The organism is Streptomyces sp. NPDC030799 (assembly GCF_055572255.1).
Genome location: NZ_JBVIDS010000004.1, coordinates 396167 through 510179 on the forward strand (window position 1 = coordinate 396167; position 114013 = coordinate 510179).

Sequence of the window (114013 nt, forward strand, 5' to 3'; positions counted from 1 at the left end):
CGCACGTCCTGCTGCTCCCGTTCGTCCCGGACGACGTCCGTCGCGCCTTCACGGCCCGCCTGCTGGACCCGCTGAAGGACTACGACCGCCGCCACCGGGCCGAGCTCATCCCCACCCTGGAGGCGTTCCTGGACTGCGACGGCTCCTGGACCCGCTGTGCCACCCGGCTGCACCTGCACGTCAACACGCTGCGCTACCGGGTCGGCAGGATCGAGCAGTTGACGGGACGGGACCTGTCGCGGCTGGAGGACAAGCTGGACTTCTTCCTTGCCCTGCGGATGAGCTGAGGTCAGCGGGGGCGCACACCGGCCAAACCCGTCACGCCCTCGCCCAACGACTTTGTGAAATCTTTCACCCACCCTCTTGGCCCGGCCCGTCGATTGGTGCTGGAATGCCGCCACCACTCAACAGCTCGATGGCGTGCTCGGGGAGGGCAACGTGGCGCATACCGCCATGTCTGGTAACGGAACGACCCCAGGTGACGATCCGCTCCAGACCGCGGTGTGGCGGCTGCGCTCGCGGGCCTGCTGGGCGGACGCGGCGGCCCTGCTGCCGCCCGACACCCCCGCCACGGCCCTGCAGCGGGCCGTACTGCTGGTCGAACGGTGCCTGTACACCGAGCGGGGCTGGGAGGAGGCGGAGGACGCCCTGCGGACGGCGGAGGCGCTCGCGCACACCGACGAGGAGCGGGGGGCCGCCGCGTGCGAACGGGGCCAACTCGCCTACACGGCAACGCTGCACGGGGTGCGGGACCGCGCGGACGAGGCGCGGGCCGCGCTGGGGCGGGCGGCGGCGCTGATCCCTCCGGGGGCGCCGGACCGCGCCCTGCTGGACTTCCGCCGGGGCCTGATCGCCGAGAACCTGACCCGCTCCGCACAGGCGGCTCGCGCCGCCTACCGCCGGGCGCACGCGGGCGCTGCCGCGCACGCGGACCCGCTGCTACTGTCCTTCACCTGGCGCCACCTTGCCGGACTCGCGCTGCGGGAGGGCGAGTTGGCCGAGGCGCGGCACGGGTTCGCCGAATCGCTCCGGATCCGCGAGGAGTTGGGCTACCTGGTGGGTACGGCCCCGGCGCTGGCCTCGCTGGCCGACGCGGAGTCCGAGCCGGAGGCGTCCCGCCTCCGCGAGGAGGCCCGGCGCCTGTTCCGGTTGCTCGGGGGTGTACCGACATGGCTGGCACGGCAGTTGTCCCCGCCGGCACCGGGAGTGGCCACGGCATAGGGGCGGACGGTTACGGCACAGGGGCGCGGGGCCGTGTTCGACATGCGGCGCCGCCGCGCGGGCGCGAGCGACCACGACGGACCCGCACCCGGGAGACGGGCCTCAACCCCTACGGTGCTCGCCGTACCGGCTCAGCACGCGCCCGCGAAGTGTTCCTCCACCAGCCCCCGGACGACATCCAGATCACGGGAGACCAGCGCTTCCAGCAGAGCCATGTGCTCCGCCGCGTCCGCCACCAGGTCCGCCCGCCCGTGCCGTACGGGGCCCCCGACCAGCGGCCACTGCGACCGCCGGTGCAGATCCGACGCGATACGGACCAGCTGCTCGTTGCCCGACAGGGCGAGCAGCGCCTGGTGGAAGGCCCGGTCGGACTCGGCGTACGTCGCCGGACAGCCGGAGGCCGCCGCCCGTACGGTCTCCTCCGCGAGCGGACGCAGCTCGGCCCACCGCTCGGCCGGCACGGTCCGGGCGAGCCGCAGCATCACCGGTACCTCGATGAGCGCCCGCACCTCCGCCAGCTCGGCCAGCTCCCGCGCCCCCCGCTCCACGACCCGGAAGCCCCGGTTGGGCACGACCTCGACGGCACCCTCCATGGCGAGCTGCTGCATGGCCTCGCGCACGGGCGTGGCCGAGACACCGAACCGTTCACCGAGCACCGGCGCCGAGTGGACCTCGCCCGGCTTGAGCTCCCCGGTGACCAGAGCGGTCCGCAGTGCGTCCAGGATCTGACCGCGCACCGAGGAGCGCTGCACCGCAGGCCGCGGTCCGGGAATCGGCCGCTCACTGTGGGTGTGCTCGCCGCGTGCGGCGGGCAGGGCGGTGTCCCGCTCGCGACAGCCGTCCGGGCCGTCCGCCGCGCGCGCCTGCGCGGGCACCCGGGCGGCGCCGGACGCCGGGCGCTGCGGTGTCCCCGCGCCGGCCACGCCCTGTGCGCTGTGCTTCACGGGTCCTCCTGGCGGGGTTGTCGGCACTTGGGTCATTGACGGCGGGTTGTCGTTTGTCCGTCAAGCACCTTAGGCGCCCGAGGCGGGAGTTCCAATTCTCCAGAAGTCAGCAAGGCAAGCCTTACCTAAATGTGAACCGGGATGGATGATTCACCCCTTCCTCATCCGTCACGGAAACTGTCCGCGGAACCACGCGTCCGGGTACTCTTATTCGAACTCAACGCCCGTCTGTCACGCGGTAGTTCGAGCAGAACGCCGTCCTGGGCATCCCTCTCGCACCTCCTTGGCGGCCTCTTGCCCCGAAACCCCCTGAGGGCCCTCGGGAGTGGGCCACTATGGCGGGCGTTACGCCCTATCCCAATGCAAGGGACCCCTGATGAGACTGACCGACATATCGCTGAACTGGCTGCTTCCTGGCGCCGTACTGCTCCTGGGGATGCTGGCGGCGGTGGCGGTGCTCGCGCGCGGCAAGCGCTCCTCCGGGGAGAACGCGAGCGCGGACGACTCGTGGGAGCGCAGCGAGGAGCGCCGCAGACGCAAGGAGGCCATCTACGGCACGGCCTCGTATGTGCTCCTGTTCTGCTGTGCGGCGGTCGCCGCCGCCCTGTCCTTCCACGGCCTGGTCGGCTTCGGCGAACAGAACCTGGGGCTGACCGACGGCTGGCAGTACCTGGTGCCGTTCGGCCTGGACGGCGCGGCGATGTTCTGCTCCGTCCTCGCGGTGCGCGAGGCCAGCCACGGTGACGCGGCCCTCGGCTCCCGGATCCTCGTGTGGCTGTTCGCCGCCGCCGCGGCCTGGTTCAACTGGGTGCACGCGCCCCGGGGCGCCGGGCACGCGGGCGCCCCGCAGTTCTTCTCCGGTATGTCGCTGTCGGCGGCCGTCCTGTTCGACCGCGCGCTGAAGCAGACCCGACGGGCCGCGCTGCGCGAGCAGGGCCTCGTGCCGCGTCCGCTGCCGCAGATCCGTATCGTCCGCTGGCTGCGGGCCCCCCGCGAGACCTACCGGGCCTGGTCGCTGATGCTCCTGGAGGGCGTGCGCAGCCTGGACGAAGCCGTGGAGGAGGTCCGCGAGGACAAGCGGCAGAAGGAGGAGACGCGGCAGCGTCGGCGCGATCAGCAGCGCATCGAGCGGGCCCAGCTGAGGGCCATCAGCCGGGGCCACCGCGGCTTCGTCGGCCGTGGCGCCCGGCAGGTCGAGGTGCAGGCGGTGGAGCGTGGCCCCGCCCAGGCGACCGCGGAGCCTGCCATATCCACCGCGGAACAACTGCCCGTACGCCCCCGTCCCTCCCTGCAGCCGGTCCGCAGCGGGTCCGCTGAGCAGGTGACCGTCGACCTCACCGCCGAGGACGACACCATGGCCCTGCCGCGCCTGGACTCCCTGGAGCGCAAGCTGAAGGACCTGGAGCAGCAGTTCGGCTAGGGGCTGTCGTTTGGACCCCGCGACGCCGGGATGATCCGAACGACACCCCCCAGCTCAGTCACTCCGACGCGCCGGGGGCTCACCACACGGGTCACGCCCCCGGCGCGTCCCGGCAGTGGCGGCGCCGGGAAGCCGACGCAACCGCAGCGCCCGAGAGACGGGGCCCTGTCGATGTGCGGACCCGCTGCGATGAGGTCCCCGGGTTCGAGCGCGGCCGGGAAGGTGCGGGAGCGGGCTGCCGCCATGGACCGCACCCGGTGAGCCGGCCTTCCCGTGGAGCGTCACGCCGCCTCGGCGCCCAGTTCGAACCACACCGACTTGCCCACCCCGTGCCGGCGTACGCCCCAGGCATCCGCGAGGGACTGCACCAGCAGCAGGCCGCGCCCGTGGGTGTCGTCGTCCGTGTCCGGGCCTCTCAGCTCCGGTCTGCGGGCCAGGAAGTCCCGTACCTCCACGCGCAGTCCGCCCGGCTCGACCACGGCCGTGAGGACCGCGTCGTCGTCGGTGTGGACGAGCGCGTTGGTGACCAGTTCACTGGTGAGCAGTTCGGCGATCTCCGAGCGGCCCGGTTTTCCCCAGTGCCGCAGCAGCTCACGCAACTCCCGGCGGGCCTCGGGCACCGCCCTGAGATCCGCCCGCCCCAGCCTGCGCCGGAGCCGGTGCGCGTGTTCCGTGGTGGTGTCGGTCTCTTCCCCCGTCGTCGCCGAGGAGCCCCCGACGACCGCGGGACCGCCCCCTCGTGCCTGACTCTTCATGACCCCCGCCCGCACGCCGCTGGACCCTGCCCCTCCTGGTCGAACACGTTCACGGGGGATGCTTGCCCAGCACGAACCCGGGCAGTCCTGGCAGATGCCCGATGACCGGAGGTTCGGCCACGGCCGTACGGGGTCCGGACCGCCCGCCGGGCCGCGCCGCACCCGCCTCGCCGGCCTCCCGTACGGCGCTGGGCGCCACGGACGCCCCGGGACAGCAAGGCAGATGCGTCCGGCACCGGCCGGCGGCACACCGTCACACGCCGTGAAAGTGGCCGAAATCCGCTCCTCTTCGGGCGGGTTCAGGGCCGCGGTACGTTGCGCAGGCCGCCGGCGGGCCACTGGCCATGCACCCATGGATGCACGGGGCAAGCGGTCATGCCTCCCACACGGCCGCCGCCGTACGGTCGTCGGCGTAGCCCTTCACCCGCACCTGGGCGTCGGCGAGGAACGCGGCGAGCCCTGGCGGGGTACGGCCGGACCAGCGGCGGGCCAGATAGGCGCAGAGGGCGGCCTCGCCGCGCAGCGGGTCGGCGAGGCCCGCGGTGCACATCACCAGCGCATCACCCGGGCGGGCTACCGAGGCACGGAACCGGAACGGCTCGCGCGGCGGCTCCGGCGCCGGCTCGTACGGGCTCTGCGGGGTCGGGATGCCGAGATCCATGGTGAGCCGGTCGCCCTCGGGCGTCTCGGCAAACGTTTTCGCGGACCTTTCCGATGGGGAGCCGAAGCCTGCGGCGGGCGCACCGCTGTTGTCGTCGGGCGTGACGCCCGGCTCGATGTCCTGCCACTCCCCGTCCCGCAGCCGGAACAGCCCGCCGTCGCCGACGCCGAAGAACACACGCGTACGGCAGTCGGGGTCGGCGGGCAGCAGCAGACAGCGCAGGCCGGCCGTGTACTCCTCCGGATCGACGCCCTGTTCCACCGCGCTCGCCCGGAGCTTGCCGAGACTGCGGTCGGTCAGCCGGTGCAGGCCCGCCTTCAGGTCGCCACGCCGGGCGGCCCGGATGTCCGCCACGAGCCGGTGATGGCTGCGGCCCACGGCGCGCCCGATCCACCGGCACGCCTCGGCCGCCGCGAGATGCGCGACCGGCGTGCCCCGCACCCCGGTCGCCATCGCGACCAGCAGCAGCGCGTGCTCCCCCGTCCCGAACCGGGCGGTCAGCAGCGAGTCCCGCCGCGGCTCGCCCCGGTACCGCGCCGAGTCCCCCCGCAACGACACGGCCCGCAGCGCACACGCCCCGTACCGGGCCCCGTCCAGCACAGTGTCCGCCACCAGCTCCCCCAGCCCCTCGGGATCGGCGACCGGCAGCGCGGTCGGCTCGGGGTCGTAGGTGGGCGGCCCGGAGCCGACGTAGTCGAGGGAAGAGGGGGGCGGCGGCGGGGCGATGGGTGAGGAGGCGGGCAGGGTGAGCCTGGACGGGTCGGAGGTGGTGTCGGCAGGGGGCGCGTGCGGAGACGAGAGGAGCACCGGGCAGTCCTGCGGTTCGGGGGGCGAGGCGGGCGCCGGGAGGTCCTGTGGCTCAGGGGGCGGGGCGGGCGCCGGGAGACTCTGCGGCCCAGTGGGCGGGGCGGTCTCGGGCGCGTCCTGCGCGGACCAGTCGGCCGGCGGGGCGGCGGGCGAGGCGGGAGCCCGGTTGTGCCCGGTGCGTCCGGCAGGCGGCGAGGAGGGCGCGGACGGAGCTTCCGGCTCAGGGGGCGGGGCGGTCTCGGGCGCGTCCTCCGCGGGCCGACCGGTGAGCGGGTCGGCGAGTGGGACAGGGGCCTGATCCTGCGCGGTGTGTTCGCAGGGCGCCGGGAGATCCTGCGGCCCGGACGGCGCGGGCGGAGCCTGTGGGGGCCGGGCGTTGGGTGAGGTGGCGGATGCCGTCAGGGTCTGCGCCGGGGGTTCCGTGGGGGGGTGGCCGTGGGTCGGCCGGGGCGGTTCCTGGTGGGCCGGGGGCGGTTCCCAGGGAGTGCGTTGGGGCGGCAGTGTGGTCCGGCCGGGAGGCGTGCTCCCCGAAGTGTCCCCCCGGTCCGGCGCGTCGGCGCCGGTGACCGCGTCGGCGGCGGTGCCGCCCGTGCCCGGTCCCGGCTCGCGTGGCGCTGCCGTGCCCGGCCGGCCCGTCAGCGTGCGCTTCGCGGAGGCGAACCGGTCGTCCAGGGAATCGGCCGCGGCCGTGGGTCCGGTGTCCTCGGTGGAGTCGTCGTACAGCTGTCCCCACCAGTCGTCCTCAGGACGGGCGGGCCTTCCCCCCTGCTGGCTCATGCCGCTCATTGTCCACCGCACGGGCCGTATGAAAACGGGTCATCGGGAAAATCCGGCGCACCGGCCGCGTCGTACGGCGCGTCGAGTGAGGGGGTGAACAGCCGTACGGCAAGCGGCAGATGACGGCGGGCGACCACCGGGGCGCCCGGGCCGGCGGGGGCTCGCCGCCCGGGATGGCGCTCGGTGCGAGGCGATGGCCTCGCCGCGCGGACGATGCGCTCGGGCTCGGATCCCGCGTCCTTGCGGACCGCGCCGAAAGACCCCCGAGCCACTGCTCACCGGAGTCCGGCGCCCGGAACACGGAGCCGGAAACCGGTATCACCGCGGTACGCCGGCGAGCGCCCGGTGGACCGTGTCGGCGATCGCTGCCATCCCGGTGTCGTTGAAGTGGAGATGGTCGCCGGGGTCGTAGGCGGGCAGCAGGCGGGTCGGGTCGGCGGGGTCGCGCAGGGCGGCGTCGGCGTCGGCGACCGCGTCGAAGGCGCCGCCGGTGCGGATGAACGCGTTCACCTGCTGCCGTACCGCCTCGCGGGCGTCGGTGTACGCGGAAAACCCCCGGTACGGCGTGAGGGTGACGCCGATGACCCGGACGCCCCGGGCGTGGGCGCGGGCCACGAGCGTGCGGTAGGCGTCGGCGTACGCGGTGACGTCGTCGGCCGTCGGTGTGCCCTTGATGTCGTTGATGCCCTCCAGGACGACCAGGACCCGTACCCCGGACCGGTCCAGGGCGTCGGCGTCCAGGCGGGCGAGGGCGCTCGGGCCGGCGCCGTCGTGCAGCAGACGGTTACCGGCGATACCGGCGTTGAGGACGCCGAGCCGGCCCGCGCGCACCTGTTCGGCGAGCCGGTCGGGCCAGCGGTGGTTGGTGTCGGGGGTGGAACCGTTTCCGTCCGTGAGGGAGTCGCCGAACGCGACGATGCTGCCCGCGCCGCCGAGGACGTCGACACCGGTGGCGTAGTACCAGCGGCTGATGGCGGTCGTGTAGGCGGTGCCGTTCTCGTCGGTGGCCCGCCCCGCCCCGGCCGGGGCCACGTAGCTGGTCTGCAGCGCCGTCTGGTGGTAGGTCGCGGGGCCGCTGTCGCCGGGGGTGTACACGGTGACGAGAAGGTCGGCCGCGGCCGGGACGGACAGCGGCACCGGATCGGTGACGATGTCCTGGCCGGGCGGGACGGCGACGGTCGCGGCACCCTGGAAGGTGGCGGTGCGCAGGGTGCCCGGTACGGCGTTCGGACCGGCCGCGCGCAACGCGACGGTGACCGCGCCGAGTTGCAGGGGCGCGGTACCGAAACGGTTGCTGAGCCGGATGCGCACGGCCGTGCCGCCGACGCTCAGATGGACGACGTTGCGGACGGCTGCGCCGGGCAGTGCGGCAGCGGTGCCCGACGGCGCGGTCTCCCAGCTGCCGGTCCAGGGCGGCGGCGCCGGCTCCGCGACGGCCGGCGCCGCCGTGCCGGGCAGTACCGCCAACAACAGCACCGCTAGGGCCCGTCGGACCTCGGCCATCTCCGCACCCGTCCTTCCCCGTGACTCGTCGGAGCAGACCGTGCCACACGGCCGGGCCGTGTCACCGCACCTTCGACGGCGGTCCACCCGCTCGGCGCAACGGGCTTCGGCCGGCTGTCCCAGGGGGCGGAGCCGATGCGCGGGGGCACGGGCGTGCGTGCTGGGCGATCGTCATCCCCGGATGCAGCGAGGCGGACCACACGAATCCGGCGTCGCAGCATCTGCGCGCACGGTCACCGCCGACTCACACGCCACCGCCGGCCCGGAGGTCAGCTAGCGCACCGCCGGCTGGTCGCGTTCGGCGGAGTTCATGAAGTCCAGCATCAGGTGGTTGGCCTGTTCCGCGTGGTCGATCTGCGGTCCGTGGCCGGTGCGGGAGATGATCTCGGCCCTGGCGCCGGGGACCAGGCGGGGAACGCGTTCGGCCTGCCGGTCCGGGTGCACCAAGAGACTGCGCCTGCCCAGCATCAGGTACAACGGCGTGCGGATGGTGGCCAGTTCGGCATCGGTCAGGGGCTGCGGCACGGGCCGGCGGATGCGGTAGGCGCGCACTCCGGCCCTGACCATGGCGCGCAGCTCCGGCACGACCAGGACCGGCTGCTCCAGCCAGGACGCGAGACGGGGCCGGAACCGCTTGGGGGCGAAGGTCGCGAACAGGCTGACGAAGATCCACACGAAGAAACGCAGCCCCACCTTCTCCAGGCCGCCGGGGTCGAGCAGCGTGACCGAGGCCAGGCGTCCCGGTCCGCGGTGGGCCTGGTTCAGCGCGAGCCACCCGCCGTACGAGGAGCCGACCAGGTGCACCCGGTCCAGCCCCAGCCCGGCGAGTGTCTCGTCCAGCCACCGCGCGGCGTCCTCGGGCTCGTGGACGGGTGCGCGCTGCACGCTGCGGCCGGGGTCGCCGGGGGTGTCGATCGCGTAGACGGGCCGTTCGGCGCTGAGGGCGGGGGTGTTGGGGTACCACATGGCGGAGCAGGAGCCGGCGCCGTGGACGAGGACGACGGGGGTGCGCTCACGGGCGGCCGGGTCCTCGGGGTCGTAACGGTAGACGTGCGTGGTCCCGTACGACGTCTCCACGTCCTCCTCCCAGGACGCGGGCGCACCCAGCGCGTAGACGGCGTCGCAGGCCGCGAAGTAGCGCTCGCGCCAGGCGTCGCTGACGTAGCGGCCGATGTCGGGCTGGGGACGGGCACTTGCGGGCTCGGGCACGGCCACCTCCGGGCAGACGGTCTTGAACGGTCTGGAACGGTCTTCGACGTCCTTCGACGTTTTTTGTGATACGAACGTACCACGTTGATGGTACGGCTGTATCATCAACCGGGAGAGGCGGAGATCACGGAGCGCAGAGCGGAGAGGGACGATGCCCAAGCGTGTGGATCACGCGGAACGGCGGACCGAGATCGCGGAGGCCCTGATCCGGGCCGCCGGGCGGCTCGGCCTGCATGCCGTGGGGATGCGCGACGTGGCGGCCGAGGCCGGTGTGTCACTTCGGCTGGTGCAGTACTACTTCGAGTCCAAGGAGAAGCTGCTGCTCTTCGGACTGCGCCACCTGGCAGGGAAGTTCGGGGAGCGGGTGACCGCCCGGGTCCGCGCGGCCGGCGACGATCCGGGGCCACGCACGGTCATCGAGGCGCTCCTGTCGGCGGCTCTGCCGGTCGACGAGGAGAGCCGCGTCTTCCACCACCTCTACACCTCGTACGCCGTCCTCTCCGTGACCGACGAGGCCCTCGCCGCCCAGCCGTTCATCAAGGAGCCGGACGCCGCCGAGGCCACCGTGACCGGGCTGCTGCAGCAGGCGGCGGACGCCGGGCTGCTGCGGCCCGGGGTGGACCCCCGCACCGAGGCGGCCGGGCTGCTGGCCATGTCCGCGGGGCTCGGCACCGGCGTCCTGGTCGGCCAGCGGGACGCGGACTCCGCCACCGCCGTCCTCACCTACCACCTGGACCGGATCTTCCGCGCCACGGAGGGGAGTTAGGGCGTACCGGCGGCGAGCGCCCCCTCCAGGGTCAGCAGCCACACCTTGCGTTCGACGCCGCCCGCGTACCCGGTCATCGCCCCGTTCGCACCGATGACCCGGTGGCAGGGGCGAACGATCAGCAGGGGGTTGGCGCCGATCGCTCCGCCGACGGCGCGAACCGCCGCACGCGGTGCGCCGATCCGCGCGGCGATCTCGCCGTAGGTGACCGTGGCGCCGTACGGCACCTCGTCCAGCGCGGCCCACACCCGCTGCCGGAACTCGCTGCCGTGGGCGCTCAACGGCAGCCCGAACTCCGTGAGTTCACCGGCGAAGTAGGCGGCGAGCTGGTCCGCGGCGGCGCGGAACGGACCGGTGTCGTGCCGCCAGCCGTCCCGCACCGTCCGCCCGCCCTTCTGCCCGGGCACGGACAGCGAGGTGAGCGCCCCGTCCGCGTCCGCGGTGAGCAGCAACGGGCCCACGGGAGCGTCCAGTCGGTCCCAGTACACGGTCGTCATCGGCGCCACTCCCCTGCCACGCGCAGATGCTGCACGGCGTACGAGCGCCACGGCCGCCAGTCGTCGGGCACCCGCGCGCCGGGCGGGGCGACGTCCGGATCGCCGAGGGCGCGCACGCGGAGGGCGGCGACGGTCGCCGGATCCATGCCGGGCAGGGCGAGCAGGGCCTGCTGCGCATCGTCCCGGTCGGCTCCCGGATCCAGCCGTACGGTGCCGTCGGCGACGGCGGCGGCCAGCGCGCCGAGCGGGCCGCCGGGTTCGGCCCCGGCGAGGGCGGCGGGCTCGGGGAAGAGATGGGTGAGGCTGCCGCAGGGCGCGTCGAGCACCTTGCCGTACCGGCGCACCAGCTCCTCGGCGCCCTCCCGCCCGGCCAGGGCGCGGACCGCCGGCTCCAGCGGGTCCACGGTGCCGGGCGAACGCAGTCCGGGCCGGGCGGCGACCAGCGGGCCCAGCCGCGGGTCGGCGCCGAGCCGCTCGTCGACGGCGTACGGGTCGGCGTCGAGGTCGAACAGGCGCCGCAGCCGCTGTACGGCGGTGGTGAGGTCCCTGGGGTCGGTGAGATGCAGCCGCGCGTCGAGCCAGCCGCCCGGACGGGTGCCGGTCCCGGCCCTCGGCGCCCCGGTGCGCTCCTCGACGGCGACGATCGCGGTGCCGTACGGCAGCCGCAGCGTGCGCCGGTAGGTCCGGTCGCCCGGCGCGCCGGAAACCTCCTCGACACCGGTTACCGCCTCGTCGGCGAGCTGGTCGAAGACGGCGCCCGCCTGGTACGGCCCGCGGTGGGCGAGCCGCAGCGGTATCCCGGCGCCCGGCGTGGGCCTGCGCACGCCCCGGCCCCGCGCACCGCCCCGGCCGCGGTGGGCGGCGGCCCGCAGCTCGGTCGGTGTCGAGGCGTACACCTCCCGGACGGTGTCGTTGAACTGCCGCACGCTGGCGAACCCGGACGCGAACGCGATCTCGGTGACCGGCAGGCCGGTGGTCTGCAGCAGCACCCGCGCCGTGTGCGCCCGCTGCGCCCGCGCGAGCGCGACGGGCCCGGCGCCGAGCTCTGCGGTGAGCTGCCGCTGGACCTGCCGGGCGCTGTACCCGAGCCGCGCGGCGAGCCCGGCGACGCCCTCGCGGTCCACGACACCGTCGGCGATCAGCCGCACGGCCCGTCCCACGACGTCCGCCCGGACATCCCACTCCGCCGACCCCGGCACCGCGTCCGGCCGGCACCGCCGGCAGGCCCGGAACCCCGAGCCCTGCGCGGCGGCGGCCGTCGGGAAGAACCGCACGTTGCGGCGCTTCGGCGTCACCGCCGGACAGCTGGGCCGGCAGTAGATCCCGGTGGTCTCGACGGCGAAGAAGAAGACTCCGTCAAACCGCCCGTCCCGGCTCCGCACCGCCTCGTACCTGGTGTCTTCGTCCATCACGTGTCCCAGTGTGGGTCGGGGAGGAAGACGGGGCCAGCGGGATTCGGACGTCGCGATGGGGGCTTCGGGAGCGCGCCGCCGGACCATGCACCGTCGCCGGCCCCTACGGCGCGCTCCGCACCGTCAGAGCGGGTTGAGGCGGGCCTTGAGCAGGCAGAACTCATTGCCCTCGGGGTCGGCGAGAACATGCCACTGCTCCTCGCCGGTCTGGCCGATGTCGGCCGGGCGCGCCCCGAGCTTCAGGAGGCGTTCGAGCTCGGCGTCCTGATCGCGGTCGGTGGCGTTGACGTCGATGTGCAGCCGGGACTTGCCCGGCTCCGGCTCGTCCCTGCGGCTGAGGAAGATCGTCGGCTGCGCGCCGCCGAAGCCTTCGCGCGGCCCGATCTCGATACTGCCGTCGTCTTCGCGACCGAGCACGACGAAGTCCAGGACCTCGCACCAGAACCGCGCCAGCACCTCGGGGTCGTGGCAACCGAGCACGAGTTCACTGATACGACATGCCATGGACGAACCTGCTCTCAGCGTCGGGATTCCCGGGCGTCCGTGCGCGAAGCCGTCGAGCTCTTCGCCGCCGGAACACGCACCGTACCGGGCGGGGCGAGCGGGTGCGAAGGGTTTTCGGGGTCCCCGCCTCGCCCGCCCGGGCCGCCGGCCGGGAACCTAACGGAGACGGCCTCGCTTGATCTCCATCGCGGCCCTGCCTGCGGCCCCCTTCCGCTTCCAGTCCCGCCGAAGCTCCGCCCGCACCCGCGCATCCGTCTTCGCCACGATCCACTGGTTCTCCCGCACCAGCTTCCGGTAGCTCTCCAGCCGCCGCACCGCGAGCTCCCCGCGCTCCACCGCGGAGCGCACCGCGCAGTCCGGCTCGCTGTCGTGCGCGCAGTCGTGGAAACGGCACCGCTCGGCCAGTTCCTCGATCTCGGCGAACACCTGGCCGACGCCGCTCTCGGCGTCGTACAGGCCAACGCCCCGCAGTCCGGGCGTGTCGATGAGGACCCCGCCGGAGGGCAGGACGAGCAGGTTGCGGGTAGTCGTGGTGTGCCGGCCCTTGCCGTCGACGTCCCGTGCCGCCCGCACGTCCATGACGTCCGCGCCGACGAGCACGTTGGCCAGCGTCGACTTGCCCGCGCCGGACTGGCCGAGCAGCACGGACGTACCGGAACCGGCCAGCGCGACGAGGACATCGAGCCCTTCGCCGTGCAGGGCGCTGACGGTGAGCACCGGCACACCGGGCGCGCTCGTCTCGACGTCCTGCACCAGGTGGGCCAGGGTGACCGGGTCGGGCACCAGATCGGCCTTGGTGAGCACCACGACGGGCTGGGCACCGGACTCCCAGGCGAGGGCGAGGAAGCGTTCGATGCGGCCGAGGTCGAGGTCGACGGCGAGCGACACGGCGACGACGGCGTGGTCGACGTTGGCGGCGAGGATCTGCCCGTCGGACCGCTTGGAGGAGGTGGAGCGCACGAAGGCGGTGCGGCGTGGCAGATACGCCCGCACGTACCGCGGGTCGCCGTCCGGGTCGACGGCGACCCAGTCGCCCGTGCACACGACCTTCATCGGGTCGCGGGGCACGACGAACTCGGTGTCGGCGCGGACGACCCCGCCGGCGGTGACGATGTCGCACTGGCCGCGGTCGACCCGTACGACACGGCCGGGCAGGAGGCCCTGCTCGGCATGGGGAGCGAACTCGGCTTCCCAGCCCTCGTCCCAGCCGTACGGGGCGAGAGGATGCGAGGAAGGCGAGGACGAGCCCGCGAGAGAGGAGAAAGACAAGGGAGGACCCTTCACAAGGGTGGCCTCGGCGCCGCGCTCACGGGCGCGGGAGAAGAGTGAGGTCAGCCGGAGGCCACGGAGGTGGAGTGGATGAACTTCTGGTTGCGGGCAGCGCCCGTCACAGAGACAGCCATCGGTCACACCTCCCGTTCCTCACTCGGTCGACAGCAGCGGCCGACAGCCGCTGCCCGAAGCGATCCCCACCCTAGATGCGCGCACACTCGGACGCCACCGAATTTCCGGCAGGGTCACCGGCCGTGCTGGTCGCGGTCCTCAACGAGCGGCTGTGACCGGCACGTTCCGATCAGACCTAGTACACCGGCAGCGCCAGCAGCGTCGCGTGATTGAGGACGAAGACGCGGTTGCCGTCGGCGGCGAGGGAGCGGGGCAGGCCACCGGCGAGGGCGTACGTCTGGGGGTCACCCTCTCCGGAGCGCGGCAGGCCGCTCACCCCGGTCTCCTCGCTCTCCACGATCCAGACGCTGTTGCCCTGGACGGCCGGCGGCTGCCACGGCGGGGCCACGCCGGCGACGATCACCGGGTCGGCGGCCTGGCTGCCGTCGGCGCGCAGCGGGCGCAGTGCTGCGCAGTCCAGCGCGTAGACCACGCCGCCGGCCACCACGGGCGGGCCCCACCCGTCGACGCCGTTCCTGGGCGGCCGCAGCGGGTTCCGGGACCACAACTGGCGGCCCGTGCCGACCTCCACCGCCGCCAGGGTGCGGCCGCCGAGATAGACGGTTCCGCCGTCGATGGCGGGCCGTAGCGGTCCGGCGGCCTGCCCCTTGCGGATCCAGGCGCGGGTGCCGTCCTCGGCGCGGACCGCGGCCACGTCGCCCGTCTGTGTGCAGAACACCAGGTGGCCGGCGCCGAGGGCCGCGGCGGGGCGGCCGCCCGAGAGCGGCACCGGCGGCCGCTTCGTCCACCGCACCTTTCCGTCGGTCCCCACGCAGCGCAGTCGGCCGTCGGTGGTCTGCAGGTAGACGGCATGGGCGTCCGCGGCCAGCAGGACACCCACCTGCGCGTCCACCGTCCAGCGGGGTGATCCGGTGGCGGCGACCCAGGTGCGCAGGGTTCCCTCGCCGTCGGCGGTGGCCACCAGGCGGTCCCCGATCGAGAGGTAGCCGGCGCTCGTCTTCGCGGCGTCGATCCGCCACCGTTCCCGGCCGTCGGTGACCTGGCGCGCCGCGACGCCGCCGCCGGCGGCCGCGAACACCACCACGTCGCGCACCGGCAGCGGTGGCGGCGACCCGGCGTCGGCCACGTCCTGCAAGGGGCCCCACAGCGGCTTCGGGGAGCCGTCGGCGGAGCCGAGCGGCGCGGCCTGCACCTTTGCCGGCGGCGGGATGTCGAAGGGGTCGGACGGGGCGTCAGCACGGCTGAGCCACCAGGCGGTGCCGCCGCCCGCCGCGGCCAGCAGTACGCCGCCGCCGGCGGCGCTCAGCAGCCGGCGCCGGGTGAAACGGGGAGCACCGCCGGCCGTACCGTCCTGCGGGGTGGGCGAGGAGCCGGCCGTACGGGCCGTCAGGCGGCGGGCCGCCTCTTCCCGTTGCCGGATCTCCGCCCCCAACGGCCCGGACTTCCACAGCCGTCCGGGCCGAGGCGGTGCCGCCGCGGCCTCGGCGACCTGGGCGGGCAGCGGGCGTGCCGCCGGGTCCTTGGCGAAGCAGGGCGCGACCAGGTACCGCAGGCCTTCAGGAACGGCCCCCAGGTCGGGATTGCCGTGCACGACCTCGTACAGGACGGCCGTGATCTCCGCACCGGTGTACGCCGGCCGGCCGCCCGCGGCGAAGGCGAGGACGGCGCCGAGGGAGAAGACGTCGGCCGCGGGTCCGACGCGCTGTCCCAGCACCTGTTCCGGCGCGCCGTAGCCGGGGGTGACCGGGATCTGTCCGGTGCGGGTGAGGGTCAGGCCGTGTTCGGGGCGGGCGATGCCGAAGTCGATCAGGCGGGGGCCGCGCGAGGTGAGGACGACGTTGGGGGGTTTCACGTCCCGGTGGACGAGTCCTGTGGCGTGCACGTCCTGGAGTGTGCGGGCCAGTGACCGGGCCAGCTCCCGCACGGCCGTGTCGTCGAGCGGCCCGAAGCACGCGACGGCGTCGTCCAGCGTCGGTCCTGCCAGGAACTCAGTGGCGATCCACGGCCTGCCGCCCTCCAGTTCGGCGGCGAGTACACGCGCCACGCCCTCGCTGGTGACGGCCTGCGCGGTGCGCGCCTCCCGGAGGAACCGCTCGGTCAGGTGTCCGTCGTGGGCGAGTTCCGGCAGCAGGACCTTGACCGCGGCGGGGCGTCCGGAGAAGTCCGCTCCGAAGTACACCTTGCCCATGCCGCCTTCGCCGAGGACGCCGTGGAGGCGGTAGGGGCCCAGGCGCAGCGGGTCTCCCTGGCCGAGGGGTTTCACGGGTGGTCGTCTCCTGGATCGTGACGGGCGGGTGCTCAGGCGAGTGGGAGGGCGATGGTCCGCTTCTGCTGGCGGACGTAGAGACGGCCGCCCTTGGGGTCGGCGGTCAGGACGACGGGCTCGGCCTCGTACGTCCAGACGGCCTGGCGGGCCCGCAGGTCGACGGCGCGTACGCCCTTGTCGTCGGCGCAGTAGGCGTACCGCTTGCCGATCGCCGGGGCCACGTCCCGCAGGCTCTTCCGGCCGGCCAGTCCCTTCTCCTGCCAGTTCATGGTGCCGGAGAGCGCGTCGACGGCGATCAGTCCCCGGTCGCCGTCGGTGCAGTAGACGACGCCGTCCTGGACGACGGGCGCGCCGTACCGTCGCTCCCCGCTCCCGCTGTCGCCGCCGGCCTGCCCCATGCCCACGATCCACTCCAGCTCGCCGTCGGACAGCCTGCGGGCGGTGAGGGCGTCCGCGCCCAGGTAGAGGTTCCGGTCGTCGGTGACCAGACGGGACGGCGGGGTGCCCGCGTACGTCTCGGAGAACTCCCACAGTCGACGGCCGCTGCCCTTGTCGTGCACGGAGAGGCCGAGGAACTTCGAGTCCGTCGCCGGGCTCCCGCACAGCACCACCCGGGACCCCACCACGGTGCCGCACAGCGCGGGTGGGGCTCCCTGGGCCTGCGGCCCGTCCACCGGGCTGCGCCAGCGTTCCCTGCCGGTGCCCAGGTCGGCCGCGACCAGGTACCAGCGCCCGCCGGAAGCGGCCTTGGCCACCAGGTAGGCGACGCCGCCGTCCACGCACAGCAGCTGGTTGTACTGCTCCTTGCCGGCGAACGCGGAGAGCTCCACCAGGGGCTTGCCCAGTTGGCCGTCGGTCTGCGCCACCTCGCACACCGCCAGCGCCGCCGCGTCCTGGTAACGCCGCAGGGCGTAGACGCGGGTTCCGTCGGTGGCCGACCGCCAGATGTCCTCGATGCTCGCCTGCCAGGTCCCCTTGCCCGACTCGGCGTTGACGCCGCACAGCACGATCCCCGCGCGCATCGCCAGGTTCCGGCCGACCGCCATCACCTCGCCGCCGGAGTCCGGGCACCACAGCGCGGTACTCCAGAGCGCCGCCGGAGGCTTGGGCCGGTCGACGGCGTCCTTCTTCTTGCCACTGTCGTCCCCGAAGCTCCCGAGCAGGGCCCAGCCTCCGCCGCCGAGAATGCCGCCGCCCAGGAGAGCGCCCCCGGCCACGGCCAGCAGCCGGCGTCGCGAGACGCCCGGTGCAGGGGCCGGCTCGGCCCCCGGCGCCTCGGCGGGCACCGGTGGCGGCAGGCGGTGCGGCGGCTCGCGCCACACCTCGTCGCTGCGCCGGGCGATCTCCCGCAGCACCGCGTCGGGCAGCAGGTCCGCGAAGCCGCGGTGGTCGCCCGGGACGCCGTCGGCAGCAAGCGCGGTTCGCAGCTCGGTGGTGGACGGGCGCTGGGAGGGATCCTTGGCCAGACAGCGGGCGAGCAGCGGGCGCAGCGGTTGGGGGACCCTGCCTAGGTCCGGCTCGCCGAACCGGACGCGGTACAGCAGGTCGGTGGGGGCCCCGCCGCCGAACGGGCCGATGCCGGTGGCGGCGAAGACCAGCACCCCTGCCAGGGCGAACACATCCCCCGCCGCCGTGTGTTCGAGGCCTGCCGCCTGTTCCGGCGACATGAACGCCGGCGTTCCCATGGCGCTGCCGACGTTCGTCAGGTGCTCGTCGCCGAAGGCCCGGGCGATGCCGAAGTCGATGATCCGCGGTCCTTGCGCCGTCACCAGGACGTTGGAGGGCTTCAGGTCGCGGTGCACCACCTCCGACCGGTGGAGCTGCTCCAGCCCGGCGGCGAGGGCCGCGCCGAGGGCGCGCACGGCCGGCTCCGGCAGTGGTCCGCTCCCCTCCACGGCTGCGTCCAGCGGCGGACCGAGGACGTACTCCGTCGCCAGCCAGGGGGTCGGTGCCTGGGGGTCGGCATCGACGACCGCCGCGCCGTGCTCTGAGCCGATGACGCGTGCCGCGTCCGTCTCCAGCCGGAAACGCGTCCGGAGCGTGGTGTCCGCGGCGAGGCGGGTGTGCAGGGTCTTCACCGCGACCGTGCGGCCGCCCGTCGAACGGGCCAGGTAGACGGTGCCCATGCCGCCTCCGCCGAGGCGGGCGAGGATCCGGAACGGGCCGACGGTGTGCGGGTCGTCGTGCAGAAGAGGGGAGATCATGCCTTCAGTGCCCTTGGGTGGGAAGTGCGGCGGCGAGGACCGCCGCCGACTGACGGGACAATGCCTCGACGACGCGGCCGGGCAGGGACACCGGCTCGGTGCCGCCGGCCAGCCCGCCGTACGCCGCGCCCGGCAGCAACTCCGCCAGTACCCTCGCCGGTTCGGGTCGGCTCTGCGGGTCGCGTGAGCGGCAGGCCATCACGATGTCCCGCAGGCCGACGGGGATCTCCTGCCGCTCGGGCACGGTGTACCCGGTCGCCGCGTAGGCCAGCACGGCGCCCAGGGCGTAGACGTCCCCGGTCCGGTCCACGGGACCGCCCGCCGCCACCTCGGGGGCCAGGCAGCCGGTCTCCAGGGTGGCTGCCTGCGCGGCGGGGCTTTCCGCCGGTGAATTCGCGCGGGTCGCGCCGAAGCAGCTCAGGAGCGGTCCGCAGGCGGTCAGCAGCACGCCCGCCGGGCACACCCCGCCGTGCACGATGCCCAGGACATGGGCCGAGGCCAGGGCCTCGGCCAGGGTGCCGCCGAGCGTGCGGACCAACGGCTCCGGCAGCGGGCCGCCGTACGCGGCCAGGACGGCCGGCAGCGGCAGTGCCGGCCGGTAGGGGGACGCGTACCAGGGGAACGCCGGCGTCCCCCCGAGCCGGCCGACCGGCCAGAACCCGGGCTGGGTCAGCCGGGCCGCCTGCTGCGCCTCGGCCGCCCACCGCGCCGGGTCACCGCCGGGCGGCGGCAGGCACGCCAGGACCGTGTGGCCGCCGTCTGCGCTGCGGGCCAGATAGCGGCGTTCGGGCACGCCCCGGCTGCCGTCGCCGTCGAGACGCGCCAACGTCACAAAGTCGCCGATCCGCCCCGGATCGTCCTGTCGCAGCTTCTCCACTCGGCCTCTTCTCCCCCGTCCCTTGCCGTCAGGACCCGTTCTCCGCCCGCCAGGCTCGTTTGCGGGCGTGAGCTTATATTCGGCCCGGACAGGGAGGGAAAGCGGGGCCCTGTCCGGGGGGAGGACGGATGCCGCCCGGCATCCGCACCGCGGACGCCCAGCGGTGAGGGGCGGACACCCAGGGGAGCGCACCGCCTCCGTTGTGCCGGGGTTTCCCGCCAGGCACGAGACGTTGCGGCACGAGACGTTGCGACATGATCCGCTCCGCTTGCTCAGCCGCCCGCGCAGGCCGCCCCGTTGAGCGTGAAACCGTAGGGGGGCCGATTTCTGTCGTGCCAGGTGCCGAGGAACCCGAAGGACAGCGTGCCGTGCGCGGCGACGGTCCTGTTGTAGTCGGCGGCGGTGGCGGTGACACGGGAGCCGCTCTGGCGGGCGGTGGCGTCCCACATCTGGCCGACCTGCTGGCCGTCACGGAAGGCCCAGGACACGCTCCAGCCGTCGAGGGACCGGCCGGTGGTGACGGTGACGGTGGCCTGGAAACCGTCGGGCCACTGGTCGACCAGGTTGTAGGCGACCCGGCAGGTCGTCGCTGGTGCGGTGGTCCGGGGGCTGGGGGCGGGCCGGTGCGTGGCGGAGGAGGCGCCCTGCGGTTCGGGGTCGGGCTGCGTGCGGTGGGAACCGGCGGTCGTACGCGGCGCGGAGGGGGTGGTGGCGGGTGCCGGCGTCGCCGTGGCCGACGGGGTGGTGCTGCGGGAGACGCCGGGGTCGGCGACCGGCTGCTGGTCGTCGCGGGCGGCCGCGGTGTCGTCGCGGGCTACGGCGGTGTCGTCGCCGGAGCCGCCGAACGGCATCATCGACACGCCGAGCGCCAGCGCCGACAGCAGCACGGCCGCGGCGAGCAGGCTGCCGCGCAGGATGCGGCTGCGCCCGGTGCCCTCCTCCGGATCGCCGCCCGTGGGGTCGGCGCCGGGGTGGCCCGCGCCGAGGCGGACCTCGGCGGCACGGCGGCGGCGTTCCAGGTAGGCGAGGCCGCCCCAGCCGATGACCCCGCCGGCCAGCGCGGCGGGCAGTCCGCCGCCGTGCAGCCGCAGACAGGCGGCGGCCTCGGCGCACCGCATGCAGGTCGCGAGGTGCCGGGAGAGATCGTCGGGGGTGTCGGCGGACGGCGAGCGGGTGACCGCGTCGAGCAGGCGGGCGTAGGAGCGGCACGGCGCGTCCATCGGGGTGTCCAGGTGGGCGCGGTGGCAGCGGTCCCGGAACAGGGTGCGGACCTGGTCGAGTTCGTCGGCGACGGTGGTCTGGTCGAGGCCGAGCCGGCGCGCGACGGCGGGCAGGGGCAGCGCCTCCACCTCGGCCAGCCACAGCAGCGAGGCGTCGGCCTCCTGCATGTCCCTGAGGCCGCGCAGCGCGACCGGGCGTTCCAGCGGCGGGCCCGAGAAGCGGGTGGCCTTGTCGGAGTTGAGCCACAGCCGCAGGTCGGGGTCGAGCTTGTGCCCCTGGCCGCCCGCCTCCCAGGCGGCCGCCGTGTCGCGTACGGCGGTGAGCAGGGCCGGGATCGTGGGCAGCCGCGCGGTACGGCGGCCCGCGCCGCGCACATGGGTGCGCGCGGCGGCGCGGACCTCGCGCATGCCGAGCGTGAACGCCTCCGTTGCCAGCTGATGGGCCGTCAGAGAACCGGAGGTGCACAGGTCCGCGTAACTGAGCACCGCGTCCCAGCCCTCCGAGAACAGCGCGGACTCGGTGGCGTCCTGGGGGGTCGGCAGGTCGGGCATGGGACTCCTGCATCCACGAGCGAGGTCAACTCACCACAGGCAAAAGGGAGTTGCAGGAAACCTCGCGGCAGGCACAGAGCCTTTCACGTCCTCGACACAACTGACAAGCGGCCTGTTCACATGCGGTTACCGATGGTGGCGGGGCGGACGCGCGACGCGACGAGCCCGCAACTCCGGCCTCTTGTACGGATGCGGGCGCCGCCGTGCTCACTGCCGGGCTGCCGGGCTGATCACACCCCGGTCCGCTCCTCCATGGGTTCGGCGGCGGGTTCGTCCGCCGGCAGGCTGTCCATGAACGAGCTGACGGAGAAGACCGCGCGGCCGGGTCCGGGCGGGCCGTAGCCGGGCGGGGAGGAGAGCCCGAAGTCCTCCATCGTCTGGCGGTATGCCTGCAGCAGCCGGATGTGGTACTCCAGCGGCGCGCCCTGCGGGTTGGCCTTGCCGAGCGGGGTGGTGGGCTCCGGGCACCAGGTGGTGAAGCGGGGCGTGATGCCGTGCGACATGAAGAAGCGCAGGCCCTCGGTCGTGGAGGCGATCGCCTCGTCGACGGTGGTGAAGCCGAACGGCTCGGCCATCTCCACGCCCGCCACGAAGTTGGGGATCACGTTGCGTGCACCGAAGACCTCGGCGGAGTCCAGGATGCGCCGGTGCCACTCGTCGCGGCCGACGTACCGCTCCTTGCCGGGGCAGTACAGCTCGAACAGCCGGCGGTCCCACACCTCGAAGTTGGGGTGGTAGATCTGCACGCCGTAGTCCTTGAACCGCTGGACGTCCGCCTTGGGCAGCGCCTGGGCGACGACCTTGCCGATCCAGCGGCCCGGGAAGCGTTCCTCGATGGCCTTGGCGTAGTGGCCGTAGAAGTCGGCCTCGTCCCGCCCGGCAACCGTTTTCGTGATGGCTCCGCCGGTCAGCGTGTAGGCGGTGGAGGCCTTCTGGGTGTCGTACCGGTCGATGATCTCCAGGGCCTCCAGCACCTCCTCGACGTCCTTCACGCCGGTGTACGGCCGCCCGGCCGCCTTGTGCTGGCGCCAGTTGTGGTTGATGTCGCAGTACTGGCACTCCTCCTTGGCGCCGAAGTACTGGCAGACCCGGAAAACCGTGAGATAGATCAGGTAACCCCACTGGATGGTCGGGGCCACCTCCATCACGGACTTCCCGTTGGAGAGGGTGTGCCGGTAGTACTCCGGCATGGGCGGCACGCCGACGTCGGCGATGCGCTTTCCGTCGAGGTAGAGCCCGAGCAGCCCCTCGTCGTCGGCGGCCACCCGGTACGGCGAGGCCGGGTTCACCCGTACGGAGACCACCGTACGCCTCAGGCCGTACGGACCACCGGTGAGGATGATCTCCTCCGGCGGGCGCCGGAGCGCCGCCTCGCCGAGCTCGGGCAGGGTGCCGTGGTCGAAGGAGAAGATGAAGTACGACTTCGGCTTGACCTCGCCGCTCTCGTTGTCGCTGAGGGCGGACGGATCGAAGGCGACGCCCCCGCGGAGCAGGTCCTCCTTGAAGACGGCTTCCCGTGGCACGTGCGGGAACCGCTCCATCAGATCCTCGACCAGCGCGGTACGACTGCCCATCCGTCTGTCTCCTCCCGGTTCAGGCGTACGTCTGACACCGTATGCCCCCGCCTGCGGCTCAGCCGTGCCGGGTCCCCGCACGGCGGGCGATGTGCTGCGGCACGGCGGTCCCGGGCGGCAGCACCGGGTCGGGCTGCGGGGTGCCCCAGACCGCGGTCAGCGGCAGGACCCCGGCCCACAGGCCGAGGGCCGCGTCGGGTCCGTCGCCGTCGTCCGGGGCGCCGGTGCGGATCTTGACGGAGGCCTCCTGGAGCGAGAGGGCGAGGAGGGTGGTGGCGGCCAGCTCCTTGCGGCTGGGGCTGCGGGCGTACGACCACTGGCCCGGCGCCGAGTGCTCGGTGAGCCGGCGCAGGCCGTCGAGCTTCTCCTCGGGGTCGGTGACCCTGCGCGCCGTGCCGTGGATCATCGCGCTGCGGTAGTTGACGCCGTGCTCGAAGACGGACCGGGCGAGCACGAGCCCGTCCACGTGCGTGACGGTCACGCACACGGGCGTGTCCGCGGCGAGGCTGCGGCCGGCCACGGACCCGTGCAGATACAGCCACCGCTCGTCCCGCCCGTACACGGTGGGCACGACGACCGGCCGCCCGTCGATCAGCACGCCGAGATGACAGACGAACCCGGCGTCGAGGATGGCGTCGAGCTCCGCGCGCTCCAGACTGCCCTGCTCGCGCAGGCGCCGGTGTCGGGTGCGGTCGGTGACGGGCAGCCGGGCGGGAAGGGGTTGCTGAGTCATGGAGGGGAAGGTACCGATTTCGCATGTGAACAGCCAGCTTGTTTCTGCATACATCCGTCCAGACTCCCCATGACGACGAAATCCGTAGACCACTTCCCTGACCCCCTTCCCGGGCGTGACGGATGAGAGGGTCGGCCCACACGGACTCTCCGGGAGGAACGCCACCGTGACAGGGACGGCCGAGAGCGCCGGGACGGTCACCAACCGGGCGCACGCCGCCTCCGCCGGACTTCCTACAGCCCCTTTCCAAAGCCCTTGTCGAAAGGAACTCGCAGCCCATAGCCTGCGCTCGTGCCGGTGCCGCTGCGGCCCGGCCCGCACTGGACGGAGGGGCACCCCGCGTGAAGCGCACATCACGTGACATCCGCACCGCGAACCGCTACGAGGTGTTGCGCCAGATCATCGCCGAGTCTCCCACCTCCCGGCAGGAGCTGGCCGCCGCCACCGGCCTGAGCCTGGCCACGGTGGCCACCCTGGTCGGCGAGTTGCTGGACCTGCGCATGATCACCGAGGTCGGCTTCGAGGACTCGGCCGGCGGCCGGCCCCGGGGCCTGGTGGCCGTCAACGCGTCGGGGGGCGCGTTGATCGGCGTCGACATCGCGGAGACGTACGTCCATGTCGAGCTGTTCGACCTGGCACTGAACGTACTGGCCCGCGCCGACGAGGACATGCGGCCCGGCGAGAGCCGCCCGGAGCAGGTGGTCGGCCAGGTGGCCGCCGCCGTCGGCTCGGTGGTGGCGCAGGCCGGGGTCGAGGCGGCCCGGGTCCTCGGGGTCGGGGTGAGCGTGCCGGGCCAGGTGGACCGGGACACCGGCGTCGCCGAGTACGCGCCCAACTGGGACTGGCACGACGTGCCGTTGCTCGACCTGCTCGCCGAACACATCGCGTATCCGCTGCACCTGGACAATCCGCTGCGCGCGTGCACGGTGGCCGAGCTGTGGTTCGGTGCCGCGCGGGGCCGCGGCGACGCCGTCGTGGTCAACCTGGGCACGGGAGTCGGTGCCGGTCTGGCGCTCGGCGGCGGGCTGCACCGGGGCGTGAGCAACAGCGCCGGCGAGTGGGGCCACACCACACTCGTGCTGGACGGACGGCTGTGCCACTGCGGCAACCACGGCTGCGTGGAAACGTACGTCGGCGCGCCCGGCATCATGCAGAACCTGCGTGAACTCAGCCCGGGGTCCGCCCTGTTGCACCCGGAGGACCAGACGGCCACCATCGACGCGCTGGCCCACGCGGTCGCCGCGCAGGACCCGGTGGCGCTCAAGGTCGTCCGGGACACCGCCCGCTACCTGGGCGCGGGCATCTCCGACCTGATCAATCTGCTCAACCCCGAAGTGGTCGTGCTCAGCAGCTGGGTCGCCGCCCGGCTGGGCGAGCCGCTGCTCGGCGAGGTCCGCCAGGCCGTCGCCCGGCATGCGCTGCGCCGGCCGCTGGCCGCCACCGAGATCGTCCTCTCCCCGATCCCCACCGACCCGGTTTCCCTCGGCGCGGCCACGTTCGCCCTGGAAGGGGCGCTGCAGTCCGCCGGACAGAGGACCGGCACCACCAAAACCGCCACCAAGCGCACCGCCTACGCAAGGAGCCGTACCGCACCGCATTCATGACGACGGAAGGGATGCACCTGTCTCACCCCGCAAGAGATCCCTGCTGCTGACAGCCTCCGCGACGGAACCGTTTCCGCAACTCTCGCCGCCCGCTCGATCAGCCCGGCGATGGCTGCTGAACCCGAACGGCCGGATCGTGAACGAGGCGTCGGGCATGCGCCTCGATGCCGGCGGTAACGCCGTCCGCCCACCGGCCGAGGGCCGCCGGCCACTGCCCTGACCTCGCGGCCACAGACTTCATCCAACCCCTTGCCGAATCATTAGCCGAAGGGACGTCAGCATGTCGGCACTGAGCCACAGCAACTGGGAGCGCCGTTCGGCCGGATGGACAGCTACCGGGGTCTGATCATCCCGGGCCTCTTCAGCGGTTTCACCTGCTTCCTGTTCCGGCAGTACTTCCTGGGGTTCCCCAAGGAGCTGGAGGAGGCGGCACGCGTGGACGGGCTCGGCCACTGGGGCGCGTACTGGCGGATCGTCGTACCGAACTCGCTCAACTTCTTCGCGGCGATGGCCACCTGGTCATCGGCCAGGACCCAGCGCCTGGACGGTCCAGGTCGCGCTGTCGTCGTATGACCAACCAGACCGTCAACCACCACCTGATCTTCATGACCACCGCCGTTTCCATCCTGCCGCTGCTGTTCAAGGGCCGAGCGAGGAGACCGATGTCCTTCCGCAACCACACCGTCACCGATTACGTCGAGGACGTCTCGCCGGGCTCCGGGGCGCTGCCACCTCGTACCTGGTATGCCTCCTCGGACGCCAAGGCTCTGTCATTGAACGGCAGTTGGCGGTTCCGGCTGTCGCCGACGGCCGACGCCGAGGACGACTCCTTCGCCGAGGAGGGGTACGACGCCGGTGCCTGGGCGGAGATCCGGGTCCCCGGCCACTGGGTCCTCCAGGGCCACGGATCCCCGATCTACACCAACCACCTCTACCCTTTCCCCGTCGACCCGCCGCGCGTGCCGACCGAGAACCCGACCGGCGACCATCTGCGGGTCTTCGACCTGCCGGAGGACTGGCCGGACCTCGCCGAGGGCGGAGCGGTGCTGCGCTTCGACGGCGTGGAGTCCTGTGGCCGGGTATGGCTGAACGGCACGGACCTCGGCGCATTCAAGGGATCGCGGCTGCCGCACGAGTTCGCGGTCGGCCATCTGCTGAAGACAGTGGACAATGTACTGGCGGTCCGGGTCCACCAGTGGTCGGCCGGCTCCTATCTGGAGGACCAGGACCAGTGGTGGCTGCCGGGCATCTTCCGTGACGTCACCCTGCTGCACCGACCGGCGGGTGCGGCCCTCGACTTCTTCGTGCATGCCTCCTACGACCATCGCGCCGGCACCGGCACCCTGCGCGTCGACTCCGACGTGGACGGCCGGGTAACCGTTTCCGAACTCGGCATCGACATCGCGACCGGCGACAGCGTGACCGTGCCGGTCGAGCCGTGGTCGGCGGAGACGCCGCGGCGGTACGCGGGTGAGCTGGCCACCGAAGGCGAGCGGATCCCGCTGCGCATCGGTTTCCGCACGGTGGAGCTGTCGGACGGTCTGATCAAGGTCAACGGCAGGCCGGTGCTCTTCAAGGGCGTCAACCGGCACGAGTGGCACCCGGAGCAGGGACGCGCGCTGGACCGGGCGACCATGCGCGAGGACGTGCTGCTGATGAAACGGCACAACATCAACGCCGTCCGCACCTCCCACTACCCGCCGCACCCGGCCTTCCTGGACCTGTGCGACGAGTACGGCCTGTGGGTGATCGACGAGTGCGACCTCGAAACGCACGGCTTCACCGAGCAGGCCTGGCGGGACAACCCCGTCGACGACGACCGCTGGACCCCGGCCCTGCTGGACCGTGCCGCCCGCATGGTCGAACGGGACAAGAACCATCCCTCGGTCGTCGTCTGGTCCCTCGGCAACGAGGCCGGCACCGGCCGCGGCCTGACCGCGATGGCCCAGTGGATCAAGGGCCGCGACCCCTCCCGGCTCGTGCACTACGAGGGCGACCTCACCTGCCGGGACACGGATGTCTACGCACGGATGTACGCCGACCACGCCGAGGTCGAGCGCATCGGACGCCGCCTGGACGGAGGTCCGCACAGGCGGCGTGAACTCCCCTTCATCCTCTGCGAGTACGCCCACGCCATGGGCAACGGCCCCGGCGGACTCGCCGACTACCAGCGGCTGTTCGAGTCGTACGACCGCCTCCAGGGCGCGTTCGTCTGGGAGTGGATCGACCACGGCATCGCGCATCCCGAGCTGGGCTACGCCTACGGCGGCGACTTCGGCGAGGAACTGCACGACGGCAACTTCGTCTGCGACGGCCTGCTCTTCCCGGACCGGGAGCCCTCTCCCGGGCTGATCGAGTACAAGAAGGTGATCGAGCCGGTCGCCATCGAAGGGGATGCCGCCGACGGCACCGTCCGCATCACCAACAAGTACGACTTCGCGGACCTGTCGGCGCTGGCGTTCACCTGGGCGTACCAGGTCAACGGCGAGACGGTCGAGTCCGGCACCCTGTCGGTGCCCGCGCTGGCACCCGGCGAGTCGGCCGAGGTGAAGCTGCCCGAGCCGCCGGTCGCCACCGCGGCCGGCGAGGCCCACTGGACGGTACGGGCCCTGCTCGCCGACGACACCCCCTGGGCACCGAAGGACCACGTCGTCGCCTGGGGCCAGTTCGCCGTGTCCGCACGTCGGCTGCCGTCGGTCCCGGCGACCGGGCGCCCGGTGCCCGGTGACGGCCGGATCACCCTGGGTCCGGCCGTCTTCGACGCCCGCACCGGTGCCCTGCGGGCGGTCGGCGGGGTGGAGGTGACCGGTCTGCGGCTGGACGTGTGGCGGGCCACCACCGACAACGACGACGGCGCCGCCTGGCAGACCGACATCCGCCACGGCCTGCTGTGGCGCAAGCTCGGCCTGCACCGCATGCGGCACCGGCTGGACACGGTGGAGCCGGGCGACGAGGCGCTGACGGTCCGTACCCGAGTGGCGGCGGCGGCCTGTGAGACGGGCCTGTCGACCGTATACCGCTGGACGTCGGACGGAGATCGTCTACAGCTGACGGTCTCCGTGACGCCGGAGGGCGACTGGACGGTACCGCTTCCCCGGCTCGGCGTCCGCTTCGGATTGTCCGCAGCCGACCGTGTGCAGTGGTACGGCGGCGGCCCGGGTGAGGCGTATCCAGACAGCAGGATGGCGTCCGCAGTCGGCCGTTGGCAGTCGACTGTAGACGATCTGCAGACGCCGTACGTCCGCCCGCAGGAGAACGGCGCCCGCGCCGACGTCCGCTGGGCGGAGCTCGGCGGCCTGCGCATCGAGGGCGTCCCGGAGTTCTTCTTCACCGCCCGCCGCTGGACCACCGAGCAACTGGACGCGGCCGCGCACCGCACGGACCTCACCCCCCAAGACACGGTGTGGGTGAACCTCGACCACGGCCAGCACGGCCTCGGCTCCCAGTCCTGCGGCCCGGGCCCGCTCCCCCGGTATCACCTGCAGGCCGAGCCCGCCGAGTTCTCCTTCGTGTTCTCCACCACCCTCGCCCCGGAGACCAGCTGACCATCACCGCTCCTGAGGCCCACCTGGACGATGCCGACGGGCCCTGTGGTGGGACTGGCCGGCCGGGACGGCGGGTCTGCGGACCGCGCTGCTCGCGCTGGTGGCGGCGGGCTTGGGGCCGCGCTGCCCGCAGGCCGCACGGGAGCTCCGGCCGCCCGAGCCGCGGCGCACCCCGGTTCCGCCGATCAGGCCCTGCGGATCGGGGTGGTGAGGGCCGTGACGGCGAGCAGGACGCAGGTGGCGCCTGCGGTCAGGGCGGCCGGTGTGGTGCCCCAGTGTTCGGCGGCCCAGGTGAGCAGGGCCGCCCCGGCGGGGGCGGCGGAGTACTGGAGGGTCCAGTAGGCGGAGGTGACGCGGCCGAGCAGGTGCTCGGGGGTGACCTCCTGGCGCAGGGACATCGAGCAGGTGCCCGCGATGCCGACGCCGGCCAGGAAGGCGGCCGCGAGGACGGCGACCGCGGGCACGGTGCGCACCCAGCCGAGGCCGGCGCAGGCCAGCCCGCACAGCGCGGTCGCGCCGGTCCAGGCGGTGCCGAAGCCGAGCAGCCGGCGGATGCGGGCGACGAGCAGGGACCCGGCGATGGTGCCGAGCGCACCGGCGCCGAGGACGGTGCCGACCGTGCCGTCGTCGTGGCCGAGGTCGTGCTTGAGGTGGTAGATGACCAGGTCGTTCAGTCCGAGGGTGAGGAAGCTGAAGCCGAACAGCAGGACCGTGAGCGAGCGCAGCAGGGGGTGCCGGTACAGGAAGGCGACTCCGGTGCGCAGGTCCTGCCGCACGGTGCTGCGGCCGGGGGCGGGCGTGTCGTCACCGGCCCGGGCGCGCAGGCGTACCCAGCGCAGACACGCGGCGGAGGCGGCGAAGCTGGCCGCGTCGACGGCGATGGCGGCGGCCGGTCCGGTCCAGGCGGCGACGAGTCCCGCGCACGGCGGTCCGAGCACCCCGGCCGCCGCGGCGGTGGCGTTCAGCAGGCCGTTGGCCTCGGTGAGGCGCCCGGTGCCGACGAGGCCGCGGACGACGGTGACGTAGCCGACGGAGAAGAACATGCCGACGGCCTCGCAGACCGGCAGCACCGTGTAGAGCAGCCAGGTGTGCGGGCCGAAGGTCCAGACGAGCGGGATGAGGCCGTACAGCGCCATGCGCACGAGGTCGCAGGCGATGAGGAGCCGGCGCCGGTCGACGCGGTCCACCACGGTGCCGGCGAACACGGCCGCGAGGACGGCGGCGGCTCCGCCGGCGGCGGTGAGCAGCCCCATCCGGGCCACCGATCCGGTGGCCTCCAGGACCAGCAGCGGCAGGGCGATCAACGCGAAGGAGTCACCGAGGACGGAGAGCGTCTGCGCACCCCAGAAGACGGTGAAATCCCTTTGCCGCCAGAGAGGTTGCGTGTTCTCGTGCGCCTCGCCGGCCCTGCGTCCGTTCCCCTTGCGTGTCTCGCGCCCCACAGGCTCCCCTCCCGCCGTTCGTTCAGCCTACGGAGTCGAGTACTCCCCATGAGCCGCATGCGACCCATGGGACGACCCCTCGCGACACCCCCTGGAACCTAGGTATCCTAGGATTATCCCTAGCTACCCAAGGAGGAGGTGTCGGATGGCTCGAGCCGGTCTCACCGTCGACCGTGTCGTCGCGGCCGCCGCCGAACTCGCCGACGAGGCGGGCTTCGCGAACGTCACCCTGTCCGCGCTGGCCCGCCGCTTCGGCGTGAAGGACGCGAGCCTGTACTCGCATGTCCGGGGTCTGGACGACCTGCGTACCCGGCTCGCGCTGTACGCCGGCGGCGAACTGATCGACCGCATCGCGCCGGCCGTGGCGGGCCGCGCGGGCAAGGAGGCGCTGGCCGCCTTCGCCGGCGCCTACCGGGCCTACGCCCTGGAGCACCCCGGCCGGTACGCGGCCACGCAGATCCGTATCGACCAGTCCCTGATCGCCGGCTCCCCCGCGATGCGCCGCACCGCAGAGATCACCTACGGCATGCTGCGCGCCTACGGCCTGGACGAGCCCGACCTGACCGACGCCGTACGCCTGCTGCGGAGCACCTTCCACGGCTACTGCGCCCTGGAGTCGGCCGGCGGCTTCGGCGCCGACCGGGACGTACAGGCCTCCTGGGACAAGGCGGTGCAGGCCCTGCACCTGGCACTGGAGCACTGGCCGCGCGAGACTCCAACGGGAGAAAACGGTTCATGACCGGGGAACTTCACTACGACGTGACGGGCAGCGGTCCCGTGCTGCTCGTCCTGCCGGGCGGTGCCGGGCATCCGATGGGGCTCGGGCCGCTTACCGAGCGGCTGGCGGCACGCTTCACCGTGGTCACCTACGACCCGCTCGGCCTCGCCCATGGGCGGCTGGGCCGGCCGGTGGCCGAGCAGCGGGTGACGGACTGGAGCGAGGGTGCGCACCGGGTGCTGGAGGCGGTGCTTCCGGCCGGCGGGTCCGCGTACGTGTTCGGGATGAGCTCCGGTGGTATCGCCGCCCTGGACCTGCTCGCCCGGCACCCGGAACGGCTCGCGCACGTGGTCGCGCACGAACCGCCCGTCGTGGGGGTCCTCGCGGACGCGGCCCGGCAGCGGGCGATGTTCGTGGAGGTGGCCGACACGTTTCGGGCCGCCGGTCTGCGGGCGGCCGGGGCCAGGCTGGCCGCCGTGCTCGACGGCGGACCCGTGCCCGCCCCGGAGGACGCCGATGCCCAACCACCCGCGCCCGGCGAGGAGTTGGCCGACCCCATGGGTGTCTTCCTCACCCGGGTCCTGCACCCGTTCACCGCGTACCTGCCGGACGTGCCCGCCCTGCGGTCCGTTGCCGCACGTCTCACCCTGGCCGCGGGCAGCGGCTCCCGTGGCCGGCTGCTGCACCGTACGGCCACGACGGCGGCCGAGTCGGCCGGTGCCCGTTTCACCGAGTTCCCCGGCGGCCACGTCGGCGTGCTGGAGTACCCGGAGGAGTCCGCACGGCGTCTCGTGGACACCCTGTGGGCCGGCCGCTCCCCGTACCCGGCCGCGCTGTAATGCGCCGCTCGTCGGGGGCAACCCTTGCGGGAACGGCAGCCACCGTGAGGCATGGCACGCCGGGCGTCACCGACCACTGCGTGCCTCGGGGTCGGTCGTCCGAAGGCGTGAGACCCGCCCGTCGGAAGCGGTGAAGACGAAGGCGCTCCGAGCGCCGGAGGCCCAGCAGGGTGAGAAGCTCGTCGCGGAGGTCGTAGAAGTCCTTGGACGCCTCCGGTCCGAGGGACCGCCGTGCCGCGGGAGTATTGGGGGTTTCCTCAAACCCCCGGCCTGACTGGTTCATGTAGGAATCTACGAAGACCCGGTCTCGACCTGCGGAAGCTTTCATGTCTTCCGCTCCTGGCCGGCTTCCCCCGGTTGGCTGTGTACTCCTCACACAAGTTGCAACGGGGACAAGGCGAGTTGTGACGAAGCAAGGGATGAGTGCCGTGGGGCGTTCCGGCCCCGCTCGACCATCCTGACATCTTGCCGAACTAGGGGGAAAGCCTTGACTGAAACGTTGTCCGGTCGACATGTCGAGATTGCCTGGCCTGATCTGGGCATCACCGTTACCGCTGAACTCGACGATCGCAACACCGTGCTGGCCGATGCGCTGTGGGAGGCGTTGCCCTACCAGAGCCTGCAAGGGCACGCACTGGTGGCGGGACAGCATCTGTACCACGTGGCACCGATCCATTCGCTGCTGCATCTGTCCGCGACGTACCGGCTTGCCGACCGGCGCGAGGCACCCGACGGAACGGTCTTCTGTTCCGCTCTGCAGCACCTGGGGATCAAGTACGGCACATTGACCGAACCGATGCCGGCGTCGCCGGTGGGCCAGGTCCGGCCGCAGGACATGCCGGCTCTGCGAGAGGTCGGGCGCGCGGTGTGGGATGCGGTGTATTCGACGAAGAAGCCGCTCCTGGTGGAAGTGCGCAGGGCAGGCATGGCAGGCGGCCACCGCATCCCCCGTCTGACGGCCGCCGACCCCGACGCGGACCTCCTGCTCCGCGACGTACACGCCGAGACCGAGCGGATCTGGCTGTCCGAGCCGGCCGAGCTCGGTGATCTGCACCGGGGGTGGATACCGTCCGGGGCCGGCACCTTCGAGACGGTTCTGCCCACCCTCCTGTTCGTCAACGGTGAGACGCGTCCACTGGGGTATGCGAGCTACGGCGGTCTGGTCCGGGCCGTGGTCGGTGGCATGCCGATGGACTCCCTGCGCCAGATGACACGCCTGTTGGTCGGTGTCCCGGCCGAGTTCCTGGGCTACTGCGGCCTGGAGAAGCTGTGGGCCTTCACGCAGCGTTTCCTGTCCTGCCTCGACCGCCTCGAACGCGACGACTTCCTGGCCGTGGTGAGCCAGATGGCCCTCTACGTCAACTGCCTGGGCGGCTGGAACCTGCATCTGTTCCCGTGGGACGCCGGAGACCACCTGCGCCAGCTGCCCCTCGCCGAAGCGGGTCAGCGGTCATGAGCCCTCTGCCCGAGCGTACGGACGTCGTCGTCATCGGCGGAGGGGTTGTCGGGACCTCCGTAGCGTGCCATCTCGCCGAGACCGGCATCCGCACCGTCCTGCTGGAGCGCGGCACGCTCGGATCGGGAGCGTCCGGGGCCACGGCGGGCGTGCTGCGGACCTACTTTCCCGGCGATCCCCAGACCGGCGGCCTTGCCGTCCGCAGCTTGGCGGCCTATCAGTCCTTCACCGAGCGGACCGGAACTCCCCTCGGCCTGCAGCGGGTCGGCTTCCTGGTGGTGTTCACCGAAGAGCACCAGGTGGAGGAGTTCCGACGCACCCGGGCCGCCCAGCATGCCGCGGGAGTGGACGTCGAACTGGTGACCGCATCCGAAGCGGTGCGGCTCAACCCGCTGCTCGGCGAGCGCGGCGTCCTCGCGGCAGCCTGGGCGCCCGAGGCCTACGCCTGCGACCCCGCCGCCATCGTGCGCGGCTACGCCGCAGCCGCCCAGGAGGCGGGCGCCGACCTGCGTACGGAAACACCCGTCACCGGCATCGGCCCCGACGGCCAGGTCCACACCCCCAGGGGCAGCATCCTCGCGGAAACCGTCGTCTGCGCGGCCGGCCCCTGGTCACGGACGGTCGCCTCCATGGCCGGTGTCGACCTCCCCGTGACCACGTACCCCATCGAACTGCTCCTCACCGACGCACCCGCCGCCCCGCTCAGCACCCTGCCGATGACCCTGCACGCCTCCTCCGGCCTGCGGATCCGGGCATGGAAGGACCGCATCCTCGTCGGTATGGGCCGCCCCGGCCCGGAGGAATCCCGGCAGGCGTGGCTCCAGCGGCTGTCCCGTCAGCTCGGCACCACCTACCCGGTCCTCGACGGCATCCGCCTGTACCGCGGGTGGAGCGGAGCCTTCGACGGCAGCCCGAACGGGAGCGGCTTCATCGGCCGGGCTCCCTCCCGCCCCTTCCTCTACGCGGCGGGATTCTCCGGCCAGGGACTGTGCCAGGCACCCGCAGCCGGGGAGATCGTCCGTGACCTCGTGGCCGGCAAGTAGCCCCGGACGAAGAAGGGAATTGTCATGATTGTCTTGGGATGCAACGGCTTCACTCACGTTTCGGGAATCTTCGCCGAACACTTCGGCGCGGTCGGCACCGAAAGGCACTACCTCCTCGGGCACGACGCGGGTGCGTCACTCCTGGTGGACGGCGAGCTGGTCGCCGCCGTGGAGGAAGAGCGGCTGAACCGCGAGAAGAAGACCTCCGACTTTCCGGTCAACGCGGTGCAGTGGTGCCTTGAATCGGCGGGACTGGAGTTCTCCGACGTCGACCTCATCGCCGTCCCCTGGGACTTCTCCGCGGAGGTCCTGGACGGAATGCTGTCCGACATCACATCCGCGCCCATGGCGCCCTCGGCGAAGCTGGATCTCGTCAGGGACATCGGCGAGCTGTTCACCGGGGCCGTCGGCCATGACGCGATCCTCGCCGACTTCGCCGCGCGCACCGGCTTCACGCCCGATCCGGACAAGGTGGTGTTCGTACCGCACCACCTCGCCCACGCGATGACCGGCTATTACCTGGCGGGCATGAAGGACGCCGCGTTCCTCGTCAGTGACGGCCGCGCCGAACGATTCTCGTCGCTGACCGGAGAAATCCGCGACGGCCGGATCCGCGTCTTCGACGAGTCGACCATCGGCGCGGAATACTCGATGGGGCTCCTGTTCGCCGCGATCACGCGCTACCTGGGCTTCGTGCCCAACAATGACGAGTACAAGATCATGGGCCTGGCCGGATTCGGCAAGCCCCCCGCACCGAACCCGTTCCTGGAGCACATCGTCGAACTGCAGGAGGACGGGCGCTACACCTTCTGCAGGCCCCTGGAGACGGACAACCCGCGCGGTTTCGACCCCCTCTTCGAGCAGCACTTCGGCCCTGTGCAGGACACCCTTGAGTACAAGGCCCGGGTGGCTGCCGCGGCTCAGGAGATGCTCACCGTCGTCACGAACCACCAGCTCCGCGCGCTGGAAGGAAAGACGGATCTGAACCGCCTGCTGTTCGAAGGCGGCGTGGCGCTGAACTGCCTGAACAACACCCCGCTGTTCGAGGCGTCGCGGTTCGACGACATGGACGTGAGTTTCGGCGCCAGCGACACCGGCATCACCATCGGCGCCGCGGTCCACGCCTGGCTCCATCACTCTGACCACGCCGGCAGAAACAAGTCCGCGCCGCCGGTCACTCCGTACCTCGGACCGGAATACGACGACTCGACGATCGAGCAGGCCCTGCGGGAATCCGCCGGTCGAGTGGTGTGGAAGAGGCTGGACGATGACGAGGTCGTCGCCCAGGTGGCGGAACTTCTCACCGAGAAGGTCGTCATCGGCTGGTACGAGGGCCGGATCGAGCACGGCCCTCGGGCATTGGGGCATCGCAGTATTCTCGCGAACCCCAAGTTCCCGGACATCAAGGACATCATCAATACCCGGGTGAAACACCGTGAACCGTTCCGCCCGTTCGCACCCCTCGTCCTTGAGTCGGACGCGCCGAAGGTCTTCGACATGGGGCGCAAAGCGCGTTCGCCGTACATGACGTTCGTCTTCCCGGTGCGGCCTGAATTCCGCGACGTGATTCCCGGTGCGACCCACGTCGACGGCACCTCCAGGGTGCAGACGATCACCGGCCGGGACACGCCGCGGCTGGCGGCCCTGCTGGGCCGGTTCACCGAACTCACCGACGTGCCCTGCCTGATCAACACCTCGTTCAACGTCGCCGGCGAGCCGATCGTCTGCACCCCCGCCGACGCCCTGAACTGCTTCCTCGGAACGGAGATCGACCACCTCGTGCTCGGCAACTATCTCGTCACCAAGCCGGAGACCGCCCGATGACCACCCGGACGTCGCCGGCCCGCACCCCCCGGGATCTCAGCAGCGCGGCGTCCACGCGGTGCTTACCCGCCAGGACGTCTCCGGCGAGAGCGTCCAACGCCCTCGCCACCCTGTCCACCCCCTCCACCCTCTCCCCGAAGGACTCACCATGACCATCCACACCCAGGAAACGACCGTCCAGGAGTTCGAGCGCGCCTGGATGCACAAGGCGATCACGTTGGCCACCGACAGCGTGGCGAACGGCGGCGGTCCGTTCGGCGCGCTGGTCGCCAAGGACGGCGAGGTCGTCGCGACCGGGCACAACCAGGTCACCTCGACCCTCGACCCGGTCGCACACGCCGAGGTGAGCGCGATGCGCGCCGCCTGCAAGAAGCTGAACACCTTCTCGCTCGAGGGGTGTGTCCTGATCACGTCCTGTGAGCCGTGCCCGATGTGTCTGGCCGCCTCACTGTGGGCGCGCGTCGACCGGCTCGTCTACTCCGCCGACCGGCACGACGCCGCGGTGGCCGGCTTCGACGACCGCACCTTCTACGACCTGTTCGAGAAGAGGCCCCAGTCGATGTGGCCGATGTCGGTGGAGCACCTGGACCTGCCGAACCGCACGGCGCCGTTCGACGCGTGGCTGGCCAAAGCCGACCGCATCGCCTACTGACATCACTGACGAGGAGTTCCCGTGACGATCACGCGTAAGCACACGATGCACCACTCGACGATCGTCGACGCCGATCCGGACACCGTCTGGGCGGAGGTCCGCGACCCCATGAAGCTGGTGAAGATCGTGTCCGGACCTGCGGTGAAGGACGTGAGCTGGGCCGAGGACGGCGCGCTGGAACGGGTTCCGGCACGGTACGACTTCACGCTGGTGTTCAACGAAGGCCTGGTCCAGCAGGAGGTCGCCGGACGCAACGAGGTGGAGCGGTCCTCCACCTACCGAGCCGTCGCGCCGACCTCGGGCGTCTCCAGCTATCTCGCCACCCTTCGGGTCCGTCCGATCACCAACGATCCGGACCGCAGCTACTTCGAGTGGTCGCGAGAGCTGACGATCGCCGACGGCGCCGACCCCGAAGTCATCGAGGGCATCATCGCCATGATGGAGCGACAGACGAACTCGGTGCGCGATCACTTCGCACCGTCGGCGAACTAGGGGGTGTCGTGTGGCCGCCCCGGTCGCCCCCGGCAGGCCGGCCGGCCGGGGCACGGCGACGACACTCGTGCTGCTGCGGCACGGTGAGACGCCACTGACGCCACAGAAACGGTTGTCCGGCAGTGGCGGCCCGGATCCGTCGCTGTCGGAGACCGGGCGGCGGCAGGCCGAGGCGACCGCCGCACTGCTGGCCGCCCGCGGCGTCGTACAGGCGATCGTCTCCTCACCGCTGCGGCGCTGCCGGGAGACGGCTGAGGCGGTAGCCGGGCAGCTGGGCCTTCCCGTACACGTCGAGAAGGACCTGCGGGAGGCGGACTTCGGCGCCTGGGAAGGGCTGACCTTCGCGGAGGTGCGCGAGCACTACCCGGATGACCTGACGGCGTGGCTGAAGTCCCCGGCGGCGGCACCCTCGGGCGGCGGAGAATCGCTCGACGCGGTGGCACGGCGGGTGGCGGCGGCACGGGACGCGCTGCTGACCCGGCATGCCGGGGGAACGGTGCTGGTCGTCTCGCACGTCGTGCCGCTCAGGACGCTGGTGCGGCTGGCGCTGGGTGCGCCGCCGCAGTCGCTGTTCCGGATGGAACTGGCGGCGGCGTCCCTGTCGGCGGTGGCGTACTTCGCGGACGGGGAGGCGTCGGTGCAGCTGCTCAATGACACGGGGCACCTTCGGCAGGCGGGGGCACCGTAAGCTCCGGTCCCGAGCGGCCCTCACCCCCTGGTGCATCGCGGAACAAATCCTTAGCGTCATGACATGATCAGCAACACCTCCCCCAGCCTCGCCGACGCGCTCGCCGCCGGGACGGTCGTGCTCGACGGCGGCATGTCCAACCAGCTGGAGTCCGCCGGGTACGACCTGAGCGACGAGCTGTGGTCGGCGCGGCTGCTCGCCGAGCGGCCGGAAGCGGTTGCGGAAGCCCATCTCGCGTACTTCCGCGCGGGCGCCGACGTGGCCATCACCGCCGGGTACCAGGCCACCTTCGAAGGCTTCGCGCGACGCGGTATCGGTCATGACGACGCAGCGCGCCTGCTCATGCTGAGCGTGGACCTCGCCCGGGACGCCGCCCGGCAGGCCGGGGACGAGGGCGTCGAACGGCCTCTGTGGGTGGCGGCCTCGGTCGGGCCGTACGGCGCGATGCTCGCGGACGGATCCGAGTACCGGGGCCGCTACGGGCTGAGCGTGGCAGAGCTGGAGCGGTTCCACCGGCCGCGCATGGAGGTGCTGGCCGCCGCCGCGCCGGACGTCCTCGCGCTGGAGACCGTGCCGGACGCCGACGAGGGTGCCGCGCTGATGCGGGCGGTACGCGGACTCGGAGTGCCGGCCTGGCTGTCGTACACCGTCGACGGCCGGCGAACGCGTGCCGGACAGCCCCTGGAGGAAGCGTTCGGCCTCGCCGCCGACGTGGAAGAGGTGATCGCGGTCGGAGTGAACTGCTGCGCGCCCGACGACGTGGAACCCGCGGTGGAGATCGCGGCGCGGGTCACCGGCAGGCCGGTCGTCGTCTATCCGAACAGCGGGGAGACCTGGGATGCCGAGGCACGCGCCTGGACGGGGCGTACGCGGTTCGGCGCCGGGCAGGTCGGGACGTGGCGGGACGCGGGCGCACGGCTCATCGGGGGATGCTGCCGGGTGGGGCCGGAGGCGATCACTTCGATCGCGCGGGCGCTGGGCAGGGCCTGAGCCGCTCGTCCGGCGCCGAGGCACCTGCCCGTGTCCCTACGGCGCAGCTCGTACGGCACCTGGCCCGCAGGCCCCCGGGGCGTCGGCCGTCGGCTGTCAGCGGCGTCGGCTCCCGGCCGACCGTCGCAACCGCCGTACCGCCGCCGCCAGTTCCGCTCCGGGGGCCCTGATGTCGCCGGCAGGGTCGGGGGACGGGGTCGTGAGGGAGGTCTGCCAGAGCGTGAATGCTGCATCCCGTGGACCGTATGCGATATGCGGTTCACCGTCGCCGAAGATCCGCACCGGATGGGATGCGTCCCAGGCCTGCCAGCCGGGATTCCCGGTCGTCGCGAAGCGCACCCAGGCCCCGTGCATCGCGTCGCACAGTTCCTGCGGGGCGCCCTCGCCGGCCAGCTTCTTCGATTCGGGTATGTCACCGCTGTCGAAGACGAATCCCAGCTCCAGGGCATGGCACGCACCGAGGCCGGGAAGCCGGGACGGCCAGGCGAACTCGTACAGGTAGGAGGTGCCCGGGCGGGCGTCGGCGAGACGGTGCAGCGGAACGCGCAGCAGGTGGTCGGTGACCATCTGGCCGACGATCTCGGCGGTGCCGGCGTCGGGGTGCAGGGTGCGGTAGCCGCGCGGTACCTCGTGGCCGGCGTGGCAGCGGGCCATGGCCCCCGCGAGGGCCACGGGGCCGAGCCGGTCGACGCGCTCCAGCAGCCCGCCGGGCACCAGCCAGAGCCGGTACTCGTCGCGGGTCCAGCCCAGGAGCAGCTCGACGCCGGGGGCGGCGTCACCGTCGATCAGGGCCTTGAGCGGGTCGCGGGGCACGAGGTCGCCGTCCACGACGATGCCGAACTGCGGTCCGCCCAGGACGGGGCTGCTGAGCCGGCCGGCCTCGGCCTGGGCGCGCAGCAGCAGGTCGCGGTCGACGGCGGCGAAGGCCGCCGCGGTGGCGGGGATCTTCAGCCGGGTGGCCATGCGGCGCACCATGCGCCGTACCTTGTCGCGCTCGGAGACCTCGGGCGGGCCGCTCTGCAGCACCGCCCGGCGGATCAGGCCGCGGGTGTGGGGTGCGGCGAGCAGGACACCGGCGCTGATGGCGCCGGCCGACTGGCCGCACAGGGTGATCCGGTCCGGGTCGCCGCCGAAGGCCGCGATGGCGTCGTGCACCCAGCACAGGGCGGCCAGCTGGTCGCGCAGACCGGGGTTCGGGGGTGCGTCCGGGAACAGTCCGTAGCCCTCGACGCCGAGCCGGTAGTTGACCGAGACGCAGACCACGCCGTCCCGGGCGAAGGTGGCCCCGTTGTACACGGGCACGGCCGAGGATCCCCTCGTGAGGGCGCCGCCGTGCAGCCAGACGAGGACCGGGAGCCGGGCTCCGTGACCGGGGTCCGGGGTCCATACGTTGATGTTGAGGCAGTCGTCGCCGGGGATTTCCGGGTCGGAGAGATACTGCGCGAACGCCTCGGAGTACGGCGGTTTCGGCGCGGTCGGCCCGAAGGCCCCGGCGTCGCGCACGCCGTACCAGGGCTCGGGCGGCTCGGGCGGGCGGAACCGGCGGGGCCCGAAGGGCGGGGCGGCGTACGGGATGCCCCGGAACACCGCGATGCCGTGCTCGTACCGGCCGCGTACGGCCCCGTACGGCGTCCGGACCACAGGGTCCGCCCGGTCTGTTCCGGCCGCGGGGTTCGCCTGGTCTGCCGTCATCGCCCACCAGCCCTTCGCCGCGCACTCGTGCACGCGCACTTGTGCACTGTGCAACAACAGAGCACCACAAGAGCGTCCCGTATTCCGGCGCACGGGCGCGCGGGAGGGCCGTTCGGGTTACGGAGGGGCGGTGCGTGCGGGGTCGGTCACTTGGCGGGAAGCTGTTGGCCCGCCGGCGCAGGGCGTTCCGGTAGGCGGCGGCACACCGGCTCCGCGCCCCCGCCCTGCACTGTCCGAACCGCCTGCACCACCGGGACCGCCCCGGCCAAATCGGGCCCCGCCCCCACCGATTGACCGGCCATTCCCGGCAGACATACGGTAGAACGCGCTTTCTGAAGCGTTACTACTGCCGTTTCGTCAGGAGAGTCATGCCCAGCCCCCCGCCGCCACGGGCCGTGTTCGCGATGGATCCGGTGCACCTCCCGCTGCTCTTCCCCCCGCCGCTCATGGCCCGGCTGAGGCGGACGGCCGACGTCGACCCGGCGCTCGTCGTACGGGACTTCGCCGATCCGGCGGTGGCCGGCGCCCTGGCCGGGGCCGAGGTCCTGCTCACCGGCTGGGGCTGCCCGCACCTGGACGCCGGTGTCCTCGCCGCCGCACCGAGGCTGCGTGCCGTCCTGCACGCCGCGGGCTCGGTCCGTTCGCTGGTCGGCGAGGCCGTGTGGAAACAGGGCGTCACCGTGTCCAGCGCGGTCACGGGCAACGCGCTGCCGGTGGCGGAGTACACGCTGGCGATGGTCCTGCTCCTGGGCAAGGACGCCTTCGAGCACCGTGAGCGCTACCGTCGCACCCACGCCCGGCCGACCCTCGCCGAAACCGCTTCCACCGGCAACCTCGGGCGCCGCGTCGGGGTCATCGGAGCCTCGCGTGTGGGCCGTCGACTCATGGAGCTGCTGCGGCCGTTCGACCTCACGGTCCTGCTGCACGACCCCTGTGTGAGCTCCGCCGAGGCCGCCGCCCTGGGGGCGGAACCGCTGCCGCTGGAGGAGTTGCTGCGGCACAGCGACATCGTCAGCCTGCACGCTCCCGACATCCCCGAGACCCGCCACATGCTGGACCGGGCCCGGCTCGCGCTCATCCCGGACGGGGGCGCGTTGATCAACACGGCGCGCGGTGCACTGGTCGACCAGGACGCGCTGACAAAGGAGCTGGTCTCGGGGCGCCTGCGCGCGGTCCTCGACGTCACCGAGCCCGAGCCGCTGCCCGCCGGCTCCCCGCTGTACGAGCTGCCCAACGTCTTCCTGACCCCGCACATCGCGGGTTCGCTCGGCAATGAGCTGGAGCGGCTGGGTCTGATCGTCGTGGAGGAGCTGGAGCGGCTGGCCGAGGGCGTGCCGCCGCGGCACGAGGTGCGGCACGCGGACCTGGCCCGGGTCGCCTGATGCGCGCGGCCGGGACCGTTGTCCACAGGTGTACCGCGCGCGAGCACGGCCGCGCCGCCCGGGGAGCGGCCCACCGCGTGATGCCGGCAGGGCCGACGCCCGGGCGCCGCCCTACGGGGTGCCCGGCCGTCGTCGTCAACGACCGGGCGTCGGCGATCGGTTGCCGCCGGGCGACCGGTCGTCTCCCGGTCGCTCAGTCCCAGACCTCCCTGCGCTGGTGGCCGGATCCGGCGAGCGCCTCGATCGCGTCCACGGCGCTGCCGTCGTGGTCGCTGCCTGCGGTGCCCTTGCCGGTCTGGACGTTGGCCGTGCGGTCGACCTCCAGCCAGGAGTCGGCGTGGGAGTTGTCGATCACGGTGATCAGGCTGCCGGAGGCGGCTGCCGGTGCCGCACCGGCCGCGAGCACCGCGACGGCGACCGCCGCCGCCATCCCGAGCCGGGGTACGACGCCGGTCACACGCCCACGCCCTCGGGGGTGAGCCGCTCGCGGGCGATGTTGCGTTCGAGCAGGCTGGTGGCGGCCTTCACCCCGATCCCGCTCGTCGGATCCACCTCCGGCAGCCGGCCGTCGGCCGCCTTCAGTTCGGTGAGCGCGCAGTCCATCGCCTCGTGCGCGGCGAACAGGCACGGGGTGCTGTAGATCGCGACATCGACGCCGAGGTCGGACAGTTCACCGAGGGAGAGGCGGGGGGACTTGCCGCCTGCGATCTGGTTGAACAGCAGCGGCTTGCTTCCGACGACCTCACGGATGCGCTTGATCCACTCGACGCTGCGCACGCCGTCCACCAGGACCACATCGGCGTCGGTCGCGGCCAGCCGCTCGGCGCGGTGCAGGATGTCGTGCTCGTCGGTGGCGTCCGTACGGGCGACGACGACCAGGTCTCTCCGGGTCTCGAGTACCTTGTGCAGCTTCTCCAGGTACTCCTCCAGCGGCAGCACCTGTTTGCCGTCGGCGTGGCCGCAGCGGCGGGGCCGTTTCTGATCCTCCAGGATCACCCCGGAGGCGCCGATGCGCTCCAGCCCCTCGACGACGTGGCAGGCGACCTCGGGGTCGACGTACCCGTCGTCGATGTCGACCAGCAGGTGATGGTGCGGGAACGCGCCCCGCAGCCGCTGGACGAAGGCCACCATGTCGGGCCAGGCGATGAAACCGATGTCCGGCAGCCCGTAGTACGAGGCCGCGAACCCGAAGCCCGAGACGAACATCCCGTCGTAGTGCTTGGCGGCGATCGACGCCGAGTACATGTCGTACACGCCGATCAGCGGTGTGGTCCCGGGTCCGGCGATCCGCTCGCGCAGCTTCTTACCGTAAGTCAAGGTCCGGCTCCTCCTGTGGGTGGGTGACGCGGGGCCGGATGGACCACCGCGCCTCGAAGCCCTTTGCCAAGACAAGAGCATCTCTAGATACTCACATGACCATCCACGTAAGCGAGCTTTACTCACTCCAATGGCGGAACCGGTTCACCGCAGAAACGTCACGCAGGGAGCCGTCCCGACCAGTCGCTGCTCGCTCCAGCCCCCTTGAAGCGCTCCAACCCCCTTGAGGCACAGGTGCGGTGATCGTAGCGTCGCCCGGCATGAACGCCGTTCCTCCGTTCCTGGACCATCTCGTGCTCGCCACACCCGACGTGGCGACGACGGTCGCCGACTTCGCGCGGCTGACCGGGGTGACGCCCGTGCCCGGCGGTGTGCATCCCGGCCTCGGCACGCGCAACCATCTGGTCGGACTGGGCGGGCGGAGCTATCTGGAGATCCTCGGCCCCGACCCCGGACAGCCCGAGCCCGCCGGGCCGCGGCCGTTCGGGGTCGACCTGCCGGCCGGGCCGCGCACGCTGACCTGGGCGATCAGCCCGCCCGACCTGGACACGGCGATCACGGCGGCCCGCGCGCGGGGCCACGACCCCGGTCCGGTGCGCACGATGAGCCGCCGTACGCCGGACGGCACCGTGCTGCGGTGGCGGCTGACCGACGGCGGCCGTGCGCATCCCTCCGGTCTGGTCCCGTTCCTGATCGACTGGGGCGACACCCGCCACCCGGCTGCCACGGGCCTGCCGGTCACCCCGCTGCTGGAGGTGTCCGCCACGGCGCCGGACCCTGAGGAGGTGCGCGGCGCGCTGGCCGCCCTCGGCACCGGGCTGGCGCTCACCGCGGGACCGGCCGCTCTGACCTTCACCGTGGACACCCCCGAGGGACCGGTCACCTTGGGCTGAGCGGTCACCTCCGGCTGAAGCCGGTCAGGCGCGCAGGCGGGTCGGAGGTCCGGGCGCCGGTCGCTAGAACAGACCGGGGGACCACGGCAGTTCGCAGACCCGGTCGTGGATGCGGCGCAGCCAGGGCCGGCGCACCTCGGGCAGCCGGGCGAGCGTGTGCAGGAGCAGGCTCCGGTCGAAGCCGAACGGGCGCCACGGGCGGAGCGGCAGCGGGTCGTCGCGCTGGACGTCCCGGGGCAGACCGCCGGTGACCGGCAGCCGCGACCGGTCGTGCGGGAAGGCCAGGCCCGACCAGACGCCGACCGGCAGCGGCACGGCCGGGGTGCCGCCGTCCGGCTGCCACACCTCACCGGTCTGGGGGTGCACCGGCACCAGGGCGATGCCGGGAGCGGACAGGACCGGGAGACCCGGGCCGGCCAGGGACAGCGTCCGCTGCGGCACGCCGGACGGCAGCAGGCGGGCCAGCGCGCGGCCGAACACGTCCGTGACGAGCCCGCCGGGCAGCGCCACCGGCTCACCCTCCGACGCCGCCAGCAGATGGGCCAGGGCGACGCTCGCGCCCGCCTCCCAGAGCGGGCTCCACATGCCGCCCGGTTCGACCGGAGGTGTGCTCCGCTCCCCGTGCTCCGTGAGCTCCCGGACGACGGTGTCCCAGTCGGCGGCGGGGCGAGCGGGGCCGGCGAGGCGGTGTACGGCGGCCGGGTGGAGTCTGACCGTCTGCCAGTAGCAGCAGTCGTCGATACGGGTCGCCACGGGCCGGCCGCAGTCGGCGCAGGCCAGATTGGGGCCGCCGCTGCCGTCCAGACCCAGGCAGCCGTCGCCGCACCGTTCGGGAACGAGCACCGTGCCCCGGACGTCGCCCGGCGCGAGGACCACCGAGCCCGGCGGACCGAAGGACAGGGCGGGCACCGGCGCGAACACGCCGCGGTCCGCCGCCTCCTGGGCGCCGAGGTCCTCCCACCGCCGCCAGGGCGCACCCCAGGGCTGCGGGTCGACGGCGTACGTCCCCGACTCCATCAGGGCGGGGAGCATCTCATGCCCGACGCTCTGCCGGGCCCCCACCGGCAGCGCGACCCGCGCCAGGGGAACCGTCAGCTCCGCACCGCACCCCGCACAGACGAACACGTCCCCCAACAGCCACTCCCCCACCTCGGCACCGATCAGCGGGATCATCCCGGCCGGAACGGCCGCCGGGCAACGTCTTTTCCCGGGCCTCCGGTGTCCGATTCCTTCAAGACCGGCCGGTCCGCCCCTGCCTACGGTGGCCGCATGACTGCACAATTCGCCCTGATCGGCGTGGTGACCTCCGACATGGGAGCCTCGCTCGCCTTCTACCGTCGCCTCGGACTCGCCTTCCCCGAGGGAGCCGAGGAGCAGCCGCACGTCCATGCCGAACTGCCCGGGGGACTGAACTTCGCCCTGGACACCGAGGAGACCGTCCGTTCCTTCCACCCCGGCTGGCGGCCGCCCGAGGGCGGTGGGCGCATGGGGCTCGCCTTCCGGTGCGGCTCGCCCGCCGAGGTCGACGCCCTGTACGAGGACCTGGTGGCCGCCGGATACCACGGGGAGCTGAAGCCGTGGGACGCGTTCTGGGGACAGCGGTACGCCACCGTGCACGACCCCGACGGCAACGGCGTCGACCTGTTCGCTCCGCTACCCGCCGCCGAGTAGCTCCCCGAGCGGCATACCCGTCAAGTCCCGCACCTCGCGGGCGAGGTGAGGCTGGTCGGCATACCCCGCGCGGACGGCCGTCTCGGCGTACGGCGTCCCGGAGCGGGCCAGCGCCAGCGCCCGCTGCAGGCGCAGGATGCGGGCCAGCGTCTTGGGGCCGTAGCCGAACGCGGCCAGGCTGCGGCGGTGCAACGTGCGGGTGCCGAGGCCGAGTTCCGCGGCTGTGGCGGACACCGGGCGGCCCTCGTCCAGGCGCTTCACCAGCCGGTGCAGCAGCGGGTCGGGGGCCGTGGTCCGCTCGGCCTGTTCCAGGGCGATGTCCTCCAGTGCAGTCGCCGGGTCGGGCGCCGCCTCGACGCGGTCGCGCAGCCACCGGACCCGGGTGGCGGGCCAGAGGTCGGCCAACTCGACCCGCTCATCGCGCAGTTGGTGCGCGGGCACGCCGAGCAGGGCGGGCGCGGTACCGGGGAAGAAACGGACGCCTGCCCAGCGGCGGGGCCGGCCCTCGGGGACGTGGGGGCGGGTGTCGGGGCCCGCGACCAGCAGCCGGCCCTCGCTCCACAGCAGGTCCATGCAGCCGTCGGGCAGCACGGGTTTGCCACCCGGCCCCTCCGGGGTGCTCGTCCACACGACCGCGCCGGTCAGCCGGGACGCCCGCTCCGCGTACACGGGGCCAGCCTACGTCGCCGGCGACGCTCGCCGCCGGGCGTGCGACCCGATCGCCGGCTCAACTCGGGCGCCGGACCGGGGGTGGTGGGGACGCCGGGGTGTGTATCGCGCCGTTCGCCGCAGCGTGCCGTCCCTCGGTCGAATCTCCGGCGCCGCCCCCGGTGTCGCAGGCTCCGAACAGCGGAAGACCGTGCCGGGTGCGGAAACGGCGGGCGTAGGCGGCGGTGACCGCGGCGGCCAGGGCGAGCAGCAGGAACGAGACGACGCGGCCGAGCAGCGGCACCACGTCGGTCGGCAGCGTGGCGGCGGCGAGTGTGCCGATGCCCCCGTCGAGCAGCTGCTCGACGCCCCAGACCACGGTCAGGACACGCAGGCCCCGGCGGAACTCGGCGGAGTCCTGCCACATCCTCGCCCGTATCCGGACCGCCGTGCCTCGATGCAGGCGCTGTCCCAGCTGGAAGGCCAGCGGCCTGCCGGTGAACCCGGTGCCGAGCACCCAGCCGCCGACGACGAGCGACAGCGCCGCGTCCTTGAAGAGCAGGATCCGGGTGCTGCCGCCGATCAGAGTGGTCAGCGCGGCGGCGGCCAGCAGCACGGTGACGAACAGGTCCATGCCGTCGATGCGGCGCTGCCGGACCGCGCCGGTCACCAGGCGCAGGGCGGGTGGCGCGCCGCTGAGCAGCAGGGCCGGGCCCTGTCCGGCACCGAGGGCGCGGGCCGCGTAGTAGACGAGGAGCGGCAGGGCGAGGTCGGCGGCGATCGCCGGCAGCGCGCTGCGGGCCGGCCCGCCCCTACCTGCCTTGGTGCTCGCCCGCGTACCCGCCTTCGTGCTCACCCGCGTGCTCGCCCCCGCACCGGGTTCCGTGCGTGACCGTCGCTCCCGGCTCGTCATGTCCGCAACGTCCACCATGTCGTCCGCCTCCTCGTCCCGCGCCATGTCCGCTGCCGGACAGCACCGGCCTGCGGAAAACGCTAGGTGAGGGGCCATGCAGGGTGGATCGGAGCAGGGGTGGAGAGACGGGTGGAAGATGGGTGGAACACCCCATCACCCACCGGGTGGAGAGACTGCCTCGTCGCGCCCCCTCAGCGCCGACCTCTCAGGGCCGGCCCCCGCCGCGGCCGGCCCGGTGTTCCTGCGGGCTCACGCCGTACACGCGCTTGAAGGCGGTGGAGAGGGCGAACGCTCCGCCGTAGCCGACCTGGCGGGCGATGGCGTCGAGGGTGAGGTCGCTGTCGCGCAGCCGGTCGGCGGCGAGGGCGAGCCGCCAGCCGGTCAGGTAGGACATGGGGGGTTCGCCCACGAGGCCGGTGAAACGGCGGGCGAGGGCCGCGCGGGAGACGCCGGCCTTCGTGGCGAGCGCGGCCACCGTCCACGGGTGCGCCGGGTCGTCCTGCAGCAGGCGCAGCGCGCGGCCGACGACCGGGTCGGCCAGCGCCCGGTACCAGGCGGGGGCCGCCGCCTCCGGGCGGGAGAACCAGGCCCGCAGGGCGCTGATGAGCAACAGGTCCAGGAGCCGGTCCAGGACCACCTCCTGGCCGGGTTCGTCGCGGACGATCTCCTCGGCGAGCAGGGACGTGAGCGGGCAGTCCCACACCTCGGCGGGGAGGGTCAGCAGGGGCGGCAGGGCGGCGAGCAGGCGCCCGCTGATCTCGCCGCGCATCAAGTAGGTGCCGATCAGCATCACCGTGCCCGCGTCGGGGCGGTCGCCCCAGGTGCGCACCCCGAGGTCCATGGAACCGCTCAGGGAGGTGCCGTCGGGGTAGCGGCACTCGCCGCCGGGCAGGATCAGCGCCTGCGGTGCGGTGTCCGGCCGGTCGCCACAGGTGTACGGGTCCGGGCCGCGGGCGATCGCCAGGTCTCCGGGGCCGAGCCGCACCGGCTCCCCGTCCGTGTCGGGGGTGATGCAGGCGGTGCCGCGTGCCATGACCATCACGGTCAGCGGCGCCTCGTCCTGCACGCGCACGGCCCAGGGCGGGTCGAAACAGGCCCGGATCATGAAGGCGCCGTGCGCGCGTGGACCGTCCAGCAGGCCCGCGAGTGCGTCCATGGGGGCAGCGTAGACGCACGCACATGGGGGCGAGCGGTTCGACGATGTCCCCGGGCCCGGCACGGCAGTTGACTGGCAGACATGACGCAGAAAACGCAGAACACGCAGAACACGGAGAACAAGCGGACTACGCGGATCACGAAGAGCTCCGCGCAGAGCGCACGTGAGGCGCGGACGCCGAAGAACGCGGGAGCCGCGCCGCGCACGCCGGAGGCGGAGGTGTCGACGGTGGTCGTGACCGGTGCCTCCGGCCGTACCGGCAGCCGGGTCGCGGCGGCGGCACGCGCTGCGGGCCTGACGGTCCGCGCCGCGTCCCGCACGTGGGGTTTCGATGTGCAGGACCCGTCGACCTGGGAGCCGGTGCTGCGCGGCGCCGACGCGGCCTACCTCGTCCATCCGTTCGACGTGGGCGCGCCGGATGCCCCGGCGACGGTCGGCCGGCTCGCGCGTGCGGCGGTGGGACTCGGGGTACGGCGGCTGGTGCTGCTGTCGGCCCGCGGCGAGGAGCAGGCCCTGCCGACGGAGGAGGCGCTCGCGGAGCCGGGGGCTCGGTGGACGGTCGTACGGGCCGCGTGGTTCGCGCAGAACTTCAGCGAGGGGCCACTGCTCGCGGAGCTGCGGGAGGGCGGGGAGCTGGTGTTCCCGGGCGGGGCGGTGCGGGAGCCGTTCGTCGATGTGCGGGATGTCGCCGATGTGGTGGTGGCGGCGCTGACCGGCGGCGACCGGTATGTGCGGCGGACGCTTGAGGTGTCCGGGCCGCGGTTGCTGACCTTCGGCGAGGCGGTCGCCGAGATCGCCGCGGCGGCCGGGCGGGAGCTGGCGTACCGGGCGGTGTCCCCGTGGGATTACGGTGAGCGGCTGGCCGGGTTCGGGGTGCCGCCGATGGAGGTGGAGTACCTGGTCGGGCTGTTCGCGTCCCTGCTCGACGGGCGGAACGGGCATGTCTGCGACGGCGTACGGCAGGTGCTGGGCCGGGCGCCGCGGGACTTCGCCGACTTCGCCCGGGAGGCGGCGGCGGCCGGAACCTGGACGCCCTGACACCGGCGCGGGCCGATGTCCGGAACCTGGACGGTCTGACACCAGCACAGCACGAAGCCCAGAACCCCGACGCCCCGGCACCAGCACGGAGCCGTTCACCGGTCCCGTACAGCGCCCGTGGGACCCGCAGCGGGGCTCCCGGCACGTCCCGTCACTTCTGCGGCTCCGCCGTCCCCCCCGTCCCCCCCGTCCCCCCGTCGCCGGGCTCGTGCGGATGCCGGCCGCTCGCCCTGTGGGCGTGGTGGGCGTGCTTGGCGTGGGCGCGCAGGCGGGAGGTGACGTCCTCCGGGGGCAGGAAGCGGGACCAGCGCTCGGGGAACTCGGAGGGCATGTCGGGGTCGTCGGGGTCGCTGTCGCGGGCCGACGCGGCCCAGGCGGCGTACTCGGCGGCCTGGGCCTCGCGGATCCGCTCGTTGGCCGCGCGGGCGGCGGCCGTGGCGGCGGCGGGCCAGACCCGGTCGATCGCGGCGTTCACGGCCGCGCCGACGAGGACGGCGAAGGCCGCCACACCGATCCACAGGAGTACGGCGACGGAGGCGGCCAGGGAGCCGTAGATGGTGGCGCCCTCGATGGTGTGCACGAGGTAGATCCGCAGCAGGAAGCTGCCGAGGACCCACATGGCCAGGGCGACCAGGGCGCCGGGGACGTCCTCGATCCACGGGGAGCGGACCGGCACGGAGACGTGGTACAGGGTCGTCAGGAAGGCGATGGACAGGACGATGACGACCGGCCAGTACAGGACCTGCACCACCGTCTCCGACCAGGGCACCACCCGCACCACCGCGTCGGGGCCGGCCACCATCAGCGGCAGTGCCACCGAGCCGATCAGCAGCGCCACGATGAACAGCAGGAACGACATCATCCGGGTCTTGACGATGCCCCGGACGCCGTCGAGGCCGTACATGACGGTGATGGTGTCGATGAAGACGTTCACGGCGCGGGAGCCGGACCACAGGGCGAAGACGAAGCCGATGGAGATGACGTCGGGCCGGCCGCCCTTCATCACGTCGTGCAGGATCGGCTGGGTGATCTCCTTCACGCCCTTGTCGGACAGGACCGTCCGCGAGGCGTCGAGGATGTTGGTCTCCAGGCTGCGGATGGTGTGGGCGCCGGTCCAGGTGTCGACGTAGGCGAGCAGCCCGATGAGGCAGAGCAGCAGCGGCGGCACGGACAGCAGCGTGAAGAACGCCGCCTCGGCCGCCAGGCCCAGGATGCGGTACTCCATGCAGGAGTTGACGGTGTCCTTGAGCAACAGCCAGGCGGTCCTGCGCTTGGAGACGTTCCGGTAGAGGGCTCTGGCCCGGTGGAGGCGACCGGCGGGCCGCTCGGGGGGTTCACTTGCCTGCTGCACGACCCAAAGGTATCCGCAGCACGGGACCGCCCTCATCTTCCGGGCCGGGTGACCGCATCCGGCGCGCCCGGCGGCGCCGCTGTGCCACTCTGGAGGCCATCACCGCCGCCGTCCCGGGTAGGTTCCCCATCATGGCAGGCCTCTCCACCCACACCGTGACGAACCAGCCGCCCCCGCTGATCGGCTACGACGTCTTCACCGCCGACCGGGCCCTCGTGGCGGCCGTCGAGCGGCACACCGGTCCGGACGTGCTGGACGAGGTGCGCGCGGAGCTGTCCGCGCTGGGCCGCGCGGCGGGCTCGGCGCAGGTGCAGGAGTGGGGGACGCAGGCGAACGAGCACCCGCCCCGGCTGCGCACCCACGACCGGTACGGCCACCGGATCGACGAGGTCGACTTCCACCCGGCCTGGCACCGGCTGCTCGGCAAGGGCGTCTCGGCGGGCCTGACCGGAGCCTGGATCCGGCCGTCGGGGCACGTCCGCCGGGCCGCCGGGTTCCTGGTGTGGACGCAGGCCGAGGCGGGCAACTGCTGCCCGCTGTCGATGACGCACGCGGCCGTGCCCGCGCTGCGTACCGATCCGGCGCTCGCCGCCGTGTGGGAGCCGCGGCTGACGTCCACGGTCTACGACCGGGAGCTGCGGCCCGCCGAGCAGAAGGCCGGCGTGCTTTTCGGTATGGGCATGACCGAGAAGCAGGGCGGCAGCGACGTCCGCGCGAACACCACCGGGGCCCGGCCGCTCTCCGAGGCCGGCGCGTACACGCTGACCGGGCACAAGTGGTTCTGCTCGGCGCCGATGTCGGACGCGTTCCTGGTGCTCGCCCAGGCCCCCGAGGGCCTCACCTGTTTCCTGGTGCCGCGCGTGCTGCCCGACGGCAGCCGCAACGTCTTCCTCGTCCAGCGGCTGAAGGACAAGCTGGGCAACCGTTCGAACGCCTCCGCCGAGGTGGAGTTCGCCGGCACCTGGGCCCGCCGGGTGGGTGACGAGGGCCGCGGGGTGCGGACGATCATCGAGATGGTCGCGGCGACGAGGCTGGACTGCGCGCTGGGCTCGGCGGGCCTGATGCGGCAGGCGGTGGCGCAGGCGATCCACCACTGCACCCACCGGGAGGCCTTCGGCGGCCGGCTGCTCGACAAGCCGCTGATGCGCAATGTCCTCGCCGACCTCGCGCTGGAGTCCGAGGCCGCGACCACGCTCGCACTCCGGCTCGCGGCCGCGTACGACGACGGCGGCGAGCAGGAGCGTGCCTTCCTGCGGCTGGCGGTACCGGCCGCCAAGTACTGGATCACCAAGCGCTGTGCGCCCGTCGCGGTGGAGGCCGCGGAGTGCCTGGGCGGAAACGGTTACGTCGAGGAATCGGGTCTGCCCCGGCTGGTACGGGAATCGCCGCTGAACTCCGTCTGGGAGGGCGCCGGAAACGTCCAGGCGCTGGACGTGCTCCGGGCGCTGCAGCGGGAGCCGGGCGCGCTGGACGCCTGCCTGACCGAGATCGGCCGGGCACACGGCGCCGATCACCGCCTCGACCGCGCGGTGAAGGACCTGTTCACCGAACTCGCCGACCTGAGCGACATCGAGGGCCGCGCCCGCCGCCTGGTGGAACGCCTCGCCCTGGCCCTCCAGGGCTCCCTGCTGGTCCGCTTCGCCCCACCGGAGGTAGCAGACGCTTTCTGCGCCTCACGGTTGGGCGGCGACCACGGCGCATCGTTCGGCACTCTGCCAACGAGCCTGGATCTGGAAACCGTTGTGGAACGGGCACGCCCGATTTCTTGAGACGGGCTGCGCTGTCCTCCCCCAAGGGGCGCCCACCAGGCACCCCGTGCCGCGAGAGCCGGCCAGGCCCCCGGCAGGGGTGGTGCTGCGCCGACACGGCACCACCCCCACCACCTGGGCCCGTTGAGCCCGTGGACGCGACAAGTCTCGGCCACCCTCCGACCGTCCACCAGGGTTGCAAGGGGTTGCAACTTGTCGGGGCACGTGCGCGGAGTGTGTGCCTCCGGCCTGTCCGGAACGGCAGTATGAGAGGCACAGCCGGACCGGAAACCGCTGTCCGGACGGCTTGACAACTCTGTTCGACGCCCTTTCCGGGAGGACCCCCGTGGCGAACCCGCCGATGAACGTGGCGCGCCTGGCCGCCGTGGACGCGACACAGGCGGCGCGGCTGCTGAGCGAGGTGCGCGACGCCACGCTTGCCGGCCGACGTGCGAGGGTCGCGCCCCGGCCGGTGATCGAGCAGTCCTGGGGACGGATGCTGCGCAGCGGTGTCGATCCCGACCGCGACTTCAGATCCGGTCTGCTGCCCTTGGAGGAAGTGCGGCGGCGGCGCGAGGAGTCACCGCTCAGGCATGTCCTGCCGGTGCTGCGTGAGGGTCTGCTTTCGGTCGCCGATGTGGCCCAGCACATCATGGTCGTCGCGGACGCCGACGGGCGGGTGCTGTGGCGGGAGGGAGCCCCGCCGGTGCTGCGCAAGGCGGACGGCCTCGGCTTCGAACTCGGCGCGGACTGGCGGGAAGACGTCGTCGGCACCAACGGGGTGGGCACTCCGGCGGTCGTCAGGCGGCCCGTACAGGTTTTCGCCGCCGAGCACTTCGTCCGCTCGCACACCTCGTGGACCTGCACGGGCGCGCCGATCACCGACCCCAGGGACGGGCGGCTGATCGGTGTCGTGGACGTCAGCGGTCCGCTGGAGACGATGCATCCGGCGACTCTCGCCTGGGTGGACTCGGTGGCCAAGCTGGCCGAGGCGCGGCTGCGGGAGCTGCATGTGAACGCGCTGGAGCGGCTGCGGTCGGTGGCGGCTCCGGTGCTGGCCCGGCTGGACGGGCGGGCGCTGGTGGTGGACCGGGACGGCTGGACGGCGGCCGTGTCGGGGATGCCGTACGTGCGGCGCGTCGCGCTGCCCAAGTCGCTGGTGCCGGGCCGCCGGTGGCTGCCGTCACTGGGTTCGTGCGCGGTGGAGCCGCTGGCCGGGGGCTGGTTGCTGCGGGCGGCCGAGGAACCGCTCGGCACGGCCACGCGAATCGTGCTGGACCTGGCCGGGCCGGGCCGCAGTACGCTGACGGTCTCCGGGTCCGCGGGGTCGTGGTCGCGTGAACTCAGTCCGCGGCACGCCGAGTTGCTGTATCTGCTCGCCGCCCACCGGTCCGGCCGCGGTGCGGCGGCGCTGGCCGGCGATCTGTTCGGGGATCCCTCACGCACTGTGACGGTACGGGCTGAGATGTCCCGGATCCGGCGGTATTTCGGGGAGCTTCTCCAGCACCGGCCGTATCGTTTTCGCGAGGACGCGGAGATCGAGGTGCTGCTCCCCGACGACCCATGTGACCTGCTGCCTTCCTCCACGGCACCGGCGATCACGCGGAGGCGGACGGCCGCGCGGGGCGGCGGGCCCGCGGCTCGATGAGCGTGTCTTCCACCGATGTGCGGGGTCTTCGCCCTGCGCGGGCTGTTACTGCCGTAGCATCCCCTAGGGGCCTCCCCGGTCGGCCACGGCGCCAACGTACGGATGATCAGGTGCAGTTGGACCGCCGGCGGCCGACGCGCACCGGCGGCGAAGGAGCCCTGGAAGAGGGGACGAGATGAAGCATCGCGGCAGACATCGCCGGCACAGACGGGGCGCTGCGCTGCGCGCGGTCCTGACCGGGACCGCGCTGGCGCTCACCGCGGCCGCCACTCTGATCAGCGTCTCCCAGGCGGACGTCACCGACAGCCCCGGAGCGCTCAGGCCGCTCTCCTCCCCCACTCAGACCGGCGGGCTGCGGCTCCAGGAGCGGCTGGTGCCCGCCCGCGCACTGAACCGGCTCTCCGCCGCGATGGGCGCTCCGGTGGGGGTGGACGCCGTCCTGGCGAGCGCCGACCACAGGATGCGTGAGTCCGCCGACTGCTCCTCCGCCGACCGCGCGTCCCTGCCCGTCGCCCCGGCCGCCACGCGCTCCTACTGCTGGGACCCTGCCGACTCTGCCGGCACGGCCTGGCGGCCGGCGTCGGTGACCACCTCCGGGGACGCGGACGACGACGGTGTCTGGGGCGCCCACCGGGTCGTCCTCGCCGGCTGGACCCACAGCGCGGCCACCGACCGAACCGACGAGCGGGGTCTGGCCAGGGTCGCGTTCGTGAACGCCGACGACCCCGCCCGGCTCGCCTACCGCTGGGTGCTGCTGGTGGTGCCGGTCGACGGCGGCCGTGACTACCGGGGGCTCGACTCCGCGATCTCCGGGATGGTCTGGTATCAGGACAAGCTGCTGGTCACCGCCAGGACCGGCAGCGCCGAGGCACTGTACGTCTACGACCTCGGCCGGATCCAGCGCACCAGCGTGGACGGGCCCGCGATCGGCCGGGTGCCCGGCGGCTGGTCCGCCGACGGCTACCGGTATGTGATGCCCGCGGTCGGCTCGTACCACTTCGTCGCGGGCCGCTGCGCCCGCTCCGGGCCGCCCTGTCCCGGAGCGCTCGCCCTCGACCGGGGCACGGTGCCCGACAGCCTGGTCGCCGCGGAGTGGACCGCGCCGGACGGGGACCGGAACGCGCGGCTGTGGCGGTACGCGTTCAGCACGGATCCCGCGCGCGGCGGCCTGCTCGCCGCGGATGCCGCGGGGCGGGTGCAGGCGGTGGAGGCGTACCGGACGCGGGCGGCCGGGATCCGGGGCGTGCTGTCGTACCGGCAGCCCGGGGCGGAACAGCCGTCCTGGTATGTGGGACATCTGCCCGGCTCAGGGGACGGGCACGGCGGCCTGTGGCGGCAGGACTCCAGGGGAGCGAAGGCCGCGCACTGCGGCGCGGACGCCTCACACCGCTGCTGGGCGCAGTCGGCCGGGTCGCTGTCCTACTGGCAGGAGACCGGCGAGGTGTGGTCCCTGTCGGACCGCATGCTCTTCGCCATACCTCTGCCAGACCTTGACCGCGCCCTGAGCTGACCGGACCGTCGCCGACCGGGTCCGGCCACCGGACCGCCCCGGCCACCGCTTTGCCGGTTCAGCCGCCCCGGCCTCCGCTGAGCCGGGACGGCCGCCGCGGCCGGCCCGGGCCCGGGCCGGCCGATCGACAGACCGGCTGTCGGGATGATTCCCTGGCCCGCATGAGCAGTGTTCCTGTCACCACGTGGTCCCTGGCGCAGACCTCGCCGGACGATCTGCTGGCCGCCGCCGCGCCCGAGGGCGACGTCCGGGTCGTCCGTGCCGAGGTGCCCTCCCCCGAGTTCAGCCGCTTCCTGTACACGTCGGTCGGTGGCGACCTGCGCTGGACCGACCGGCTGGGGTGGACGTACGCCCGGTGGCAGGAGCATCTGGACCGGCCCGGCGTGGAGACCTGGGTGGCCTACGACCGGGAAACCCCGGCCGGCTTCGTGGAACTGGACCCGCAGGACGAAGGTGTCGTCGAGATCGTCTACTTCGGTCTGCTGCCTGCCTTCCGGGGCCGGCGCATCGGCGGGCATCTGCTGTCGTACGGAACGGCCCGCGCCTGGGACCTGGCCGAGCGGTGGCCGCAGCGGACGCCGACGAAGCGGGTGTGGCTGCACACGTGCAGTCTCGACGGCGAGTTCGCCATGGACAACTACCTGCGGCGCGGCTTCAAGCTGTTCGACACCAAGGTCGAGCTGGAGCCCGACGTGGCGGCGCCGGGGCCGTGGCCCGGGGCGCACCCCGCCTGATAGCCCGTCCGACCTGGCGGGACAAGCCCTCCCGCAGCGTATGTGAGCGACGACACCCTTGTTCCACATTCCGGGACAAGGGTGTCCGCATCTTGGATAAAGCTGGACTGTGTCCAGATCGCCGTGACACGCTTCCGTCATGTCTGGAACTGGAATTGCCTTGGTGAGTCGGCGGCACGTCGACCTCGGCCGCATGTCCAGCGCCATCTGTCCGGCGAGCTGAGCCCCCAGCACCGCCGCGAACCCCCGTACCTGATTCTCCTTGCGCAAGGACGCGCACGCCTGCCCGCGTGCGCGCATCTGTGCAGGTCAGAGCTGATTCCCACCGGTCCCGAAGGACGTAGAACCATGGCCGCCACTCCACCGAACCCCGCCGCCTCCGCGCCCCGCCGCAAGGTGAGCCGTCACCGTGGTGAGGGTCAGTGGGCCGTGGGGCACTTCACCCCGCTCAACGGCAACGAGCAGGTCAAGAAGGACGATGACGGTCTCAATGTGCGGACACGCATTGAGACGATCTACTCCAAGCGCGGCTTCGACTCGATCGACCCCAGCGACCTGCGCGGCCGGATGCGCTGGTGGGGGCTGTACACCCAGCGCAAGCCCGGGATCGACGGCGGCAAGACCGCGGTCCTGGAGCCGGAGGAGCTGGACGACCGCTACTTCATGCTGCGGGTCCGCATCGACGGCGGTGCGCTCACCACACAGCAGCTGCGGGTCATCGGCGAGATCTCCCAGGAGTTCGCGCGCGGCACCGCGGACATCACCGACCGGCAGAACGTCCAGTACCACTGGATCCGGATCGAGGACGTGCCCGAGATCTGGGACCGGCTGGAAGGCGTCGGCCTGTCGACCGTCACCGCCTGCGGTGACACCCCGCGTGTGATGATCGGCTCTCCGGTGGCGGGCATCGCCGAGGACGAGATCATCGACGGCACACCGGCGCTGGAGGAGATGAAGCGCCGCGTCCTGAACAACAAGGCGTACTCGAACCTCCCGCGCAAGTTCAAGACGGCCATCTCGGGTTCGCCGCTGCTGGACGTGGTGCACGAGATCAACGACGTGGCGTTCGTCGGCGTACGGCACCCCGAGCACGGGCCGGGCTTCGACGTGTGGGTGGGCGGCGGCCTGTCCACCAACCCCAAGCTGGGCGTGCGGCTCGGCGCCTGGGTGCCGATCGACGAGGTCCCGGACGTCTACGAGGGCGTCGTCTCGATCTTCCGTGACTACGGCTACCGCCGGCTGCGCAACCGCGCCCGGCTGAAGTTCCTCGTCGCCGACTGGGGCGCGGAGAAGTTCCGGCAGGTGCTGGAGGACGAGTACCTGGGCGGACGCAAGCTGATCGACGGGCCCGCCCCCGAGCAGCCGGTCCAGCAGTGGCGCGACCACATCGGTGTGCACCGGCAGAAGGACGGCCGGTTCTACGTCGGTTTCGCGCCGCGCGTCGGCCGCGTCGACGGCGCCACGCTGACGAAGATCGCCGATCTCGCGGAGGCGCACGGCTCGGGCCGGGTGCGGACCACCGTCGAGCAGAAGATGATCGTCCTCGACGTCGAGCAGGACAAGGTCGACTCGCTGGTCGAGGGGCTGGAGGCGCTGGACCTCACCGCCCGGCCGTCCTCCTTCCGGCGCGGCACCATGGCCTGCACCGGCATCGAGTTCTGCAAGCTCGCGATCGTCGAGACCAAGCAGCGCGGCGCCACGCTGATCGACGAACTGGAGCGCCGCCTGCCGGACTTCGACGAGCCGATCACCATCAACCTCAACGGCTGCCCCAACGCCTGCGCCCGTATCCAGGTCGCGGACATCGGTCTCAAGGGCCAGCTGGTCCTCGACGACCGGGGCGAGCAGGTCGAGGGCTACCAGGTGCACCTCGGCGGCGCGCTCGGCCTGGAGCCGGGCTTCGGCCGCAAGGTGCGCGGTCTGAAGGTCACCGCGGACGAACTGCCCGACTACATCGAGCGGGTGCTCAAGCGGTTCCAGGCGGAGCGCGAGGACGGCGAGCGGTTCGCCGCCTGGGCTTCTCGCGCTTCAGAGGAGGCACTGTCGTGAGCGAGCGGGCCGCACCTTTCTACTGCCCCTACTGCGGCGACGAGGACCTCCGGCCGAGCGAGGCTCTGGAAGGCGGCCACGGCGCCTGGGAATGCGCGGCATGCAACCGCGCCTTCCAGCTGAAGTTCCTCGGGCTGCTCGCCCGGGGCCTTCAGCGAGCCGACAACGGAGGGGACGAGCGGATATGACGACGGCTGAGGAACAGCAGCGTACGGCCGGGGAGTTGAAGGCGCTCGCCGAGCAGGCGGGCCGTGACCTGGAGGACGCCTCCGCGCTGGAGATCCTGCAGTGGGCGGTCGACACCTTCGGCGCGAAGTTCTGCGTCACCTCGTCCATGGAGGACGCCGTGGTCGCCCATCTCGCCTCGCGCGTGCTCAAGGGCGTGGACGTCGTCTTCCTCGACACCGGCTACCACTTCCCGGAGACCATCGGGACCCGCGACGCCGTCGAGGCCGTGATGGACGTCAACGTCATCACCCTCACGCCGAAGCAGACGGTCGCCGAACAGGACGCGGAGTACGGCCCGAAGCTGCACGACCGCGACCCGGACCTGTGCTGCAGGTTGCGCAAGGTACAGCCCCTGGAAGAGGGGCTGAAGGGCTACCAGGCGTGGGCGACGGGCCTGCGCCGCGACGAGTCCCCGACCCGGGCGAACACCCCGGTCGTCGGCTGGGACGAGAAGCGGCAGAAGGTCAAGGTCTCCCCGATCGCCCGCTGGACCCAGGACGACGTGGATGCCTACGTCGCCGAACACGGCGTCCTCACCAACCCGTTGCTCATGGACGGCTACGCCTCGATCGGCTGCGCCCCGTGCACACGCAGGGTCCTGGAGGGCGAGGACGCGCGCGCCGGCCGCTGGGCCGGGCGGGCCAAGACCGAGTGCGGGCTGCACGGATGACGACCGATCAGATTCAGGAGAACGACGTGACCACCGGAGCCACCGTCTGGCTCACGGGTCTGCCGAGCGCCGGCAAGACCACCATCGCGTACGAGCTGGCGGGCCGGCTGCGCGCCGAGGGCCACCGCGTCGAGGTGCTCGACGGCGACGAGATCCGCGAGTTCATCTCGGCGGGCCTCGGCTTTTCGCGCGAGGACCGGCACACCAACGTGCAGCGCATCGGCTTCGTCGCCGAACTGCTGGCCCGCAACGGGGTCAAGGCGCTGGTACCGGTGATCGCGCCGTACGCGGACAGCCGGGACGCGGTGCGGAAGCGGCACGCGGAGAACGGGACGTCGTACCTGGAGATCCATGTCGCGACCCCCGTCGAGGTCTGCAGCGTGCGCGATGTGAAGGGGCTGTACGCCAAGCAGGCCGCGGGCGACCTCAAGGGGCTCACCGGGGTCGACGACCCGTACGAGGAGCCCGAGACGCCGGATCTGCGGATCGAGTCGCAGCACCAGACCGTGCAGGAGTCCGCGGCGTCGGTGTACGCCCTGCTGAGTGAGAGGGGACTGGCATGACGACCGTCGCCAAGGCCGCGACGGGCGGCGAGGGCACGGAGAGCCCGTACGCCCTGTCGCACCTGGACGCGCTGGAGTCCGAGGCGGTGCACATCTTCCGCGAGGTGGCGGGCGAGTTCGAGAACCCGGTGATCCTGTTCTCCGGCGGCAAGGACTCGATCGTCATGCTGCACCTGGCGCTGAAGGCCTTCGCCCCGGCTGCCGTGCCGTTCTCGCTGCTTCATGTGGACACGGGACACAACTTCCCGGAGGTCCTTGAGTACCGGGACCGTGTGGTCGCCGCACATGGGCTGCGCCTCCATGTGGCGTCCGTCCAGGACTACATCGACCGGGGTGTGCTCAAGGAACGTCCCGACGGCACCCGTAACCCGCTGCAGACCCTTCCCCTGACGGAGAAGATCCAGAGCGAGCGGTTCGACGCGGTCTTCGGCGGCGGCCGCCGGGACGAGGAGAAGGCCCGCGCCAAGGAGCGGGTGTTCTCGCTGCGCGACGAGTTCTCCCAGTGGGACCCGCGCCGCCAGCGCCCCGAGCTGTGGAACCTGTACAACGGCCGGCACGCCCCCGGCGAGCACGTCCGGGTCTTCCCGCTGTCCAACTGGACCGAGCTGGACGTGTGGCAGTACATCGACCGTGAGGGCATCGAGCTGCCGCAGATCTACTTCGCGCACGAGCGCGAGGTGTTCCAGCGGGGCGGCATGTGGCTGACGGCCGGCGAGTGGGGCGGGCCCAAGGACGGCGAGCGTGTCGAGAAGCGGCTCGTGCGCTACCGCACGGTCGGTGACATGTCCTGCACGGGCGCCGTCGACTCCGACGCCACCACGCTGGACGCCGTGATCGCCGAGATCGCCGCCTCCCGGCTCACCGAGCGCGGTGCGACCCGCGCCGACGACAAGCTGTCCGAGGCCGCGATGGAAGACCGCAAGCGCGAGGGGTACTTCTAAGCATGAGCACGACCACGACCGAGGCACTCTCGGCCACCACCCTGCTGCGGTTCGCCACCGCCGGCTCCGTCGACGACGGCAAGTCCACGCTCGTCGGGCGGCTGCTGCACGACTCCAAGTCGGTTCTCGCCGACCAGCTGGAGGCCGTGGAACGGGCCTCCGCGAGCCGCGGCCAGGATGCCCCGGACCTCGCGCTGCTCACCGACGGCCTGCGCGCCGAGCGGGAGCAGGGCATCACCATCGACGTGGCGTACCGCTACTTCGCCACGCCCCGGCGCCGGTTCATCCTGGCCGACACGCCCGGCCATGTGCAGTACACCCGCAACATGGTCACCGGTGCCTCGACGGCCGAGCTGACCGTGATCCTCGTCGACGCCCGCAACGGCGTGGTGGAGCAGACCCGCCGGCACGCGGCGATCGCGGCCCTGCTGCGGGTCCCGCACGTCGTGCTCGCGGTCAACAAGATGGACCTCGTCGGGTACGAGGAGCACGTCTTCGCCGCGATCGCCGAGGAGTTCACGGCGTACGCGATCGAGCTGGGCGTCCCCGAGGTCACCGCGATCCCGATCTCGGCGCTGGCCGGTGACAACGTGGTGGAGCCGTCCGCGAACATGGACTGGTACGGCGGCCCGACCGTCCTGGAACACCTGGAAACCGTTCCCGTCAGCCATGATCTGGCGCACTGCCACGCCCGGCTGCCCGTGCAGTACGTGATCCGGCCGCAGACCGCCGAGCACCCGGACTACCGGGGCTACGCGGGCCAGATCGCGGCCGGCACCTTCCGGGTCGGCGACGAGGTCACGGTCCTGCCGTCGGGGCGGACCACGCGGATCTCGGGCATCGACCTGCTGGGCGAGCCGGTGGACGTGGCATGGACGACGCAGTCGGTGACGCTGCTGCTGCAGGACGACATCGACGTCTCGCGCGGTGACCTGATCGTGCCGACGAAGGACGCGCCGGCGACCACACAGGACGTGGAGGCGACCGTCTGCCATGTGGCCGACGAGCCGCTGACCGTCGGCCACCGGGTGCTGCTCAAGCACGGCACCCGCACGGTCAAGGCGATCGTCAAGGACATCCCGTCCCGGCTGACGCTGGACGACCTGTCCCTGCACCCGCACCCGGGCCGGCTCGTGGCCAACGACATCGGCCGCGTGAAGATCCGTACCGCCGAGCCGCTGCCGGTCGACTCCTACGCCGACTCGCGCCGCACCGGTTCCTTCATCCTGATCGACCCGAGCGACGGCACCACGCTGACCGCGGGCATGGTCGGCGAGTCGTTCGCCTCCCCCGAGCCGGTCAAGGACGAGTCCGAAGACGACGGCTGGGACTTCTGAGCATGAAGACGAACGACGTCTACTCGACGTTCGCGAAGGAGGGCGGCCGCATCGGCAGCGGCGCCCTCGGCAGCGGGCAGGGCGGAGTGGCGCGATGTGTGCGGTGACGTACGCGCACCGCTTGCGCGCCCCGTCCCCCCACCCGGTGTCGTCCCGGAAACGACGAAGACCCCCTGCCGAACTCCCGGCCACGACCTGAGAGACCGTGACCGCCGGGCCAACGAGAGGAAACCCTCCCGTGCCTGCCAACCGCTCCAAGCTGTTCCGCCGCGGCATCGCCGCGCTCGCCGCACTCCCCCTGCTCACTCTTGCAGCCTGCGGCTACGGGTCCGAGTCCAAGAACGACGACACCGCCAAGATCGCCGCCGGGGCCAAGAAGATCGACGGACTCGGCTCCGTCAAGATCGGTTACTTCGGCAACCTGACGCACGCCACCGCCCTGATCGGCAACCAGAAGGGCTTCTTCCAGAAGGAACTGGGCGCCACCGAGGCCAAGTACCAGCTCTTCAACGCCGGCCCGTCCGAGATCGAGGCCCTGAACTCGGGCTCCCTCGACATCGGCTGGATCGGCCCCTCCCCGGCGATCAACGGCTACACCAAGTCCGACGGCAAGAGCCTGCGCATCATCGGCGGTTCGGCGTCCGGTGGGGTCAAGCTGGTCGTCGACCCGAAGAAGATCAAGTCCCTGAAGGACGTCAAGGGCAAGAAGATCGCCACCCCGCAGCTCGGCAACACGCAGGACGTGGCGTTCCTCAACTGGGTGGCCTCGCAGGGCTGGAAGGTCGACGCGCAGAGCGGCAAGGGTGACGTGTCGGTCGTCCGCACGGACAACAAGGTGACCCCGGACGCCTTCAAGTCCGGCTCCATCGACGGCGCCTGGGTGCCGGAGCCGACCGCGTCCAAGCTGGTCGCCGAGGGCGGCAAGGTGCTGCTGGACGAGTCGTCGCTGTGGCCGGACAAGAAGTTCGTGATCACGAACATCGTCGTGCGGCAGGCGTTCCTCAAGGAGCACCCGAAGGCGGTCGAGGCCGTGCTGAAGGCCTCCGTCGAGGCCAACAAGTGGATCAACGCCAACCCGGACCAGGCGAAGGCGGCGGCCAACAAGCAGCTGGAGGCGGACTCCGGCAAGGCGCTGCCGGCGAAGGTCCTGGACCCGGCGTGGAAGTCCATCCAGTTCACGAACGACCCGCTGGCGGCCACCCTCGACAGCGAGGCGCAGCACGCCGTGAAGGCCGGCCTGCTGGAGAACCCGAAGCTGGACGGGATCTACGACCTCACGCTCCTGAACAAGGTCCTCAAGGCCGAGGGCGGCAGCAGCGTCAGCGACGCCGGGCTCGGCGTCAAGTAACCCCCGTAGCCGATGAGTTCCCAGGAGGTGACGACCATGGCCACGACCTTCGCCAAGGCCGCCGAGTCGGTCGAGCACGCGGCGCGCATCGAGCACGTCTCGAAGTCCTTCGCGGTACCCGGTGGACAGCAGCTCGTCCTGGACGACATCAGCCTCGATGTCGCTCCGGGCGAGTTCGTCACCCTCCTGGGGGCCTCGGGCTGCGGCAAGTCGACGCTGCTGAACCTGGTGGCCGGGCTGGACCAGCCCTCCGCCGGCAGCATCACGACCGACGGGCGTCCGGCCCTGATGTTCCAGGAGCACGCCCTGTTCCCGTGGCTGACCGCGGGCAAGAACATAGAACTCGCCCTGAAGCTCGGCGGCGTCGCGAAGAACGAGCGGCGCGACCGGGCCGAGGAACTGCTCGAACTCGTGCGGCTCCAGGGCGCGTACGGCAAGCGGGTGCACGAGCTGTCCGGTGGGATGCGCCAGCGGGTCGCCATGGCCCGGGCGCTGGCCCAGGACAGCCGGCTGCTGCTGATGGACGAGCCGTTCGCGGCGCTGGACGCGATCACCCGTGACCTGCTGCACGACGAGCTGACCCGGATCTGGGCGGAGACGGGCCTGTCCGTCCTGTTCGTGACGCACAACGTCCGCGAGGCGGTGCGGCTCGCGCAGCGTGTCGTACTGCTGTCCTCCCGCCCGGGCCGGGTGGCACGGGAGTGGCAGGTGGACATTCCGCAGCCGCGGCGCATCGAGGACGCGCCGGTCGCCGAACTGTCCCTTGAGATCACCGAAGTCCTGCGTGGGGAGATCCGCCGCCATGGCCAGCACTGACACGACCAAGGCCGTCCTGCAGGACGCCGCGAGCGTCGAGGCGGGCCTGGACGCCCTGGAGTCCGGTGTCGTCGGGCGGACCCCGTTCCGGCAGACGTTCGGCAACAAGATCCTGCCTCCCCTCGTCGCCACCCTGGTGGTGCTGGTGGTGTGGCAGGCGCTGATCTCCTTCAAGATCGTCGACGATCCGACGAAGCTGCCCTCCCCCGCCGACGTGGGCAACGAGTTCAAGGACGCCTGGCTGCAGGGCAAGCTGCTCGGCTACATCTGGACCAGCGTCTCCCGGGGCCTGCTGGGCTTCCTGTTCGCGCTGGCCATCGGCACTCCGCTGGGGCTGCTGGTGGCCCGGGTGAAGTTCGTGCGCGCCGCGATCGGCCCGGTGCTGTCCGGTCTGCAGTCGCTGCCGTCGGTGGCGTGGGTGCCGCCGGCCGTGATCTGGCTGGGCCTGGACAACTCGATGATGTACGCGGTGATCCTGCTCGGCGCCGTCCCCTCCATCGCCAACGGCCTGGTGTCCGGCATCGACCAGGTGCCGCCGCTGTTCCTGCGCGCCGGCCGCACGATGGGGGCGACGGGGCTGAAGGGCGCCTGGCACATCGTCCTGCCGGCCGCGCTGCCGGGCTATCTGGCGGGTCTGAAGCAGGGCTGGGCCTTCTCCTGGCGTTCGCTGATGGCCGCGGAGATCATCGCCTCCTCGCCCGACCTGGGCATCGGCCTGGGCGCGCTGCTGGAGAACGGCCGCAACGCCAGCTCCATGTCCATGGTGTTCGAGGCGATCTTCCTGATCCTGTTCGTCGGCATCGCCATCGACCTGCTGATCTTCAGCCCGCTGGAGCGGTGGGTGCTGCGCAGCCGCGGCCTGCTGGTGAAGGGCTGAGACACACCATGCACCGTCCGGTCCCCCCCGTCCTCGTGGTCGTCGCCCACGGCAGCCGTGACCCGCGGCACGCGGCGACCGTGCACGCCCTCGTGGAGCGGGTACGGTCGCTGCGGCCCGGGCTGCGCGTGGAGACCGGCTTCCTGGACTTCAACGTCCCGTCGGTGCAGGGGGTGCTGGAGTCCCTGGCGGCCGAGGGCGTACGTGACGTCGTGGCCCTCCCTCTCCTGCTGACCCGCGCCTTCCACGCCAAGGCGGACATCCCGGCCGTGCTGCGGGACGCGCCGCCCCGGCTGCGGATCCGCCAGGCGGACGTGCTCGGCCCCTCCCCGCTGCTGCTGACGGCGCTGGAACGGCGGCTGTACGAGGCGGGGCTGACACCCGCCGACAAGTCCTCGACCGGGGTCGTGCTGGCCTCGGCGGGGTCCTCCGACCCGGAGGCGATCGCAGTGATCGCCGACATCGCGCGGGAGTGGTGGCACACCGGTTGGTGCGCCGTGCGGCCTGCGTTCGCCTCCGCCGGTTCTCGCGCGGGATTCCCCCGCACCGAGGACGCCGTGGCCGAGCTGCGCGCCCTCGGCTGCGAGCGGGTCGCCGTCGCGCCGTACGTCCTGGCCCCCGGTTTCCTGCCGGACCGTATCGCGCGGGGCGCGGCGGGGGCCGACGTGCTGGCCGACGTGCTGGGACCGGCGCCCGAGGTGGCGCGGGCACTGCTGGAACGCCACGACGCGGCATGCCGGCCGGTGCTGGCGGCCCTGGGCGCCTGACCGTTTCGGCCCGCCCCGGCAGACCCTGCCGGCAACGCCCAGAGCCCTGCCGGAACCGCCGCCGGGCCCACCCGGACCCACCGGCGGCGCGCTCGCCGGCCACCGCGTCAGACCGTGCATCCGCGTCCGACCGTGCCGGTCCGCGTCAGACCGTGCCGCTGCGGGCCGGTCCGAAACGGGCCTCGGCGGCGGGGCCGCGGAGGCCGGTCACAGGCCGAGTGCGTGCGTGAGCTGCTGGGTGAAGGTGAGGCTTCCGGTGCCGGCCCCCGCCGCGACGGCGACGGTCTCCAACGCGGTGCGGATCCGCCCCCTGTTGGGCGGCAGGCCGTCCTCGGCGGACAGCGCCAGCTCGGCCTGGATGCTCTCCCCGCACCCCGCCAGCCCCGGGTACTCGGCGCGCAGTGCCTGGGTGAGCCGCTCGGCGACGGCCATGAGGGTCTCCAGGTCGGGTGTGCCGTTCTTGGTGTCGATACGGCTGTAGTCGCCGAAGCCGGCCGGGCCGTTGAGGTGTCCGAAGTTGTAGGTGCTCATGTCCTGTCCTCGCTTGTGGCCCGAACGGGCCCTCGGGGGTGGGGCGTTGGCCCTGACTGGCCGAAGATGCCGGGATGGCTGACGTTACCGATGTTGTGGGTGTGCGTGCTGCCGAGGACGGGGAGCCGGTGCGTCATCCACGGCCCCCGCGGTCCGCAGAGGCTCGCCGGGCTGCGTGGCACTTGGGCGTCCGGATCGATGACGTCCGAAAATCGCCACCCGTCCGGGTGACCGGTGTTCGTTGACCGGGTTCCCGGACACGGGCGTGAAGTGAGGCCGGTACGCGCGCGGAGAACGCCCCGTCGACGTCGCGAGCGCCGTCGCCGTCGTCGAGGTACACCGACGCGCACGGCCGCCGGGGCATTCCGTCGCCGCGGTACCGCGGCAGCACCGCCCATGGTGTGCCCGTCACGCTCATCCCGTCCCCCTCCGGCCGTCGGCGCGCTTCACCCTAGGGACAGCCCGAGGTGTTTGTCGCGAGGTTCGGCGAGCGCCGGCCTCGGGGGACGTGGGCGTGGTAGGGGCCGCCGCGCCCGGCGTTCCCCTGTGACGTCGGACCGCGGCGGCTTCTCGTTCTGCGCCGACCGCGGCTCCTGTGTCACACGATCGGTGAACTCATCGGATCCGACGGGCGTTTATCGGCCACCTCGCTTCCCGGTCAGTCGAAGCGGAGGGCGCCGGTGCGGGTGCGCTTGAGTTCGAAGAGTTCGGGGTGGCGGGCCAGTACGCGGAAGCTGTCGAAGAGTTCGGCCGCCTCGGCGCCGCGCGGTACGGCACGCAGCACGGGCCCGAACCACACCGTTCCGTCGATGTGAAGGGTCGGCGTCCCCACGTAGCCGCCCGAGTCCGGCTCGGTACCGGCCGTGTGACTGCGGCGTACCGCGTCGTCGTACGACGGGTCGTGGGCCGCGGCCGACAGCTCGGCGGGGAGCCCGAGTTCGGCGAGCGCCTCGGTGATCACCTGGTCGAAGTCCTTGGTGCCGCGTTCGTGGATCCGGGTGCCGAACGCGGTGTACAGGTCGCGCAGCACCGTCGCGCCGTGCCGTTCGGCGGCGGCCACGGCGACCCGCACCGGACCGATGGAGCGGTCCACCAAGTCCCGGTACCAGTCGGGCAGTTCGTTGCCCGTGTTGTGCAGGTACAGGCTCATCACCCGGAACCGGAGGTCGAGCGGGCGCAGCCGCTCGACCTCCAGCAGCCAGCGGGAGGTGATCCAGGCGAAGGGACAGGCCGGGTCGAAGAAGAAGTCGATCCGGGTCGGGGCGGGCTCGGTGTCCGGCTCGATGGCGGGCTCGGCGGCAGTGGCGGTGGCGGGCTCGGCGGTAACGGCAGTAGCGGCGGTGGCGCGGTACGTCATGACGGCGACGCTACTTATCCATTGGGGTGGCGTCCCGACCCAATCATCCCTCCGGCCATTGGTCCAATTCCTCGGGGTCACCGGCCTCCGCATGCCCGGCCGCCGGGTACTCCGGGTCCACGGCGGCGATCTCCGTCCCGCGCAGGCGTTCCGGCTCTGCCACGATGTCGATCCCGGTGATCCGGCCGTCCGTCCCGAAGGCGAAGGCCAGGACCAGGCGAGGCCGTCCGTGCTCCACCATGACCAGGCCGAACTCGCCGTCCAGCAGGGCGAGTCCGGTGATCCGGGCGCGGCCCATGGCCGCCATGGCGCCCTGGGCGACGGGTTCGGCACCCCGCACCGTGATCGGTTCCGGTGTGGGGACGACCAGCGCGTCGGCGTGCAGCACCACGTCCGGGTCGAGCAGGGCGACCAGGGCCGAGAAGTCGCCGCCCCGCGTGGCGGCCAGGAACGCCTCGACGGCCCGGCGGCGACGTACGGCGTCGGCGCCGGGCGCGGGCGGCCGGCCCTGGACGCGACGTCGGGCCCGGCTGGCCAGTTGCCGAGTGGCGGCCGGAGTCTTCTCGATCAGCGGAGCGATCTCCTCGAACGGCACGGCGAACATGTCGTGCAGCACGAAGGCGACCCGCTCGGCCGGGCCGAGGGTGTCGAGGACGACCAGCAGCGCGACTCCGATCTCGTCGGCCAGCAGCGCCTGACGGGCGGGGTCGCCCGCATCGGCGGAGACCGGCGGTGTGTCGTGAGCGCGGTCGCCGGACCGGTCGCAGGAGGCGTGGTCGTAGGCGTCGAGGAAGTCCTCACGCCGGTTGCGGCGGGCCCGCAGCAGGTTGAGGCAGACCCGCGTCACCACGGTGGTCAGCCAGCCGGTGGGGTTGCGCACCGCGTCGAGGTCGGCCTGCCGGGCCCGCAGCCAGGCCTCCTGCAGGGCGTCGTCGGCCTCGGCGGCCGAGCCGAGCAGCCGGTGGGCCACGGCCGTCAGATGCGGCCGGTCCGCCTCGAACCGCGCCGCGAGCCGCCGCTCGGAATCCCCTGTGAAGTCGTCCATTTCTCCCCGTCCCCCTCCGGCAAGCCCGGCGCGAGCGGCTCACGCCCGCCGGGGCCTACAGAACGCCAATCCGGCCGGAAGATCAACCGGCAAGACACATCGCCGCAGACCGGAAGGCACATCGCCGCAGACCGGCTGAACGGCCGTCAGCCGGCCGACCCCACCGCCTCCTCCGCCAGGCGGACCAGGTCCGCGGCCGGCATCGACCCGGGGGCCCGGCGCTCCCGGGCGAACCGGTTGGCAAGCCGCTGGAGCAGTTCGTTCAGCGGGGTCGGTACGCCGTGCAGCCGGCCCAGCAGGGCGATCTCCCCATTGAGGTAGTCGGCCTCGATGGTGCCGGTGCCGCGGGCGAGGGACTGCCAGGAGGAACCGCCGCCGCGTGGCGCCCAGGACAGCGGCACGAGGGTGACCTTGTCGCCGCGGGCGGCGCGCTCCTCCTCGGCGCCCGTGTACGCGATCCCGGCGGCGTCGAGGACGGCCGCCCCTTCCGCTCGCACGCGCGCGTACAGCGCCCGGGCGGGCTCGGTGTCGCGGGTTCCGGTCAGCGCCTCGATGGCGTTGCTGAGGTTCGCGAGCAGCTTGGCGTACTGCCAGCGGGCCACGTCGGGCACGACCGGTGCCTCGAAGCGGGCGTCCGCCAGATCGGCGGCGATCCGGCGGGCGGTGTCGTCGGTGCCGTGCGGAAGGCGGCCGAGGTGCAGGATGCCGGTGAGCGGGCTGCCGGCGGCGGAGACGACGCCGGGCCCCTCAAGGGCCGAGGGCAGCCAGACGCAGACGCCGTACACCTGCCGGAAGCGGCGCAGGGCCAGCCGTCCGCTCTCCACGCCGTTCTGCAGGCAGACGAGCGGCAGCCGTTCGGCCGCTGTGCCGCCGCCCATGACGGGCGCCTCGGCCCAGTTCTCCAGGGCGGCCATGGTGTCCTGCGTCTTCACGGCGAGGACGAGGACGTCGTCGGCGCGCAGTTCGCCGAGCGGGCCGGGCCCGTCGACGGCGGGCAGCCGGTACGTCAACTCCCCTTCCGGGACCCGCAGTCGCAGCCCGTGCTCGGCCAGTGCCGCCAGATGGCCGCCGCGTGCCACGAGGACGACCTCACGCCCGGCCTGGGCCAGCCGCCCCCCGACGGTCCCGCCGACCGCTCCCGCCCCGATGATGATGTAGCGCATGGATCAGAGCCTCGCACACCCGGGTCAGGCAGGCATGGGTGTGCGACCTTGCCCCTGGGGCATGGGGAAGCGTGCCGGACAATGCCCGCGCGCCGTTCCTCGGCCCGCGGACCGTCACGCTCCCGGAGCCGTCAGCTCGACCAGTTTGAGCACGGTGTTCCAGTTCCGGCTCGTGGCGATCAGGCCCTTGGTCAGGCGCGGGCGGGACAGGGCCTCGGCGAGCTTGGAGCGGCCGAGGCCCTCGGGGGCGTACAGGTACAGGCAGCGGTCGCCGAGGCGGAACTCCTCGGGGAGGTACGCGGCGGCGTCGATGTCCGCGTAGCGGTCCGGGGCGACCGGTGCGGAGAAGTAGGTGACGTGCAGCTGCCTGGGCTCCAGGTCGGCGGCCGGGAACGGGCAGGCCTCGGCGACGGCCTTCAGATAGGTGTGGTCGCGCACGAGCACGTCGACCGGGAAGCCGAACCGCTCCTCGATCGCCCGGCTCAACTCCGCCGCGAGCGACTCCTCGTCGCCGTGGCCGGTGGTGAACACGGCCTGGCCGCTCTGCAGATGGGTCCGCACGCCGGTGTGGCCGAGGCCGGTCAGCAGCGTACGCAGGTCGGCCATGGGCACCTTCTTGCTGCCACCGACGTTGATTCCGCGCAACAGCGCCGCGTAGGTCGTCATCCGGCCAGCGTAGAGCGGCCGTCGTGCCCCGTGGGGGTGGGCACGACGGCCGGGCCCGCGCAGGGCGGGACTGCGCGAAACTCTCGCCGATCGGCGGGTGCTGGATCAACCTCTACACGCACCTGTGACTTGTTCAACAAAACTTTGTAATCACAAACCGCCGCGCTGACGGCGGAACGGACAGCCCATGTCCTCCGGTGTGCGCCCCCGGTGCGAGAACCCCGAGACGCATCCCCGAGAAGTGCCCATAGGTGTAAGGGGCCACTGTCCTCCCCGGCGATGAGCGGCGGGCCGCCGAGTTCACCGGGCAGCACGACGAGCGGCGTTCGTCCGGCTCATACGGTCGAACTGCAACTAGCGCAGACGTGGCGGCAGGGGGCCGCCACCGCACAGAGGGGGAAGGCCCGCGATGGGGAACAGGGATGTGCGGGTGCGGGGGCTGGCCGCCCGTGCCGGCGGCTGGAGCGCCCGGCACCGCTGGGCGGCCGTCGGCATATGGGTGCTGTTCGTCGTGCTGGCGATGGGACTCGGCTCGGCGGCGGGCCGGGTCGACGTGGACGAGAGCAACCAGCTCAAGGGCGAGACGCACACCGCCGCCGAGATCATCGACGACGCGGGGATCAAGCAGCCTGCCGGGGAGACGGTCCTGATCCAGGCCAAGGACGGTGCCCTGACGGCGACTTCGGCCGAGTTCCGGGCCGCCGTCGCCGACGTGATCGAGGCCGTCAAGGGCACCGGGAAGGTCACGGCGGTGACCTCGCCCTACGACACCCGCACCGTCTCCCGGGACGGGCGCAGCGCGCTGGTGCGGTTCGACATGCGCGGCGATGCGAAAACGGCCGTCGACCGGGTCGAACCGGTGCTGAACGCGGTCGCCGGGGTGCAGAAAGCGCATGGTTCGCTGCGGATCGAGGAGATCGGCGGCGCCAGCATGCAGAAGCAGTACAAGGATGCCTTCGGGGACGACTTCCAGCAGGCCGAGTACTCGGCGGTGCCGGTGGCGCTCGGCATCCTGCTGATCGCCTTCGGGGCGCTGGTGGCGGCGCTGCTGCCGGTGGCCCTCGCGATCACCGCGATCATGGCGACGATGGGCCTGATGGGCCTCGTCAGCCATCTGCAGCCGATGAGCGACACCGCCAACTCCGTGATGCTGCTGGTAGGTATGGCCGTCGGCGTCGACTACTGCCTGTTCTATCTGCGCCGTGAGCGCGAGGAGCGGCAGGCCGGGCGGGACGCGGGCACCGCCCTGAGGATCGCCGCCGCCACCAGCGGCCGGGCGATCATCGTCTCCGGCGTCACGGTGTGCGTGGCGATGGCGGGCATGCTGTTCACGGGGCTCGCCGCGTTCGAGGCGATGGGCCTGGCCTCGCTGATGGTGGTCGCGGTCGCCATGGCCGGCTCGGTGACGGTGCTGCCGGCGCTGCTGTCGCTTCTCGGTGAGCGGGTCGAGAAGGGGCGGATTCCGTTCCTCGCGCGCCGGCGCGGCAGGCGGTCCCCGGACGAGGGCAGCCGGTTCTGGACGGCGGTCCTGCGCGGTGTGCTGGCCAGGCCGCTGGTCTCCGTCGTCGTGGCGGCCGGTGTGCTGCTGGCGATCGCGGCGCCCGCGCTCGGCATGAAGACACAACAGCTCACGCTGGACCAGGAGTTCGGCAAGTCACTGCCGATCGTGCAGACGTACGACCGCATCAACGACGCGTTTCCGGGTGGCAGCGAGCCGGCCCAGGTCGTCGTCAAGGCCGCGGACGTCAACGCCCCCGGCGTACGGCAGGCGCTGGCCGACTTCAAGAAGCAGGCCATCGCCTCGGGTGCCTCGCGCGGCCCGGTCGACATCAGGCTGTACGACGCGCAGAACGTGGCCCTGGTATCCGTGCCGCTGGTCGGCGGATCGGACATGGACCGGGCGGTCGAGAGCCTGGACAAGCTGCGCGACGAGGTACGGCCCGCCACGCTGGGCAAGGTCGACGGCGTGCAGGCGCCGATCACCGGGCAGGTCGCCGGCAACCACGACTTCAACGACCAGCTGCTCGGCTCCGTCGTCCCGGTCTTCGCGTTCGTCGTCGTCTTCGCCTTCCTGCTGATGCTGCTGTCGTTCCGCTCGCTGACCGTCGCGATCACGTCGATCGTGCTCAACCTGCTGTCGGTGGGTGCGGCGTACGGCATCCTCGTCGCCGTCTTCCAGCACGGCTGGGGTGCCTCGCTGGTGGGTGCCCAGGGGGTCGGGGCGATCGTGACCTGGCTGCCGCTGTTCCTCTTCGTGATCCTGTTCGGGCTGTCGATGGACTACCACGTGTTCGTCGTCTCCCGGATCCGCGAGGCCCGGATGCGCGGCCGCAGCACCACGGACGCGATCCGGCACGGCGTGGTCACCACGGCCGGTGTCGTCACCAGCGCCGCGGTCATCATGGTCGCCGTGTTCGCGATCTTCGGCACGCTGTCGATGCAGTCCATGAAGCAGATGGGTGTGGGCCTGGCCGCGGCGGTCCTGATCGACGCGACGGTCATCCGCGGAGTGCTGCTGCCGGCGGTGATGGCACTGCTCGGCGAGCGCAACTGGTACCTGCCGAAGTGGCTGCGCCGCCTGCCCGACCTCACCCACGACGAGGCGCCGGACGCGGTTGCCTCCCGGCCGGTGCGCGAGGAGGCGGAGCGGCTGCCGGTCTGATCCGGCGCACAACCCGCCGGGGCGGCCGGGACCGGGCGCGAGTGCGGGGGCGTGGGGCTGGCCGCACGGTTCCCCGCGCCCCTTCGGGGCGTTGCAGGTGGCCTACTCCCGCGCGCGGCCCTTCAGTTCCGCCTCGATCAGGTCCGCCGCCCGGAGCGTGCCGCCCTCCTCGGCCATCTCCGCCTGGATCTCCTTCAGACGGCGGGCCACTTCCGGATCGTCCACGAGGGCGAGCGCGGCATCACGGAGACGCTCACCGGTGGCCTCCTCGGTGTCCAGCCGCCGAGCGACGCCGAGTCCCTGCAGCATGTCGGCGTTGCCGAACTGGTCGACGGCCTGCGGGACGGCGATCATCGGCGTGGCGGTGGCCAGCCCTTCCTGGCTGCCGCCCGCGCCCGCGTGTGTGACGAACAGGTCGGCCTGCCGCAGGATCGCCAGCTGCGGTACCCAGCTGTGCACTTCCACGTTGTCCGGTACGTCGCCCAGCTCGGCGAGGTCCACGTGCCGGCCGACCTGGAGGACCAGGTGCCAGCCGGGCAGGCCGCCGAAGGCGCGGACGCATTCGCGGTAGAACGCGGGCTGCTTGGTGAAGGCCGAGCCCAGTGACACCAGCACGACCTTCCCGGCGGTGGCCGGCCGCTGCCACTCCCCCTGGTCGGAGCGGTCGCCCTGGCAGGCGCCGACGAAGGTGTACACGCGGGCGTCGACACGGTCGGCGTGCGGCTGCAGTGCCTTCGGGATGAGGACGATCGAGCGGGCCGGGCCGATGAAGGAGTCCGGGTGCTGAGTGATCCCGTTCTCCGTCAGCCAGGCCTCGAAGCGTGCGTAGTAGGCCTGCCCGCGCTCGGTCTTCCTCGGCTCGGCCCACAGCGGCTCCATGACCTCCTCCTCGTACCCCTGCCAGGCGACGAGGTTCGGGGAGAGGGAGACCGCCGGGACGCCCCAGCGGTGGGCCAGGACCCGGGCCGGGTACGAGGCGATGTCGTGCAGGACGAGGTCGGGTTCGTCGCCGGCGTAGGCCTCGATGAGCTGTGGGAGCGCCTGGATCGCGTCGGCCAGGAACGGCTCCACGTTGTCCAGCAGCGTGGTCCCCCAGGCCTCCGGGTCGGCGTCGGGTCCCGGCAGGGTCGAGGTGTACGGCACGGGCCGGGCCCCGGTGGCGGCCACCTTCTCGGCGAACACCGGCGGGACGGCGTACGTGACCCGGTGCCCCCGGGCGACGAGTTCACGGATCACCTCCAGGCTGGGGTTCACATGGCCGTGCGCGGCGATGGAGAACATGGCGATGTGGGCGGGAGCGGTCATGATGCACAACCTAGGCGAGACGAGACGTCTCGTTCAATGCGATTTCCGCTCGGTGGTCCGCGCTCAGCGCTGATAGCGGGCCAGGACCAGGTTGCCGTCCTGCACGAGGCGTCTGCGCAGCTCGGTGAGGCCGATCGCGCCGCTGTAGTACTCCTGGAAGGCCGGGGTGGCCACCTTGTCCTTCCACTCGGGATAGCCGCGCACGGACTGGGCGGGCGCCGGGCGCAGGTGCTCCGCCAGGGCCGCGCCGGTCGCCCAGCCGTTCTCCGCGGTGTGCAGGGCGGGGTCCTTCAGCGCCTGGGTGCCGGTGGGCAGCATCCAGTCGCCGAGCGCGAGACGGACCATGTTCCCCGGCCGCAGCAGGAAGCCGAGGAACGCGGCGGCCTCCTTCTTGTGCGGGCAGTCCGCGGAGACGGACAGGGTCTGCGGACTGACCCCCTGGGTGAGCCCGGCGGCGCCCGCCGGAGCGGGCAGCACCTCCCAGCGGAAGCCCTTCGGGGCCTGCTGCACGATCTGCTGACGGTAGGAGAAGCCCAGCGGGACCATCGCGTACCGGCCGCCGAAGAAGCCGGGCAGGGTGTCCGAACCGCCGCTGCCCAGCGTCGAGGCAGGAGCACTGTGGTCGACGGCGACCTGGTCGCGGACCGTGCCGGGTACGACCGCGTCGCCGGAGCCGAAGCGCACGGTCACTCTGCCGTCCGCGCCCCGGTGGAAGAGCCGGCCGCCCGCCGACAGGGAGAGGTTCAGCGTGGCGGAGACGGGTTCCTTCAGCGGCCAGGCCACGCCGTACCTGCCGGGCCCGCTGAGCCTCTTCGCCACCTGCCGGAACTCCGCCCAGCTCCAGGGATGTCCGGGAGTCGGGATGCGTACCTTCGCCGAGCGCAGCCTGGTGGCGTCGGCGATCAGCACCCGGGGTTCCTGGAGGAACGGCACGCCGTAGATGCCGTGTCCGAAGGTGGTCGTGTCCCAAGCTGCCGGAGGGATACCGGACTTGAGGTCGGCCGGCAGCAGATCGGTCAGGTCGGCGAGGTAGCCGCCGTAGGCGAAGTCGGCCAGGTCGTCGGAGGCGTCGTGGATGATGTCCGGTGCCTCGCCGCCCTCGAAGGAGGTGAGCAGCTGGTCGTGGACGCTGTCCCAACTCCCCTGAATGTACTCGACCTTGACCTCGGGGTGGGTCCTGTTCCACTCCTTCACCAGGGCCTTGGTGGCGGTGACGGACTCCTGCTGCCAGGCGAGGGACTGGAAGCGCAGGGTGATCGGGCCGCCGTCGTGGTGGGCCGGTGACGAGCAGCCCGCGAGCAGCAGCAGGACGCCGAGGAGCGCGACCGACATGCGGGGGATGCGGGTCATGAGGGTCCTCATCAGCTCTTCACCGCCCCGGCGAGCAGGCCCGTCGTGATCCGCCGCTGAACCAGGGCGAAGACGGCCAGGGAGGGAAGCGTGGCCAGGAACGCGGCGGCGGCCAGCGGGCCCAGATCGGCCACGCCCTCCGCACCGATGAAATGGGTGAGGACGACCGGCAGGGTCTGTTTCGCGGGGCTCTTGAGCAGCACCAGCGCGAAGAAGAACTCGTTCCACGCGGTGACGAACGCGAACAGGCCCGTCGCCGCGATGCCGGGCGCGAGCAGCGGCGCCGTCACCGACACGAGGGTGCGCAGCCGCCCGGCGCCGTCGACGGCCGCCGCCTCCTCCAGCTCGGCGGGCACCGCCCGCATATGGCCGACGAGCATCCACAGCGCGAACGGCAGCGCCCACACGACGTACACCACCACCAGCCCGGTCAGGGAGTCCACGAGGCGCAGCTGCTTCAGCACCAGGAACAGCGGAATGATCACCAGTACGAAGGGGAACGCCTGGCTGATCACCACCCATCCGGTGGCGGCCCGGGCGAGCCGGGTGCGGTGCCGGGCCAGGATGTACGCCATGGGTGTGGCGACCAGGACGGCGACGGCGGCGGTCGCGAGTGCCACCAGCAGGGAGTTGAGCGCGGCGTGCGCGAGGGGCTGTTCCCGGAAGGCCTGCCGGAGGCCTGCCGGGGTGGGGTGGCGCGGGATCCACGTCGGGTGCAGACTGCCGAGCTCGCGCGGGGACTTCAGGGCGGTGGACAGCAGCCACAGGAGCGGGAAGGCCAGGAACAGCAGATAGCAGAGCAGGGCGGCGTACTGTCCGGCACGTGCCGTGCGGCGGGTCCTCATGCCTGCGCACCTCCGCGCAGCCGGCCGGCCAGGAACACCGCGAGCAGGATCGATACGACGGCGACGAGCACACAGCCCATGGCCGCCGCGTAGCCGAACTGGCCGTAGCGGAAGGCCTCCTCGTAGGCGAACAGCGAGGGCAGCCGGGTCTTGCCGCCGGGGCCGCCGCTGGTGAGGACGTAGACCAGGGCGAAGGAGTTGAGGTTCCAGATGAGGTTGAGCGCAGTGATGGCGAGGGCCACCGGTCTGAGCGCGGGCCAGGTGACCGCGCGGAAGCGACGCCAGGCCCCGGCGCCGTCGACCGCGGCGGCCTCGTGCAGTTCGCGCGGGACGTTCTGCACTCCGGCGAGCAGGGCGACCGTGGTCTGCGGCAGGCCGGCCCAGACGCCGGCGACGATCACCGCGGGCAGGGCGGTGGCCAGGCCGCCGAGCCAGTCGTGGCCGTCGCCGAGGCCGAGGTCGCGCAGGGTCTCGTTGAGGATGCCGGCGTCCGGGTTGTAGACGAGCCGCCACATGATGCCGACGACGACCTCGGGCATCGCCCACGGCACGATGGCGAGCGCGCGGGCCAGCCATCGCAGCCGTAAGTCCTCGTTGAGCAGCAGGGCGAGGCCGAGCGCCAGCAGGAACTGGGGCACGGTGACGCCCGCCGCCCAGACCAGGCCGATGCGGAACGACTCCCAGAAGAGCGTGTCGTGCAGCAGGTCCTGGAAGTTGAGGGCACCGATCCAGCGGGTGGCCTGGGTGCGGCCGGACTGGGCGTCGGTGAACGCCAGCAGGACGCCGTAGAGCAGCGGCCCCACGCTGAACAGGAGGATCGGGATCAGGGCGGGCAGGACGAGGAACCAGATGCCCTGTCCGGCTGCACGGCGACCGCCCGGTCGTCGCACGTCGGCCACTGATGTCACGGAATCAGCCCCTTTGCCTGCTCCGATTGGCGTGTTCATGGTGATAAAGGCCCGATACCTCGTCAAGGGACCGCGCACACCGTTCGACCTGGACGAATGCAAGACTGGCCGGGTGCGGCACACGCACCACAGCTGGACGGCACGGAGGCGGCACGATGGACGAGGCACGGGCACGGGACGTACTGGCCACGGCGGGAGTGCTGCCGGGCCCGGCCCGGCACGCATCTCTCCTCGCCCTCGGTGAGAACGCGGTGTTCGCCGCCGGTGATCTGGTGGTGAAGGTGGGCCGCGACGCCGAGCTGCTGCAGCGGGCCCGGCGTGAGCTGGACATCGCCCGCTGGCTGGCCGAGGCGGGCGTGCCGGCGGTACGGGCGGCCGAGCCGGAGCCACGGCTGGTCGACGGCCATCCGGTGACCGTGTGGCACCGGCTGCCCGAGGCGGTACGCCCCGCCGAGCCGGGCGATCTGGCGCGACTGCTGCGGATGGTGCACGCACTGCCTGCTCCTCCTTTCGCATTGCCGCCCCGCGAGTTGCTGGGCGGTGTGGAGCGGTGGCTGCGGCTGGCGGGTGACGCGATCGACGGCGAGGACGCGGCGTACCTGCGTGCGCGCCGGGACGGATTCGCGGCGGCCGCGGCGGCGCTGACGCCGCATCTGCCGCCGGGGCCGATCCATGGCGACGCGTTGCCGCGCAATGTGCACGTCGGGCCGGACGGGCCGGTCCTGGTGGACCTGGAGACCTTCTCCGCGGATCTGCGCGAGCACGATCTGGTGGTCATGGCGCTCTCCCGCGACCGGTACGGGCTGCCCGCCGAGGCGTACGAGTCGTTCGTCGACGGATACGGGTGGGATGTGCGGGAGTGGGAGGGCTGTGCGGTGCTGCGCGGCGCCCGGGAGACCGCCAGCTGTGCGTGGGTTGCGCAGCATGCACCGAGCAGTCCAAATGCGTTGGCCGAGTTCCGGCGGCGGGTGGCGTCGTTGCGCGACGGGGACGAGACGGTGCGGTGGTATCCGTTCTGAGGGCGTCTCGTGGCCCGGTGTTCTGAGGTGCTCGGCGTTGGTACCGGGGCCGTGCCCGCAGGCGAAGCCGGCCCGCAGGACCTACGCCGGCTGGCTTTCCGTCAGCTCCCGGAGGGGCCATGTGCCGTCGATCACCGCGTCCGGCTCGCCCTTGCGGCGCAAGAACGCCTGGAAGTCCGCCGCCCACTCCGCGTACCACTCGATCTGCCGTTGGTGGAGCTCGACCGGGTTCAGGGACGCGATCTTCGGGTGGCGGTCGGCTATCGCGGACGCGAGCCGCGCTGCGGCGAGGGCGTCGGCCGGGGCCGTGTGGGCCGCGTCGAGGGATATGCCGTACTCGGCACACACCGCTTCCAGGTTCCGCTTGCCGCGGCGGTAGCGGTCGACCCAGCGGTCGATGGTGTAGGGGTCGATGACCGGGGCGGGGGCGAGGCCGCCCAGGCGGTCGGAGAGGGACGGCAGGGCGTGGCGGCGCAGCTCCGCGGAGAGCAGGGTGAGATCGAACGCGGCGTTGTAGGCGACGACCGGGACGCCCGTCCTCCAGTACCCCACCAGGACGTCGGCGACGGAGTCGGCCACCCGGTCGGCCGGGTGGCCCTCGGCCGCCGCACGCTCGTTGCTGATGCCGTGCACCGCCACCGCGTCGGCCGGGATCTCCACGCCCGGGTCGGCCAGCCATTCCCTGCGTCCCCCGGGCTCACCGGCCCTGACCTCGATCACCGCGCCGGTGACGATGCGCGCCTCGCGCGGATCGGTCCCGGTCGTCTCCAGGTCGAAGCCGATCAGCAGCTCCCGGTGCCAGCCCATGGGCGGCCCCCCTTCTTGGTGGTGCTTTCCCCCAGTGGCCTCCACCATCGCACGCGGCACTGACAATCCGAGGATCGCGTTCCGCTTGCCGTCACGGGCCGTTCAGGACACCGGCCGCGAATCCACCCAAGCCAGCTCGAACTCCTCGCGATAAGTCGGGAAAAGTCCAACTTCCCCCACGTCATCCGACTTGACCACCTTGCTGCCGTTGCGCAGCACCAGTACCGGCGACTCCATCCCGCGCGCCCCGCGCAGATAGGACTGCACCACGGCGATGCCGTCGGCGCCGTCGCCGTCCACCAGGTAGGCGGTGAAGCGCGGTGTCTCGTCGTAGACCTGGATCTCGAAGGCGCCCGGGTCGTGCAGCCGGGAGCGGACCCGGCGCATGTGCAGGATGTTCATCTCGACGGACCGGCTCAGTTCGCCCCGTTTCATCCCGAGTTCGCGCTCGCGGCGCTTGACCGAGCTGGAGGCCGGGTTGAGGAAGAGCAGCCGTACCCGGCAGCCGGACTCGGCGAGCCGGAGCAGACGGCGGCCGGAGAAGTTCTGCACCAGCAGGTTGAGGCCGATGCCGATCGCGTCGAGGCGGCGGGCGCCGCCGAAGAGGTCCTCGGCCGGGAACTGGCGCATCAGCCGCACCCGGTCCGCGTGGACGGCCACGACATCCGCGTACCGGTCGCCGACCAGGTCCTCGACCGCGTCCACCGGCAGCCGGCGTGCGGAGGGCACGTCACCGCCCGCGCCGAGCATCTCCAGCAGCCGGGCCGAGGCGCGCTCGGCCTGGTTCAGGACCGCCTCGGACAGGGCCCGGTTGCGGGAGACGACGTTGCGGGTGACCTCCAGCTCGTCCAGGGCGAGTTCGAGGTCGCGGCGCTCGTCGAAGTACGGTTCGAAGCACGGCCAGTGCTGCACCATCAGCTCGCGCAACTGCGGCAGGGTGAGGAAGCTGAGCACGTTGTCGTCGGCCGGGTCGAGCAGATAGCCCTTGCGGCGGCTGACCTCCCGCACGGCGACCGCGCGCTGTACCCACTCCTGTCCAGCCGGGCCGGCCGCGGCGACCACCCAGTCGTCCCCGTGGACAGGTTCGTAGATGGGCCGCAGCACGGCGGCCACGACCGCGCGCAGGCGTTGTTCGACGAGATTCAGCCAGATGTAGGCCCGGCCGGCCCGCTGGGCGCGGGTGCGCACCTCGCGCCAGGCGTCGGCGTCCCAGTCCAGCTCCGGCCCGATGGATCCCGCGTCCATCGGGCGGGCCAGGGACACCGCGCCGGGCGGGACGTCTGCGGAGTTCCCCTCGTGACCCTCGTCACCAGGGGGCAGCTCCAGCCCTCCCGAGCCCACCCGTGCACCGCCTTCCGCCCCCCGGGCCTTTCCCGTCTCAACGATCAAGGAAGGGTACTCCGCGAGGGGACGGCGGTGCAGCCGGATGGACAGGTCGGTTTCTCAACCGCTTTCGTCAACTACGCTAGTGCCAATGGCCGTTCTGCCCTGCCAGGTCACGGGGAGTGAGCGGATTCATAGCCGTGACGTCCCGCGGGGCGATGGTGAAGCCCTGCCAGTGCACCGGCATGGGCTGCTGGTCCTCGTCGCGCGCGATGTGGTGGAAGCCGACGTTCATCCAGATCACCGGGTGGGTCAGGGTCTGTCCGCCGATCCACTTGTCGACCGCCGCGGGGTGTCCGCGGCCGCAGATCGCCGGATTGTCGCTGGCGAACAGCTCGCAGGGGTTGTACTCGGTGACGTACAGGTCGTGCCGGGTGTAGCCGCGGCCGGGGTACTTGGTGGTGGCTCCGGGGACGATCTCGTACGAACGGGCGTGCCCGTCCTTGTTCTTCCCCGTCGCGCTGACCACCCGCCACCAGCGGTAGTCCTTCAGGTCACCGGCGAGTTCCCGGGTGACCTCCGTGCGGGTGGTCTTCGTGGTCGGGCCGTGCTGTCCGGCGGTGCGGGGGCTGACGGCCGAGTCGTACTGCTCGACCCTGGTCTTCGACGAGCCGTCGAGGCCGAAGTCCAGACGCCAGAAGACGTTGTGGCTGTGGCTGGTGGCGTAGGCCTTGGCGCCCTTGCCGACGGGCCAGCCGCGCCCGTCGCCGGCGTCGTAGTCCTCCCAGGACAGGCTGCCGGTCGCACCGACGTTCATGGCGATCGTGCCGTCGTCCTGGAAGCGCCACTCGGTGATGTACTCGTACCAGCCGACCTGGTTGACGGTGTAGACCAGGAAGTCCTTGCCCTGGGCCTGGTGGACCTTGTCCGTGCCGGTGTCATGCAGGCGGTAGGCGTGACCGCGGGAACGGGTGGTCGTGCACAGTCCGTTGACGTCCGGGTGCTCCGGGTCGATCGCGTCGGGGACCTTGACGGTCTTGATGGTGCCGCCGGGGCACTCGGCGGGCGACAGGTTCATCAGCGCCTGGGCGAAGTCCTCGTCCGTCAGGTCGCTGTACTCGTGCTGTCCGTCGTCGTAGGGGACATGGATCTGGCCGAGTCTGGCGCTGTTCAGCACCCTGATCGGCTTCGGTTCGCCCCTGGGCTGGTAGCTGATCTTCTCCAGGACGAGGCCGGCCTTGCTGTCGTAGTGCCAGCACATGCGCCACGTCGTGCCGGTGGAGAGCTTCTGTTCGAGGCGGTGGGCGGCGCTGCAGTCGGCGGCGGGCGCGGCGGCGGCCGGCCCCGGCCGGGCGGCGGCCGGTCCGGCGGCGGTCGTGGCGCCGGCGGTCAGCGCGGCCACGGCCAGTCCGACGGCCGCGGCCCTGCGCGCACGACGGAATCCGTACTCGGGCATGACGGGATGACTCCCTTGCAGGAGATGCGATGGCTCCCTTGCAGGAGATGCAGGGAGATGCCGGGAAAGGGGCGGTCAGCCGTGGTCGAGGGCGGTGACCTTGCGCGCGCTCAGATCGATCACCAAGGACCTGGTGTCGATCCAGGGCCCGTTCCTGACCTTGGTGAACAGCCGGACGCACCGGTGTACGCCGCACGGGTCGAGGGCCGCGGGCTGGGCGCCCGGAACCGCCCGGTAGATGCCGCCGCTGAGCAGCAGCTGGTCCGGGGAGGTGAGGTCCCTGCCGGTGGCGTCCTTGTAGTCGGCCTTCAGGCCCGCGCCGAGCGGGGCGGCGATCAGGAGCCGGGCCGCCTCGGCGTTCTCGGCCCGGCTCGGCGGCGGCTGGACGCCACGCTGGGTGCCGGTCCGCTCGACCTTGCCGGTGTCCAGGTCGACGGTCTTGGTGACGAGCGTGTCGTTGCGGTAGTCGTAGAAGGTGATGTCGGCCCGGCGCGGCGCGCCGGGGTCGTCGGCCTCGCCGGGCTCGGGTTCGGCGAGGTCGGCGCTCAGGCGCTGCGGCCCGCGGCCACCCGCGGCGTTCTCGCCCGTGTGCAGCAGCTGCCCGGTCAGGGCGATCCGCTCGGCCCGCCGGACCTCGGCGTCGGTCAGCGGGTCGCGGCCGGTGCCCTTGCCGCCCTCGGCCGGCGCCTGTTCCACGACGGCGGGCCGGACCCCGTCCGGGCCCTGACCGTCCTGCGTACCGCCGCCGCGAGCCCCTCCCGACGCGTCCGCCCCCGCCGTGCCCGGCAGGGCGATCGCGACGGCCGCGGCGGTCCCCACCGTCGCGACGGCCACTCCTGCCACTAACTTTCCCAGATGGCGGTGCACTGTCTCACGCACATGGCCCCCTGCTCCCCGTGGTCCCACGGGGGTACCTGTTGCCCCACTGGTTCGGCACACGGCGGGTACGAGCGCCGTCGTGTGCGCTGGTCGGTGGGTAAGAGGGACGCAAGACACGGGAGGTTCCGTCACTTTCGGGAGACTCGGGGGCCAACGCGGCCCCAGGGCGGCGGCACACCTGGGAGAGTCGTATCCATGCAGGTCTGGCCTGGAGAGGCGTATCCGCTCGGCGCCACCTATGACGGCGCCGGAACCAACTTCGCGGTCTTCACGGAGGCCGCGGACCGAGTAGAGCTGTGTCTGCTGCACGACGACGGCTCGGAGACGGCGGTGGAACTGCGCGAGAGCGACGCGTTCGTGCGGCACGCGTACGTGCCGGGCGTGATGCCGGGGCAACGGTACGGGTTCCGGGTGCACGGCCCGTACGATCCCGGGCGCGGGCTGCGCTGCAACTCCGCGAAGCTGCTGCTCGACCCGTACGCGAAGGCGGTCAGCGGCGCGATCCGCTGGGGCGAGGAGGTGTACGGCTACCACTTCGGCGCGCCGGACAGCCGCAACGACCTCGACTCGGCTCCGCACACCATGGCCTCCGTGGTGATCAACCCCTACTTCGACTGGGGCGACGACCGGCCGCCGCGCACCGAGTACCACCACACGGTGATCTACGAGGCCCATGTGAAGGGCCTGACCATGCGTCACCCGGGGCTTCCGGAGGAGCTGCGGGGCACGTACGCGGCGCTCGCGCATCCGGCGGTCATCGACCACCTGACCAAGCTGGGGGTGACGGCGCTCGAACTGATGCCCGTACACCAGTTCGTGAACGACCACCGGCTGGTCGACCTGGGTCTGAGCAACTACTGGGGCTACAACACCATCGGCTTCTTCGCCCCGCACAACGCGTACGCCTCCTGGGGCGACCGCGGCCAGCAGGTGCTGGAGTTCAAGTCGGCGGTCCGGGCGCTGCACGAGGCCGGCATCGAGGTCATCCTGGACGTCGTCTACAACCACACCGCCGAGGGCAACCACCTGGGTCCGACGCTGTCCTTCAAGGGCATCGACAACCCGTCGTACTACCGGCTGACGGACGACCGCCGCTACTACATGGACACCACGGGCACCGGAAACTCGCTGCTCATGCGGTCCCCGCACGTGCTCCAGCTGATCATGGACTCGCTGCGGTACTGGGTCACCGAGATGCACGTCGACGGCTTCCGCTTCGACCTCGCGGCCACGCTCGCCCGGCAGTTCCACGAGGTGGACCGGCTGTCGTCGTTCTTCGACCTGGTGCAGCAGGACCCGGTGGTCTCCCAGGTGAAGCTGATCGCCGAGCCGTGGGACGTGGGCGAGGGCGGCTACCAGGTGGGCAACTTCCCGCCGCTGTGGACCGAGTGGAACGGCAAGTACCGGGACACGGTACGGGACCTGTGGCGGGGCGAGCCGCGGGCCCTCGCGGAGTTCGCCTCCCGGCTGACCGGCTCCTCGGACCTCTACCAGGACGACGGCCGCCGCCCGCTGGCTTCGATCAACTTCGTCACCTGCCACGACGGCTTCACGCTGCACGACCTCGTCGCGTACAACGACAAGCACAACGCGGCCAACGGCGAGGACAACCGGGACGGCGAGAGCCACAACCGGTCCTGGAACTGCGGGGCGGAGGGCGAGACGGACGACCCGGAGGTGCTCCGGCTGCGCGCCCGGCAGATGCGGAACTTCCTCGCGACGCTGATGCTGTCCCAGGGCGTGCCGATGATCAGTCACGGCGACGAGTTCGCCCGCACCCAGCGCGGCAACAACAACGCCTACTGCCAGGACAACGAGATCTCCTGGGTGCAGTGGCCGGAGTCCTCGGAGGGCGACCTGCTGGAGTTCGTCCGTGCGATGGTGTGGCTGCGCCGGGACCACCCGGTCCTGCGCCGGCGCCGCTTCTTCCACGGCCGCCCGGTGGAGGGCACCCACGGCGAGCTGTCCGACATCGCCTGGTTCACCCCGGAGGGCGCCGAGATGACCCAGCGGGACTGGGACTCGGCGCGGGCGTCCGCGCTGACGGTGTTCCTGAACGGCAACGCGATCTCCGAGCCGGGTCCGCGCGGGGAACGCATCACCGACGACTCGTTCCTGCTGATGTTCAACGCCTCCCCGGCGCCGCTGGACTTTCTGGTACCGGTCGACCACGGCCGGCAGTGGCAGGTGGTCGTCGACACCGCCCAGCCGGACGGGGTGCCGCCGGGGTCCGGTGCGAAGGTCGGGGCGGGCGACCGGATCACCTTGCCCGACCACAGCCTGACGGTGCTGCAGCGGCCGGCGTAGCGGACCGGACGGGCCCGGGCAGCAGCCCCCCGGCGGGGCTGCTCGTCCGGTACACGCGTGTGGGTGAGTGCAGGGGCCGGTGACACGAAAGCCGACAGGCTGGGTACGTACGTTTTCATGACTTCTGCGCGCCCCGGACCGGAGGTGCCCACGGCCACCTACCGGCTGCAGCTCCAGCCCTCGTTCCCGTTCGCCGCCGCCGCGGCGGCCGTACCCCACCTGGCGTCGCTCGGCGTCTCGCACCTGCACCTGTCCCCCGTGCTGGAGGCCGTGCCCGGATCCCCGCACGGCTATGACGTGGTGGACCACGCGCGTGTGCGCGGCGAACTGGGCGGCGAGGAGGGCCTGCGGTCGCTGGCGCGGACCGCGCGGGAGCACGGGCTCGGCCTGGTGGTGGACATCGTGCCGAACCACATGGCCATGGCCCCCCGCCACAACCACGCCCTGTGGGAGGTGCTGCGCGAGGGCCCCGGCTCGCCGTACGCGCGCTGGTTCGACATCGACTGGCAGGCGCAGGACGGCCGGGTGCTGCTGCCGGTGCTCGGCGGTCCGGTCGGCTCCCAGCTGGAGCACCTGGTCGTCGACGGCGACGTGCTGCGCTACCACGAGCATGCCTTCCCGCTGCGTGCGGGCACCGGGGAGCTGCCGCTGCCGGAGCTGCTGGACGCCCAGTGGTACCGCCCGGTGTGGTGGCGGCTGGCCCGCACCGAGCTGAACTACCGGCGGTTCTTCAGCATCTCTGAGCTGATCGGGCTGCGCGTGGAGGATCCGGAGGTGTTCGACGCCACCCACGCCAAGATCCTCCAGCTGCTCGACGAGGGCGTGATCGACGGGTTGCGCGTCGACCATCCCGACGGGCTCGCCGATCCCGACGGCTACCTCGCGCGGCTGCACGAGGCCAGTGGCGGGCGCTGGACGGTGGTGGAGAAGATCCTCGCCGACGGCGAGCGGCTGCCGGCGTCCTGGCCCGTCGCGGGCACCACCGGCTACGACGCCCTGCGCCAGGTCGACGGACTGTTCACCGACCAGACGGGGGCGTACGAACTGCTGGGCCGCTACCGGGCCTTCGCGGCCCCGCAGACGGACCGGGGCGGCAACTGGGAGGCGACGGTACGGCGGGCGGCCTACAAGGTGCTCACGCACGAGCTGGCCGCCGAGACCGACCGGCTCACCCGGGTCGCCACCCGGCTGTGCGCCTCCTCGCCCGACCTCGCGCTGCGCGACCGGGCTCCCTGGGCGCTGCGCACGGCCGTGGAGGAGCTGCTGGTCCGGATGCGGGTGTACCGGCCGTACGCCTCCGGTGACGCGGCCGCCGTCGTCACCGAGGAGGCCGCCGAGGAGGCGCGGCTGGCCTTCGTGGTGCCCGAGGAGGCGGAGGCCGTCGGGATCGTGCGCCGGCTGCTCGTCGAGCCGCCCGGTGACCCGTCGGCGCCGGACCACGCCGACCGGGTGGAGTTCCGTACCCGGTTCGCGCAGACCGCGTCGGCGCTGCGGGCCAAGTCGGTGGAGGACACGGCGTTCTACCGCTACGTGCCGCTGCTGTCGGCGACCGAGGTGGGCGGCGATCCGGGCCGGCCGGGTGTGTCCCCCGAGGACTTCCACGCCCACTGCGCGCGCGTGCAGCACGACTGGCCGGCCACCGGCACCGTGGTCTCCACGCACGACACCAAGCGCAGTGCCGACGTGCGTGCCGCGCTGGCCGTGCTCACCGAGTGCCCCGGCCGGTGGGCGGAGCTGCTGGCCGAGGTGAACCAGCCCGGGGAGGGCGTGGGCGTACCGGACGGGCAGCTCGCCTGGGCGGCCTGGCAGACGGTGTTCGGGCTGGGCACCGCCGAGGAGGAGCGGGTGCAGCAGGCACTGCTGAAGCATGTGCGCGAGGCGGGCATGTACACCAGCTGGACGGAGCAGGAGCCGCCGTACGAGGAGGCGGTGGCCGCGTTCGTCGCCGCCGGGCCGTGCGGGGCGCCCGGGGAGCGCGTGGCCGCGTTCCGCAAGGCGCTGGAGCCGCACGTCCGGGCCAATGTGCTCGGCACCGCCCTGGTCCATCTGACGATGCCGGGGGTGCCGGACGTCTACCAGGGCACGGAGGGCGAGTACCGGGCGCTGGTGGACCCGGACAACCGGCGTGCGGTGCCGTTCCCGCCCGAGACGCCCGGCGAGAAGGACGCGCTGACGGCGGCGGCCCTGCGGCTGCGCGCCCGGCGTCCGGACGCCTTCGGCAGGGCCGCGTCGTACCAACCGCTGTCCGCCGAGGGCCCCGCGGCCGAGCACTGTGTGGCGTTCGCACGCTCGGGCGAGGCGGTCACGGCGGTCACCCGGCTGTCGCTGCGGCTCGCCGAGACGGGCGGCTGGCGGGACACCCGGCTGACGCTGCCTCCCGGACGGTGGGCGGACGTGCTGACCGAGGGGCGGGAATTCACGGGGCACGCGCGCGTGGCGGACCTTTTCGACCGGCTGCCGGTGGTCCTGCTGGAGCGGGTCGCGGAGGGGTGAGACGGCTCAGCGGACCGGCTCGGCGGGCGGTCGGCACTCCTCGTACGGCCGTTCCGGGAGGTCTCCGAGGACGGCCCAGGTGGTGCGCAGGAGGTCCACGAAGGCCTCGGCGGCCCCGGTGGGCGGCACGCGCGCGTAGGCCGCCAAGGGGCGCTTCCAGGCCGGGTCCGGGCTGAGGACCGTGCAGTCCTCACCGACAGCACCGCGCACGACGTGGGCGGGCGCGACGCACACCCCGACGCCGGCTGCGGCCATCCGCACGGCTGTCGAGGTGTGCTCGGTCCACGCGGCGGTCCGCGGCGCGAACCCGGCCCGCCCGCACGCCCAGTCGAGGAAGCGCGCGCCGTGCACCACGGGTTCCATCGCGCAGCGGATCCACGCGCGGTCGCTGAGTTCCGGCAGGGTCACCGTCGTACGGCCCGCGAGCCGGTCGTCGAACGGGACCACCAGGACGAGTTCCTCCTCGCCGACCGGTACGACGGTGCCGGGCGGATCGGCGGGCTCCGGCCCGAACGCCAGGTCGGCGGTGCCGCGCTGCACGGCCTCCTCGAGCGCCTCGGCGGTGGCGTACTCGTGCAGGCGCAGCAGGACCCGGGGGCGGACCGTGCGCCAGCGGGCGAAGACGTCGGGCAGGACGCCCACGGCGAGGGAGTGCAGCGTGGCGATGTGGAGTTCGCCGCCCTCGGCGCCGGCGGTGGCACGCGCCGCGCGGCGGGCCTGCGCGGCGCTGCGGACGGCGAGTTCGGCGTGCGGCAGGAAGGCCCGTCCCATGGGGGTGAGGCGCACGCCGCGGGCCATGCGCTCCAGCAGGGCGCCGCCGACCGATTTCTCCAGGGCCTTGATCTGGTGCGAGAGCGCGGGCTGTGTGACGTGCAGGGCCTCCGCCGCGCGGGTGAAGGACGCCTCCTGGACGACCGTGACGAAGTACTCCATCTGCCGCAGGCTCAACTCCCCCGCCTTTCATGAAGATCCTGCATGACATCCACAACAACATTGCCTTGGACTCATGGCAAGGGGTGGACGGAGGGTGGATGCCATGATCGTCAACACACCGGATGTCATCGTCATCGGCGGCGGAACGGGCGGGTACGCCACCGCCCTGCGCGCCGCCGCCCTCGGGCTGGACGTCGTCCTCGCCGAACGCGACAAGGTCGGCGGAACCTGTCTGCACCGGGGCTGCATACCGAGCAAGGCGATGCTGCACGCCGCCGAACTGGTCGACGGCATCGCCGAGGCGCGTGAGCGGTGGGGTGTGAGGGCCACGCTGGACTCGGTCGACTGGGCGGCGCTGGTGGCCACACGGGACGACATCGTGGCGCGCAACCACAAGGGGGTCGAGGCGCATCTGGCGCACGCCGGCGTGCGGGTGGTGCGCGGCAGCGCACGATTGACGGGTCCGCGCACCGTGCGTGTGGAGAGCGCGCGCAGGGAGTCCGCGCCGGGCGTGCACGACTTCTCCGCGCGCCGTGGCATCGTGCTCGCGACAGGCTCGCGCCCGCGCACCATCCCGGGGCTCGTGCCGGACGGACGGCGCGTGGTGACCAGTGACGACGCCCTGTTCGCGCCGGGGCTGCCGGCGTCCGTCCTGGTGCTGGGCGGGGGCGCGATCGGCGTGGAGTACGCCTCCTTCCACCGGTCCATGGGTGCGGAGGTCACTCTCGTGGAGGCCGCGGAGCGGATCGTGCCGCTGGAGGACGCCGATGTGAGCCGGCATCTGACGCGCGGCCTGAAGAAGCGCGGGATCGATGTGCAGCCGGGCGCCCGGCTGCTGGACGCGGAGGTGCTGGACGACGGCGTACGCGCGCGCGTGCGCACCGCGCGGGGCGAGACGCGCACGGTGGAGGCGGAGCGGCTGCTGGTGGCCGTCGGCCGGGCGCCGGTCACCGAGGGTCTGGGTCTGGACGCGGCCGGCCTGACGACGGACGAGCGGGGATTCGTCGTACCGGCCGACTGGAACCGGCTGGAGACGGCCGTACCGGGCGTCCATGTCGTCGGGGACCTGCTGCCGCCGCCCTCGCTCGGCCTCGCGCACGCCTCGTTCGCGGAGGCCCTGCTGGTCGCCGAGACCCTGGCCGGGCTCCGGCCGGCCCCGATCGACTACGCGGCCGTGCCCCGGGTGACGTACTCCTCGCCGCAGACCGCCGCGGTGGGGCTGAGCGAGACGGAGGCACGCGCGCGTGGGCGCGAGGTCGAGGTGAACACGATGCCGCTGACCGCCGTGGCCAAGGGCATGGTGCACGGCCGGGGCGGCATGGTGAAGGTCGTCACCGAGGCCGGCGGCGGGCAGGTGCTCGGCGTGCACCTGGTCGGCCCGAGCGTGTCGGAGATGATCGCCGAGAGCCAGCTGATCGTCGGCTGGGACGCCGAGCCCGCGGACGTGGCCCGGCACGTGCACGCGCACCCGACGCTGTCGGAGGCGGTGGGCGAGGTGTTCCTGACGCTCGCGGGGCGCGGCCTGCACCAGCAGTGAGCGCCCGGCACGCAGCGCCCGCGCCGTGCCCCCGCGCCCGAGTCCGGGCGCCCCCGGTAGCCTCCCCCGCCGCATGCTTGACAGTTGACCCGCCGCGTGCGGGACTTGGAGGGCGAAGCCGGGCGGAACAAGTCGGGGGTGAGTCTTCTGCCGGAGCTGCGCTATCCCAGCGTTCCCGAACTGATCGCCTCCGCACAGGCGTTGGCCGCTCAGGAACCCGGGCTGTGCTCGCTCAGGCAGGTCGGCGTCTCGCGCGCGGGAAGACCCCTGCACCTGCTGTCGGTGGGGCATGCCCGGCGGGCGGTGCTGGTGGTCGCCGGCGCCCACGCCAATGAACCGACCGGGGGCTCCACCCTGCGGGTGCTTGCCGAAAGAGTGCTGGCCGAGCGGGAGCTGCGGGCGGACACGTCCTGGCACTTCCTGCTGTGCGCGGATCCGGACGGTGCGAGCCTGCATGTGACACCGGCGCCGCGCAGCCTGCTCGACTACCACCTCGGCTTCTACCGGCCGACGGGCGCCGAGCAGCCGGAGTGGTCGCCGTCCGTGCTGCCGCCGGACCGGCTGCCCCCCGAGACCCGGGCGCTGACCGGGGTGATCGACGAGCTGCGGCCCTACCTCCAGGTGACCCTGCACGGCACCGACCTCGGCGGCAGCTGGGTGCAGCTGACCAGGGACGTTCCGGGGCTCGCCGAGCCGTTCGCCAAGTCGGCGGCGCAACTGCACATCCCGGTGGAGACGGGCGCCTCGGACGCCGCCGGCTGGCCGGCCTCCGGCCCCGGGGTGCATGTCATGCCCGGTCCGGACACGGGCGCCGCCTACCCGAGCATGCCCGACGACGCACGGCACAGCACCTGGTACCACGCGCACCGGTACGGCGGTCTGACCGCCGTGGTGGAGGTGCCGATGTGGGCGAGCGACCTGGTGGACGATCCGGCGCCGCACCCGGCTCCGGCGGCGGCGATGCGGCGCCTGGCGCAGCGGCTGCTGCGGGACTCGCAGGAGGTGGAGCGCGTGCTCGGCGACGCGCTGCCCCGCCTCGACGGTGTGGACGGCCCACTGCTGCGGGCGGCGCGCTGGGCGCTGGAGCTGATCCCCGGCCTGGCCGAGGACTGGATCCACACCCCGCCGGCCGGTACGACGATGGCGTACATCGGCAGTGTGGACGCCTTCGGGCGGCGGCTGCCGCTGCGCGCGGCGGCGATGCTGCTGCGGGTGCTGCGGGAGACGGACGACCGGGCGGCACCACGGCTGGAACAGCTCGTCACCGCCTGGTGCGATGCCTTCGCGGCGCGCTTCAGGGCCCGCTGGGTGCCCTTGGAGCACCAGGTGGAGCACCAGTCCCGGACAGTGCTCGTGGCGGCACAGCAGGCCCGTGAGCGGGTGCTGTGAGGCCGCCCGCGCCGCCCCGCTCCGCCGGTGTCGCGTCTCCCGCCGGTCCGGCTCAGTGGTCCACGGCGAACACCGCTCCCGTCCGTGCCTCCATGACGCACTTGCTGGAGTAGGTCTCCTGGTAGTCGATCGGACGTCCGTTCCACTGCCCGTGCGCGTGGACGGTCACCGGCGCGAAGATCATCGGGCAGAAGACCTTCTTCTTCGGGATGCGGGCGATGTCCCCCTCGACGGAGGCGAGTTCGGCACAGGCCTCGGCGGCGCGCGCGTACCCCAGGGGCAGCGGGTCGCACAGCAGCAGTGTGCCGTGCTTGTCGCCGGACTGGACGTTCTCACCGCGGACGACGGTGAGATAGAGCCAGTTGTCGCTGAGGGGGAACGTGCTGCGGGGTGCCGCCTGGGCCGGGGCCGCGGCGAGCAGACCGGCGGCCGCCAGCAGGGCGCCGGCCGTCGCTGTGACTCTGGTGATGTACGTCATGCCCCTTGCATCGGCACGCCGGCGCGCGTTCCGCAGTCCGGCTCACCCGATTGGGAGGGCACGCGCGCGTGAGCGTGCGCCGGGTCGCGCACGGCCGGCCGTCGCCGCTCAGCTCGTGGCGAGCCTGAACGCCGTCCGGCCGAAGGCCACCTGGTCTCCCTCGCGGACGGCGACCGAGCCGATCACCCGGCGGCCGTTGACGGTGGTGCCGTTGGTGGAGCCGAGGTCCCTGAGGACCCACAGGCCCCCCTGGTGGCTGAGTTCGGCGTGCACGCGGGAGACGGTCTCGTGGTTCAGGCGCAGTCCGCACGCCGGATCACGGCCGATGCGCAGCGGGTGGGCGTGCGTGGGGTGCGGCAGCAGCAGCTTGGGCAGCCGCTCGGCCTGCCAGGCGCGGCGCAGCCGTACGGTGAACCCGGAGACGGCCTCGACGGTGCCGAGGACCGCACGGGAGAAACGGTTCTCGCGGGGCAGGTCGGCGACGAGGGCGGCCAGTTCGTCGGCTCGGCGCGCGGCCAGCGCCAGCTCCATGCGGCGTACGAACGTGTCGTGCGAGAGCCGGCCCAGGGCGACGCCGTCACGCAGCACCCGCAGCGCCTTGTCGCGCTCCTCGTCGGAGAGCCGCGCGGGGTAGGTGGAGAACTCGAAGGACGACGTCACGCAGGTGATTGTCGGACAGCGAACCCCGGGTGTCCAGAAAACGGGGAATCGGCGCCGGTCCGCGTGCACTTCCGCGACACCCGCCCGGAAAGGGCGGATTCGAAAGCGGATCGATCGTCCGGGCGGGCACGATGGGGACGCGGGACATCACGGTGATCAGGCGAGACATCACAGACGAAGGGGAACCGTCCGTGCAGTTCGAGGTGTGGGCACCGCAGGCAGAACGAGTGACGCTCCATTGCGAGGGCGGCACGCGCGCGTTGACGCGCGATCCCGGCCGCGCCGGCTGGTGGACGGGGGAGGCGGAGGCCGGGGACGGAGCCCGGTACGGGTTCGCGCTGGACGACGGTCCCGTGCGCCCCGATCCGCGCTCGCGCCGCCAGCCGGACGGCCCCGACGGGCTGAGCGCGGTCGTGGACCACGGGCGCTACGCCTGGCGTGCACGGTGGGCGGGGCGCGGGCCGGCGAGTGCCGTGCTGTACGAGCTGCACGTGGGCACGTACACCCCCGAGGGCACCCTGGACGCGGCGGCCGACCGGCTGGAGCACCTGGTGGAACTGGGCATTTCGCACGTCGAGTTGATGCCGCTGTGTCCGTTCCCGGGGCGGCACGGCTGGGGTTACGAGGGAGTGTCGCTGTGGGCGGTGCACGAGCCGTACGGCGGTCCCGAGGCGCTGAAACGCTTCATTGACCGGGCGCACGGACTCGGTCTCGGTGTCGTCCTGGACGTCGTGCACAACCACTTGGGCCCGTCGGGCAACCATCTGCCCGCCTTCGGACCGTACTTCACCGACACGCACCACACACCGTGGGGCTCGGCGGTGAACCTGGACGCGCCCGGTTCGGACGAGGTGCGCGCGTTCCTCGTCGGCAGCGCACTGGCGTGGCTGCGGGACTACCGTATCGACGGGCTGCGCCTGGACGCGGTGCACGCACTGTACGACACGCGCGCGTACCACTTCCTGGAGGAGCTGTCGGCGGCCGTGGACGGCCTCGCCGAGGAGCTGGGCCGGCCGCTGTTCCTGATCGCCGAGTCGGACCTGAACGACCCGCGGCTCATCACCCCGCGCGCCGAGCACGGACTCGGGCTGCACGCGCAGTGGAACGACGACTTCCACCACGCCCTGCACACCGCGCTGACCGGCGAGTCCCAGGGCTACTACGCCGACTTCGCCCGGGCTCCGTTCGCCGCGCTCGCCAAGACGCTCACCGGCGGCTACTTCCACGACGGCACGTACTCGTCGTTCCGGGGCCGGCACCACGGCCGCCCGCTGGACCGTGCGCGGGTGGCGGGGCACCGGCTGCTCGGCTACAGCCAGACCCATGACCAGGTCGGCAACCGCGCCCAGGGCGACCGCCTGTCCGCCCGCCTGTCCCCCGGCCTGCTGGCCTGTGCGGCGACGCTGACACTGACCTCGCCGTTCACTCCGATGCTGTTCATGGGCGAGGAGTGGGCGGCGGGCACGCCCTGGCAGTTCTTCACCGACCACACCGACCCGGAGCTGGCCGAGGCGGTACGGCGGGGCCGGCGGCGGGAGTTCGCGGCGCACGGCTGGGCCGAGGAGGACGTACCGGATCCGCAGGACCCGGCGACCCGGGAGCGGTCCTGTCTCGACTGGTCGGAGCCGGAACGCGAGCCCCACGCACGCGTGCTCGCCTGGTACCGGCAGCTGATCGCGCTGCGCCGCGACCAGCCCGACCTCACCGACCCCGACCTGGCCGACACGAAGGTGGCGTACGACGAGCGGGCCCGCTGGCTGGCCTTCCGGCGCGGTGACGTCCGCGTGGCGGTGAACCTCGGCAAGGAACCGGCGGCCATCCCCCTGGGCACCCGCCCCACGGTGGTCCTGGCGGCCTGGGAGCCGGTGCGGCTTCCCGGACCGGACGGCCTGCTCCAGCTCCCCGGGGAGTCGTGCGTGGTGCTGTCGCAGCCGTGAGAAGCCGGCCCGCCGGGTGGCGTGCGGCCGTGCGCGGCTGCGGCTGCGTCGTGACCGGTCGCGCGCACGCGGTGGAGCCGCATGTCGATACGGCCCCGCGCCCCTCCGGGGCGCGCTACGGCTCCGGCTCCTCCTTGAAGTCCGACAACCGCTCCAGCAGGATCGGCTCCCAGGCCCGCCGCAGCTGCGTCCGGAGCAGCGCGGGGGAGCCGGCCGCACGGCCTTCCAGATGGTCGGCGAGCCGGATGACCGTGTCGCAGCGGGCGAGCCACAGGCCGCGCAGACAGGGGCGGGCGCCGTAGCCGGCCAGGGTGGCGGCGCGGACGGCCGCCGGGGAGCCGACGGCGACGGCGAGCCCGGCGATGTCCTCGGCGGGGTCGCCCCAGGCCGCCCGGGTCCAGTCCAGGATGCCGCGGACCCGCCCGTCGGCACTGACCACCACGTGCTCGCCGGTCAGGCCGTGGTGGGTGAGGACCGCGGTGCCGGGCTGCGCGGTGAGCTGGGCCGCGCCGGGCGGGGTCAGCTGGTGCAGCCGGGCGGCGTCGAACTCGTCGGCGGCGGCCAGTCGTTCGGCCGCGTGTACGGCGATGCGGCGCAGCGCCTCCAGGGAGCGCGGGGCGGTGCGCGACACGCCGAGCGCCTCGGCCTGCCGTACCGGCACCGCCCGCAGCCCGGCGAGAAGCCCGGCGAGGTCGGCCTCGCCGACGGCGGAGACGTCGTGCTCGTCGGCCGTACCGCCGGGCACCTTGGTGTCCAGGGTGTAGGCGAGGCCGGGCGCCCAGTCGCCGTGCGCGACGCTGGTGGGGACGGCGACGGGCACGTGCGGGCGGACCAGGTCGCGCAGGCGCAGTTCGCGGCGGCGGTCGGCGGAGGTCTCGCGGTCGGGTGCGAGGCGCAGCACATGGCGGGTGCCGACCCACCACGTGTGCGTACGGCCCTCCGTCACGGGCCGCACATCGGGTCCCTCGGTGCCGTTGCCGCCCTCCTTGAGCAGCGAACGGACCAGTCTGCGGACGGTGTCCGCGGTGGGTGTCGGTGCGTGGGTCATGGGTCGCGCGTCGCCGTTCCTGGATGTCCGGATGTCCTGGATGCCGTCGAGGGTGTGGTCCCCTGGTTCGCTCGCTCGTGGTCTCTCAGTCCACTATGACCATGTCACGCGTGGTGTTGTTGAGGCGGCGCGCGCCGTCCTCGGTCACCGTGACGATGTCCTCGATGCGCACCCCGAAACGTCCGGGCAGGTAGATGCCGGGCTCCACGGAGAAGCACATGCCGGGCACGAGGGGCTGCTCCTCGCCCTCGATCATGTACGGCGGCTCGTGCGTGGTGACGCCGATGCCGTGCCCGGTGCGGTGGATGAAGTACGCGCCGTACCCGGCCTCGGTGATCACCGCGCGGGCGGCCCGGTCGACCTCCTGGCAGGCCGCACCCGGCCGTACGGCCTGGTATCCCGCCTCCTGGGCCTCGCGCACGATGTCGTGCACCCGGCGCTCCTCCTCGGTGGGCTCGCCGACGTGGACCGTGCGGGTGGTGTCGGAGCCGTAGCCGTCCTTCAGGCCGCCGAAGTCCAGGACGACCATGTCGCCGTGCTGGATGACGCGGTCGCCGACCTCGTGGTGCGGGTTGGCGCCGTTGGGGCCCGAGCCGACGATGGTGAAGTCGACCTGCTCGTGCCCGAAGCGGCGCAACAGGCCGGCGAGGTCATGGCCGACCTCGGACTCGCGGCGGCCGGCGAAGGGAACTTTGCGGATCTCCTCGAACGTTGCATCGGCAGCCGCTCCGGCGGCGGCGAGGAGTTCCAGTTCCGCGGCGTCCTTTACGGCGCGCAGCATGGGGAGGGCGTCGGTGAGAGCGGCGTAGGAGGTGTCGGGCAGGGCTCGCTGCAGGCCCAGCAGGTGCAGGGCCCAGGTGTTGTCGCTGATGCCGAACCGGCCGTGGTCGTCGAGGAGCGCGGCGGTGACGGCGTAGGGATCCTTGCCGTCGGTCCAGTCGCGCAGGGTGAGCGCGGACGCGCCGTCCGCGTGCTCGGCGTCCGGGGCCTCCAGGGTCGGCACGACGAGCACGGGATCCCGGCCGGGGACGAGGACCAGCGCGGTGAGCCGTTCGGTGACGGCGGTGGGTGTGTAGCCGGTGAGCCAGACCATGTCCGGTCCCGGTGCCACGAGCAGCCCCGCGAGGCCGGCGTCGGCCGCGGAGCGCGCGGCGCGCTCCATGCGGGCCCTGTAGTCGGCGGCGGTGAAGGGCGCGGGCGTACTACCGGTCATCCGGGCCTCCGGGCGCGGGTGGGGAAACGGGCGAGGGCGTCTCGGGCAGCATCCTGCCCGGCCGGACAGGGTCACGCGAGCCGATCGCCGGTGCTCCACGCGGGGCACGCTGGGCGCGGAAGGGACTCGGCATGGGGCCATCATGGCCCGCGGTGCGGAAGGTGACCAGCGAGATTCCCGGAGTGACCGAGGGAGTGTGAGGCGGGGGCCGGCACCGGCCCGGCTCAGATCACCAGTCCCGGCAGGACCGTCAACTGCTGGTACCCGCCGCGGCTGTGACGCACGGTGAGGAGCACCGGCTTGCCGGGCCGGGCACGGGCGACGGCCCGGGCGAGGTCGGCGGCGGTGTCCACGCGGGTGGAGCCGAACTGCAGCAGGACGTCCCCGCGGATCAGTCCGGCCGCATAGCCGGGGCCGGGCACGTGCACGCCCACGACCACTGCGCCCGCCTTCTCGGCGTCGACGGCCTCGACGCCCAGGATCGTCACGGGTGCGGCGGCCGGAGCGGGGGTCGGGGTCGCGGCGGGGGTGGAGCGGGCCGGCGGCCTGGGCGGCGGGGCCTGGCGCTGCTGCTCCGCGAGCCTGCTCATGCCGATCACCGCGGCGCCGACCGTGCCGATGCCGACGCCGGACAGCACCAGCAGGGTGCCGGTGCACAGGCCGAACAGCACGGTCCGCAGCCGCCGTCCGCGCCGGCGCGCGGCGTGCGGGCGGTGGGCCGGGCCGGGGGTGCCGCCGCCCTGCCGCGGATCCTGACCGGGCATCGGCTTGGGACGCAACGCAGTCTGTTCCATGGTTCGCTCGCCTCCGGCTGGTGCTCTACCCGGGGCAGCGGGCCGCGACGAGACACGAACGAGTGAGACTGGCCGGAGGGTGGCGGAGGGTAGCCATCACACAGTCCTCACGCCGCTCCCACCAGCTTCCGCACCATCTGCGCCGCCGCTCCCCGGGGACTTCCGCCGTGGACGAGTTCGGTGCGGTGGACCAGCCGGGGCGCGGTGAGCGGGACGGCGACCGTGCCGGGTACGGCGGTGGCGGCCCGGTGCGGCAGCAGGGTGAGGCCGTGTCCGGCGGCGGCGAGGGCGGTGAGGGTGCGCAGGTCGGTGCCCTCGTAGCGCAGGGCCGGGCGGAAGGCGCCGCCGGTCGCGGCGCGCAGGTGGTCCAGCGGGAGGGCCGCGTCGGGCGCGTCGAGCCACCGGGCGTCGGCCAGGTCGGCCAGGCGCAGGCCGGTCCGGGCGGCGAGGGGGTGCCCGGCGGGCAGCAGGACGCTGACGGGTTCCTCGGCGACGCCGTGCGTGGTCAGCGGCGCCACGTCCGGCAGTCGCAGCGGATCGCTCGGTGCGGCCAGCCCGTCGACCAGGCCGAGGTCGGCCGTGCCGGTGGCGACGGCGGCCGGGATCTCCGCGCGGGGCAGGACGCGCAGGGTGACGCCGACCGGCGGCAGGGCGGCGAGGACGCCGGCGCCGAGCGCGGTCGGGGTGGTGGCGAGGGTCAGCCCCTGCTGGGGCGCGGCGGCCATGCGGACGACGTCGGCACGGGCCGCGTCCAGGCGCAGCAGCAACGGGCCCGCGTGCTCCAGCAGCCGCTCCCCGGCCGCGGTGGGCACGACGGGCCGCCGGGTCAGCAAAGGCGCGTCCAGGTCCTGTTCCAGCGCGGCGATGTGCTGGGAGACGGCGGACTGGGTGTAGCCCAGCTCGCGGGCGGCCTCCGAGAAGGAGGCGAGGCGGGCCACGGTGACGTATGTGCGCAGCAGATGCGGGTCCATACGGCCCAGGGTCTCATCAGCGTTGCTTATCGATGGTCCAGTAATCATCGTTGGACGTGAAGTCATGGGCGAGCCGAGGATGAGGGGCATGACGAACACCGCCACCATCGCCCTCGTCGGCGACCGCTCCCCCCATGTCGTTTCCCACACGCGCGTGCCGCTGCTGCTGGACGCCCTGGCCGCACGCGACCGGCTGGTCCTGGACGCGTACTGGATTCCCTCCGAGGACGCCGAGGCCGAGGGCGCGGTCCGGGGGTTCGACGCCGTGTGGGTGCTGCCGGGCAGCCCGTACCGCAGCGAGGCGGGTGTCCTCGCGGCCGTGCGCACCGCACGTGAGGAGGGCATTCCGTTTCTCGGCACGTGCGGCGGCTTCCAGCACGCGCTGCTGGAGTTCGCCCGCAACGTCTGCGGTCTGACCGGGGTCGCGCACGCCGAGAACGACCCGGACGCCACGGATCTGCTCATCGAGCCGCTGGCCTGCTCGCTGGTGGGCCACGAGGCGGCGGTGACGATCGAACCGGGCTCGCTGGCGGAGTCCGTGATCGGCTCGCCGCGCACGGTCGAGCGATACTTCTGCTCCTACGGCCCCTCCCGGCACCTCGACACGCTCCGCGCCCACGGGCTGCGGTTCTCCGGACACGACGAGGACGGCCAGGTGCGGGTCGCCGAACTGCCGGGCCACCCCTTCTTCCTGGCCTCCCTGTTCCAGCCCGAGCTGGCCGGGGACGGCTCGCGCCCGCACCCGGTGATCCGGGCGCTGGCACAAGCCGCGGTCGAGCACGCGGCGTCCGGGCTCGACCGACCGGCGTGACCCCGACCGCCCCGCGGCTGCACCTTCCGGGGCGGGTGCCGTGGCTCAGCCCGGGTGGCCCTCGCCGTGGCCGCCGTGGGCACCGCCGTGGTCGAACTTCATGGCCTCGGGCGGCATCACGACGAAGGGCCGCATCATGCCCATGTCCTCGTGCTCCAGCAGATGGCAGTGGTACATGAACCGGCCGTACGCCCCGTCGAAGCGGCCCATGACCCGCAGCATCTGGCTCCCGGGCACCCGGAAGACGTCCTTGTGGCCCCGCTCGTTGGGCGCGAGCGGGATCGCCCGGCCGGTGTCGTACCGCAGCGGAGTGCGGGTGCCGCCGACGGCCGGGTCGAAGCCCGAGACGTCGTAGGCGTCCCGGCCGAGCAGCTGGAAGTCGGCCAGATGGATGTGCATGGGGTGGACGATGGGCGCGAGGTTGAGGAAGCTCCACTGTTCGTAGCCGCCCTCGGCGATGGTGAAGCCGAGGGCGTCGTTGAACGTACGGGAGGTGCGCCGGTACGTCTTCGTGGTGCCGTCGGGCCCGGTGACCTGGACGATGCCGTCGGCCGGGAGCGTGAGGCCGCTCGGGTCCTCGACCTCGGTCATCTCCCAGATCTCCGGGTGGCCGCCGGCGCCCTTGGTGGCGGGTGGGGTGAGCAGGACCAGACGGTGGCCGTGCGGGAGGTCGTGGGTGAGGCGGCGGAAGGAGCCGGAGAGCACCTCGGGCAGTTCGAAGGTGTCCTCCTCGCACGTCTCGCGGACCCGGAACTCCAGCACCGCCGGGTAGCGCACGTCGCCGGCCGGGTCGGGCACGCCCGCCGGCTGGTTGCGGCCCTTGTTCACCAGCCGCAGGGTCCGGCCCGCCAGCGCGCGGAAGTCGACCAGCAGATCGAAGCGCTCGGCCGGCGCGGCGGTCAGCGTGGGCAGGTCCCCGTCGAAGTCGATCGGCACCGGGCGCGGCAGCAGTCCGCCGTCGCTGCCTATCTGGTGCACGGCCCCCGGCACCGGATTGCCGTCCTCGTCGGTCAGGACGAGTTCGAAAATGCGCGCGTTCGACGCGTTGACCAGCCGGAAGCGGTACCAGGCGGCGTCCACCTCGGTGTACGGCCAGATGCGGCCGTTGACCGTGGTGTAGGGGCCGGTGAACGGGATCGAGACGGGCCTTCCGGTCTCCGGATTGCTCTGCTGGACGATCACCGTCTTGTGCAGCAGCCGGCCGTTGAGGCGGCCGTCCTCGTCGGTGTCGAGGTTGCGGTCGGCGATCAGCAGCGGGATCTCCCGCTCCCCGGACGGCAGGTGCAGGGCGTCCTCCTCGTCGTCACGGACGAGGTAGGTGCCGTACAGGCCCGTCATCACGTTCCACCGGGTGATGTTCATGGCGTGGTCGTGGTACCACCACTGCACCGCCTGGTGGTCGTTCGGATACTCCGACAGCTGGGCGTCGCCGTACCCGACGGCGTTGTCCGCCCAGCCGTCGTTGCCACCGCCCGTCTGGGCGCCGTGCAGATGGGTCACCGTCCAGGCGGGCAGGGCGGCGACGTCCTTGTTCGGCTCGGCGCCCTCGCGGCCCGGCTCGGTGGAGGCGGGCGGGGTGCCGGGCGCGCGGGCGGGCACCTCGACGGAGGTGACCGGATACTCGCCGTCCTTCGGTATGCGGTTGGTCCAGGCGATGCGGACGCGCTGTCCGCGCCGCACCTCGATGGTCGGGCCGGGCACCTGGCCGTCGTACCCCCACATCAGGGTCGGCGGCAACTGCGGGTGCAGGCGCACCCAGGTCGGGCGCACCGCGATCTCGGTCTCGCGCAGGACGTCGTCCGCGGCGGGGCGCAGGACCGGCGGGACGGTCAACCGCGCGGTGTAGGGCACCAGTTCGTCCGCCGCCGGAGCCCGGTCCCCCGCCGTCTCCTCGATGAGCCTGTCGACGATCTCGGTCAAGGTCGAACACCCCCGTGTGTTCGTCGTCTGTTGTTCCCCTTACTTCACAAGACTCCCGAGGGCTCACCGAAGTTCCCAGAATGCCCCGTTCCGTACGCGGAGATTCCGCGACCGTCAGCCGAGCGACAGGGCCGGTACGGCGGGTGCGCGGTCGGGCAGGAAACCGTGCGACCGGCGGCCCAGCCACTCGGCCTTGTAGCGGTCGACCTCGCGGTGCCAGTGCAGGATCCCGGCCAGCCAGTTCTGCAGATCGTGCACATAGCCGTCCATGGCGGCACGCGCCTGCTCCGGCAGTGCGAAATCGTCGTACAGTACGGGCAGTTCGTGCGCGATGACGTGTTCGAACTGCTCCATGCGCTGGGTCGTCAGGTCGTGTACGACACCGAGCGCCGTCGGATGGTCGACACCGAAGAAGTTCTGCACCACCAGGACGGCGTTGTGGATCTCACCCTCGTACTCGATCTCCTTCTGGTACGAGAAGATGTCGTTGAGCAGGCAGGCGTAGTCGAAGGCGGCGTTCTCCAGCGAGCGCACCGGGCCGCTGCGGTACACCTCCGGCGGGACGGCGGGGCCGTGGCCCATCCGGCACAGGTTCAGGGTGAGGTCGGAGCCGAACGTGGCGCGCCGCATCTCCAGGTAGTCGACCGGGTCGGGGATGCGGTTCTGGAGCTGGTTGGACAGCTCCCACACCCAGCTCTCGGTCATCATGTCCACGGAGGCCTTCAGGGTGCGCCGCTCGTCGGCGGTCATACCGGCCGTCGTACGCGCCCACAGGTCGGTGAGCCCCCGCTCCATCGCATCGGCCGGGACGAGGGCCGGCTCGCCCTCGACGGGCATGCACTGCGACAGCCGGGCCGTGGCCAGACGGGCACCGGCCACGTCCCGGCGGTGGCCGTACACCAGCGGGTAGTAGTCGTCGCCGTACGTGCCCCAGGCGATCCACTGGGCGCTGAGGTCGAGGGCCTCCGGGGCGGCGTCCGGGTCGAGGCCTGCGGAGCACAGCGCGGGGTCCGAGGCGGCGAGTCTGTCCTCGTCCCAGACGCCCTCCTCCAGGATGCCCATGCGGTGCGACCAGGCGACGAGACGGCGGCGGGCGGCGTCGAGGTGGGGGCTCAGCTCCAGCCGGTAGGGCATGCGGAACTCGGGCAGCGGGGAGGGGCCGACCTTCTGGTGGGGCACGTGGGTGTAGGCGCGCAGGCGCTCCTGGGCGGCCGAGGCGAGGAGCGCGCCCACGTCGGCGGCCGAGGTGCCCGGGCCGCTCGGCAGCTGCCAGGGCGAGCCGGAGCGCGCGCTCTTGTTCATGTAGCGGCTGGAGCGCATGTGCCATTCCTGCCCGCCGGACTGCCAGTCCTGAAGTCCCTTGGTGTAGGCGGCGATCGCTGCCGCCTCGGCCGGGCCGAGGCCCATCTCCACGGCGACGGCGGGAACTTCGGTGAGCGCGGTGTGCTCGAACTGGTGCAGGCGCGAGGTGAGGATGTCGTTGACGGTCTCGGCCGCCTCCTGGGTCGTACAGCCGAAGAAGGTCTCCAGGACGAGCACGCCGTTGCTGTTCTCGCCCTCCTCCTCGACCTCGCGCTGGTAGGAGAAGAGGTCGTTGCGCAGGTGGACGGCGTCGGAGAAGGTCTCCATCAGGACGCGCAGCGGCCGGGTGCCGGCGACGGCGGCCGGCACCTCCGCGGTCGCGTACTCCACGAGCCCGGCCGACCAGGGGGCGCCGCCCACCTTGCGGCGCATCTCGATGTACTCGACGGGGTTGGCGATCCGCCCCTCGTTGATGTTCGACAGCTCCCACATCGACTCGTTGAGCAGGTGCTCGGTGGCCACGGAGAAGCGGCGGCGCCAGTCCGCGGACATGCTCGGAACCGTGCGCGCCCACAGGTCCTTCAGGCCCGCCTCGACGGGATTCTCCGGCTCGGGCACAGGAGTCGACAGGTCGAGCGGCATGAACAACGGCAGGCGGTCCAGGTGGGCCTTCCCGGCGGCGCGGTCCTGGGTGCGCTTGTACATGTCGAGGAAGTGGTCGTCGAAGAAGAACACCCACACGTACCAGTCGGTGATCAGTGAGAGGGCCGGTCCGTCGCAGTCGGGGTGGGTGTAGGCACACAGGAGTCCGTAGTCGTGCGCCTCCAGGTCGGCCTGCTCCCAGATGCCGGAACCTTCCAGCATGCCCATCTCGCGTGCCCACTGGGTGGAGTGGGCGCGCGCCTCGTCGAGGTGCGGGTTGAGCCGCGCGGGATACGGCATGTAGAAGCGCGGGAGTTCGAACGGCTGCGTCATGGCCGGGGCCCTACCCGTGGTCCCCCACACCCATCCGCCGCCCGGGGCATGATCACACCATCGCGTGAACGGCCCGCGGAACGCCCCCCGGCCGGCCCTCTTGCCGTGCCTTCGCGCTCGGGCCACGGTGGGCGCATGACCTCCTTCGTGCTGCCCCATGAGGTGCACGGCGACGGCGCCCACGAGGTGCTCGCCGTGCACGGCCGGTTCGCCGACCGGTCCGCGTACGCGGGCCGGGAACGGTTCCCGGTGGTCGGGCACCCCATCGGCGGGGCGGTGTGAGGGTGGGCGAGGTGCCGGCGGTGCCCGATGTGTTCGATCCGCGCCGGTATGCGTCCGGTGTGCCCCATGACGACTACCGCGTGCTGCGGGATCACCATCCGGTCGCCCGGCAGGAGGAGCCGGAGGTGCTGGGCTGGCCCGCCGGGCCGGGGTTCTGGGCGGTGACCCGGCATGCGGACGTCGTCCGGGTGCTGAAGGACGCCACGACGTACTCCTCCCACCTCGGCGCGACCCAGATCCGCGACCCCGACCCGGAAGACCTGCCGTTCCTCCGCAGCATGATGCTCAATCAGGATCCGCCCGGGCACGGCCGACTGCGTCGGCTGGTGAGCCGGGCGTTCACACCGGGCCGGGTCGACCGGTTCGCGTCGCTCGCCCGGGACCGGGCGCGCACCCTGCTCGCCGGTGCCCTTCGGCGCGCGCGGGAAGGGAACGGCACGGTCGACCTGGTGGCCTCCGTCACCGACGAGTACGCCCTGCTCAACCTGGCGGATCTGCTGGGCGTCCCGGACAGCGACCGGCGGCTGCTGCTGCACTGGACACAGCGGGTCATCGGCTACCAGGACCCGGACGAGGCCGGTCCTCCGGTGCTGGACGAGGCGGGCAAGCCGGTCAACCCGCGCTCCCCGGCGATGCTGAAGGACATGTTCGGCTATGCGCGTCACCTGGCAGCGCACAAACGGCGTCACCCGGCGGACGATGTCATGACCACCCTCGCCGCCGACGCCGAACTCACCGACACCGAGCTGGGGATGTTCTTCTTCCTGCTCACCGTCGCCGGCAACGACACCGTGCGCAGCGCGGCCCCCGGCGGGCTGCTGGCGCTGGCGGAACACCCGGAGGCCTACCGGTCACTGCGCGCAGGAAAAGCAGAACTGCCCATGGCCGTCGAGGAGTTGCTGCGCTGGCATCCGCCCGTGCTGACCTTCCGGCGGACCGCGGTCCGGGACACCGAGCTGGCGGGGCGACGGATCCCGGCCGGTGACAAGATCGTCGTCTTCCACGCCTCGGCCAACCGGGACGAGCGGGTCTTCACCGACCCCGCCCGGCTCGACCTGGCCCGCTCACCCAACCCGCATGTGTCCTTCGGCGACGGCCCGCATGTGTGCCTGGGCGCCCACTTCGCCCGGCTTCAGCTACGGCTGCTCTACGAGGAGGCACTGAGCGCACTTCCCGAGCCGCGGCTCGCCGGACCGCCCCGACGGCTCGTGTCCAACTTCATCAACGGCATCAAGTCACTGCCGCTGCAGATCACTTGAACTCGACCGCCACGTGGCGTCGACGGCCACGTGGAGATCGGCGGTCAGGTCAGGTCGACCTGGATCAGCGCGTGCGTGCCGCTGGTGCGCCAGCGTCGGCCCTCGGTCGCCACCAGCGCGGCTTCGGTCCCCGCGGACAGGCCGGTGATCACGTCGGACTTCAGGGTGCGCAGCGCGGCGACCGGACCGGGGAAGTAGGCGGTCGTCTCCTGGAAGGGCGTGGTCGGCGGCCACAGCCGGTCGCCCACCAGGCGGCGGTAGTTGAGATCGCCCTTGAAGACGGTCAGCGTGGCCGCGGCGAACTCGGCGCGCAGGTCGTCCGGCATCTCCGCATACGGCAGCGGAGCACAGGAGAACGGGTGGGCGCGCACGGTGAGGCGGCCGTCGGCCATCGCCGACCAGAGCACGCGCGCGTACTCGACGGCCGCGCCGGAGGCGGTGCGCAGCCGGTGCAGCGCGTCGACGACGTCGGCGGTCGTGGCGTCGGACACGTAGTACGGGTACGGCTTGACGTGCAGCACCGCCCGCGCCGCCCGGCCCTCGGCCAGGAGGTGGGCGATCAGCAGCAGGTCCGGGACGAGTTCGCGGCCGGCGTTGTCGGCGACCAGGACGAGCGTGGCCGTGCCGCCGGGCGGCAGCAGCGACCACAGGGCCGCGCTGTCGTCGGCGACCAGTGCGGGGGCCTGGTCCCGGGCCTCGGCGCCCTCGGCACCTTCGACGGAGAGCCGGAAGCCGAGGTCGGCGCGGTTGCCCCACAGTGAGCCGTACAGCAGGGCGCGCGCCCGCTCCTGCTCGGGCACGCCGGGCAGAACGTCCAGCGCGGCCAGTTCCTCGTCGGTCTCCGGTGCGTCGAGTTCGGCGCGTTTGAACGGGCGGAAGGGGTCGATGCCCTGCCAGGCGCCGGGGCCGAACCAGCCGACGGCGTCGAGCAGCCGGCGGTAGAAGTAGCTCTCGGACCACAGCCACGGCACGTCGTACCAGGAGCGTCCGGCGCAGCCGGACAGGCCCCACTCCTGCCACCGGTCCCCGTCCGGGGCATCGGCGGGCAGCGGCTCGACCGTCCCCTGTGTGCAGCTCTTCAGCAGCTCGTCGAGAGCCCGGTGCTGCCCGGGGCCGTACGGGAAGGCGTCCCGCACCTGCCGGATGATCGCGGGGTGGCGCTCGGCCAGCACGCTGTGCGGGAACGAGCCGGGTTCGTTGCCGAGGATCACGGGTGCGAACGGGGTGTCGGGCATGTCCCTCACGGTATCGCGGGCGTCAGGCGGTTCTGATCTCCCGCTCCAGCTGCGTGGCGAGGGTGACGTAGCGGGGGCGGCGGTGCACCGGGACCAGGCCCCGGATCAGGAGGTGCCACATCTCGGCGACCCGGCGCGGAAGCCGTGCCACCGGTTCGAGCGAGCGGCCGGCGACCCGGGTGCCGACGAAGAAGAAGACGAGGGAGTGCGCGACGACACCGACGTCGAGATCGCTGTGCACATCGGCCTCCCTGACGGCCGCGGTGAACTTCCGGGTCGCGAAGTCCAGCCACTCGGTGAACGGGTGCCGCAGCGGCGGCCGTACGGCGACGTCGGCGGTGGCGAGACGCAGCGCGGCGCGCGGCACCGGATCCTCCACGGCGAGCCGGGCGACCCCGAAGGTGGTGCGCATCAGGGCCTCCAGCGAGGAGTGGCCACGGCTTTCGACCTCGGCGACGAGCTTCTGCGCGGCTCTGGCATTGAGTTCGAGTATGGCGTGGGCGAGGTCCTCCTTGGCGGCGAAGTGGAAGTACAGCGCACCCTTGGTGACCTTCGCGTGTGCGACGATGTCGCTCAGGCTGGTGGACTCGTAGCCGTGCCGGTCGAACAGATCGGCGGCGGCCGTGATGATCGTTGCCCGGGTCTGCTCGGCGCGTAACTGCCTCGCCATCCTGGACCCCCTCCTCGCGACTCGAACGAACGGGACATGCGGTTTGTTTTTAGCCCCTTGCACACGATAACTCACCCATGAGCAGCGGGAGTCCGGGGTACGGGCCGGGGGCGCGACACGTGTCACCGGCGGATCCGGCAGCGGACGGTTCTTCGGCGGTCCGTGGACGGACGAGACCAGAACAGCTCCTCCCCTTCGTTTCCCGGCTGCCCTCGGCAGCCGCGGGACGGCGGGGTGCCGGACCCATGATCGCCACGATACGAGGCCGACGGTCGGCTCCTCAACGGGGACTGGAAGCAGGCGCGAAACATCCCAACCGGTCGGTGCTTTCGCGCCCCTGGCCCACCGATGCGCCGGTCCGGAGAGTGTGTCGATGCGCCGGTTCGGAGGGTGGCGATGCGCCGGCCGGGAGATGTCGATGCGCCGGTCCCGCTATCAGGGATGCGCTGATCCGCGGATCACCTGTGCGCCGGTTCGCCGGTTCACAGATGCGCCGGTTCACAGGTGACCGACGCGACTGATCCGGCTGAACGCACGGATCGCCTCCGCCGTACTGGACACCGCAGATCCCGTTCCCGCACAGCCGAGGAGACGTCCCGGAATGATTCGGACGATGCGGATGACTCGGGTGACCCGGATGACCGCCCGCCTGAGCGTCGCGGCGGCCGCCGCTGCGGCCCCGCTTCTGCTCCTGTCGTGGGCGGCGGGGCCTGCCCAGGCGCACGGAGCCCCCACGGACCCGGTCAGCCGGGTCTACGCCTGTTCCCCCGAGGGCGGCGACGCCACCCGCTCGGCGGCCTGCCGGGCGGCGGTCGCGGCGAACGGCGCTCCGTTCACGGCGTGGGACAACCTGCGCGTGGCAGGGGTGAACGGCCGTGACCGGCAGGTGGTTCCGGACGGCAGACTGTGCAGCGGGAACCTGCCGGCGTACCGGGGCCTCGACCTGGCCCGGCCGGACTGGCCGGCGACCCGGCTGACGCCCGGCGGCAGACTGACGATGACGTACGCCTCGACGATCGCGCACACGGGGACGTTCAGGCTGTACCTCACCATGCCCGGTTACGACCCGCAGAAACCGCTTACGTGGTCCGATCTGCCGGAGCGGCCCTTCGCTCAGGTCACCGATCCGCCCTTGCGGAACGGGGCGTACCACATCGATGCGACGCTGCCGACCGATCGGACAGGGCGTCAGATCCTGTACACCGTCTGGCAGAACAGCAGCACGCCGGACACCTACTACTCGTGTTCCGACGTGGTCTTCACCAGGAAGGAAGCGAAGGGGACACGGCACGCGGACGCGCAGACGGCACCGGCGACGACGGCACGTCCGGCTCGCTCCGCCTCCGCCACCGGTGCGCCGGCGGCGGAGGGCACGCGTGCGGGCTCCGGCCCCTCTGCGGCCGTACTGGCGGGCGGCGCCGCCGCGGTGCTGCTGCTCACCGGGGGTGCCGCCCTGACAGTACGACGGCGACGCCGTTGAACTCGCTCCTGGGCGAGGTCAGTTGACGTACACCGGGGAGCCGCCGTCCGTCACGGGCGCGTACTTGGCGGTGAAGTAACCGTTTGCGAAACACAGTGACGAACCGGACGACTTGGTGAACTTCTGGTTGGTGAAGCCGATGCTGCTGTCGGTGTTGTCGGTCTTCCCGGTCAGACCGGGCGCCTGGTAGACGCAGGTGATGGTGCCCAGGAGGGTGCGCAGTTTGACCGTGGTCTGGATGGTGGAGCCGCTCGCCGGCGACACGGTGAGGGTGCCGTCGGAGGCGACGGTCGCCGTGTAGGGCAGGTTGTCGACGGTGATGCTGCTGACGCCGGTCACACCGGTGACGTTGCTGGTGCAGGAGCTGGGGTCGAAGGTGTGCCCGGTGACGGACTCGGTGGCCGTGCCCGGGGTGGCCGGGTTGCCGGTGACCGTGGCGGTGAACTGGGAGGACGTGCACTTGACGCCGCTGGTACCGGTCGCGCTGGAGTAGAGCGTGGCGGACGTGCCGGAGGCCAGGGGCGCGGTGAGGGTGTCGCCGGTCGCCACGGCGGTGCCGCCCGCGCTGCCCGTGGTGAGAACGGCGCTGCCGTCGGCGGAGGCGGGAGCGGCCACCGCGAGGGCGAGCGCGGTGGCGGTGCCGGCGAGGGCGAGGAGGGATCGGGTGCGCATGCGGGTGCCTCTTTCCTGGGTGGGGTCCGGGTGAGGTGGGTGAGGGATGGCGGGTGCGCCGTGAAATGCGGCGCGGTGAAGCGTGGCGCCGTTAGGCGTGGCTCGATGAACGCGGTGCCGGTGGTGTGCGCGGTGCCGCCGGCGCAGGGCCGTGGCGCCTTCTCCGTACGCGACGGACCGGCGACGGCGGCAGCCCGGACAACGCCCGAGGGCCCCGGGCGCCGGCCGAAGGCCCGGGGGAAGGCCTTCGGCCGGTCCGGCAGGGAACGGCCGGCAACAGCCGGGAGCGGCCGGGCACGACCAGGGGGGAACGTGCGCAGCCGCACCGATGTGAACGGTTTCCCTGGGCTGAGGTGAGCGGTCGGCTGAGACGGCCGGGGACACGACCGGTGCCGCTCGGCGGATCCGGCGCCACGGATCCGTGAAACAGGGAGAGTTGTAGACCTGATCAACCGTCAACGTCAAGGAGTTCAGGGGCAGTTGTGCCGTTCGGTCGCACCCCGCGCACACCCGACACCCTTTTTTCACAACTCCCTTGACCCTTCAAAGTAACCGGCGGTAACTTCCTCGCAGGCTACTGCCGCGTAACGAGAAAGCCCTTGCTCCGCCGGGGCGCGAGGAGGCGTACGCGGCAGTCGCTGTCCGCGCCAGGACATCGCGCCGCTGAAGCCCAACCCGCATTGATCCATGCCCATGGGAGCAGACATGGCCTCGTCCCCGGACGTCCCGTCCGTCGGCAACACACCCGAGAACCCGGGAAACGGTTCACCGTCCGAGGCGCAGCAGGCCGCGCCGTCCGAAGCACCGCAGGCTGCGATCGCCGGTGTCACCGAGCGACGGGGCCGGGTCCGGGCCCGCCGGGCCGCGGTGATGGCGGTACCCGCCACGCTCGTCGCCGCCGGTCTCGCGGTGCTCACCGCACAGGGGGCGCTTGGTGTGCAGTTCGCGATCTCCGGCATGCCGTTCACGGTCACCGCGACGGAACTCGACGGAACCGGTTTCGAGCAGTTCGGCGGCCTCGACAACATGGCGGACGGCAGCCCGAACGCCGGGGACAGCGGCGGTCAGGTGCTGGTGGTGACCTCCGCGATCAGGGAAGCCACCCTCACCAAGCTGTGCCAGAGCGTCGACCTCGGCGGCACCAACCTGCTGATCACGGCGGGAAGCGGTGCGGCCAAGGTGACCGCGCACGACCTCACCACCGACTCCACGGAGCTGTCCGGCAACGCGGCGTTCAAGAACATCGAGATCGGCAACGACGCCAGCACGCTGAACAAGGCGAACGCGAAGGGACCGATCGGCGTCTTCAGTCAGCAGGCCGACACCGTCCACATCGGTAATCTGCGGCAGACCAACTACGCGACCACAGCCGGTGTGTTCAGGCTTCCCGGCCTGAAACTGCGTTTCAGCGACTCGGGCTGCTGATCCCGGTGACCGGCCGTCCACGTCAGGGAGCGCGGGACGCATTCCGTGGCTGGCGGGCCCGTCGGCCGTTCTGGGGCGGGCTGCTGCTCGCCCTGGCCTCCGGGGAGATCCTGCTCACCGAGAAGGCCTCACTGAAGGTCGTGATGCACGTCGGGATGCAGGGACTGGCCGGCTACCTGCTGCCGACGCTGCTGGGCCTGCTGGGCCTGCTGATCCTCTTCAACCCCGCGCAGCGGCTGTTCTACTCCCTCACCGGCGTCCTGGTCTCCCTCGGCACCTGGGTCACCTCCAACCTCGGCGGCTTCTTCGTCGGCCTCCTGCTGGGCGTCACCGGCAGCTGCCTCACCTTCGGCTGGCTCCCCGACCAGGAACCGCGCGTCAGCCGCCGCAGGCGCCGCAAGCAGGCGCATGCCCGGTGATGCGGGAACTTCCCGGCCGTCCCATGAGTTTCTACGGTGTTGTAGAAGTTGCGCCGGTGTGCCGTGGCAGCACCCGGCTGTGGACATGAGGAGTGCGCATGGCTCTGTGGGACCGCATCAAGGAGTCCGCGTCGCAGATGCAGACCCAGTTGGTGGCGAAGAAGAACGACCTGAAGAGCGGTGCGTTCCGCGATGCGAGCATGGCGATGTGCGCGCTCGTGGCTGCCGCCGACGGGACCGTGGACCCCTCGGAGCGGCAGCGGGTGGCCCAGCTCATCGCGACGAACGAGGTGTTGCAGAACTTCCCGGCGGACGACCTCAGGCGCCGCTTCGAGGAGAACCTGAACAAGCTGACGACCGACTTCGCCTTCGGCAAGGTCAGCGTGCTGCAGGAGATAGCCAAGGCGAAGAAGAAGCCGGCCGAGGCGCGGGCCGTGATCCAGATCGGCATCGTGATCGGCGGCGCGGACGGCGACTTCGACAAGACGGAGCAGGCCGTGGTGCGCGAGGCGTGCTACACGCTGGATCTGCCGCCGCACGAGTTCGACCTCTGAGCGATTCCGGACGAGCGAGGATGGGGGCATGCTCGACGATCTCGACCGTGCCCTCATCCACGCCCTGCACCTGGACGGCCGGGCGCCGTTCAGCAGGATCGCCGAGGTGCTCGGGGTCTCGGCGCAGACCGTGGCCCGCCGCTACCGCCGGCTGCGCACGGAGGCCGGGCTGCGCGTGGTCGGCCTCGCCGATCCGGACCGGGCGGGCCGTACGCAGTGGCTGGTGCGGCTGACGGCGACGGCACGCTCGGCGCAGGACATCGCCGCGGCGCTGGTGCGGCGGCCGGACACGTCCTGGGTGAAGCTGACTTCCGGGGGCACGGAGATCACGGCGGTGATCCACGCCCCGGCCGAGGACGCCTCCCCCGGCTCCCTCCTGCTGCACGACGTCCCGCGCACCGGCGGCATCACCGCCGTCTCCGCGCACTGTCTGCTGCACACCTACCTGGGCGGCCCCGCCAACTGGCGGCGCAGCGCCCAGGCCCTGGACGAGCAGCAGCAGGCGGCCCTGGAATACCGGGAGAGCGCGGAGGCGGTACGGCAACCGGGCCCGCAGGACGGCGAGTTGCTGGCCGCGCTGGAACGGGACGGGCGGACCGGACAGGGGGAGCTGGCCCGGGTGACCGGCTGGTCGCCCGCGACCGTGGCCCGGCGGCTGTCCGAACTGCGCGCGGCGGGCGCCCTGTTCTTCGACGTGGAGGTGGACGCCGGGCTCTTCGGTGTGCGGACCCGGGCCCTGCTGTGGCTGTCGGTGCGCCCGGCGGACCAGGACAAGGTCGCCCTCGCCCTGGCCGGCCATGACGAGCTGGCCTTCGTGGCCGCGACCACCGGCCGCACCAACCTGGTCGCCCAGGCGCTGTGCCGCGACCCGGCCGACCTGCACCGCTACCTCACCGGGCGGCTCGGTGCGCTGCGCGAGATCGACGCGCTGGAAACCAGCCCGGTGCTGCGTACGCTCAAAGCGGCGAGTCCGGTGCTGACGGATCTGGCCCGGGTACGACGCGGACGTCCTGCCGGGTGAGGCCGTGCGCGGCTGCGGGTGCGTGCGGGCTGGTGGCGCCCACGCGACGGAAGCGCATGTCGATACAGCCCCGCGCCCTTCGGGGTGCTCACCGTCATCACCTGCGCCCCGCCGGCACCGACGAGCGAAACACACCCGGCCGGCTGTGGCTCAGGGCACTTGAGTGCCCTCCCCCGCCCCGACCCTTCCGCTCGCCGCCCAGGCAACGGCCAGCACCGCCACCGCCACCCAGCAGGCCGCCTGCGCCGCGCCCACGCCCTTCCCCGCCAGGTACACGCTCCCCAGCACCGCCACTCCCAGCGTCGCCCCCAGCTGCTGCACCGCGTTGAGCAGCCCGGCCGCCGAGCCGACCTCGTGCGGGCGCAGGGGGCGCAGGGCGAGGGTGAAGAAGGCGGGCGTGAACAGGCCGGCACCGAGGCCGACGAGGGCGAGGGCGGGCAGCAGTACGACCGGACAGTGGCCCGGCGCGGTCGTCCGGTACGCGGCCACGGCGGCGAGCAGTCCGGCCAGCAGCACCCCGAGCCCGTACGGCATGACCCGGCGCCCGTACCGCCGTACCAGCCGTGAGCCGGCCCACCAGGAGGCGAGGGCGAGCCCCGCGGACCACGGCAGCAGGCTCAGCCCGGACGCCAGGGCGCCCGTGCCGGCGTCGAGTTGGAGCTGCAGGACGACCACGACGGTCAGCCCGTTGGTCACCGCGAAGAAGGCAGTGGAGGTGACGAGAGCGGCCGGGAAGCCGCGGTGGGTGAACAGGCTGGGCTCCACCAGGGGACGGTCCGTGCGTCGTTGGTGCCGGGCGAAGGCGGTGAGCACGAGCAGTCCGGCGCCCAGCAACAGCCAGTCGGGCAGGGCGAGTTGACGGAGGTCGCCACCGATCAGCGGGTATACCAGGAGTCCGGTGCCGAGTGCCGCAAGCGCGGTGCCGGGCCAGTCGAGGGCCGGCCGGTGCGGGGCGCGGTTCTCCGGCAGGTTCCGGGCGAGGGTCAGCACCACTGCGGCCAGCGGCACGTTCACGA

At 72.4% G+C, this 114013-nt stretch carries 97 protein-coding genes and 3 pseudogenes (2 of these 100 cut by a window edge); 50 read left to right on the forward strand and 50 right to left on the reverse strand.

Annotated features, from left to right (window positions below):
- On the forward strand, positions 1 to 287 hold the final stretch of the coding sequence (locus tag ACZ41I_RS12720; RefSeq protein WP_468322900.1) for a PucR family transcriptional regulator. It extends 1387 nt beyond the left edge of the window; only the last 287 of its 1674 coding nucleotides appear in the window; its start codon lies beyond the left edge, outside the window; the stop codon is at positions 285 to 287.
- A gap of 166 nt (positions 288 to 453) precedes the next feature.
- Positions 454 to 1221 (forward strand): hypothetical protein, encoded by a 768-nt coding sequence (locus ACZ41I_RS12725; protein ID WP_363217630.1) that lies wholly within the window; start codon positions 454 to 456, stop codon positions 1219 to 1221.
- Positions 1222 to 1352: 131 nt separating this feature from the next.
- Here the strand turns inward: ACZ41I_RS12725 and ACZ41I_RS12730 are convergent, their stop codons facing one another.
- Positions 1353 to 2165, reverse strand: a complete 813-nt coding sequence (locus ACZ41I_RS12730; RefSeq protein ID WP_468514037.1) for a GntR family transcriptional regulator — start codon at positions 2163 to 2165, stop codon at positions 1353 to 1355.
- A 376-nt stretch (positions 2166 to 2541) separates the two neighbouring features.
- On the opposite strand from ACZ41I_RS12730, the gene ACZ41I_RS12735 reads away from it, so the two are divergent.
- A complete protein-coding gene (locus tag ACZ41I_RS12735; RefSeq protein ID WP_363217632.1) occupies positions 2542 to 3585 on the forward strand; it encodes a DUF2637 domain-containing protein in 1044 nt (347 codons plus the stop codon).
- A gap of 281 nt (positions 3586 to 3866) precedes the next feature.
- Here ACZ41I_RS12735 and ACZ41I_RS12740 read toward each other — a convergent pair whose 3' ends face one another.
- The 4 genes from ACZ41I_RS12740 to ACZ41I_RS12755 all read right to left on the reverse strand — a co-directional run bounded on the left by ACZ41I_RS12740 (position 3867) and on the right by ACZ41I_RS12755 (position 9297).
- Positions 3867 to 4340, reverse strand: coding sequence for an ATP-binding protein (locus tag ACZ41I_RS12740; protein ID WP_399772887.1), 474 nt, complete (start codon positions 4338 to 4340; stop codon positions 3867 to 3869).
- A 373-nt stretch (positions 4341 to 4713) separates the two neighbouring features.
- Complete coding sequence (locus ACZ41I_RS12745) at positions 4714 to 6585, reverse strand: protein phosphatase 2C domain-containing protein (RefSeq protein WP_468514038.1); 1872 nt, start codon at positions 6583 to 6585, stop codon at positions 4714 to 4716.
- A gap of 318 nt (positions 6586 to 6903) precedes the next feature.
- Positions 6904 to 8088, reverse strand: coding sequence for an SGNH/GDSL hydrolase family protein (locus ACZ41I_RS12750; RefSeq protein ID WP_399772881.1), 1185 nt, complete (start codon positions 8086 to 8088; stop codon positions 6904 to 6906).
- Positions 8089 to 8361: 273 nt separating this feature from the next.
- Complete coding sequence (locus ACZ41I_RS12755; protein WP_468514039.1) at positions 8362 to 9297, reverse strand: alpha/beta fold hydrolase; 936 nt, start codon at positions 9295 to 9297, stop codon at positions 8362 to 8364.
- A 151-nt stretch (positions 9298 to 9448) separates the two neighbouring features.
- Here ACZ41I_RS12755 and ACZ41I_RS12760 point away from each other — a divergent pair, with 151 nt between their 5' ends.
- Positions 9449 to 10063, forward strand: coding sequence for a TetR/AcrR family transcriptional regulator (locus ACZ41I_RS12760; RefSeq protein ID WP_363217638.1), 615 nt, complete (start codon positions 9449 to 9451; stop codon positions 10061 to 10063).
- Here the strand turns inward: ACZ41I_RS12760 and ACZ41I_RS12765 are convergent.
- The 10 genes from ACZ41I_RS12765 to ACZ41I_RS12810 form a co-directional block, all read right to left on the reverse strand.
- Positions 10060 to 10560, reverse strand: coding sequence for a methylated-DNA--[protein]-cysteine S-methyltransferase (locus tag ACZ41I_RS12765; RefSeq protein WP_468514040.1), 501 nt, complete (start codon positions 10558 to 10560; stop codon positions 10060 to 10062). The two genes, ACZ41I_RS12760 and ACZ41I_RS12765, sit on opposite strands and share 4 nt — an antisense overlap.
- Entirely contained in the window at positions 10557 to 11969 is a 1413-nt protein-coding gene (locus ACZ41I_RS12770; RefSeq protein ID WP_468322988.1) for a bifunctional transcriptional activator/DNA repair enzyme AdaA, read from the reverse strand. Before ACZ41I_RS12770 ends, ACZ41I_RS12765 begins: the two co-directional genes overlap by 4 nt.
- Before the next feature lie 126 nt (positions 11970 to 12095).
- Positions 12096 to 12476 carry a VOC family protein gene (locus ACZ41I_RS12775; protein ID WP_363217640.1) on the reverse strand — a complete coding sequence of 127 codons (381 nt, stop codon included), beginning with the start codon at positions 12474 to 12476 and terminating at the stop codon, positions 12096 to 12098.
- Positions 12477 to 12632: 156 nt separating this feature from the next.
- Entirely contained in the window at positions 12633 to 13745 is a 1113-nt protein-coding gene (gene rsgA, locus ACZ41I_RS12780; RefSeq protein ID WP_468322915.1) for a ribosome small subunit-dependent GTPase A, read from the reverse strand.
- Positions 13746 to 14055: 310 nt separating this feature from the next.
- On the reverse strand, positions 14056 to 16143 hold the full coding sequence (locus ACZ41I_RS12785) for a protein kinase domain-containing protein (RefSeq protein ID WP_468514041.1): 2088 nt from the start codon (positions 16141 to 16143) through the stop codon (positions 14056 to 14058).
- Between the two features lie 35 nt (positions 16144 to 16178).
- A complete protein-coding gene (locus ACZ41I_RS12790) occupies positions 16179 to 18350 on the reverse strand; it encodes a protein kinase domain-containing protein (RefSeq protein WP_468514042.1) in 2172 nt (723 codons plus the stop codon).
- Between the two features lie 4 nt (positions 18351 to 18354).
- Positions 18355 to 19227, reverse strand: a complete 873-nt coding sequence (locus ACZ41I_RS12795) for a serine/threonine-protein kinase (RefSeq protein ID WP_468322924.1) — start codon at positions 19225 to 19227, stop codon at positions 18355 to 18357.
- A gap of 272 nt (positions 19228 to 19499) precedes the next feature.
- Positions 19500 to 20999 carry a cellulose binding domain-containing protein gene (locus ACZ41I_RS12800; protein WP_468514043.1) on the reverse strand — a complete coding sequence of 500 codons (1500 nt, stop codon included), beginning with the start codon at positions 20997 to 20999 and terminating at the stop codon, positions 19500 to 19502.
- A gap of 230 nt (positions 21000 to 21229) precedes the next feature.
- Positions 21230 to 22573, reverse strand: coding sequence for a radical SAM protein (locus tag ACZ41I_RS12805; RefSeq protein ID WP_468514044.1), 1344 nt, complete (start codon positions 22571 to 22573; stop codon positions 21230 to 21232).
- Positions 22574 to 22631: 58 nt separating this feature from the next.
- Positions 22632 to 23306: a pyridoxamine 5'-phosphate oxidase family protein gene (locus ACZ41I_RS12810; protein WP_399772854.1), complete on the reverse strand. Its 675-nt coding sequence runs from the start codon at positions 23304 to 23306 to the stop codon at positions 22632 to 22634.
- Between the two features lie 341 nt (positions 23307 to 23647).
- On the opposite strand from ACZ41I_RS12810, the gene ACZ41I_RS12815 reads away from it, so the two are divergent.
- The 3 genes and pseudogenes from ACZ41I_RS12815 (at position 23648) to ACZ41I_RS12825 (ending at position 28455) form a co-directional block, all read left to right on the forward strand.
- Positions 23648 to 24910 carry an ROK family transcriptional regulator gene (locus ACZ41I_RS12815; RefSeq protein ID WP_399772851.1) on the forward strand — a complete coding sequence of 421 codons (1263 nt, stop codon included), beginning with the start codon at positions 23648 to 23650 and terminating at the stop codon, positions 24908 to 24910.
- 318 nt (positions 24911 to 25228) lie between these two features.
- A pseudogene (locus tag ACZ41I_RS12820) lies at positions 25229 to 25551 on the forward strand (ABC transporter permease subunit); the annotation flags it as partial.
- A gap of 21 nt (positions 25552 to 25572) precedes the next feature.
- Positions 25573 to 28455 (forward strand): glycoside hydrolase family 2 TIM barrel-domain containing protein, encoded by a 2883-nt coding sequence (locus tag ACZ41I_RS12825; protein ID WP_468514100.1) that lies wholly within the window; start codon positions 25573 to 25575, stop codon positions 28453 to 28455.
- A 185-nt stretch (positions 28456 to 28640) separates the two neighbouring features.
- Here ACZ41I_RS12825 and ACZ41I_RS12830 read toward each other — a convergent pair whose 3' ends face one another.
- Positions 28641 to 29897 (reverse strand): MFS transporter, encoded by a 1257-nt coding sequence (locus ACZ41I_RS12830; RefSeq protein ID WP_468514045.1) that lies wholly within the window; start codon positions 29895 to 29897, stop codon positions 28641 to 28643.
- A 145-nt stretch (positions 29898 to 30042) separates the two neighbouring features.
- Between ACZ41I_RS12830 and ACZ41I_RS12835 the strand changes: the two genes are divergently transcribed.
- The 9 genes and pseudogenes from ACZ41I_RS12835 (at position 30043) to mmuM (ending at position 38599) form a co-directional block, all read left to right on the forward strand.
- Complete coding sequence (locus ACZ41I_RS12835; RefSeq protein ID WP_363217651.1) at positions 30043 to 30636, forward strand: TetR/AcrR family transcriptional regulator; 594 nt, start codon at positions 30043 to 30045, stop codon at positions 30634 to 30636.
- A complete protein-coding gene (locus tag ACZ41I_RS12840; protein WP_468514046.1) occupies positions 30633 to 31454 on the forward strand; it encodes an alpha/beta fold hydrolase in 822 nt (273 codons plus the stop codon). Before ACZ41I_RS12835 ends, ACZ41I_RS12840 begins: the two co-directional genes overlap by 4 nt.
- Positions 31455 to 31941: 487 nt before the next feature.
- Positions 31942 to 32910 carry a cucumopine synthase-related protein gene (locus ACZ41I_RS12845; protein WP_363217653.1) on the forward strand — a complete coding sequence of 323 codons (969 nt, stop codon included), beginning with the start codon at positions 31942 to 31944 and terminating at the stop codon, positions 32908 to 32910.
- On the forward strand, positions 32907 to 33953 hold the full coding sequence (locus tag ACZ41I_RS12850; RefSeq protein WP_468514047.1) for an NAD(P)/FAD-dependent oxidoreductase: 1047 nt from the start codon (positions 32907 to 32909) through the stop codon (positions 33951 to 33953). The genes ACZ41I_RS12845 and ACZ41I_RS12850 overlap by 4 nt, the downstream gene beginning before the upstream one ends.
- Before the next feature lie 24 nt (positions 33954 to 33977).
- A complete protein-coding gene (locus ACZ41I_RS12855; RefSeq protein ID WP_399772833.1) occupies positions 33978 to 35777 on the forward strand; it encodes a carbamoyltransferase in 1800 nt (599 codons plus the stop codon).
- A gap of 148 nt (positions 35778 to 35925) precedes the next feature.
- The gene (locus tag ACZ41I_RS12860; RefSeq protein WP_468514048.1) at positions 35926 to 36429 is read left to right on the forward strand and encodes a nucleoside deaminase; all 504 of its coding nucleotides are present in this window, start codon (positions 35926 to 35928) and stop codon (positions 36427 to 36429) included.
- Between the two features lie 21 nt (positions 36430 to 36450).
- Complete coding sequence (locus ACZ41I_RS12865; RefSeq protein WP_363217657.1) at positions 36451 to 36921, forward strand: SRPBCC family protein; 471 nt, start codon at positions 36451 to 36453, stop codon at positions 36919 to 36921.
- A 37-nt stretch (positions 36922 to 36958) separates the two neighbouring features.
- Positions 36959 to 37609 (forward strand): annotated as a pseudogene (locus ACZ41I_RS12870) (histidine phosphatase family protein); the annotation flags it as partial.
- Positions 37610 to 37672: 63 nt separating this feature from the next.
- Positions 37673 to 38599, forward strand: coding sequence for a homocysteine S-methyltransferase (mmuM, locus tag ACZ41I_RS12875; protein WP_399772831.1), 927 nt, complete (start codon positions 37673 to 37675; stop codon positions 38597 to 38599).
- A gap of 96 nt (positions 38600 to 38695) precedes the next feature.
- On the opposite strand, the gene ACZ41I_RS12880 is transcribed toward mmuM, so the two are convergent.
- Entirely contained in the window at positions 38696 to 40291 is a 1596-nt protein-coding gene (locus tag ACZ41I_RS12880) for a carboxylesterase/lipase family protein (protein WP_468514101.1), read from the reverse strand.
- 368 nt (positions 40292 to 40659) lie between these two features.
- On the opposite strand from ACZ41I_RS12880, the gene ACZ41I_RS12885 reads away from it, so the two are divergent.
- Positions 40660 to 41673: a hydroxyacid dehydrogenase gene (locus ACZ41I_RS12885; protein ID WP_468322949.1), complete on the forward strand. Its 1014-nt coding sequence runs from the start codon at positions 40660 to 40662 to the stop codon at positions 41671 to 41673.
- A 193-nt stretch (positions 41674 to 41866) separates the two neighbouring features.
- Here the strand turns inward: ACZ41I_RS12885 and ACZ41I_RS12890 are convergent, their stop codons facing one another.
- Positions 41867 to 42130 (reverse strand): hypothetical protein, encoded by a 264-nt coding sequence (locus ACZ41I_RS12890; protein ID WP_468514049.1) that lies wholly within the window; start codon positions 42128 to 42130, stop codon positions 41867 to 41869.
- A complete protein-coding gene (locus ACZ41I_RS12895; protein WP_363218540.1) occupies positions 42127 to 42990 on the reverse strand; it encodes an isocitrate lyase/PEP mutase family protein in 864 nt (287 codons plus the stop codon). The genes ACZ41I_RS12890 and ACZ41I_RS12895 overlap by 4 nt, the downstream gene beginning before the upstream one ends.
- 260 nt (positions 42991 to 43250) lie before the next feature.
- Here ACZ41I_RS12895 and ACZ41I_RS12900 point away from each other — a divergent pair, with 260 nt between their 5' ends.
- Positions 43251 to 43883 carry a VOC family protein gene (locus ACZ41I_RS12900; RefSeq protein ID WP_468514050.1) on the forward strand — a complete coding sequence of 211 codons (633 nt, stop codon included), beginning with the start codon at positions 43251 to 43253 and terminating at the stop codon, positions 43881 to 43883.
- A 63-nt stretch (positions 43884 to 43946) separates the two neighbouring features.
- Here the strand turns inward: ACZ41I_RS12900 and ACZ41I_RS12905 are convergent, their stop codons facing one another.
- A complete protein-coding gene (locus tag ACZ41I_RS12905) occupies positions 43947 to 45056 on the reverse strand; it encodes a hypothetical protein (protein ID WP_399772824.1) in 1110 nt (369 codons plus the stop codon).
- A gap of 96 nt (positions 45057 to 45152) precedes the next feature.
- Here ACZ41I_RS12905 and ACZ41I_RS12910 point away from each other — a divergent pair, with 96 nt between their 5' ends.
- A complete protein-coding gene (locus ACZ41I_RS12910; protein ID WP_399772821.1) occupies positions 45153 to 45554 on the forward strand; it encodes a VOC family protein in 402 nt (133 codons plus the stop codon).
- Here the strand turns inward: ACZ41I_RS12910 and ACZ41I_RS12915 are convergent.
- From ACZ41I_RS12915 to ACZ41I_RS12925, 3 genes are all read right to left on the reverse strand, one after another.
- Entirely contained in the window at positions 45537 to 46223 is a 687-nt protein-coding gene (locus ACZ41I_RS12915) for a helix-turn-helix domain-containing protein (RefSeq protein ID WP_468514051.1), read from the reverse strand. The genes ACZ41I_RS12910 and ACZ41I_RS12915 overlap by 18 nt on opposite strands.
- A 58-nt stretch (positions 46224 to 46281) precedes the next feature.
- Entirely contained in the window at positions 46282 to 47133 is an 852-nt protein-coding gene (locus ACZ41I_RS12920; protein WP_468514052.1) for a VC0807 family protein, read from the reverse strand.
- Positions 47134 to 47320: 187 nt separating this feature from the next.
- A complete protein-coding gene (locus ACZ41I_RS12925; protein WP_468514053.1) occupies positions 47321 to 48271 on the reverse strand; it encodes an AraC family transcriptional regulator in 951 nt (316 codons plus the stop codon).
- 81 nt (positions 48272 to 48352) lie between these two features.
- Between ACZ41I_RS12925 and ACZ41I_RS12930 the strand changes: the two genes are divergently transcribed.
- The gene (locus ACZ41I_RS12930; RefSeq protein ID WP_468514054.1) at positions 48353 to 49309 is read left to right on the forward strand and encodes an SDR family oxidoreductase; all 957 of its coding nucleotides are present in this window, start codon (positions 48353 to 48355) and stop codon (positions 49307 to 49309) included.
- A gap of 151 nt (positions 49310 to 49460) precedes the next feature.
- Here ACZ41I_RS12930 and ACZ41I_RS12935 read toward each other — a convergent pair whose 3' ends face one another.
- A complete protein-coding gene (locus ACZ41I_RS12935) occupies positions 49461 to 50660 on the reverse strand; it encodes a YihY/virulence factor BrkB family protein (protein WP_399772809.1) in 1200 nt (399 codons plus the stop codon).
- 131 nt (positions 50661 to 50791) lie between these two features.
- Here ACZ41I_RS12935 and ACZ41I_RS12940 point away from each other — a divergent pair, with 131 nt between their 5' ends.
- From ACZ41I_RS12940 to ACZ41I_RS13010, 15 genes are all read left to right on the forward strand, one after another.
- Positions 50792 to 52429, forward strand: coding sequence for an acyl-CoA dehydrogenase family protein (locus ACZ41I_RS12940; RefSeq protein WP_468514055.1), 1638 nt, complete (start codon positions 50792 to 50794; stop codon positions 52427 to 52429).
- A gap of 340 nt (positions 52430 to 52769) precedes the next feature.
- Positions 52770 to 54056 (forward strand): GAF domain-containing protein, encoded by a 1287-nt coding sequence (locus ACZ41I_RS12945; protein WP_468322999.1) that lies wholly within the window; start codon positions 52770 to 52772, stop codon positions 54054 to 54056.
- Positions 54057 to 54231: 175 nt separating this feature from the next.
- Positions 54232 to 55566, forward strand: coding sequence for a hypothetical protein (locus ACZ41I_RS12950; RefSeq protein WP_468514056.1), 1335 nt, complete (start codon positions 54232 to 54234; stop codon positions 55564 to 55566).
- A 161-nt stretch (positions 55567 to 55727) separates the two neighbouring features.
- The gene (locus tag ACZ41I_RS12955) at positions 55728 to 56300 is read left to right on the forward strand and encodes a GNAT family N-acetyltransferase (RefSeq protein ID WP_363218530.1); all 573 of its coding nucleotides are present in this window, start codon (positions 55728 to 55730) and stop codon (positions 56298 to 56300) included.
- A 139-nt stretch (positions 56301 to 56439) separates the two neighbouring features.
- Positions 56440 to 56523: a putative leader peptide gene (locus ACZ41I_RS12960; protein ID WP_309486338.1), complete on the forward strand. Its 84-nt coding sequence runs from the start codon at positions 56440 to 56442 to the stop codon at positions 56521 to 56523.
- Between the two features lie 125 nt (positions 56524 to 56648).
- Complete coding sequence (locus tag ACZ41I_RS12965; RefSeq protein WP_363218529.1) at positions 56649 to 58349, forward strand: nitrite/sulfite reductase; 1701 nt, start codon at positions 56649 to 56651, stop codon at positions 58347 to 58349.
- Complete coding sequence (locus ACZ41I_RS12970; protein WP_363218528.1) at positions 58346 to 58537, forward strand: hypothetical protein; 192 nt, start codon at positions 58346 to 58348, stop codon at positions 58535 to 58537. The genes ACZ41I_RS12965 and ACZ41I_RS12970 overlap by 4 nt, the downstream gene beginning before the upstream one ends.
- Positions 58534 to 59247 (forward strand): phosphoadenylyl-sulfate reductase, encoded by a 714-nt coding sequence (locus ACZ41I_RS12975; protein ID WP_363218527.1) that lies wholly within the window; start codon positions 58534 to 58536, stop codon positions 59245 to 59247. Before ACZ41I_RS12970 ends, ACZ41I_RS12975 begins: the two co-directional genes overlap by 4 nt.
- A gap of 26 nt (positions 59248 to 59273) precedes the next feature.
- Complete coding sequence (gene cysC / locus ACZ41I_RS12980; RefSeq protein WP_363218526.1) at positions 59274 to 59810, forward strand: adenylyl-sulfate kinase; 537 nt, start codon at positions 59274 to 59276, stop codon at positions 59808 to 59810.
- Positions 59807 to 60751, forward strand: a complete 945-nt coding sequence (gene cysD / locus ACZ41I_RS12985; RefSeq protein ID WP_363218525.1) for a sulfate adenylyltransferase subunit CysD — start codon at positions 59807 to 59809, stop codon at positions 60749 to 60751. Before cysC ends, cysD begins: the two co-directional genes overlap by 4 nt.
- 2 nt (positions 60752 to 60753) lie before the next feature.
- Entirely contained in the window at positions 60754 to 62088 is a 1335-nt protein-coding gene (locus tag ACZ41I_RS12990; RefSeq protein ID WP_363218524.1) for a sulfate adenylyltransferase subunit 1, read from the forward strand.
- Positions 62089 to 62326: 238 nt separating this feature from the next.
- On the forward strand, positions 62327 to 63436 hold the full coding sequence (locus tag ACZ41I_RS12995; protein ID WP_363218523.1) for an aliphatic sulfonate ABC transporter substrate-binding protein: 1110 nt from the start codon (positions 62327 to 62329) through the stop codon (positions 63434 to 63436).
- A gap of 12 nt (positions 63437 to 63448) precedes the next feature.
- Positions 63449 to 64252 (forward strand): ABC transporter ATP-binding protein, encoded by an 804-nt coding sequence (locus ACZ41I_RS13000; protein ID WP_363218522.1) that lies wholly within the window; start codon positions 63449 to 63451, stop codon positions 64250 to 64252.
- The gene (locus ACZ41I_RS13005) at positions 64239 to 65129 is read left to right on the forward strand and encodes an ABC transporter permease (protein WP_399772795.1); all 891 of its coding nucleotides are present in this window, start codon (positions 64239 to 64241) and stop codon (positions 65127 to 65129) included. Before ACZ41I_RS13000 ends, ACZ41I_RS13005 begins: the two co-directional genes overlap by 14 nt.
- A gap of 8 nt (positions 65130 to 65137) precedes the next feature.
- Positions 65138 to 65896 carry a sirohydrochlorin chelatase gene (locus ACZ41I_RS13010; RefSeq protein ID WP_363218520.1) on the forward strand — a complete coding sequence of 253 codons (759 nt, stop codon included), beginning with the start codon at positions 65138 to 65140 and terminating at the stop codon, positions 65894 to 65896.
- 207 nt (positions 65897 to 66103) lie between these two features.
- On the opposite strand, the gene ACZ41I_RS13015 is transcribed toward ACZ41I_RS13010, so the two are convergent.
- From ACZ41I_RS13015 to ACZ41I_RS13035, 5 genes are all read right to left on the reverse strand, one after another.
- The gene (locus tag ACZ41I_RS13015; protein ID WP_363218519.1) at positions 66104 to 66427 is read right to left on the reverse strand and encodes a hypothetical protein; all 324 of its coding nucleotides are present in this window, start codon (positions 66425 to 66427) and stop codon (positions 66104 to 66106) included.
- Positions 66428 to 67085: 658 nt separating this feature from the next.
- Entirely contained in the window at positions 67086 to 67784 is a 699-nt protein-coding gene (locus ACZ41I_RS13020) for a mycothiol-dependent nitroreductase Rv2466c family protein (RefSeq protein ID WP_468514057.1), read from the reverse strand.
- Between the two features lie 43 nt (positions 67785 to 67827).
- On the reverse strand, positions 67828 to 68829 hold the full coding sequence (locus tag ACZ41I_RS13025) for a sigma-70 family RNA polymerase sigma factor (RefSeq protein WP_468514058.1): 1002 nt from the start codon (positions 68827 to 68829) through the stop codon (positions 67828 to 67830).
- A gap of 146 nt (positions 68830 to 68975) precedes the next feature.
- Positions 68976 to 69992, reverse strand: coding sequence for a ketopantoate reductase family protein (locus ACZ41I_RS13030; protein WP_468514059.1), 1017 nt, complete (start codon positions 69990 to 69992; stop codon positions 68976 to 68978).
- Positions 69993 to 70106: 114 nt separating this feature from the next.
- Positions 70107 to 70658: a DUF1697 domain-containing protein gene (locus ACZ41I_RS13035; RefSeq protein WP_363220390.1), complete on the reverse strand. Its 552-nt coding sequence runs from the start codon at positions 70656 to 70658 to the stop codon at positions 70107 to 70109.
- A 409-nt stretch (positions 70659 to 71067) separates the two neighbouring features.
- On the opposite strand from ACZ41I_RS13035, the gene ACZ41I_RS13040 reads away from it, so the two are divergent.
- A complete protein-coding gene (locus tag ACZ41I_RS13040; RefSeq protein ID WP_363220391.1) occupies positions 71068 to 73320 on the forward strand; it encodes an MMPL family transporter in 2253 nt (750 codons plus the stop codon).
- Positions 73321 to 73422: 102 nt separating this feature from the next.
- Here ACZ41I_RS13040 and mgt read toward each other — a convergent pair.
- The 4 genes and pseudogenes from mgt to ACZ41I_RS13060 form a co-directional block, all read right to left on the reverse strand.
- A pseudogene (gene mgt / locus ACZ41I_RS13045) lies at positions 73423 to 74668 on the reverse strand (macrolide-inactivating glycosyltransferase).
- Between the two features lie 20 nt (positions 74669 to 74688).
- Positions 74689 to 75975 (reverse strand): ABC transporter substrate-binding protein, encoded by a 1287-nt coding sequence (locus ACZ41I_RS13050; RefSeq protein WP_468514060.1) that lies wholly within the window; start codon positions 75973 to 75975, stop codon positions 74689 to 74691.
- Between the two features lie 11 nt (positions 75976 to 75986).
- Positions 75987 to 76820 (reverse strand): carbohydrate ABC transporter permease, encoded by an 834-nt coding sequence (locus tag ACZ41I_RS13055; RefSeq protein ID WP_468514061.1) that lies wholly within the window; start codon positions 76818 to 76820, stop codon positions 75987 to 75989.
- A complete protein-coding gene (locus ACZ41I_RS13060) occupies positions 76817 to 77767 on the reverse strand; it encodes a carbohydrate ABC transporter permease (protein WP_468514062.1) in 951 nt (316 codons plus the stop codon). The genes ACZ41I_RS13055 and ACZ41I_RS13060 overlap by 4 nt, the downstream gene beginning before the upstream one ends.
- A 116-nt stretch (positions 77768 to 77883) precedes the next feature.
- Between ACZ41I_RS13060 and ACZ41I_RS13065 the strand changes: the two genes are divergently transcribed.
- Positions 77884 to 78747 (forward strand): phosphotransferase enzyme family protein, encoded by an 864-nt coding sequence (locus ACZ41I_RS13065; RefSeq protein WP_399772770.1) that lies wholly within the window; start codon positions 77884 to 77886, stop codon positions 78745 to 78747.
- Positions 78748 to 78828: 81 nt separating this feature from the next.
- Here the strand turns inward: ACZ41I_RS13065 and ACZ41I_RS13070 are convergent, their stop codons facing one another.
- From ACZ41I_RS13070 to ACZ41I_RS13085, 4 genes are all read right to left on the reverse strand, one after another.
- Positions 78829 to 79554 (reverse strand): exonuclease domain-containing protein, encoded by a 726-nt coding sequence (locus ACZ41I_RS13070; RefSeq protein ID WP_468514063.1) that lies wholly within the window; start codon positions 79552 to 79554, stop codon positions 78829 to 78831.
- 102 nt (positions 79555 to 79656) lie between these two features.
- Positions 79657 to 80895 carry an SAV2148 family HEPN domain-containing protein gene (locus ACZ41I_RS13075; RefSeq protein ID WP_468326497.1) on the reverse strand — a complete coding sequence of 413 codons (1239 nt, stop codon included), beginning with the start codon at positions 80893 to 80895 and terminating at the stop codon, positions 79657 to 79659.
- 124 nt (positions 80896 to 81019) lie between these two features.
- A complete protein-coding gene (locus tag ACZ41I_RS13080) occupies positions 81020 to 82333 on the reverse strand; it encodes a copper amine oxidase (protein WP_468326499.1) in 1314 nt (437 codons plus the stop codon).
- 75 nt (positions 82334 to 82408) lie between these two features.
- The gene (locus ACZ41I_RS13085; protein WP_468514064.1) at positions 82409 to 83212 is read right to left on the reverse strand and encodes a Tat pathway signal sequence domain protein; all 804 of its coding nucleotides are present in this window, start codon (positions 83210 to 83212) and stop codon (positions 82409 to 82411) included.
- Positions 83213 to 83407: 195 nt separating this feature from the next.
- On the opposite strand from ACZ41I_RS13085, the gene glgX reads away from it, so the two are divergent.
- Entirely contained in the window at positions 83408 to 85519 is a 2112-nt protein-coding gene (gene glgX, locus ACZ41I_RS13090) for a glycogen debranching protein GlgX (RefSeq protein ID WP_468514065.1), read from the forward strand.
- A 117-nt stretch (positions 85520 to 85636) separates the two neighbouring features.
- Entirely contained in the window at positions 85637 to 88012 is a 2376-nt protein-coding gene (gene treY, locus ACZ41I_RS13095; protein ID WP_468514066.1) for a malto-oligosyltrehalose synthase, read from the forward strand.
- Between the two features lie 6 nt (positions 88013 to 88018).
- Here the strand turns inward: treY and ACZ41I_RS13100 are convergent, their stop codons facing one another.
- A complete protein-coding gene (locus ACZ41I_RS13100; RefSeq protein ID WP_468326504.1) occupies positions 88019 to 88960 on the reverse strand; it encodes a LysR family transcriptional regulator in 942 nt (313 codons plus the stop codon).
- 88 nt (positions 88961 to 89048) lie between these two features.
- Here ACZ41I_RS13100 and lpdA point away from each other — a divergent pair, with 88 nt between their 5' ends.
- Complete coding sequence (lpdA, locus tag ACZ41I_RS13105; protein ID WP_363219132.1) at positions 89049 to 90482, forward strand: dihydrolipoyl dehydrogenase; 1434 nt, start codon at positions 89049 to 89051, stop codon at positions 90480 to 90482.
- A 138-nt stretch (positions 90483 to 90620) separates the two neighbouring features.
- Positions 90621 to 91871, forward strand: a complete 1251-nt coding sequence (locus tag ACZ41I_RS13110; protein ID WP_363219131.1) for a M14 family zinc carboxypeptidase — start codon at positions 90621 to 90623, stop codon at positions 91869 to 91871.
- A gap of 52 nt (positions 91872 to 91923) precedes the next feature.
- On the opposite strand, the gene ACZ41I_RS13115 is transcribed toward ACZ41I_RS13110, so the two are convergent.
- Positions 91924 to 92349, reverse strand: a complete 426-nt coding sequence (locus tag ACZ41I_RS13115) for a subtilase-type protease inhibitor (RefSeq protein WP_363219130.1) — start codon at positions 92347 to 92349, stop codon at positions 91924 to 91926.
- Between the two features lie 108 nt (positions 92350 to 92457).
- Complete coding sequence (locus ACZ41I_RS13120) at positions 92458 to 93009, reverse strand: DUF1707 and FHA domain-containing protein (RefSeq protein WP_363219129.1); 552 nt, start codon at positions 93007 to 93009, stop codon at positions 92458 to 92460.
- A 191-nt stretch (positions 93010 to 93200) separates the two neighbouring features.
- On the opposite strand from ACZ41I_RS13120, the gene treZ reads away from it, so the two are divergent.
- Positions 93201 to 94946, forward strand: a complete 1746-nt coding sequence (gene treZ, locus ACZ41I_RS13125; protein WP_468514067.1) for a malto-oligosyltrehalose trehalohydrolase — start codon at positions 93201 to 93203, stop codon at positions 94944 to 94946.
- Between the two features lie 115 nt (positions 94947 to 95061).
- Here treZ and ACZ41I_RS13130 read toward each other — a convergent pair whose 3' ends face one another.
- From ACZ41I_RS13130 to ACZ41I_RS13145, 4 genes are all read right to left on the reverse strand, one after another.
- Positions 95062 to 95994 carry an aminoglycoside phosphotransferase family protein gene (locus ACZ41I_RS13130; protein WP_468514068.1) on the reverse strand — a complete coding sequence of 311 codons (933 nt, stop codon included), beginning with the start codon at positions 95992 to 95994 and terminating at the stop codon, positions 95062 to 95064.
- An 85-nt stretch (positions 95995 to 96079) separates the two neighbouring features.
- Positions 96080 to 97207, reverse strand: coding sequence for an aminopeptidase P family protein (locus tag ACZ41I_RS13135; RefSeq protein ID WP_468514069.1), 1128 nt, complete (start codon positions 97205 to 97207; stop codon positions 96080 to 96082).
- 224 nt (positions 97208 to 97431) lie between these two features.
- The gene (locus ACZ41I_RS13140; protein WP_468514070.1) at positions 97432 to 98001 is read right to left on the reverse strand and encodes a PDZ domain-containing protein; all 570 of its coding nucleotides are present in this window, start codon (positions 97999 to 98001) and stop codon (positions 97432 to 97434) included.
- 107 nt (positions 98002 to 98108) lie between these two features.
- Entirely contained in the window at positions 98109 to 98972 is an 864-nt protein-coding gene (locus ACZ41I_RS13145) for a LysR family transcriptional regulator (protein ID WP_468514071.1), read from the reverse strand.
- A gap of 88 nt (positions 98973 to 99060) precedes the next feature.
- Between ACZ41I_RS13145 and ACZ41I_RS13150 the strand changes: the two genes are divergently transcribed.
- On the forward strand, positions 99061 to 99783 hold the full coding sequence (locus tag ACZ41I_RS13150; protein WP_363219123.1) for a CTP synthase C-terminal region-related (seleno)protein: 723 nt from the start codon (positions 99061 to 99063) through the stop codon (positions 99781 to 99783).
- 45 nt (positions 99784 to 99828) lie between these two features.
- Here ACZ41I_RS13150 and phsA read toward each other — a convergent pair whose 3' ends face one another.
- Both phsA and cyc2 read right to left on the reverse strand, forming a co-directional pair.
- Positions 99829 to 101703: an O-aminophenol oxidase PhsA gene (gene phsA, locus ACZ41I_RS13155; RefSeq protein ID WP_468326515.1), complete on the reverse strand. Its 1875-nt coding sequence runs from the start codon at positions 101701 to 101703 to the stop codon at positions 99829 to 99831.
- 114 nt (positions 101704 to 101817) lie between these two features.
- A complete protein-coding gene (gene cyc2, locus ACZ41I_RS13160; protein WP_468514072.1) occupies positions 101818 to 103980 on the reverse strand; it encodes a germacradienol/geosmin synthase Cyc2 in 2163 nt (720 codons plus the stop codon).
- Between the two features lie 135 nt (positions 103981 to 104115).
- On the opposite strand from cyc2, the gene ACZ41I_RS13165 reads away from it, so the two are divergent.
- Positions 104116 to 104262 (forward strand): hypothetical protein, encoded by a 147-nt coding sequence (locus ACZ41I_RS13165; protein WP_468514073.1) that lies wholly within the window; start codon positions 104116 to 104118, stop codon positions 104260 to 104262.
- Positions 104259 to 105521, forward strand: coding sequence for a cytochrome P450 (locus ACZ41I_RS13170; protein ID WP_468514074.1), 1263 nt, complete (start codon positions 104259 to 104261; stop codon positions 105519 to 105521). Before ACZ41I_RS13165 ends, ACZ41I_RS13170 begins: the two co-directional genes overlap by 4 nt.
- A gap of 44 nt (positions 105522 to 105565) precedes the next feature.
- Here ACZ41I_RS13170 and ACZ41I_RS13175 read toward each other — a convergent pair whose 3' ends face one another.
- Positions 105566 to 106756 carry a damage-control phosphatase ARMT1 family protein gene (locus ACZ41I_RS13175; protein ID WP_468514075.1) on the reverse strand — a complete coding sequence of 397 codons (1191 nt, stop codon included), beginning with the start codon at positions 106754 to 106756 and terminating at the stop codon, positions 105566 to 105568.
- 22 nt (positions 106757 to 106778) lie between these two features.
- Positions 106779 to 107426, reverse strand: coding sequence for a ScbR family autoregulator-binding transcription factor (locus tag ACZ41I_RS13180; RefSeq protein WP_363218230.1), 648 nt, complete (start codon positions 107424 to 107426; stop codon positions 106779 to 106781).
- A gap of 601 nt (positions 107427 to 108027) precedes the next feature.
- On the opposite strand from ACZ41I_RS13180, the gene ACZ41I_RS13185 reads away from it, so the two are divergent.
- Positions 108028 to 108906, forward strand: coding sequence for a lytic polysaccharide monooxygenase (locus ACZ41I_RS13185; RefSeq protein WP_468514076.1), 879 nt, complete (start codon positions 108028 to 108030; stop codon positions 108904 to 108906).
- 18 nt (positions 108907 to 108924) lie between these two features.
- On the opposite strand, the gene ACZ41I_RS13190 is transcribed toward ACZ41I_RS13185, so the two are convergent.
- A complete protein-coding gene (locus ACZ41I_RS13190) occupies positions 108925 to 109578 on the reverse strand; it encodes a Tat pathway signal sequence domain protein (protein ID WP_468514077.1) in 654 nt (217 codons plus the stop codon).
- 705 nt (positions 109579 to 110283) lie between these two features.
- Between ACZ41I_RS13190 and ACZ41I_RS13195 the strand changes: the two genes are divergently transcribed.
- From ACZ41I_RS13195 to ACZ41I_RS13210, 4 genes are all read left to right on the forward strand, one after another.
- Positions 110284 to 111003 carry a DUF6230 family protein gene (locus ACZ41I_RS13195; RefSeq protein ID WP_399772720.1) on the forward strand — a complete coding sequence of 240 codons (720 nt, stop codon included), beginning with the start codon at positions 110284 to 110286 and terminating at the stop codon, positions 111001 to 111003.
- A gap of 5 nt (positions 111004 to 111008) precedes the next feature.
- Positions 111009 to 111422, forward strand: a complete 414-nt coding sequence (locus ACZ41I_RS13200; protein ID WP_363218233.1) for a DUF6114 domain-containing protein — start codon at positions 111009 to 111011, stop codon at positions 111420 to 111422.
- Between the two features lie 98 nt (positions 111423 to 111520).
- Positions 111521 to 111976: a tellurite resistance TerB family protein gene (locus ACZ41I_RS13205; RefSeq protein WP_363218234.1), complete on the forward strand. Its 456-nt coding sequence runs from the start codon at positions 111521 to 111523 to the stop codon at positions 111974 to 111976.
- Between the two features lie 28 nt (positions 111977 to 112004).
- Positions 112005 to 112997: an Lrp/AsnC family transcriptional regulator gene (locus ACZ41I_RS13210; RefSeq protein ID WP_468514078.1), complete on the forward strand. Its 993-nt coding sequence runs from the start codon at positions 112005 to 112007 to the stop codon at positions 112995 to 112997.
- Between the two features lie 150 nt (positions 112998 to 113147).
- On the opposite strand, the gene ACZ41I_RS13215 is transcribed toward ACZ41I_RS13210, so the two are convergent.
- Positions 113148 to 114013 carry the 3' portion of an MFS transporter gene (locus ACZ41I_RS13215; protein WP_468514079.1) on the reverse strand. It continues 535 nt past the right edge of the window, so only the last 866 of its 1401 coding nucleotides appear in the window; the start codon falls outside the window, past its right edge; it ends in the stop codon at positions 113148 to 113150.

Excerpts from the sequence above, each read along its gene's own strand:
- ACZ41I_RS12725 (WP_363217630.1), top strand. The coding sequence starts at position 454 with ATGTCTGGTAACGGAACGACCCCAGGTGACGATCCGCTCCAGACCGCG.
- ACZ41I_RS12735 (WP_363217632.1), top strand. The coding sequence starts at position 2,542 with ATGAGACTGACCGACATATCGCTGAACTGGCTGCTTCCTGGCGCCGTA.
- ACZ41I_RS12740 (WP_399772887.1), bottom strand. The coding sequence starts at position 4,340 with ATGAAGAGTCAGGCACGAGGGGGCGGTCCCGCGGTCGTCGGGGGCTCC.
- ACZ41I_RS12745 (WP_468514038.1), bottom strand. The coding sequence starts at position 6,585 with ATGAGCCAGCAGGGGGGAAGGCCCGCCCGTCCTGAGGACGACTGGTGG.
- ACZ41I_RS12750 (WP_399772881.1), bottom strand. The coding sequence starts at position 8,088 with ATGGCCGAGGTCCGACGGGCCCTAGCGGTGCTGTTGTTGGCGGTACTG.
- ACZ41I_RS12760 (WP_363217638.1), top strand. The coding sequence starts at position 9,449 with ATGCCCAAGCGTGTGGATCACGCGGAACGGCGGACCGAGATCGCGGAG.
- ACZ41I_RS12765 (WP_468514040.1), bottom strand. The coding sequence starts at position 10,560 with ATGACGACCGTGTACTGGGACCGACTGGACGCTCCCGTGGGCCCGTTG.
- ACZ41I_RS12770 (WP_468322988.1), bottom strand. The coding sequence starts at position 11,969 with ATGGACGAAGACACCAGGTACGAGGCGGTGCGGAGCCGGGACGGGCGG.
- ACZ41I_RS12775 (WP_363217640.1), bottom strand. The coding sequence starts at position 12,476 with ATGGCATGTCGTATCAGTGAACTCGTGCTCGGTTGCCACGACCCCGAG.
- ACZ41I_RS12790 (WP_468514042.1), bottom strand. The coding sequence starts at position 18,350 with ATGATCTCCCCTCTTCTGCACGACGACCCGCACACCGTCGGCCCGTTC.
- ACZ41I_RS12800 (WP_468514043.1), bottom strand. The coding sequence starts at position 20,999 with ATGCCCGACCTGCCGACCCCCCAGGACGCCACCGAGTCCGCGCTGTTC.
- ACZ41I_RS12805 (WP_468514044.1), bottom strand. The coding sequence starts at position 22,573 with ATGGGCAGTCGTACCGCGCTGGTCGAGGATCTGATGGAGCGGTTCCCG.
- ACZ41I_RS12810 (WP_399772854.1), bottom strand. The coding sequence starts at position 23,306 with ATGACTCAGCAACCCCTTCCCGCCCGGCTGCCCGTCACCGACCGCACC.
- ACZ41I_RS12825 (WP_468514100.1), top strand. The coding sequence starts at position 25,573 with ATGTCCTTCCGCAACCACACCGTCACCGATTACGTCGAGGACGTCTCG.
- ACZ41I_RS12835 (WP_363217651.1), top strand. The coding sequence starts at position 30,043 with ATGGCTCGAGCCGGTCTCACCGTCGACCGTGTCGTCGCGGCCGCCGCC.
- ACZ41I_RS12840 (WP_468514046.1), top strand. The coding sequence starts at position 30,633 with ATGACCGGGGAACTTCACTACGACGTGACGGGCAGCGGTCCCGTGCTG.
- ACZ41I_RS12850 (WP_468514047.1), top strand. The coding sequence starts at position 32,907 with ATGAGCCCTCTGCCCGAGCGTACGGACGTCGTCGTCATCGGCGGAGGG.
- ACZ41I_RS12855 (WP_399772833.1), top strand. The coding sequence starts at position 33,978 with ATGATTGTCTTGGGATGCAACGGCTTCACTCACGTTTCGGGAATCTTC.
- ACZ41I_RS12860 (WP_468514048.1), top strand. The coding sequence starts at position 35,926 with ATGACCATCCACACCCAGGAAACGACCGTCCAGGAGTTCGAGCGCGCC.
- mmuM (WP_399772831.1), top strand. The coding sequence starts at position 37,673 with ATGATCAGCAACACCTCCCCCAGCCTCGCCGACGCGCTCGCCGCCGGG.
- ACZ41I_RS12880 (WP_468514101.1), bottom strand. The coding sequence starts at position 40,291 with ATGACGGCAGACCAGGCGAACCCCGCGGCCGGAACAGACCGGGCGGAC.
- ACZ41I_RS12885 (WP_468322949.1), top strand. The coding sequence starts at position 40,660 with ATGCCCAGCCCCCCGCCGCCACGGGCCGTGTTCGCGATGGATCCGGTG.
- ACZ41I_RS12900 (WP_468514050.1), top strand. The coding sequence starts at position 43,251 with ATGAACGCCGTTCCTCCGTTCCTGGACCATCTCGTGCTCGCCACACCC.
- ACZ41I_RS12905 (WP_399772824.1), bottom strand. The coding sequence starts at position 45,056 with ATGATCCCGCTGATCGGTGCCGAGGTGGGGGAGTGGCTGTTGGGGGAC.
- ACZ41I_RS12910 (WP_399772821.1), top strand. The coding sequence starts at position 45,153 with ATGACTGCACAATTCGCCCTGATCGGCGTGGTGACCTCCGACATGGGA.
- ACZ41I_RS12920 (WP_468514052.1), bottom strand. The coding sequence starts at position 47,133 with ATGGTGGACGTTGCGGACATGACGAGCCGGGAGCGACGGTCACGCACG.
- ACZ41I_RS12925 (WP_468514053.1), bottom strand. The coding sequence starts at position 48,271 with ATGGACGCACTCGCGGGCCTGCTGGACGGTCCACGCGCGCACGGCGCC.
- ACZ41I_RS12930 (WP_468514054.1), top strand. The coding sequence starts at position 48,353 with ATGACGCAGAAAACGCAGAACACGCAGAACACGGAGAACAAGCGGACT.
- ACZ41I_RS12940 (WP_468514055.1), top strand. The coding sequence starts at position 50,792 with ATGGCAGGCCTCTCCACCCACACCGTGACGAACCAGCCGCCCCCGCTG.
- ACZ41I_RS12945 (WP_468322999.1), top strand. The coding sequence starts at position 52,770 with ATGAACGTGGCGCGCCTGGCCGCCGTGGACGCGACACAGGCGGCGCGG.
- ACZ41I_RS12950 (WP_468514056.1), top strand. The coding sequence starts at position 54,232 with ATGAAGCATCGCGGCAGACATCGCCGGCACAGACGGGGCGCTGCGCTG.
- ACZ41I_RS12955 (WP_363218530.1), top strand. The coding sequence starts at position 55,728 with ATGAGCAGTGTTCCTGTCACCACGTGGTCCCTGGCGCAGACCTCGCCG.
- ACZ41I_RS12960 (WP_309486338.1), top strand. The coding sequence starts at position 56,440 with ATGTCTGGAACTGGAATTGCCTTGGTGAGTCGGCGGCACGTCGACCTC.
- ACZ41I_RS12965 (WP_363218529.1), top strand. The coding sequence starts at position 56,649 with ATGGCCGCCACTCCACCGAACCCCGCCGCCTCCGCGCCCCGCCGCAAG.
- ACZ41I_RS12975 (WP_363218527.1), top strand. The coding sequence starts at position 58,534 with ATGACGACGGCTGAGGAACAGCAGCGTACGGCCGGGGAGTTGAAGGCG.
- cysD (WP_363218525.1), top strand. The coding sequence starts at position 59,807 with ATGACGACCGTCGCCAAGGCCGCGACGGGCGGCGAGGGCACGGAGAGC.
- ACZ41I_RS12990 (WP_363218524.1), top strand. The coding sequence starts at position 60,754 with ATGAGCACGACCACGACCGAGGCACTCTCGGCCACCACCCTGCTGCGG.
- ACZ41I_RS13000 (WP_363218522.1), top strand. The coding sequence starts at position 63,449 with ATGAGTTCCCAGGAGGTGACGACCATGGCCACGACCTTCGCCAAGGCC.
- ACZ41I_RS13005 (WP_399772795.1), top strand. The coding sequence starts at position 64,239 with ATGGCCAGCACTGACACGACCAAGGCCGTCCTGCAGGACGCCGCGAGC.
- ACZ41I_RS13010 (WP_363218520.1), top strand. The coding sequence starts at position 65,138 with ATGCACCGTCCGGTCCCCCCCGTCCTCGTGGTCGTCGCCCACGGCAGC.
- ACZ41I_RS13015 (WP_363218519.1), bottom strand. The coding sequence starts at position 66,427 with ATGAGCACCTACAACTTCGGACACCTCAACGGCCCGGCCGGCTTCGGC.
- ACZ41I_RS13020 (WP_468514057.1), bottom strand. The coding sequence starts at position 67,784 with ATGACGTACCGCGCCACCGCCGCTACTGCCGTTACCGCCGAGCCCGCC.
- ACZ41I_RS13025 (WP_468514058.1), bottom strand. The coding sequence starts at position 68,829 with ATGGACGACTTCACAGGGGATTCCGAGCGGCGGCTCGCGGCGCGGTTC.
- ACZ41I_RS13030 (WP_468514059.1), bottom strand. The coding sequence starts at position 69,992 with ATGCGCTACATCATCATCGGGGCGGGAGCGGTCGGCGGGACCGTCGGG.
- ACZ41I_RS13035 (WP_363220390.1), bottom strand. The coding sequence starts at position 70,658 with ATGACGACCTACGCGGCGCTGTTGCGCGGAATCAACGTCGGTGGCAGC.
- ACZ41I_RS13040 (WP_363220391.1), top strand. The coding sequence starts at position 71,068 with ATGGGGAACAGGGATGTGCGGGTGCGGGGGCTGGCCGCCCGTGCCGGC.
- ACZ41I_RS13050 (WP_468514060.1), bottom strand. The coding sequence starts at position 75,975 with ATGACCCGCATCCCCCGCATGTCGGTCGCGCTCCTCGGCGTCCTGCTG.
- ACZ41I_RS13055 (WP_468514061.1), bottom strand. The coding sequence starts at position 76,820 with ATGAGGACCCGCCGCACGGCACGTGCCGGACAGTACGCCGCCCTGCTC.
- ACZ41I_RS13060 (WP_468514062.1), bottom strand. The coding sequence starts at position 77,767 with ATGAACACGCCAATCGGAGCAGGCAAAGGGGCTGATTCCGTGACATCA.
- ACZ41I_RS13065 (WP_399772770.1), top strand. The coding sequence starts at position 77,884 with ATGGACGAGGCACGGGCACGGGACGTACTGGCCACGGCGGGAGTGCTG.
- ACZ41I_RS13070 (WP_468514063.1), bottom strand. The coding sequence starts at position 79,554 with ATGGGCTGGCACCGGGAGCTGCTGATCGGCTTCGACCTGGAGACGACC.
- ACZ41I_RS13080 (WP_468326499.1), bottom strand. The coding sequence starts at position 82,333 with ATGCCCGAGTACGGATTCCGTCGTGCGCGCAGGGCCGCGGCCGTCGGA.
- glgX (WP_468514065.1), top strand. The coding sequence starts at position 83,408 with ATGCAGGTCTGGCCTGGAGAGGCGTATCCGCTCGGCGCCACCTATGAC.
- treY (WP_468514066.1), top strand. The coding sequence starts at position 85,637 with ATGACTTCTGCGCGCCCCGGACCGGAGGTGCCCACGGCCACCTACCGG.
- lpdA (WP_363219132.1), top strand. The coding sequence starts at position 89,049 with ATGATCGTCAACACACCGGATGTCATCGTCATCGGCGGCGGAACGGGC.
- ACZ41I_RS13115 (WP_363219130.1), bottom strand. The coding sequence starts at position 92,349 with ATGACGTACATCACCAGAGTCACAGCGACGGCCGGCGCCCTGCTGGCG.
- ACZ41I_RS13130 (WP_468514068.1), bottom strand. The coding sequence starts at position 95,994 with ATGACCCACGCACCGACACCCACCGCGGACACCGTCCGCAGACTGGTC.
- ACZ41I_RS13135 (WP_468514069.1), bottom strand. The coding sequence starts at position 97,207 with ATGACCGGTAGTACGCCCGCGCCCTTCACCGCCGCCGACTACAGGGCC.
- ACZ41I_RS13140 (WP_468514070.1), bottom strand. The coding sequence starts at position 98,001 with ATGGAACAGACTGCGTTGCGTCCCAAGCCGATGCCCGGTCAGGATCCG.
- ACZ41I_RS13145 (WP_468514071.1), bottom strand. The coding sequence starts at position 98,972 with ATGGACCCGCATCTGCTGCGCACATACGTCACCGTGGCCCGCCTCGCC.
- ACZ41I_RS13150 (WP_363219123.1), top strand. The coding sequence starts at position 99,061 with ATGACGAACACCGCCACCATCGCCCTCGTCGGCGACCGCTCCCCCCAT.
- cyc2 (WP_468514072.1), bottom strand. The coding sequence starts at position 103,980 with ATGACGCAGCCGTTCGAACTCCCGCGCTTCTACATGCCGTATCCCGCG.
- ACZ41I_RS13165 (WP_468514073.1), top strand. The coding sequence starts at position 104,116 with ATGACCTCCTTCGTGCTGCCCCATGAGGTGCACGGCGACGGCGCCCAC.
- ACZ41I_RS13175 (WP_468514075.1), bottom strand. The coding sequence starts at position 106,756 with ATGCCCGACACCCCGTTCGCACCCGTGATCCTCGGCAACGAACCCGGC.
- ACZ41I_RS13180 (WP_363218230.1), bottom strand. The coding sequence starts at position 107,426 with ATGGCGAGGCAGTTACGCGCCGAGCAGACCCGGGCAACGATCATCACG.
- ACZ41I_RS13185 (WP_468514076.1), top strand. The coding sequence starts at position 108,028 with ATGATTCGGACGATGCGGATGACTCGGGTGACCCGGATGACCGCCCGC.
- ACZ41I_RS13190 (WP_468514077.1), bottom strand. The coding sequence starts at position 109,578 with ATGCGCACCCGATCCCTCCTCGCCCTCGCCGGCACCGCCACCGCGCTC.
- ACZ41I_RS13195 (WP_399772720.1), top strand. The coding sequence starts at position 110,284 with ATGGCCTCGTCCCCGGACGTCCCGTCCGTCGGCAACACACCCGAGAAC.
- ACZ41I_RS13205 (WP_363218234.1), top strand. The coding sequence starts at position 111,521 with ATGGCTCTGTGGGACCGCATCAAGGAGTCCGCGTCGCAGATGCAGACC.
- ACZ41I_RS13210 (WP_468514078.1), top strand. The coding sequence starts at position 112,005 with ATGCTCGACGATCTCGACCGTGCCCTCATCCACGCCCTGCACCTGGAC.